This is a genomic window from Vibrio sp. GLN_1 (assembly GCF_043106015.1).
Taxonomy (GTDB): domain Bacteria; phylum Pseudomonadota; class Gammaproteobacteria; order Enterobacterales; family Vibrionaceae; genus Vibrio; species Vibrio parahaemolyticus.
In genome coordinates, this window is the sequence record NZ_JBICMD010000035.1 from 230025 (window position 1) to 343579 (window position 113555).

At 44.7% G+C, this 113555-nt stretch carries 115 protein-coding genes, 2 tRNA genes and 1 riboswitch (1 of these 118 only partly in view); of the genes, 68 read left to right on the forward strand and 49 right to left on the reverse strand.

What is annotated here, in order from left to right; all coding sequences use genetic code 11:
* Positions 1 to 147 precede the first annotated feature (147 nt).
* From apt to recR, 4 genes are all read left to right on the forward strand, one after another.
* Entirely contained in the window at positions 148 to 693 is a 546-nt protein-coding gene (gene apt / locus ACF8OV_RS16175) for an adenine phosphoribosyltransferase (RefSeq protein WP_005460112.1), read from the forward strand.
* A gap of 8 nt (positions 694 to 701) precedes the next feature.
* Complete coding sequence (gene dnaX / locus ACF8OV_RS16180; protein ID WP_258496601.1) at positions 702 to 2837, forward strand: DNA polymerase III subunit gamma/tau; 2136 nt, start codon at positions 702 to 704, stop codon at positions 2835 to 2837.
* A gap of 82 nt (positions 2838 to 2919) precedes the next feature.
* Complete coding sequence (locus ACF8OV_RS16185) at positions 2920 to 3249, forward strand: YbaB/EbfC family nucleoid-associated protein (RefSeq protein WP_005460082.1); 330 nt, start codon at positions 2920 to 2922, stop codon at positions 3247 to 3249.
* Between the two features lie 30 nt (positions 3250 to 3279).
* Positions 3280 to 3879, forward strand: a complete 600-nt coding sequence (gene recR / locus ACF8OV_RS16190; RefSeq protein WP_005460088.1) for a recombination mediator RecR — start codon at positions 3280 to 3282, stop codon at positions 3877 to 3879.
* A gap of 50 nt (positions 3880 to 3929) precedes the next feature.
* Here the strand turns inward: recR and aqpZ are convergent, their stop codons facing one another.
* Both aqpZ and ACF8OV_RS16200 read right to left on the reverse strand, forming a co-directional pair.
* Entirely contained in the window at positions 3930 to 4628 is a 699-nt protein-coding gene (gene aqpZ / locus ACF8OV_RS16195) for an aquaporin Z (RefSeq protein WP_005460095.1), read from the reverse strand.
* Positions 4629 to 4834: 206 nt separating this feature from the next.
* Positions 4835 to 6094, reverse strand: coding sequence for an amino acid permease (locus ACF8OV_RS16200; protein ID WP_005494432.1), 1260 nt, complete (start codon positions 6092 to 6094; stop codon positions 4835 to 4837).
* Between the two features lie 317 nt (positions 6095 to 6411).
* Between ACF8OV_RS16200 and ACF8OV_RS16205 the strand changes: the two genes are divergently transcribed.
* The 3 genes from ACF8OV_RS16205 to ACF8OV_RS16215 are packed head-to-tail and all read left to right on the forward strand — an operon-like array spanning position 6412 to position 8773.
* Entirely contained in the window at positions 6412 to 6792 is a 381-nt protein-coding gene (locus ACF8OV_RS16205; protein ID WP_005479566.1) for a RidA family protein, read from the forward strand.
* Between the two features lie 15 nt (positions 6793 to 6807).
* Positions 6808 to 8085, forward strand: a complete 1278-nt coding sequence (locus ACF8OV_RS16210) for a serine dehydratase subunit alpha family protein (protein WP_140083502.1) — start codon at positions 6808 to 6810, stop codon at positions 8083 to 8085.
* Between the two features lie 28 nt (positions 8086 to 8113).
* The gene (locus ACF8OV_RS16215; protein WP_005397228.1) at positions 8114 to 8773 is read left to right on the forward strand and encodes a transcriptional regulator; all 660 of its coding nucleotides are present in this window, start codon (positions 8114 to 8116) and stop codon (positions 8771 to 8773) included.
* An 18-nt stretch (positions 8774 to 8791) separates the two neighbouring features.
* Here the strand turns inward: ACF8OV_RS16215 and ACF8OV_RS16220 are convergent, their stop codons facing one another.
* Positions 8792 to 9040 carry a YkgJ family cysteine cluster protein gene (locus tag ACF8OV_RS16220; protein WP_017447809.1) on the reverse strand — a complete coding sequence of 83 codons (249 nt, stop codon included), beginning with the start codon at positions 9038 to 9040 and terminating at the stop codon, positions 8792 to 8794.
* A gap of 127 nt (positions 9041 to 9167) precedes the next feature.
* Entirely contained in the window at positions 9168 to 9416 is a 249-nt protein-coding gene (locus tag ACF8OV_RS16225) for a GlsB/YeaQ/YmgE family stress response membrane protein (protein ID WP_005397239.1), read from the reverse strand.
* 187 nt (positions 9417 to 9603) lie between these two features.
* On the opposite strand from ACF8OV_RS16225, the gene ACF8OV_RS16230 reads away from it, so the two are divergent.
* Both ACF8OV_RS16230 and ACF8OV_RS16235 read left to right on the forward strand, forming a co-directional pair.
* The gene (locus tag ACF8OV_RS16230; RefSeq protein WP_005460092.1) at positions 9604 to 10044 is read left to right on the forward strand and encodes a YcgN family cysteine cluster protein; all 441 of its coding nucleotides are present in this window, start codon (positions 9604 to 9606) and stop codon (positions 10042 to 10044) included.
* 238 nt (positions 10045 to 10282) lie between these two features.
* On the forward strand, positions 10283 to 11962 hold the full coding sequence (locus ACF8OV_RS16235) for a mechanosensitive ion channel family protein (RefSeq protein ID WP_005479510.1): 1680 nt from the start codon (positions 10283 to 10285) through the stop codon (positions 11960 to 11962).
* 70 nt (positions 11963 to 12032) lie between these two features.
* On the opposite strand, the gene ACF8OV_RS16240 is transcribed toward ACF8OV_RS16235, so the two are convergent.
* The 10 genes from ACF8OV_RS16240 to gap all read right to left on the reverse strand — a co-directional run bounded on the left by ACF8OV_RS16240 (position 12033) and on the right by gap (position 22199).
* Positions 12033 to 12317 carry a putative quinol monooxygenase gene (locus tag ACF8OV_RS16240; protein WP_193277538.1) on the reverse strand — a complete coding sequence of 95 codons (285 nt, stop codon included), beginning with the start codon at positions 12315 to 12317 and terminating at the stop codon, positions 12033 to 12035.
* Between the two features lie 45 nt (positions 12318 to 12362).
* A complete protein-coding gene (locus ACF8OV_RS16245; RefSeq protein ID WP_005460098.1) occupies positions 12363 to 12758 on the reverse strand; it encodes a VOC family protein in 396 nt (131 codons plus the stop codon).
* A gap of 152 nt (positions 12759 to 12910) precedes the next feature.
* The gene (locus ACF8OV_RS16250) at positions 12911 to 13210 is read right to left on the reverse strand and encodes a ribbon-helix-helix domain-containing protein (RefSeq protein ID WP_005460130.1); all 300 of its coding nucleotides are present in this window, start codon (positions 13208 to 13210) and stop codon (positions 12911 to 12913) included.
* A 136-nt stretch (positions 13211 to 13346) separates the two neighbouring features.
* On the reverse strand, positions 13347 to 14924 hold the full coding sequence (locus ACF8OV_RS16255) for an alkaline phosphatase (protein ID WP_023623268.1): 1578 nt from the start codon (positions 14922 to 14924) through the stop codon (positions 13347 to 13349).
* Between the two features lie 386 nt (positions 14925 to 15310).
* A complete protein-coding gene (locus ACF8OV_RS16260; protein WP_274056046.1) occupies positions 15311 to 15670 on the reverse strand; it encodes a hypothetical protein in 360 nt (119 codons plus the stop codon).
* Positions 15671 to 15912: 242 nt separating this feature from the next.
* A complete protein-coding gene (locus ACF8OV_RS16265) occupies positions 15913 to 16860 on the reverse strand; it encodes a ChaN family lipoprotein (protein WP_317675847.1) in 948 nt (315 codons plus the stop codon).
* A gap of 84 nt (positions 16861 to 16944) precedes the next feature.
* Positions 16945 to 17784, reverse strand: coding sequence for a 23S rRNA (guanine(745)-N(1))-methyltransferase (gene rlmA / locus ACF8OV_RS16270; RefSeq protein ID WP_203504817.1), 840 nt, complete (start codon positions 17782 to 17784; stop codon positions 16945 to 16947).
* Positions 17785 to 17931: 147 nt separating this feature from the next.
* Positions 17932 to 19968: a methyl-accepting chemotaxis protein gene (locus tag ACF8OV_RS16275; protein ID WP_020838684.1), complete on the reverse strand. Its 2037-nt coding sequence runs from the start codon at positions 19966 to 19968 to the stop codon at positions 17932 to 17934.
* 193 nt (positions 19969 to 20161) lie between these two features.
* Positions 20162 to 21046 (reverse strand): D-hexose-6-phosphate mutarotase, encoded by an 885-nt coding sequence (locus ACF8OV_RS16280; RefSeq protein WP_317675846.1) that lies wholly within the window; start codon positions 21044 to 21046, stop codon positions 20162 to 20164.
* 157 nt (positions 21047 to 21203) lie between these two features.
* Positions 21204 to 22199 carry a type I glyceraldehyde-3-phosphate dehydrogenase gene (gene gap, locus ACF8OV_RS16285; RefSeq protein ID WP_005479552.1) on the reverse strand — a complete coding sequence of 332 codons (996 nt, stop codon included), beginning with the start codon at positions 22197 to 22199 and terminating at the stop codon, positions 21204 to 21206.
* A gap of 303 nt (positions 22200 to 22502) precedes the next feature.
* Here gap and msrB point away from each other — a divergent pair, with 303 nt between their 5' ends.
* Positions 22503 to 22946 carry a peptide-methionine (R)-S-oxide reductase MsrB gene (gene msrB, locus ACF8OV_RS16290; protein ID WP_011106032.1) on the forward strand — a complete coding sequence of 148 codons (444 nt, stop codon included), beginning with the start codon at positions 22503 to 22505 and terminating at the stop codon, positions 22944 to 22946.
* Between the two features lie 106 nt (positions 22947 to 23052).
* On the opposite strand, the gene ACF8OV_RS16295 is transcribed toward msrB, so the two are convergent.
* Positions 23053 to 23874, reverse strand: coding sequence for a DUF2989 domain-containing protein (locus ACF8OV_RS16295; RefSeq protein WP_005461738.1), 822 nt, complete (start codon positions 23872 to 23874; stop codon positions 23053 to 23055).
* A 101-nt stretch (positions 23875 to 23975) separates the two neighbouring features.
* Between ACF8OV_RS16295 and ACF8OV_RS16300 the strand changes: the two genes are divergently transcribed.
* Positions 23976 to 24260, forward strand: coding sequence for a YeaC family protein (locus ACF8OV_RS16300; RefSeq protein ID WP_017447818.1), 285 nt, complete (start codon positions 23976 to 23978; stop codon positions 24258 to 24260).
* Positions 24261 to 24346: 86 nt separating this feature from the next.
* Here the strand turns inward: ACF8OV_RS16300 and ansA are convergent, their stop codons facing one another.
* Positions 24347 to 25360, reverse strand: a complete 1014-nt coding sequence (gene ansA / locus ACF8OV_RS16305; RefSeq protein WP_005479567.1) for an asparaginase — start codon at positions 25358 to 25360, stop codon at positions 24347 to 24349.
* A gap of 164 nt (positions 25361 to 25524) precedes the next feature.
* Positions 25525 to 27375 (reverse strand): signal peptide peptidase SppA, encoded by a 1851-nt coding sequence (gene sppA / locus ACF8OV_RS16310; RefSeq protein WP_005494455.1) that lies wholly within the window; start codon positions 27373 to 27375, stop codon positions 25525 to 25527.
* 225 nt (positions 27376 to 27600) lie between these two features.
* On the opposite strand from sppA, the gene ACF8OV_RS16315 reads away from it, so the two are divergent.
* The 3 genes from ACF8OV_RS16315 (at position 27601) to ACF8OV_RS16325 (ending at position 32411) form a co-directional block, all read left to right on the forward strand.
* Positions 27601 to 29613: an NADPH-dependent 2,4-dienoyl-CoA reductase gene (locus ACF8OV_RS16315; protein WP_180709238.1), complete on the forward strand. Its 2013-nt coding sequence runs from the start codon at positions 27601 to 27603 to the stop codon at positions 29611 to 29613.
* A gap of 179 nt (positions 29614 to 29792) precedes the next feature.
* A complete protein-coding gene (locus ACF8OV_RS16320; RefSeq protein WP_005461733.1) occupies positions 29793 to 30341 on the forward strand; it encodes an NAD(P)H nitroreductase in 549 nt (182 codons plus the stop codon).
* A gap of 105 nt (positions 30342 to 30446) precedes the next feature.
* Positions 30447 to 32411 (forward strand): DNA topoisomerase III, encoded by a 1965-nt coding sequence (locus ACF8OV_RS16325; RefSeq protein WP_317675845.1) that lies wholly within the window; start codon positions 30447 to 30449, stop codon positions 32409 to 32411.
* Positions 32412 to 32461: 50 nt separating this feature from the next.
* On the opposite strand, the gene ACF8OV_RS16330 is transcribed toward ACF8OV_RS16325, so the two are convergent.
* Both ACF8OV_RS16330 and ACF8OV_RS16335 read right to left on the reverse strand, forming a co-directional pair.
* Complete coding sequence (locus tag ACF8OV_RS16330; RefSeq protein ID WP_005461782.1) at positions 32462 to 32668, reverse strand: hypothetical protein; 207 nt, start codon at positions 32666 to 32668, stop codon at positions 32462 to 32464.
* 121 nt (positions 32669 to 32789) lie between these two features.
* Positions 32790 to 33479: an SDR family oxidoreductase gene (locus ACF8OV_RS16335; protein ID WP_020838690.1), complete on the reverse strand. Its 690-nt coding sequence runs from the start codon at positions 33477 to 33479 to the stop codon at positions 32790 to 32792.
* A 270-nt stretch (positions 33480 to 33749) separates the two neighbouring features.
* On the opposite strand from ACF8OV_RS16335, the gene ACF8OV_RS16340 reads away from it, so the two are divergent.
* Entirely contained in the window at positions 33750 to 34658 is a 909-nt protein-coding gene (locus tag ACF8OV_RS16340; protein ID WP_020838691.1) for a histone deacetylase, read from the forward strand.
* A gap of 168 nt (positions 34659 to 34826) precedes the next feature.
* Here ACF8OV_RS16340 and ACF8OV_RS16345 read toward each other — a convergent pair.
* The 3 genes from ACF8OV_RS16345 to ACF8OV_RS16355 form a co-directional block, all read right to left on the reverse strand.
* Positions 34827 to 34917: transfer RNA gene (locus tag ACF8OV_RS16345), tRNA-Ser, on the reverse strand.
* Between the two features lie 153 nt (positions 34918 to 35070).
* Positions 35071 to 36879 (reverse strand): DUF3413 domain-containing protein, encoded by a 1809-nt coding sequence (locus tag ACF8OV_RS16350; RefSeq protein WP_005461736.1) that lies wholly within the window; start codon positions 36877 to 36879, stop codon positions 35071 to 35073.
* 23 nt (positions 36880 to 36902) lie between these two features.
* Positions 36903 to 37130, reverse strand: a complete 228-nt coding sequence (locus ACF8OV_RS16355; RefSeq protein WP_005461743.1) for a YejL family protein — start codon at positions 37128 to 37130, stop codon at positions 36903 to 36905.
* 85 nt (positions 37131 to 37215) lie between these two features.
* Here ACF8OV_RS16355 and yejK point away from each other — a divergent pair, with 85 nt between their 5' ends.
* The 3 genes from yejK to ACF8OV_RS16370 all read left to right on the forward strand — a co-directional run bounded on the left by yejK (position 37216) and on the right by ACF8OV_RS16370 (position 40884).
* Positions 37216 to 38214 carry a nucleoid-associated protein YejK gene (gene yejK, locus ACF8OV_RS16360; RefSeq protein ID WP_005461746.1) on the forward strand — a complete coding sequence of 333 codons (999 nt, stop codon included), beginning with the start codon at positions 37216 to 37218 and terminating at the stop codon, positions 38212 to 38214.
* A 207-nt stretch (positions 38215 to 38421) separates the two neighbouring features.
* A complete protein-coding gene (locus ACF8OV_RS16365) occupies positions 38422 to 39612 on the forward strand; it encodes an Hpt domain-containing protein (protein WP_373366516.1) in 1191 nt (396 codons plus the stop codon).
* A gap of 108 nt (positions 39613 to 39720) precedes the next feature.
* On the forward strand, positions 39721 to 40884 hold the full coding sequence (locus ACF8OV_RS16370) for a chemotaxis protein (protein WP_140122081.1): 1164 nt from the start codon (positions 39721 to 39723) through the stop codon (positions 40882 to 40884).
* 87 nt (positions 40885 to 40971) lie between these two features.
* On the opposite strand, the gene nhaC is transcribed toward ACF8OV_RS16370, so the two are convergent.
* Positions 40972 to 42405, reverse strand: coding sequence for a Na+/H+ antiporter NhaC (gene nhaC / locus ACF8OV_RS16375; protein ID WP_005494466.1), 1434 nt, complete (start codon positions 42403 to 42405; stop codon positions 40972 to 40974).
* A gap of 434 nt (positions 42406 to 42839) precedes the next feature.
* Between nhaC and asd the strand changes: the two genes are divergently transcribed.
* Complete coding sequence (asd, locus tag ACF8OV_RS16380; RefSeq protein WP_317675843.1) at positions 42840 to 43955, forward strand: aspartate-semialdehyde dehydrogenase; 1116 nt, start codon at positions 42840 to 42842, stop codon at positions 43953 to 43955.
* A 61-nt stretch (positions 43956 to 44016) separates the two neighbouring features.
* Here asd and ACF8OV_RS16385 read toward each other — a convergent pair whose 3' ends face one another.
* Complete coding sequence (locus ACF8OV_RS16385) at positions 44017 to 44874, reverse strand: ion transporter (RefSeq protein WP_005461750.1); 858 nt, start codon at positions 44872 to 44874, stop codon at positions 44017 to 44019.
* Between the two features lie 35 nt (positions 44875 to 44909).
* Positions 44910 to 45548 (reverse strand): YchE family NAAT transporter, encoded by a 639-nt coding sequence (locus ACF8OV_RS16390; protein ID WP_005461786.1) that lies wholly within the window; start codon positions 45546 to 45548, stop codon positions 44910 to 44912.
* Between the two features lie 803 nt (positions 45549 to 46351).
* Between ACF8OV_RS16390 and adhE the strand changes: the two genes are divergently transcribed.
* Positions 46352 to 49054: a bifunctional acetaldehyde-CoA/alcohol dehydrogenase gene (adhE, locus tag ACF8OV_RS16395; protein ID WP_005461748.1), complete on the forward strand. Its 2703-nt coding sequence runs from the start codon at positions 46352 to 46354 to the stop codon at positions 49052 to 49054.
* Between the two features lie 149 nt (positions 49055 to 49203).
* Here the strand turns inward: adhE and ACF8OV_RS16400 are convergent, their stop codons facing one another.
* The 3 genes from ACF8OV_RS16400 to sodB form a co-directional block, all read right to left on the reverse strand.
* Positions 49204 to 49947: an SDR family oxidoreductase gene (locus ACF8OV_RS16400; RefSeq protein ID WP_005494469.1), complete on the reverse strand. Its 744-nt coding sequence runs from the start codon at positions 49945 to 49947 to the stop codon at positions 49204 to 49206.
* A 134-nt stretch (positions 49948 to 50081) separates the two neighbouring features.
* A complete protein-coding gene (locus ACF8OV_RS16405; protein ID WP_005494471.1) occupies positions 50082 to 50585 on the reverse strand; it encodes a VC2046/SO_2500 family protein in 504 nt (167 codons plus the stop codon).
* Positions 50586 to 50739: 154 nt separating this feature from the next.
* On the reverse strand, positions 50740 to 51324 hold the full coding sequence (sodB, locus tag ACF8OV_RS16410; RefSeq protein WP_005485383.1) for a superoxide dismutase [Fe]: 585 nt from the start codon (positions 51322 to 51324) through the stop codon (positions 50740 to 50742).
* Positions 51325 to 51641: 317 nt separating this feature from the next.
* Between sodB and ACF8OV_RS16415 the strand changes: the two genes are divergently transcribed.
* Positions 51642 to 51977: a Grx4 family monothiol glutaredoxin gene (locus ACF8OV_RS16415; protein ID WP_005494473.1), complete on the forward strand. Its 336-nt coding sequence runs from the start codon at positions 51642 to 51644 to the stop codon at positions 51975 to 51977.
* 237 nt (positions 51978 to 52214) lie between these two features.
* Here the strand turns inward: ACF8OV_RS16415 and ACF8OV_RS16420 are convergent, their stop codons facing one another.
* From ACF8OV_RS16420 to ACF8OV_RS16440, 5 genes are all read right to left on the reverse strand, one after another.
* A complete protein-coding gene (locus ACF8OV_RS16420; protein ID WP_274024153.1) occupies positions 52215 to 53237 on the reverse strand; it encodes a tyrosine-type recombinase/integrase in 1023 nt (340 codons plus the stop codon).
* A 527-nt stretch (positions 53238 to 53764) separates the two neighbouring features.
* Positions 53765 to 55582, reverse strand: coding sequence for an ATP-dependent endonuclease (locus tag ACF8OV_RS16425; protein ID WP_274024152.1), 1818 nt, complete (start codon positions 55580 to 55582; stop codon positions 53765 to 53767).
* Between the two features lie 19 nt (positions 55583 to 55601).
* The gene (locus ACF8OV_RS16430) at positions 55602 to 57188 is read right to left on the reverse strand and encodes a DUF4041 domain-containing protein (protein WP_274024151.1); all 1587 of its coding nucleotides are present in this window, start codon (positions 57186 to 57188) and stop codon (positions 55602 to 55604) included.
* Between the two features lie 92 nt (positions 57189 to 57280).
* Positions 57281 to 58660: a hypothetical protein gene (locus ACF8OV_RS16435; protein ID WP_274024150.1), complete on the reverse strand. Its 1380-nt coding sequence runs from the start codon at positions 58658 to 58660 to the stop codon at positions 57281 to 57283.
* A gap of 173 nt (positions 58661 to 58833) precedes the next feature.
* Complete coding sequence (locus ACF8OV_RS16440) at positions 58834 to 59502, reverse strand: helix-turn-helix domain-containing protein (protein WP_274024149.1); 669 nt, start codon at positions 59500 to 59502, stop codon at positions 58834 to 58836.
* A gap of 95 nt (positions 59503 to 59597) precedes the next feature.
* On the opposite strand from ACF8OV_RS16440, the gene ACF8OV_RS16445 reads away from it, so the two are divergent.
* From ACF8OV_RS16445 to ACF8OV_RS16480, 8 genes are all read left to right on the forward strand, one after another.
* Positions 59598 to 59810 (forward strand): hypothetical protein, encoded by a 213-nt coding sequence (locus ACF8OV_RS16445; protein WP_206225614.1) that lies wholly within the window; start codon positions 59598 to 59600, stop codon positions 59808 to 59810.
* 110 nt (positions 59811 to 59920) lie between these two features.
* The gene (locus tag ACF8OV_RS16450; RefSeq protein WP_053306662.1) at positions 59921 to 60460 is read left to right on the forward strand and encodes a phage regulatory CII family protein; all 540 of its coding nucleotides are present in this window, start codon (positions 59921 to 59923) and stop codon (positions 60458 to 60460) included.
* Between the two features lie 9 nt (positions 60461 to 60469).
* Positions 60470 to 60805 (forward strand): hypothetical protein, encoded by a 336-nt coding sequence (locus ACF8OV_RS16455; protein WP_274024147.1) that lies wholly within the window; start codon positions 60470 to 60472, stop codon positions 60803 to 60805.
* A 62-nt stretch (positions 60806 to 60867) separates the two neighbouring features.
* The gene (locus tag ACF8OV_RS16460) at positions 60868 to 61170 is read left to right on the forward strand and encodes a hypothetical protein (protein ID WP_048625810.1); all 303 of its coding nucleotides are present in this window, start codon (positions 60868 to 60870) and stop codon (positions 61168 to 61170) included.
* Positions 61152 to 61379, forward strand: a complete 228-nt coding sequence (locus ACF8OV_RS16465) for a hypothetical protein (protein ID WP_140305228.1) — start codon at positions 61152 to 61154, stop codon at positions 61377 to 61379. The genes ACF8OV_RS16460 and ACF8OV_RS16465 overlap by 19 nt, the downstream gene beginning before the upstream one ends.
* 54 nt (positions 61380 to 61433) lie before the next feature.
* Entirely contained in the window at positions 61434 to 63521 is a 2088-nt protein-coding gene (locus ACF8OV_RS16470; protein ID WP_274024146.1) for a hypothetical protein, read from the forward strand.
* Positions 63522 to 63674: 153 nt separating this feature from the next.
* Positions 63675 to 64760 (forward strand): putative phage abortive infection protein, encoded by a 1086-nt coding sequence (locus ACF8OV_RS16475; RefSeq protein WP_274024145.1) that lies wholly within the window; start codon positions 63675 to 63677, stop codon positions 64758 to 64760.
* 171 nt (positions 64761 to 64931) lie between these two features.
* Entirely contained in the window at positions 64932 to 65159 is a 228-nt protein-coding gene (locus ACF8OV_RS16480) for a hypothetical protein (RefSeq protein WP_170827861.1), read from the forward strand.
* 1 nt (position 65160) lies between these two features.
* Here the strand turns inward: ACF8OV_RS16480 and ACF8OV_RS16485 are convergent, their stop codons facing one another.
* From ACF8OV_RS16485 to ACF8OV_RS16495, 3 genes are all read right to left on the reverse strand, one after another.
* Entirely contained in the window at positions 65161 to 65412 is a 252-nt protein-coding gene (locus tag ACF8OV_RS16485) for an ogr/Delta-like zinc finger family protein (RefSeq protein ID WP_079765352.1), read from the reverse strand.
* Between the two features lie 78 nt (positions 65413 to 65490).
* Entirely contained in the window at positions 65491 to 66519 is a 1029-nt protein-coding gene (locus ACF8OV_RS16490) for a phage portal protein (protein ID WP_258639547.1), read from the reverse strand.
* On the reverse strand, positions 66516 to 68288 hold the full coding sequence (locus ACF8OV_RS16495) for a terminase large subunit domain-containing protein (protein ID WP_274024144.1): 1773 nt from the start codon (positions 68286 to 68288) through the stop codon (positions 66516 to 66518). The genes ACF8OV_RS16490 and ACF8OV_RS16495 overlap by 4 nt, the downstream gene beginning before the upstream one ends.
* A 166-nt stretch (positions 68289 to 68454) precedes the next feature.
* Here ACF8OV_RS16495 and ACF8OV_RS16500 point away from each other — a divergent pair, with 166 nt between their 5' ends.
* The 26 genes from ACF8OV_RS16500 to ACF8OV_RS16625 all read left to right on the forward strand — a co-directional run bounded on the left by ACF8OV_RS16500 (position 68455) and on the right by ACF8OV_RS16625 (position 88053).
* Entirely contained in the window at positions 68455 to 69312 is an 858-nt protein-coding gene (locus ACF8OV_RS16500; protein ID WP_274024143.1) for a GPO family capsid scaffolding protein, read from the forward strand.
* On the forward strand, positions 69312 to 70316 hold the full coding sequence (locus ACF8OV_RS16505; RefSeq protein WP_065870465.1) for a phage major capsid protein, P2 family: 1005 nt from the start codon (positions 69312 to 69314) through the stop codon (positions 70314 to 70316). The genes ACF8OV_RS16500 and ACF8OV_RS16505 overlap by 1 nt, the downstream gene beginning before the upstream one ends.
* 10 nt (positions 70317 to 70326) lie before the next feature.
* Entirely contained in the window at positions 70327 to 71043 is a 717-nt protein-coding gene (gpM, locus tag ACF8OV_RS16510) for a phage terminase small subunit (protein ID WP_274024142.1), read from the forward strand.
* Between the two features lie 114 nt (positions 71044 to 71157).
* Positions 71158 to 71577, forward strand: coding sequence for a head completion/stabilization protein (locus ACF8OV_RS16515; protein WP_225461306.1), 420 nt, complete (start codon positions 71158 to 71160; stop codon positions 71575 to 71577).
* Complete coding sequence (locus tag ACF8OV_RS16520; protein WP_133280145.1) at positions 71574 to 72065, forward strand: phage tail protein; 492 nt, start codon at positions 71574 to 71576, stop codon at positions 72063 to 72065. The genes ACF8OV_RS16515 and ACF8OV_RS16520 overlap by 4 nt, the downstream gene beginning before the upstream one ends.
* Entirely contained in the window at positions 72049 to 72705 is a 657-nt protein-coding gene (locus tag ACF8OV_RS16525; RefSeq protein WP_065870469.1) for a virion morphogenesis protein, read from the forward strand. The genes ACF8OV_RS16520 and ACF8OV_RS16525 overlap by 17 nt, the downstream gene beginning before the upstream one ends.
* Before the next feature lie 3 nt (positions 72706 to 72708).
* Complete coding sequence (locus ACF8OV_RS16530; protein WP_274024141.1) at positions 72709 to 73839, forward strand: DUF2586 domain-containing protein; 1131 nt, start codon at positions 72709 to 72711, stop codon at positions 73837 to 73839.
* Positions 73840 to 73842: 3 nt separating this feature from the next.
* Positions 73843 to 74292 (forward strand): phage protein, encoded by a 450-nt coding sequence (locus ACF8OV_RS16535; protein WP_025605246.1) that lies wholly within the window; start codon positions 73843 to 73845, stop codon positions 74290 to 74292.
* A gap of 12 nt (positions 74293 to 74304) precedes the next feature.
* Positions 74305 to 74523 carry a TraR/DksA C4-type zinc finger protein gene (locus ACF8OV_RS16540; protein ID WP_085342828.1) on the forward strand — a complete coding sequence of 73 codons (219 nt, stop codon included), beginning with the start codon at positions 74305 to 74307 and terminating at the stop codon, positions 74521 to 74523.
* Positions 74520 to 75017 (forward strand): hypothetical protein, encoded by a 498-nt coding sequence (locus tag ACF8OV_RS16545; RefSeq protein WP_065870472.1) that lies wholly within the window; start codon positions 74520 to 74522, stop codon positions 75015 to 75017. Before ACF8OV_RS16540 ends, ACF8OV_RS16545 begins: the two co-directional genes overlap by 4 nt.
* A complete protein-coding gene (locus ACF8OV_RS16550) occupies positions 75014 to 75244 on the forward strand; it encodes a hypothetical protein (protein WP_025517568.1) in 231 nt (76 codons plus the stop codon). The genes ACF8OV_RS16545 and ACF8OV_RS16550 overlap by 4 nt, the downstream gene beginning before the upstream one ends.
* Positions 75245 to 75246: 2 nt before the next feature.
* Positions 75247 to 75531, forward strand: a complete 285-nt coding sequence (locus ACF8OV_RS16555; protein ID WP_025517570.1) for a hypothetical protein — start codon at positions 75247 to 75249, stop codon at positions 75529 to 75531.
* On the forward strand, positions 75528 to 75791 hold the full coding sequence (locus ACF8OV_RS16560; protein ID WP_025517572.1) for a putative phage tail assembly chaperone: 264 nt from the start codon (positions 75528 to 75530) through the stop codon (positions 75789 to 75791). The genes ACF8OV_RS16555 and ACF8OV_RS16560 overlap by 4 nt, the downstream gene beginning before the upstream one ends.
* A 41-nt stretch (positions 75792 to 75832) precedes the next feature.
* Positions 75833 to 75973: a DUF6890 family protein gene (locus ACF8OV_RS16565; RefSeq protein ID WP_164673212.1), complete on the forward strand. Its 141-nt coding sequence runs from the start codon at positions 75833 to 75835 to the stop codon at positions 75971 to 75973.
* Positions 75974 to 75984: 11 nt separating this feature from the next.
* Positions 75985 to 77871, forward strand: coding sequence for a phage tail tape measure protein (locus ACF8OV_RS16570; RefSeq protein WP_274024140.1), 1887 nt, complete (start codon positions 75985 to 75987; stop codon positions 77869 to 77871).
* Positions 77871 to 78212: a DUF2590 family protein gene (locus tag ACF8OV_RS16575; RefSeq protein WP_025589745.1), complete on the forward strand. Its 342-nt coding sequence runs from the start codon at positions 77871 to 77873 to the stop codon at positions 78210 to 78212. The genes ACF8OV_RS16570 and ACF8OV_RS16575 overlap by 1 nt, the downstream gene beginning before the upstream one ends.
* Positions 78212 to 79399 carry a baseplate J/gp47 family protein gene (locus ACF8OV_RS16580; protein WP_274024139.1) on the forward strand — a complete coding sequence of 396 codons (1188 nt, stop codon included), beginning with the start codon at positions 78212 to 78214 and terminating at the stop codon, positions 79397 to 79399. Before ACF8OV_RS16575 ends, ACF8OV_RS16580 begins: the two co-directional genes overlap by 1 nt.
* Positions 79386 to 79988 (forward strand): phage tail protein, encoded by a 603-nt coding sequence (locus tag ACF8OV_RS16585; protein ID WP_109168533.1) that lies wholly within the window; start codon positions 79386 to 79388, stop codon positions 79986 to 79988. The genes ACF8OV_RS16580 and ACF8OV_RS16585 overlap by 14 nt, the downstream gene beginning before the upstream one ends.
* A gap of 12 nt (positions 79989 to 80000) precedes the next feature.
* Positions 80001 to 82382 carry a phage tail protein gene (locus tag ACF8OV_RS16590; RefSeq protein ID WP_274024138.1) on the forward strand — a complete coding sequence of 794 codons (2382 nt, stop codon included), beginning with the start codon at positions 80001 to 80003 and terminating at the stop codon, positions 82380 to 82382.
* Positions 82383 to 82385: 3 nt separating this feature from the next.
* Positions 82386 to 82922 carry an adenine glycosylase gene (locus ACF8OV_RS16595; RefSeq protein WP_258639526.1) on the forward strand — a complete coding sequence of 179 codons (537 nt, stop codon included), beginning with the start codon at positions 82386 to 82388 and terminating at the stop codon, positions 82920 to 82922.
* Between the two features lie 9 nt (positions 82923 to 82931).
* A complete protein-coding gene (locus ACF8OV_RS16600) occupies positions 82932 to 83621 on the forward strand; it encodes a hypothetical protein (protein WP_258639524.1) in 690 nt (229 codons plus the stop codon).
* Positions 83612 to 84283 carry a hypothetical protein gene (locus ACF8OV_RS16605; protein WP_258639522.1) on the forward strand — a complete coding sequence of 224 codons (672 nt, stop codon included), beginning with the start codon at positions 83612 to 83614 and terminating at the stop codon, positions 84281 to 84283. The genes ACF8OV_RS16600 and ACF8OV_RS16605 overlap by 10 nt, the downstream gene beginning before the upstream one ends.
* Before the next feature lie 2 nt (positions 84284 to 84285).
* Positions 84286 to 84483, forward strand: coding sequence for a hypothetical protein (locus ACF8OV_RS16610; protein WP_258639520.1), 198 nt, complete (start codon positions 84286 to 84288; stop codon positions 84481 to 84483).
* A gap of 385 nt (positions 84484 to 84868) precedes the next feature.
* Positions 84869 to 85246, forward strand: a complete 378-nt coding sequence (locus ACF8OV_RS16615) for a hypothetical protein (RefSeq protein ID WP_258639518.1) — start codon at positions 84869 to 84871, stop codon at positions 85244 to 85246.
* Between the two features lie 52 nt (positions 85247 to 85298).
* Entirely contained in the window at positions 85299 to 86279 is a 981-nt protein-coding gene (locus ACF8OV_RS16620) for a hypothetical protein (protein ID WP_258639516.1), read from the forward strand.
* A gap of 1144 nt (positions 86280 to 87423) precedes the next feature.
* Positions 87424 to 88053 carry a DsbA family protein gene (locus ACF8OV_RS16625; RefSeq protein WP_025518652.1) on the forward strand — a complete coding sequence of 210 codons (630 nt, stop codon included), beginning with the start codon at positions 87424 to 87426 and terminating at the stop codon, positions 88051 to 88053.
* A 94-nt stretch (positions 88054 to 88147) separates the two neighbouring features.
* Here the strand turns inward: ACF8OV_RS16625 and ACF8OV_RS16630 are convergent, their stop codons facing one another.
* Both ACF8OV_RS16630 and rnt read right to left on the reverse strand, forming a co-directional pair.
* Complete coding sequence (locus ACF8OV_RS16630; RefSeq protein WP_005490613.1) at positions 88148 to 89473, reverse strand: Na+/H+ antiporter family protein; 1326 nt, start codon at positions 89471 to 89473, stop codon at positions 88148 to 88150.
* A 28-nt stretch (positions 89474 to 89501) separates the two neighbouring features.
* Positions 89502 to 90146 (reverse strand): ribonuclease T, encoded by a 645-nt coding sequence (gene rnt, locus ACF8OV_RS16635; RefSeq protein WP_015297064.1) that lies wholly within the window; start codon positions 90144 to 90146, stop codon positions 89502 to 89504.
* A 348-nt stretch (positions 90147 to 90494) separates the two neighbouring features.
* Between rnt and ACF8OV_RS16640 the strand changes: the two genes are divergently transcribed.
* Positions 90495 to 91376, forward strand: a complete 882-nt coding sequence (locus ACF8OV_RS16640; protein WP_005494483.1) for a flagellar protein MotY — start codon at positions 90495 to 90497, stop codon at positions 91374 to 91376.
* 209 nt (positions 91377 to 91585) lie between these two features.
* Here the strand turns inward: ACF8OV_RS16640 and ACF8OV_RS16645 are convergent, their stop codons facing one another.
* The 10 genes from ACF8OV_RS16645 to ACF8OV_RS16690 form a co-directional block, all read right to left on the reverse strand.
* Positions 91586 to 92020, reverse strand: coding sequence for a DUF2753 domain-containing protein (locus ACF8OV_RS16645; RefSeq protein WP_005490627.1), 435 nt, complete (start codon positions 92018 to 92020; stop codon positions 91586 to 91588).
* 143 nt (positions 92021 to 92163) lie between these two features.
* Positions 92164 to 92580, reverse strand: a complete 417-nt coding sequence (gloA, locus tag ACF8OV_RS16650; protein WP_005480812.1) for a lactoylglutathione lyase — start codon at positions 92578 to 92580, stop codon at positions 92164 to 92166.
* A gap of 32 nt (positions 92581 to 92612) precedes the next feature.
* A complete protein-coding gene (gene nth / locus ACF8OV_RS16655) occupies positions 92613 to 93254 on the reverse strand; it encodes an endonuclease III (RefSeq protein WP_021484873.1) in 642 nt (213 codons plus the stop codon).
* Between the two features lie 79 nt (positions 93255 to 93333).
* Positions 93334 to 94026 (reverse strand): electron transport complex subunit E, encoded by a 693-nt coding sequence (locus ACF8OV_RS16660; RefSeq protein ID WP_005480817.1) that lies wholly within the window; start codon positions 94024 to 94026, stop codon positions 93334 to 93336.
* Positions 94023 to 94658: an electron transport complex subunit RsxG gene (gene rsxG, locus ACF8OV_RS16665; protein WP_005494487.1), complete on the reverse strand. Its 636-nt coding sequence runs from the start codon at positions 94656 to 94658 to the stop codon at positions 94023 to 94025. Before rsxG ends, ACF8OV_RS16660 begins: the two co-directional genes overlap by 4 nt.
* A gap of 7 nt (positions 94659 to 94665) precedes the next feature.
* On the reverse strand, positions 94666 to 95712 hold the full coding sequence (rsxD, locus tag ACF8OV_RS16670; protein ID WP_005480820.1) for an electron transport complex subunit RsxD: 1047 nt from the start codon (positions 95710 to 95712) through the stop codon (positions 94666 to 94668).
* A complete protein-coding gene (gene rsxC, locus ACF8OV_RS16675; RefSeq protein WP_203504802.1) occupies positions 95712 to 98435 on the reverse strand; it encodes an electron transport complex subunit RsxC in 2724 nt (907 codons plus the stop codon). The genes rsxD and rsxC overlap by 1 nt, the downstream gene beginning before the upstream one ends.
* An 8-nt stretch (positions 98436 to 98443) precedes the next feature.
* Positions 98444 to 99040, reverse strand: a complete 597-nt coding sequence (rsxB, locus tag ACF8OV_RS16680; RefSeq protein ID WP_005480813.1) for an electron transport complex subunit RsxB — start codon at positions 99038 to 99040, stop codon at positions 98444 to 98446.
* A gap of 3 nt (positions 99041 to 99043) precedes the next feature.
* Complete coding sequence (gene rsxA / locus ACF8OV_RS16685; RefSeq protein WP_005380762.1) at positions 99044 to 99622, reverse strand: electron transport complex subunit RsxA; 579 nt, start codon at positions 99620 to 99622, stop codon at positions 99044 to 99046.
* A gap of 327 nt (positions 99623 to 99949) precedes the next feature.
* A tRNA-Asn gene (locus ACF8OV_RS16690) sits at positions 99950 to 100025 on the reverse strand.
* A 587-nt stretch (positions 100026 to 100612) separates the two neighbouring features.
* Between ACF8OV_RS16690 and uvrB the strand changes: the two genes are divergently transcribed.
* From uvrB to luxU, 3 genes are all read left to right on the forward strand, one after another.
* Positions 100613 to 102643, forward strand: a complete 2031-nt coding sequence (gene uvrB / locus ACF8OV_RS16695) for an excinuclease ABC subunit UvrB (protein ID WP_005482400.1) — start codon at positions 100613 to 100615, stop codon at positions 102641 to 102643.
* A 288-nt stretch (positions 102644 to 102931) separates the two neighbouring features.
* Entirely contained in the window at positions 102932 to 104335 is a 1404-nt protein-coding gene (gene luxO, locus ACF8OV_RS16700) for a quorum-sensing sigma-54 dependent transcriptional regulator LuxO (RefSeq protein WP_005461534.1), read from the forward strand.
* A 2-nt stretch (positions 104336 to 104337) separates the two neighbouring features.
* Positions 104338 to 104676: a quorum-sensing phosphorelay protein LuxU gene (gene luxU / locus ACF8OV_RS16705; protein ID WP_025521817.1), complete on the forward strand. Its 339-nt coding sequence runs from the start codon at positions 104338 to 104340 to the stop codon at positions 104674 to 104676.
* A 76-nt stretch (positions 104677 to 104752) separates the two neighbouring features.
* On the opposite strand, the gene ACF8OV_RS16710 is transcribed toward luxU, so the two are convergent.
* Positions 104753 to 105646, reverse strand: a complete 894-nt coding sequence (locus tag ACF8OV_RS16710) for a YvcK family protein (RefSeq protein ID WP_005494500.1) — start codon at positions 105644 to 105646, stop codon at positions 104753 to 104755.
* Between the two features lie 173 nt (positions 105647 to 105819).
* A riboswitch (molybdenum cofactor riboswitch) is annotated at positions 105820 to 105953 on the forward strand.
* On the opposite strand from ACF8OV_RS16710, the gene moaA reads away from it, so the two are divergent.
* From moaA to ACF8OV_RS16755, 9 genes are all read left to right on the forward strand, one after another.
* A complete protein-coding gene (gene moaA / locus ACF8OV_RS16715; RefSeq protein WP_274056043.1) occupies positions 105942 to 106931 on the forward strand; it encodes a GTP 3',8-cyclase MoaA in 990 nt (329 codons plus the stop codon). It overlaps the preceding riboswitch by 12 nt.
* A 102-nt stretch (positions 106932 to 107033) precedes the next feature.
* A complete protein-coding gene (moaB, locus tag ACF8OV_RS16720; protein ID WP_005461494.1) occupies positions 107034 to 107546 on the forward strand; it encodes a molybdenum cofactor biosynthesis protein B in 513 nt (170 codons plus the stop codon).
* Between the two features lie 26 nt (positions 107547 to 107572).
* Positions 107573 to 108052, forward strand: coding sequence for a cyclic pyranopterin monophosphate synthase MoaC (moaC, locus tag ACF8OV_RS16725; protein ID WP_258496501.1), 480 nt, complete (start codon positions 107573 to 107575; stop codon positions 108050 to 108052).
* The gene (gene moaD / locus ACF8OV_RS16730) at positions 108049 to 108306 is read left to right on the forward strand and encodes a molybdopterin synthase sulfur carrier subunit (RefSeq protein WP_005461535.1); all 258 of its coding nucleotides are present in this window, start codon (positions 108049 to 108051) and stop codon (positions 108304 to 108306) included. Before moaC ends, moaD begins: the two co-directional genes overlap by 4 nt.
* Position 108307: 1 nt before the next feature.
* Entirely contained in the window at positions 108308 to 108763 is a 456-nt protein-coding gene (gene moaE, locus ACF8OV_RS16735; RefSeq protein WP_015297054.1) for a molybdopterin synthase catalytic subunit MoaE, read from the forward strand.
* 561 nt (positions 108764 to 109324) lie between these two features.
* Positions 109325 to 110998 carry an ABC transporter substrate-binding protein gene (locus ACF8OV_RS16740; protein ID WP_005461499.1) on the forward strand — a complete coding sequence of 558 codons (1674 nt, stop codon included), beginning with the start codon at positions 109325 to 109327 and terminating at the stop codon, positions 110996 to 110998.
* A gap of 132 nt (positions 110999 to 111130) precedes the next feature.
* Positions 111131 to 112051, forward strand: coding sequence for an oligopeptide ABC transporter permease OppB (gene oppB, locus ACF8OV_RS16745; protein ID WP_025552621.1), 921 nt, complete (start codon positions 111131 to 111133; stop codon positions 112049 to 112051).
* A 15-nt stretch (positions 112052 to 112066) separates the two neighbouring features.
* Positions 112067 to 112969 (forward strand): oligopeptide ABC transporter permease OppC, encoded by a 903-nt coding sequence (oppC, locus tag ACF8OV_RS16750; RefSeq protein WP_005482423.1) that lies wholly within the window; start codon positions 112067 to 112069, stop codon positions 112967 to 112969.
* A gap of 27 nt (positions 112970 to 112996) precedes the next feature.
* Positions 112997 to 113555, forward strand: the 5' portion of a protein-coding gene (locus ACF8OV_RS16755) for an ABC transporter ATP-binding protein (RefSeq protein ID WP_015297053.1). Its footprint extends 413 nt past the window's final position; only the first 559 of its 972 coding nucleotides appear in the window; the start codon lies at positions 112997 to 112999; the stop codon falls past the right edge of the window.

The window sequence follows — 113555 nt, forward strand, 5'->3', positions numbered from 1 at the left end:
GCCCGCTCTTCGAGTGGGCGTTTGTATTTTCAGCGCCTGTGACTTTTAAGAAAATAGGCACATAGCGGTGAAAACCTATTGTTCGTTGCCCTCGTGATACTGTGATTAGAATAGAGGGTGATGAGCCAATCTAAGTAAATCGGTATTATGACTACAGAAACAATTTCGCTGATCAAATCTAGCATCAAAAGCATCCAAGATTACCCAAAACCAGGCATTCTTTTCCGCGACGTAACAAGCCTATTAGAAGACGCAAAAGCGTATCAAGCAACCATCGGTCTGCTGGTTGAACGCTACAAAGACATGGGCTTTACAAAGGTTGTGGGTACAGAAGCACGTGGTTTCCTATTTGGTGCGCCACTAGCGCTTGAGCTAGGTGTTGGTTTTGTTCCAGTGCGTAAGCCAGGCAAACTACCTCGCCCGACCATTGCTCAATCTTATGAACTAGAATACGGCATTGATACGCTAGAAATTCACACAGACGCTATCGTAGAAGGCGATAAAGTATTGGTTGTGGATGACTTGCTGGCGACAGGTGGCACGATTGAGGCAACGACAAAGTTAATTCGCCAACTTGGTGGTGAAGTTGAACACGCAGCGTTCGTTATCAACCTACCAGAAATCGGTGGTGATAAGCGTTTAGAAGCATTAGGCCTAAACGTATTCAGCATTTGCGATTTTGAAGGACATTAATACATTCAATGAGTTATTTAGCTTTAGCGCGAAAATGGCGTCCTAATAAGTTTGACCAAGTCGTAGGGCAAAAACATGTTCTAACGGCACTGGAAAACGCATTGGCGCAAAACCGTTTACATCATGCTTACCTATTCAGTGGGACGCGTGGTGTGGGTAAAACCAGTATCGGCCGTTTGTTTGCCAAAGGGTTGAACTGTGAGACTGGTATCACCGCCACCCCATGTGGTGAATGTGCTACCTGCCGAGAGATTGATGAAGGTCGCTTTGTTGACTTGCTTGAGATTGACGCGGCATCACGTACTAAAGTTGAAGATACTCGCGAACTGCTAGACAACGTTCAATACAAACCCGCTCGTGGACGTTTTAAAGTGTACCTCATCGATGAGGTGCACATGCTGTCGCGTCACTCTTTCAATGCGTTATTAAAAACCTTGGAAGAGCCGCCAGAGTATGTGAAGTTTTTGCTCGCAACAACCGATCCACAGAAGCTGCCAGTTACCATTTTATCTCGTTGTCTGCAGTTCCATCTCAAGCCAATCAGTGTTGATGATATTCATCAGCAACTTGACTACATTTTGGGTCAAGAGCAGGTTTCAGCAGAGTCCAAAGCGCTCGGTATGATCTCCCATGCCGCTGATGGGAGTATGCGTGATGCGCTGAGTTTGACCGACCAAGCGATTGCTTTAGGCAATGGTGCGGTGCAAACCGACATCGTTAGCCACATGCTGGGAACCATCGATACGGATCAAGCGATTCACTTGCTTGAGTCGATCAGCAGTAAACAACCTCAACAAGCCATGGATAAAATCCACCAATTGGCGGCGAATGGTGTTGAGTGGGACGGTTTATTGCAACAAATCGCGACGCAGTTACATCGCATCGCTATGTATCAAGCACTGCCTGCGTCACTAGACCGAGCACAGCCTGATGCAGAAAAAATCGAATTATTAAGTAAAGCGCTCAGCCCACAAGATGTGCAGCTTTACTATCAAATTGCGCTAAAAGGTCGTGAAGATCTGACGCTGTCTCCAAATGGCCGTGTTGGTATGGAGATGATCGTCTTGCGTATGTTGGCTTTTCGTCCATCAGCGAATAACGGGGCAAATATCGTTACCGCAGGATCTCAACCTCAGTTGAGTCAGACGCCAAATGCGAGTCTAACGAATTCAGCGTCAGCACATCAGGCTCCGGTAGCACAACAGCAGTCGCGCCCAAATCCAGTGCAAGCGCAACAATCTGTTTCGCAGCCCGTTCGTCCGTCAGTGAGTCAGCCTTCGTCAATGAATGAAGAGCCACAATATCAGCCAGATTATCAGACTGGTGGTTATGATATGTCGCCTCCTCAGTACGACATGGCTCCGCCAATGAGCGAAAACCCAGCGCCAGAGGTTCAACCTCAGCAAGAAAGCGCGCCTGCACCATCAAGAATGGGTGCGGCAGGCTTACGCCATCAGTTACGTTCACAGCGTAAGCAGGGCTTACAGCAAAACACAACGCAAAATGGTGGCACAAAAAAGCCTAAAGCGGCACCTGCAAAACCAGAATCGGTCATCGACCGAGTAGCGCAATTGCATGGCAATTCTGCGCAGGTGTCGCCAAACTCAACGCCAAAGCCTACTGAACCAGAAGTTGAAGAAGCGTATCGCTGGCGTCCAAGTAAGCCTGTTGAGACGAAAGTTAATACCAAGCTGACACCTACGCAGCTCAAGCAAGCGCTTGAGCATGAAAAAACACCAGAAATGGCACAAAAGCTGATTGATGAGTCACTTGAACAAAACGAGTGGGCGAAAATGATCAGTTTAATGAACCTGCCTAAGCTGGTGGAACAACTTGCGCTAAACTCTCACTATAGTAAAGAAGGCTCGACCGTTTCTTTACAGTTGAGAAGCAGCCAAGCACACTTAAATACAGATAGAGCTCAAAGTGAGCTGCTTAACGCACTAAACACTGTTTTAGGTGAAGAGTGTCACTTGAGTATCGAAGTAGGAGAGAGTGGCGAAACACCACTTGAACTGAGAGACAGACTCTATCAAGAGAAATTACAACAAGCGCTGAATAGCTTGGAGAACGACCCGAATGTCGACTTTATCGAGCGTCGTTTTGCTGCAGAGCTTGATAAAGATAGTGTGCGCCCTATCTAACTAACAAACGGAATGGGGTTGAAAACGTCAAGTGAGAACCCCATTAACTGATGCAACACCCAATTAAACCAGAGAGATAAACATGTTTGGTAAAGGCGGTATGGGCAACCTAATGAAGCAAGCCCAGCAAATGCAAGAGCGCATGCAAAAGCTTCAAGAAGAAATCGCGAATATGGAAGTAACTGGCGAGTCTGGTGCTGGTCTAGTTAAAGTAACAATCACTGGTAGCCACAGTGTGCGTCGTGTTGACATCGATGAAAGCTTGATGGAAGACGACAAAGAAATGCTTGAAGATCTTATCGCTGCGGCATTCAACGATGCAGCACGTCGCGTTGAAGAAACTCAAAAAGAGAAAATGGCTTCTGTAACTGGCGGTATGCAACTACCACCAGGTATGAAAATGCCATTCTAATCTGCTGACATCTAATTAAGCGGATTTTCAATGCGTACCAGTCATATGCTGGAACAATTGATGGAGGCCTTACGTTGTCTACCTGGGGTAGGTCCCAAGTCGGCGCAACGTATGGCCTTTCATTTGTTACAGCGTGATAGAAAAGGCGGTCTGCAACTGGCAGATGCGCTGAGTCAGTCAATGACCGAAATTGGTCACTGTGCTGAATGTCGAACTTTTACTGAAGAAGAAGTTTGCCACATTTGTACTAACCCAAAACGCCAAGAAAACGGCCAAATTTGTGTAGTAGAAAGCCCGGCAGATATCGCAGCAGTTGAAGCGACGGGTCAATACTCCGGTCGATACTTTGTGCTTATGGGGCATTTGTCTCCGCTTGATGGCATCGGTCCAAGTGATATTGGTTTAGACGTGCTTGATTATCGTCTACGTCGAGGTGATATTTCTGAAGTGATCCTTGCAACCAACCCAACGGTTGAGGGAGAAGCTACTGCTCACTATATTGCGGAGTTGTGCAGAGAGCACCAAGTCGAAGCTAGCCGTATCGCGCACGGTGTGCCTGTAGGTGGGGAGCTTGAGCTTGTAGATGGCACGACCTTGTCACACTCATTATTGGGCCGACATAAGATTTAATAAAAGCCGCTGAATTCAGCGGCTTTTTTGATCTTGGGAGTTGGGAACGATTAATCGTTCGATTCTTTACCAAGCAGGTTTTTGTAGATAACCGCACCAAGTACGCCACCCACAATAGGCGCAACCCAGAACAACCATAACTGAGAAACTGCCCAGTCACCTACATACATTGCGACTGCTGTACTACGAGCTGGGTTTACTGAGGTATTAGTCACAGGAATGCTGATCAGGTGAATAAGAGTCAGACACAAACCAATTGCAATAGGCGCAAAACCTTGAGGTGCACGTTTGTCTGTCGCCCCCATGATAACGATAAGGAACATCATCGTCATCACGATTTCAGAAACTAACGCAGCAAGCATTGAGTACTGACCTGGTGAGTGTTCACCATAACCGTTGGCGGCAAAGCCAGAACCAACAACATCAAATCCAGCTTGTCCTGTCGCGATGACATAAAGAATACCACCAGCGATCAGCCCGCCGATCACTTGTGCGATGATGTAAGGCGCAACGTCTTTTGTATCAAAACGACCGCCAGCCCAAAGGCCAACCGTCACTGCAGGGTTCAAATGGCAACCTGAAATATGACCGATTGCAAATGCCATGGTTAAAACGGTTAAACCAAAGGCCAGAGCGACACCCAGCAGACCAATACCAACATCTGGAAAACCTGCAGCCAACACTGCGCTGCCGCAGCCGCCCAATACTAGCCAGAACGTACCAAAAGCCTCAGCCAAATACTTGTTCATGTTATTTCCTAATTTCTAATTAAATGACCCGCTGAACATAGTCGAGAATTGTCAATAAAGTGTGAGGGAGATCGCGTAAAAACTGCAAATAGGACGGTATGTGGCAAGAGTTCTCAAGGATGAGATAAAAGCAGGGAGAAGAGAGGCTGAATCTTCAGTTTGCCTTGGCCATCACTAACTGAGTAACAGCCAAGGCAACGTAGGTTTTAACTAAATGCGACGAAAGGCGATACGCACAGCAAAATACCAGTAGCAATAATCAAGTAAAGCGACGCGCCTTTGTATTTGTGTAAAGAAGGCACTTGATAGACAAGGTAAGCTGGAATCAAACAGCCAATCAAACCAAAGATAGGGCTACATACTGATGTGAAGCTCAGAACTGGTAGATTCAATACAATTGCACCCCACGCCATGAGAATCGCAAAGAGAATGATTCCTTTGGTGACCAAGTCTTTATTGATCTTCTCTTCAGGCATGACCTTTTTTAGAGCCAGCATCGCTAGACCTTGGCAAGAATCGCGGAAACCCAAGTACACACCAAAAAACGCAGTCATTACTGAGAAAATATTCAGCATTAAACTCATTAGTTTTAGCGTCGTGCCGTCCATACCTTGCGCAACCATCGCAAGAGCAGAGATGTTCTCTTCTGCTGCTTTAACCGCTTGTTCATGTGACATCGCAAGCGTAAAGGAAATCGCATAGAAGAAGACCGTCACAAACAAGATACCGAAAGCAATTTTCATTGCGCGCATGGCTTTGAAGCGAGCAACCTCAATTGATTTTTCTTTTGAGCGGTATGAGATCACCATTGGGCTCAAGCTTTGAATAAAGAGAATAGACGTTAGAGTAAACGGCAGTAGCTCAATTGCATCTTTCAAACCAGCGCCTGTTTCTGGAATCGCACCGACATTCGCTACATCCCATTTTTCGATCATCATGACGCCAAGTAATGCAACGGTACAAAGTTTAATCAGCACAAGACCAGTACTGACCTTAAACAAAATCTTTTCGCCACGAGATGCAATAGCGACCAGCGCGCACACTAAAGCCAGACCATATAGCGGGTTTTCAGACAGTAAACCTTCCGTGATGCCAAAACTATGTAGGAAAGATGCCGAGTCATTGTTGATGGCTGTTGAGTAAACAAAGACCCAAATCACCAACATGATGAAGTAGAGCACACCTAATAACGCCCCCCATTTGTTACCAAGGTAACCGGAAATGACGCCAGCGTAATCTTGGCACTTTGGTGAACTTGAGAGAGTGTTGATGAAAAGGCGTTGGAACAAGTACATCGCTGGGTAGCCGATCACGGCAGAGGCCAAGAATACCCAAAGGCCCAATACGCCTACTTTTACTGGTAAAAAGACAATACCGGCACCGATTGCCATGCCGATACTCATGATCACCCATCCCCAGTCTGTGCTATCAAACTTGGTCGCGGCTTTCCACTCGTCTAAGGCCATGCCTGCTTTTACGTGCGGTGGCTCTTTACCGATAGGTAAGGTTTGTGTAGGTGCTGTCACGCTCATTTTATTGTTTCTCTTGTTAGTATGAATTTTTCTCAAATTTAATTGAGAAAACATATATCACCAATTTTTTTGTGGAAAATTCAGATAAATTTGAGATCTTGGCAAAAAAGTTCAAATAAATTGGATTTTTTAACGAATTTTGTGATCTGTTCTAGTTGTTTGATTCATATTTAATTGAAAAAATAACGCTAATACGGAAGTTAAATTAGAAACTTCTTAATAAAAAATAAAATTTATGTGAGGATTTAAAAATGAAAGAATTGATTTCATCTGAACACGCGCCTGCTGCTATCGGACCTTATTCACATGGCACTAGCTATGGCGATTTGATTTTTACATCAGGTCAATTACCCGTTGATAAGGCAACAGGAAAAGTAGTTGAAGGCGGCATCAGTGCACAAAGTCATCAATCTCTTACTAACTTGAAGCACGTTTTAGAGGCTGGTGGTGGCAGTGTCGATACTGTTTTAAAAACAACGTGTTACCTATCGAATATTAATGACTTTGCCGAGTTTAACAAGGTCTACGCAGAGTTTTTCCAACAAGATTGTCCGGCACGCAGTTGCTTCGCAGTGAAAGATTTGCCTCTTGGCGTGTTAATTGAAGTCGAAGCGATTGCTCATAAAAAGTAATACGGAGAACAGAGCATGAACCAGCAATGGACACAATATATCCAAATCATTAAGCAAGTTGTGAAACCTGCATTAGGATGTACAGAACCCATTGCTGCTGCGTACGCGGCAGCAGTTGCTAGAAAAGAGTTAGGCACATCCGATATTGATGCGATAGAGGTGCGTGTTTCAGACAACCTATTTAAAAACTCGATGGGTGTTTTCGTACCCGGAACGGGCAAGATAGGCCTCAAAATTGCCGCCTCAGTTGGTGCATTAGCCGGTGACCCAACAGCAGAACTGGAAGTGTTGGCTCGGATTAATGAGCAGGATGTCGCTGCTGCGCAACAATTGATAGATGAAGAGCGGGTAACTGTAGCGCGCATGGATACGCAAGAATTCATTTATTGCAGCGTAATGCTCACTTCTGGTGACGATGTTGTTTCGGTCACGATCAGTGGCGGTCACACCAACATTATCCAGATCATGCGCAATGGCGACGTGATTTTTGATGCTCCACCGCAGCAACGCGTTGCAACCGCTTCTGTTTGTGAAGGTGTGGATATTTCGATCAAACAAATCTATGAGTTTGCCACTCAAGCGCCTTTTGAAGAGATCAAATTCATTCTCCAAGCTGCAGAGCTCAATACCTTGCTGGCTCAAGAAGGTATCGACCGAGGTTACGGCCTAGAAATTGGACGCACGCTAAAAGGCAACATCGAGCAAGGCTTATTGGGCAATGACTTAATGAGTCGTATACAGATGATGACATCCGCGGCGTCTGATGCTCGCATGGGAGGGGCGACGTTGCCAGCCATGAGCAATTTCGGCAGTGGGAACCAAGGTATTGCCGCTACAATGCCAGTTGTAGTTGCGGCAGAAGCATTCCAAAACGACGAAGAACAGCTGGCTCGCGCGTTGATCATGAGTCATTTAGGGGCTATTTACATCAAATCTTATTACCCACCGTTATCCGCATTTTGTGGCAACACTGTAACCAGTGCGGCGGCATCTATGGCGCTGGTATATTTAGCTGGTGGTACATTCGAGCAATCATGCTACGCCATTCAAAACGTCATCAGCGACAGTTCAGGTATGGTGTGCGATGGTGCGAAGTCCTCTTGTGCGATGAAAGTGTGTACTTCGTCGACAACGGCGGTGCGCTCATATTTGATGGCGATGGGTAACCACAGTGTTAAGAATCAAGGTATAGTAGGCGAAGAAGTTGAGCAAACGATAAGAAATGTTGGCTCAATGGTTCGTTTCGGTATGCCGTATACTGACAAATCTATTATCGATATTATGTCGGCCTAACCTCCAGTTTTTGCTAAGGGAAGTAACATTGCTACTAAAGAAACTCACCAAGAGTGATCTCGATATTTTGAACTCTATGAAAAACGTCGTGGATGGCATTGCACGTATGTATGGTGAACACACTGAAGTGGTTCTCCACAGCTTAGATGCCGAAGCGCCGGAAATCATCAAAATCGCAAACGGGCACGTGACGGAACGCAGTGAAGGTGCTCCAATTACCAACTTAGCGAGAATGAAGTTAAGAGAGGGCAAGGACGTTTCTGATTCGTACCTGACGAAAACATCGAACGGAAAGACCTTGCACTCCATTACGACAATTGTCAGAAATCCAAAAAACAAACCGATTGGTTTGCTGTGTATCAACGTGGATATGGATGCTCCGATGCAGGCATTTTTAAAGGCAATGCTGCCTCAGCAACACACCGAGTGTTGTGTTGGTGGTGCTCGCTCACCAGAAACGTTTGCGCGTAATATTGATGAAACCATCATCAGTACGATAGAAACCGTGCAAACAGAAGTGTGGGAAAATGAAGCCATTGCGCCTTCTAAACGCAACCGTGAACTGGTGACGCGACTGCATGGCCTAGGCATTTTTAAATACAAAGACGCTGTTTTAATGGTTGCAAACCATCTTGGTATATCGCGCGATACCATCTACTTGTATTTGCGAGAGCTTGGGAACGACTAAACGGGTGCTCTGAATAGATTAAGTAAGTTGCTCTAGCTCAGTGATGTTGTCGAGCGCTTCTTGGTTGGTTTTGCCACACACAACCGGACACGGCTTAAAATCGTGACAAACTTTAGGGCGCTCAGGCTTACCAAACAGCTTACACAAATTGTCATCGTTGAGTTGCACGCAACGAACACCTGCTGGTTTGCCCATGGGCATTCCAGGTATCGGTGAAGAGATACTTGGCGCAATACAGCAAGCTCCGCATCCTAATCGACAATCCATAATGTAAACCTCTTAAAAATTGAGGGGGCAATTATGGTCATTTTGACGTGGATTGGAAGAGTCGCTTAAGAAAAAATAAAAAGGAGCACCCAATAGAGTGCTCCTTTTTGCTTTTAAACCGTTGTGATCATCTCAAGAAGCGATTGTAAACAAACAGCAGAATAAACGCGCCCAGCGTTGCGGTAATGATGCTGCCGATGTTTACACCTGTCGCGCCACCAAATCCAAGAATGCCGCCAAGGAAACCACCAACAAAGGCACCGGCAATCCCGAGCAACATGGTTGCGATCCAGCCTCCACCATCTTTTCCTGGCATCAACCATTTCGCTAAGGCCCCGGCGATCAAGCCCAAAATAATCCAAGAAATGATACCCATGAAAACTCCTTAATTCCTTCGTGATCAATGAAATAATGCGAACTCGTATAAGGATAGAACAGTTAATTGAAAATGGTTGAATATCGTATTAGATACTTGATGCCGATTGGAGATCGTCTCAAAACTTGAACTTTTGCGGCGAGAAGAGTATAAATCGGCCCCTAATTCCCTTGGTGAGACCTGAAGTATGAGCACTCCATTTTGGCAAAGTAAATCGTTAGAACACATGAGCGAAGAGGAATGGGAATCTCTTTGTGATGGGTGTGGCAAGTGTTGTCTACACAAGCTAATGGATGAAGATACCGATGAAATCTACTACACCAATGTGGCGTGTAGCTGGCTGAACAGCAAAACATGTTCATGTAAGGACTACCCAAATCGCTTTACCTCTGGCGAAGAGTGCACCAAGCTGACACGCGAAGACATCGACGATTTCACTTGGTTACCGCACACGTGTGCTTACCGTCTGTTAGCCGAAAATCAGCCATTACCAGAATGGCACCCGTTGATTACGGGCTCGAAATCCGCAATGCACGCGGCGGGCGAAAGTGTCCGCAACAAAGTGGTGTACGAAATTGATGTGGTGGATTGGGAAGACCACATTTTGAATCACCCAAATCGCCCATAGCCAAATTGAAACAAGCCTTTTACCAACAGTGAAAGGCTTGTTTGCTTTTAGGGTCAATAAAAGACCGGATTCTCATAAGTGATGACAAAACGACGGTCATTGTTGAACTCTGACGCTTAATTAACTAAATGCTGCTCGGTTTGCAATTTAGTGATGTAAACTTAGGGTATATCATTTCAAGGCTTTACATTCCGATTCTTGATCGCTCCGATCGGGATTCGTTTCCTACGAGGTAAAAATGACGTTTCATTTCCCCCTGAAAAATCGCCAGACACCTTGGGTAGCGATATTCGCTTTATTCATCACGATGATGACCCCTATTTTTGTGCAAGCCACAGAAAGCACAGAGCCTCCTATTATCTCTGAAGCAGAAGCTTCTATAGATAGCTTGAACATCGACATTGTCGATTTATCGCAAAGCCTATCTCAAACGGCAGGTGACGAGCGTGATGCGCTTCAGCTACAACTTTTCCAAAAAAATGAAGAGTTGAGAAATCAATTAGCGTCCGCGATTGAGCGTGAGTCCATCCCTCGTGACAAGCTGATTAAGCTCGTCAAAACGCAGGAAAAGTATTCAAAAGACGCGACCGATTATCTGACGACCAAAACCAAAGAAGTCATTGAAGAGTTAAACAAAGCGAAAGACGAAGAAAAGCTCGCGCTTATTAACGACTACCGCGAGCTTCAACATTACTTGGATGTGAGCTTTGATTCGAGCTGGCAGAATTTGGCATGGCTCAAGCAATTAGGCGTTCAAAATGAGCGTGCGGAAGCGGAATTGCAAGACAAGCTAGATAAGCGCATGCGTTTGTTATCGGCATCGATGGCGTATCTGCGTCAACAAGCAGAAATCATTGGTACGCAGCTTTCATCCAGCCCTGAATCAGAAAAAGCGTCTTTGCAACTTAGCCAACTGATCGTGAAGCAGAGACTGAATATCGCAACGGAAAGTTTGCGTAACCTGATGTCGATCGGCGACAAAATGGGTATTGAGACGTCGGAGTACAAGCGTCAGATCTTTGAAATCACAGGCAGCATCACGCACGACTTGCTAGACACCAAAGTGGTGTGGTCCATCATCAGCCACTGGTCAAACTCCGCGGTGGATTGGTTTGCGGAAAACGCACCACAGCATATCTTCCAGCTATTCGTGTTCGCGCTGATCTTATTGATTGCTCGTGCACTGGCTAAACTCACGCGCAAAGTGGTGAGCAAAGCGGTGTCTTCTAAGAACTTGAAACTTTCCCACCTAATGCAGGACTTCTTTATCTCCATGTCCGGTAAAGTGGTGTGGGTGATTGGTATTATGGTTGGCCTGTCGCAGATTGGCTTGAACTTAGCGCCAATCCTGACTGGTTTCGGTATTGCCGGTGTGATCATTGGTTTCGCGTTGCAAGATACGTTGTCGAACTTCGCAGCGGGTATGATGCTTTTGATTTACCGTCCGTTTGATGTGGGTGATTTTGTCTACGCCGGTGGTGTGGATGGCAAGGTAAGTCACATGAGCTTAGTGAACACCACGATTCGCACCTTCGATAACCAGATCATCATTGTGCCGAACAGTAAGATTTGGGGAGATGTGATCAAGAACGTGACCCATGAGCGTATTCGCCGTGTGGATATGGTGTTTGGTATTGGCTACGCAGACGATTTATTGAAAGCGGAATCGGTACTAACGGATATCGTGACTTCACACCCTGCGGTACTTCGCGCGCCTGAGCCAATGATTAAAGTGCACACTTTGAATACTTCGTCGGTAGATTTCATCGTTCGCCCTTGGGTAAAAACGGATGACTACTGGGAGGTATATTGGGATGTAACGAAAGAAGTGAAGTTACGCTTTGATCGCGAAGGCATTTCGATTCCTTTCCCACAACAAGATGTGCATTTGCACATGGTGGAGAAAAAAGACGCGTAATCGCGTGTTATCCAAATACGAAAAGGCACTCGATAAAGAGTGCCTTTTTATTTGCGGTAAGTTTTGTGTCTTACAGTTCGTTAAAGAACGCTAACTTCGGTTCGCATTCAAGCAAGTTTTCAATCTGGTTGATCAAACGTGCAAAGTGCTCAGTTTTACCGTGAAATTCGAACGCTTCTTGGTCTTTAAATTGCTCTTGAAAAACGAAGTGGCTCGCGTTGTCTTTATCTTGGAACAACTGATAACGAACACAACCGTCTTCATTGCGAGTTGGCTCAAGCGCTTGAGTTAGCACTTCTTTCAGTTGTTGTTCTTTCCCCAGTTGTGCGTGAAAGGTAGCAGTCAAGTGAATCATAATTTTTACTCTTTTTTAATTATCGGTTTTAATTGTCGGTTTTAGTTATAGGTAGCGTCCCTGTCGTTGCAGGAACTCAATTTTGTAACCGTCAGGATCGGTGACAAAAAAGAAGGTCGCTAGGTGTTTTTGCTGGTGGTCAAACGCTTTGATGTCACCTGCTTCAATACCTAGAGATTTAATTCGTTTGTGAGCTTGTTCGATGTCGTCCACGCTAACGGCAAGGTGGCCGTAACCAGAACCGTGAGTATAAGGTTCGCTTTGGTCGTGGTTGTGGGTAAGTTCTAATTCAAAGCCTGTTTCTTCATTTGCTAGATAGGTTAGGGAGAAACCATCAAAAACGTATTGGTCTTTGATCTCTAGCTCAAGTGCGTCGCGGTAAAATTGTAGGGAACGGTCCAGATCGCGTACTCGGATCATGGTGTGTATCATTTTTGTCATGAGTACTCCTTAATTGTCCGCATAGGTTAGCGAGTACAAAAGGAGTTTGGGTAGTACTAGAGTACGACAAATAAGAATAAGCTCAATAGCTTACGATTGAGGCGTAAAGCCTCATCGATGCCATTGAATATTTTGGTAAGAATAGTTAGGTGTTAAGCGTTAAGTTGGGCAAGAGCTTGATGGAGTGTGTTTTCCGGTTGGCGAGCATACGTGAGACATGCGCAGCGCAGTAAGGATGCAAAGTTGTTCACTTCACCATTGTATTCCAGTGCTTCTTGATACACCGTGCTGATAAACTTTGGAACCGTCATGTCTTGCGCACTGGCAATTTCTTCAAGAATCGTCCAAAAACTCGACTCTAATTTTACGCTGGTGGCATGGCCGTCAATGCGGATGGAACGAGTGATAAACTGATAATTATCCTGTGGTTGTTTAGCAAATATTTCGCACATGGTATTCGTAGATATGATTTAAGACGTGCAAATATTGAGTATTGTTGCTTAAAACGTCAACTGTTTTTGCGGATAAAAAAACGCTCTCGTGAGAGAGCGTTGGAACATCACAAGACGTGAAGTAAGTGCAAGATGATTATTTGATTTGTTGCTTTAGGAACTCACCAAGCTCGGAGTGGTGCATGATTTTTGAAACTGGAAGAATGGTTTCTGCAGGTCCCCAAGCGAATACGTTCACTGGTGTATGAGTGTGCGTGCCTGTTCCCCATACCGTGTTTTGTTTGGTCGCTTGTTCGCGAGCGAGCAAGTTACCGCGGTCGTTGTATGGGAAGAACGCATCAAAGTCGTTAATTGTTGGTACCGTTTCTACTTCTAGGTATGAGTGGCCAGCAACTCGGTATGGGTTTGGTTTGCTTGCTAGTACATGAGCGGCTTGCTCAGGTGTGATAGAAAAATCGCTGTTGGCATTCACCACTTCAGCTAGCTTTTCTGGTGTTTGCTGTGCTTTATCTAGCGCTTCAAACTCGCTGATCATGCCGTAGTAGCTTTTCTTCTGGTTGTATAAACCATCTAGGATTTCAAACTTACCGAAGTTGAAGTTTGGCGCGTAATCACGTTTTTCAAAGGCTTCACCTTTGCGTTTTTCTGGTTTAGGTAGATTTGCTGATGAGTAGCTAAAGCCAAAAGAACCTGTTTCGTGGTCTGCGGTAACAATGATAAGTGTGTCGTCACGACCTTTCGCCCACTCGTAAACAGAGTTCACCGCTTCGTCGAACTTAATCAACTCATGTAGCATGGTACCAGCATCGTTACTGTGGCCAGCCCAGTCGATTTGACCACCTTCAACCATCAAGAAGAAGCCGTCTTTGTCTTTAGAAAGAACATCAAGCGCTTTGACCGTCATTTCTTTCAACGATGGTTGTGTGCGTTTTGGATCGTTTTTGCTGTTACTGTAAGCAATACCATCATTCATACCTGAGTAAGCGAATAGGCCAAGTAGTTTGTCGCCTTTTGCTTGTGTCAACATGTCTCGGCTGAAAGCTAGGCTGTAGCCTTGGTCTTGCGCTTCGGTAAGCAGATTGCGTTCGTCTTTACGCTTAGATTTTAGGTAAACACTGCCTTGCGTAAGTTTTTCTAGCGCTTGGTAAGTTTCACCTTTGTCGTTAGTCGATTTTGGAATCCAGTGACGAAGACCACCGGATAATAACACGTCGACACCGCTTTCTAGCATATCGGAAGCGATGTTGTTTTCTAGCGAGCGATGAGGTTGATGCGCAGCAAACGCGGCTGGTGTTGCGTGCGTCATGCGCGTATCTGAAACAAGACCCGTTGCTTTGCCTTTGCTTTTGGCTTTTTCCAAAATGGTCTCAACGTGATTGCCTTGGCTGTCAATACCAATCACTTCTGATGCGGTTGGGATACCTGTTGCGAGCATTGTTGCCGAACATGCAGAGTCGACAACGATTGCATCTTCTGGGTTCGTTAAAGATGAGCCAATCACACCTTCTTGCGCTAACTTGTAGAGCGCGGTGGTTTGGCCTTTGTAAATCGAGTTTGGTGCGTGGTTCGCGTAGGTTTCTAGCAAGCCGACTTGCTGAGGACCCATACCATCACCAATCATCAGAATAACGTTTTTGATTTCAGCGGATAGCGCATTGAATGAAAGTGTAGATGCAGCCACTGCAGTAATAATCGGAGAAACTAAACGCTTCATTATATTTTCCTTGTTTATTGAAAGCGCAGAAATTAAAGCAGCGGTTTATGACGCTTTTGTGGCGGTAATAAAAGATTCACGGCATTGTCATTTTGGGTTGCTAGCCAACTCGGTCGCAGATGTTGGGGTATAAAAAAGCCCACAGAAGTGGGCTTGGATTACGCTTAGGAGTTGAAAGCATGGACTAAAGTCATCCATTTAGTGCCTTCATAAGAAACCTGATTGAGGGAGCAATAAACGAGTGAATGCAGTAAGAACCATGCCTTATAGATGAAAGATTCATCCATGTTGTATGATGGCTTGTTCTTAAGCGAAAGGAATTATGGTCTGCTTTTCAGTACGGATTCAAACACGGTTTGTTATCGTGTCGAGTAGGAATTTTGCGGCTAGAAGAGAGCTAAAATGATACCACCAACAGTGAGCGCCGCGGAAAGATACTGCCCTGCAGAATATGAGCCGTCTTCCTCTTCTTCAATCTTGTCGGGATGATCCATGCCAAGGGCACCGTGAGTGAAAGATTCAACTTTTTCACCCATTGTTTTGTTTTCTGCTTCTACCTTTTTACTCTCATGGTCAATTTGCTGCAACGCCGCTAGCAGTGCCTTACCTTCCGTAGAAAGTGTCACTTTGTTTTGCTCAACTTTGAGTGGCGCGGCAACCGTATCAACGTGATTGTCTTGATTTTGTGCCACTACTGCCGGTTGCTTAGCATAAGAGTTTACTGGGTTGCTTCCTACTGGATTCATCGAATACTCCTTGGAACATCGACACTCTTTCACTGAGTGCGGGTAAAAAGCAGTTATCTCTATATCGACGGCATAGGGTATTTCTTGAATCAATTTGTACCAATTTGACGCAGATATTCTGAATCAAAAGTTGGAACTCATGATAGGAGAAAACGGGCCTGTTTTTGCCGCCAAGATTGTTTCTTAAATAGCAAAGCAAAAAACAGACCGTACAAGTAGATTAAAATGTAGGATAGGCCACGTTATTTACATTGAAGATCGTCATTACGTGTAGATAGGTGCTTATACGCGGCCATTCGGTTCACGTTTTGAACGAAGCGAACCGGCGGTTCGAGTACTTCTAACTGATAATCTGGGCTGTTTGTACTGATTTCCGACGTTGGATTAACCACCACCACTTTAAGTTCAGGGTTGCGTTGTAAAATGGATGCTGCGGTACCTAAACCTGCTTCTGTATGAAATTTCCCCGCGACATGAACAACTTGAGCATTTGGGTTTTGAGCGAGGTATTTCACAATCGACTCCGCCATGGTTTCGTCCCACGTTACTTGTGCGGCGTATTGCTTTTCAGTTTGCTCTGGCTTGCCATGATGCATGGATGCCATGAACTTTTCTTTATATGGACTGTTCGCGGTATTGACGTTTTCAGCCACAAAGCTGCGCTCTTCATCATCTAATTTATTCAGGTAATCAACACCTTGACGACCAATACAGCGGACGATGTATTTGGGTGCATTTGCGGCGATAACAGGTAAGTTGGCTTGCTTGGCGAACTCAACGAGTGGGCGGTAATCGCTTTCATAGTTGGGCCACGCATTGCTTTGAGACATGAAGTATTGTTCACCGATTTCGCCTTTTAGATAAGCGTCTAGCACCGATTGCTTGTCACGCGTGACTTGCTCCATAGATAGGGCAATACGGCGTTCGCCAGAAGAAAGCTGCCTCAGTAGATCGGTTTGGAAGCGATGAATACCAGCATGAGTGTGCCACTCTCCAACCAAGATCACGTCAGCGTTTTTTAACTCATCTGGCAGGTTCTGCAAAGCAAGGGCGTTGCCAGAAGGAGAATGCAGTTGGTAATCGTAAAAGGTGGTGACGTCTGTTGAAGAAAGGGCCGATGTGGTTGGCGTGGTAGAAACACACCCTGAAAGTACGCTTGCAAATGCAAGGCCTAAAATAGAAAAGCGCATTGAAAAGCCTCCAAAAATGTCCGAGTGATATTAATGGAGGCTGAGCAATGAATCAATATAAATGAGAATGATTTTCGTTATTCTCTATTGATTCTCTTGTTGAACTGGCTTCTTGCGGTAAACGCGTAGCATGAAGTCGGCCTCACACTGGAAAAGTGTAGCGGACTTTAGCTCTTCACGAAGTTCATCCGTCGCCTTCCAAGCAAATGGAGTCATTTGCAACAAATCAAATGCAACACCATTTTCTAAGTCCATGGTGTAGTTCAGCTTTTGTTGGTGCTCTAGCTCAAAGCCTTCAATGTTCTCTGGTTCTTCATTGTGTAAGCGAACTTCTTGATAGATGCGTTCGCGGAACTGGTAAAGGTGACGACCTGCGGGCGTTACCGTGATCACTACGCCGTTGTCTTTGATGACGCGTTGCAACTCTTCTGCTTTACATGGTGCATAAATACGCAAAATCGCATCCAGTGATTGATCTGCAAACGGCAAGCGATGGCTAGACGCTACACTAAATTGGCAGTTTGGGTAGCGCTTAGAAGCGTAACGAATGGCCACTTTAGAAATATCCAAACCAAAAACAGTGGCTTGTGGATCTTGTTCGAAGAGTGATTGCTGCACTTGATCGGTGTAATAACCTTCACCACAACCGATATCCAGTAATTGGTGTGTCGTACCTTCTGTGTATTTCGCACATAGTCGAGCCACTTCTTGACGCATTGGATCGTAGTGGTTTCCTTCGAGAAAACGGCGGCGAGCTTGCATCATTTCTTTGTTGTCACCTGGATCTTTCGAACGTTTGTGGTGTGCTGGCATCAGATTCACATAACCTTCTTTTGCTAGGTCGAACTGATGATTGTTTTTACACTTAAACGTCTTTTCAGTCAGCGAAAGTGGTTGGTGACATAGAGGGCATTGATAGTTCATGACGATCTCGAACAGAAAGTAGGGCGGCAAATTCTATCAAAAAGCGTGGCTTTAAGTGAAACAAAAAGAGCCGAGATCTTCGGCTCTTTAGGTTCTTGAGCACCTCTTACACGTTTTGAACAATGATAAGCGGAGAAGGGCTGGGGATTAATGGAAGAAGTCCACTTGCTCCTTTAAATTTCTCGCTTGTTGCTGTAACTCGATCGCACTTTGTGATGTTTTCGCGCTGGTGTTACGGCTCTCTCGGTTTAGCTCACTGATTGAATGCGCGTTGGCTGCAATTTCTTGTGAAACTTGAGCTTGTTCTTCCGAGGTCGCGGCAATGGCATCAGCTTGAGAGGCGATAGATTGTACCTGAACGGCAATCGCTTCGAGTGCGGTGCCTGCGTCTTGCGCTTTGTCTAGCACCTGATTCGCACTGCGTTGGCTGTCAGTCATCATGGTTACGGCATTTTGTGTTGAGCCTTTTAGCTTCTCGATAATCCCAACTACGTCTTGCACTGAGCTTTGCGTACGGTGCGCTAATGTACGAACTTCATCCGCGACCACAGCAAACCCACGGCCTTGCTCACCGGCACGTGCCGCTTCAATTGCTGCGTTGAGAGCGAGTAGGTTGGTCTGCTCGGCAATTTCGTCGATCATTCTTGTGACGGTTTGGATACTTTCACTGTCACGGTTGACTTGTTCGATGGCTTCGGCTGATTGATCCAATTGATCATTCAACTGCGCCACGTCGACACATACGCCTTCAACAATCGTCAAACCAGATTGGCTATCTAAGTTCGCAGAGCGGACATTTTCAGCAATGCTTTCTACTTGCTGAGCCACCGATTGAGCGGAAGAGGCCATCTCTTCGATCGCTGTTACGACTTGCTCAACTTCTTCTTGCTGACGATCCGCTTGGGTTAAGTTGCTATGAGCATCGCTTGCTACACTGGTCGAGTTACTTTCGACTAAATCGCTGGTAGAACGAATCTGGCCAACTAACTCATTCAATTGATTTGCCATGCTTGCAACGCCGTTATTCAAATTCACAATCTCATTTTTAGAACGTTTACGAGACGACGGAATTTGTAAGCTGACTTCACCATTAGCTAGGCGCGTCATGTAAGAGTTCAACACCGTTAGAGGCTGTAAGCTGCGATTTAAGAACAGAGTGAGCACAACAAAAGTGATGCTCGCTGCTACCGAAGAAATGATGGCTATCAGTTTAAGTAGCGTGTCGCTGCCTTTGGTCACTTCTTTGATGAATGTACCGCCCAGTAGTTTCCAGTTCCAGCCGGGTACTTCGGTGAACACTAAGTATTTTTCACCGACGGTTGATCCGTATTGGAATGGGTAGCGGATCAGACCACTCTTTTGTTCGAAAATCTTATGGAAAGGCTTGTTACCATCGTAATCACGAACTTCTACGATTGAAGGATCGGTAGCGCTCTTAGTCGGGTGGAGTAAGTACTTACCAAGATTGTTTTTGTCGTTATCGACAATGATGGTGTAGCCTGTGTCGCCCCACTTAATCTCTTCTAGTGCATCAAAAAGAGTTTGTGTGGCTTGGTCTACTGGCAAACCGATAAATGACAAGCCAGATACGTTACCGTTAGCGTCTTTGATTGGCGCGTAATAGGTAATGTAGCGTTCGCCATATAGTTTGATTTGCGCGTAGTAAGGTTTTCCGCTCTTTAAGAGTTGGTAACCAGGATGGTTGCGTCCAAGAGTCGTGCCTACTGCACGCTTACCTTGTGGATCTTTTAATGATGTTGAAACGCGAATGAAGTCATCACCAAGTGGTGCAAATAACGTTGCGATTGCTCCGGTATCACGTGTGAAGCTGTCGACCAGCTTTGTGTCGTTAATCAAACTTTCGCTGTATTGCGTGATATTTGGTACTTCATGACCCATGAAGTCTACCGTGTAGTTTTCTACATAAACGCCTGCAAGGTAACCATTGCGAAAAGTTGATTCGAGTACTTGAGCAGTATGAAGGTAAGCATCGAACTGACCGGCAATGGTTTTTGCCATCGACTCGACTTTGGATTGATGTTCTCTCAACGTACTTTCTAGCAGCACGCCAGATGCGTTTCGATAAACGAGCGCAGCAATGCTGGAAAAGGCAATTACTAGGCACAAAGTGATGACTAGCTTTAGTTGAAAGCCAACACTTTGATTTCTGTACTTTTCTAACATGGAATGTCTTCCTGATATATTTATAACTTATGAGTTTTGTATCGGCATGCTATCGGTTTATATGAATAATTTTTTTGATATCTATTAATTAAATTGTCAAAAAACTCAGATAACCAATGGGTTAGTTAGAAAGTGACCGAGGAAGAACGGAAATGATTTCAAAAAAAAGGCCGGATGAGCCGGCCTAGGAAGATTATTGTGCAGCAATCACTGTCACGAGCTCGTAGCTCTCGCCTGTCTCAAGAGTCTTGCCTTCTTCAATACTTGGTGCATGAAGGGCAGATTCCACACACAGCATGGTTTCATAGCCATTGTCAGCCATGTCTCCCATCCCTTGTGCACCTTCCGCCCACGGGTTCCATAGTACTGCTGAGTTATGGCCGCGGTTCGCTACGCTTAACGTGCGGTTAAGAACAGGGTCTTTCACTAAAATTTGAGCTTCTGGTTGCGTGTATACGCGATCGATGGTGTCAGTCAGTTGAAGAACCTCACCACCCTGACACACTTCGCTATTTTTCAAGCTGTCGATGTACTCATTGCCCATACCTGTTGTTTGCGCTTGTTTGATATCGCCCACGTTAAGGTAAGTATGTAATGCGCCTGAGAACGTCCAAGCTTCATCATCGATATTAAGAACTTTCAGCGTTACTTTGAGTTCGTCACCCACTTCGACAAGAAGACGCGCATCAAACATGTATGGCCAAATTTGATGTGTTTCTTCGGTTGGGAACAGTGCCAACTCGACGATGACACCATTTTCATTTTCACGGTGCTCAACCAATTCCCATTCGGATGTACGCGCAAAGCCATGAGCTGGTGCAGCAATACGGCCAAACCAAGGCCAACAAACAGGAATGCCACCACGTAATGCTGCTTTGCCATCAAAAATGGCTTTTTCGCTCATCCAGATCAAGTCTTCTTGACCTTGTGGTGTATATGAGACTACATGACCGCCGTGTAAAGCAATACCTGCTGTCGCTTTGTCATGAATAATACGAACGATCTTTACGTTATCGATTTCGACAACAGTTACGTTGTCTGAAAGAACGGTTAGAGGAGGAAGAGTTTTTAAATCCATGTGCTTGTTTCCTACACTGGGGAAGAGGTAGATTTCGGCGCACTTCTCAGTATTTATGAAAGTACGTCTGAGATTTTTCTCAAATTCCAGATACAAAAAAGGCGACTATCAAGCCGCCTCTTTTTCAACTCAGTTAAGAGCTAATCACGATTTCTAATTACTTAGAGATGTGTGCGATTAGGTCTAGAACTTTGTTTGAGTAACCGATTTCGTTGTCGTACCAAGATACAACTTTAACGAAGTTATCAGTTAGAGCGATACCAGCTTTAGCATCGAATACTGAAGTTTGAACTTCACCGATGAAGTCTTGAGAAACAACTTGGTCTTCAGTGTAGCCTAGAACGCCTTTTAGTTCGCCTTCAGAAGCTTCTTTCATTGCTGCACAGATAGCTTCGTAAGATGCGCCTTCTTTTAGGTTAACTGTTAGGTCAACTACAGAAACGTTAGCTGTTGGTACGCGGAAAGCCATACCAGTTAGTTTGCCGTTTAGTTCTGGAAGAACAACGCCTACAGCTTTAGCAGCACCAGTTGAAGATGGGATGATGTTTTGAGAAGCACCACGACCACCGCGCCAGTCTTTAGCAGAAGGACCGTCTACAGTTTTTTGAGTTGCTGTAGTAGCGTGAACTGTAGTCATAAGACCAGATTCGATACCGAACTTGTCGTTAAGAACTTTAGCGATAGGCGCTAGACAGTTAGTAGTACAAGAAGCGTTAGAAACGATGTCTTGACCAGCGTAAGTAGCGTGGTTAACGCCCATTACGAACATTGGAGTAGCGTCTTTTGAAGGACCAGTTAGAACAACTTTCTTCGCACCAGCTTCGATGTGCTTACGTGCAGTCTCGTCAGTTAGGAAAAGACCAGTTGCTTCTGCTACAACGTCAACACCGATTTCGTCCCATTTAAGGTCAGCTGGGTTGCGCTCTGCAGTAACACGTACAGTTTTACCGTTAACGATTAGGTTACCGCCTTCAACTTCAACAGTACCGTTGAAACGGCCGTGAGTTGAGTCGTACTTAAGCATGTATGCCATGTATTCTACGTCGATAAGGTCGTTAATACCTACAACTTCGATGTCTGCGCGCTCTTGCGCTGCACGGAATACGAAACGACCGATACGGCCAAAACCGTTAATACCTACTTTGATAGTCATTATAGTTGCTCCACAACTTAATTTCTGATTAAAGATAACTGGTAGTAAAATTACAGAATCCAGTAAACATCTGCAACAGATAATCGGACTTAACTTGTTTAAAGTCAAAAAAAAGCGACGCTTTTTTTAACAATTCTTCGCAAATGTTCGTTTTTTAAACTTTTACTGAATCTTCTGTAGTCCAGTTGGCGTAATATAACTTGCGAGATAAGTACTCGTATCAAATTCATTACACATGGTGTCCTGGTGAGAAAGTATGTGCTACAACTGTTACGAGAAGCAAGTTTTTTGCTAAAAAAGTCAATGCCCAAAATAGTAAAGAAGGAACCGAAATTCGTGGAACAAAGCGGAAAAAAAGTAACGAAGTCTGATGAACAGTGGCGTGAGCAGTTATCTGACGAAGAGTTCCGTGTCTGTCGAGAGCAAGGTACAGAGCCGCCGTTCAGTGGTAAGTTACTGCATAATAAAGAGACTGGCGTTTACGCTTGTACGTGCTGTAATGCCCCTCTATTTATCTCGGATAACAAGTACGACTCTGGTTGTGGATGGCCGAGTTTTGATGCACCTCTTAATAATGAAGCAATACGCTATTTGGAAGATCTAAGTCACGGAATGGTTCGTACGGAGATTCGTTGTGCGAGCTGTGATAGCCATTTGGGTCACGTTTTTGAAGACGGTCCGAAGACCACTGGCGAGCGTTATTGTGTAAATTCGGTGTCGTTAATTTTCAACAAATCTGACGAATAATGACATTTTTGCTGTTAAGAGTGTTTTATCCTTTCATCGTACCGTTAGACCACTCATAATCACCAGCAATAGGAAAAAAACTCCCGGCTAAGCGGGAGTTTTTTGTTTACATGTCTTTAGGGACCATATCGGGCGAGTAACTGCCTTTGCGTATTGCCTTTGCAATCGTATCGGCCAACTCATCTAACTTTTCGTGTTGGTTCGGATCCTCGAAGTGGTACATACGCTGCAACTGCTTTTCATCCGCTAAAGGCACATCAAATCGTTTGGCAACCATCGCCCATAAGTAAGCCTGCTTTTTCTCGCCTAAACCTTGGTTAATGCTTGCCAGTGATTTAAGTATCACAGGGTTTAGGTTGTCTTTGTTTGACAGAGCCAAAGCATTATTGAGCAAGACTAGCGTTTTTTTTGCGTCTCTATTGGTATAGAAAGTGGCTAAGGCATACTGCATTTCTGCAGTATTTAACTGGGGTGTGCCTTCCATTTGTAAAAATTGGCGACGTGCTTGTGTATCGCCCGTTTGTGACCAAAGAAAATAGAGTGTCTCTGGTTGTTGAGAACCTTTCAGTTCTTCGACGATACGCTTGAGTTCATCTATGCTGTGTACCAAGGCATTAAAGCGTTGCCTTTTTAGCTCACTTTGATCGATAGGGGTGATCTGAGACGCGAGCTCCAAACATTTGCGATAATCAGCAACGATGCTGTATTCGGTAATTTGGTTTGCTTCTGATGGGTTTTTCAGTAGCTCAAAACGGTGCCAAATTAACTTGGTTCTAGGAATTCGACATTGGCCGTCATCCATATTGAGGTTTTCACAACGGAGCTCTGGCGTTTTTTGACACAACTCTTCTGTTGTAACGTTGCCTTCAAAACAGCCCGTCAAAGTAAGGGTAGTGAGGCTGGCGAGTAACCAGTATGTTTTTTTCATGGTTTTGCTTGTGATCCGTTACACCAATTCATTTTCGTGTTCTTGACTCAGTTTCTTAACCCGTTATGTTCTGTAAATAGAATGTAATAAGAAGGTACATTATGGACGCAGAACAACTATTAAAAGCGATAACTCCAGAAGTTTATGATCGTTTGGTTTATGCAGTAGAAACGGGAAGATGGCCTGAGGGTACAACACTTTCTAAAGAGCAGCGAGATTCGTGTATGCAAGCTGTGATGTTGTATCAATCAAAACACAATACCGAGGCGCAACATATGACGGTTGCGGCTGGTGGTGAAATCAGTTTTAAGTCTAAACAGGAACTGAAAAAACAGTTCAATACCGATGAAAGTGACATTGTTCGTGTAAACCCGAATCTCGATTGATTCTGTCACTTCATGCCAAAGTAAAAAGCCCAATCAATATTGGGCTTTTTTAATATCTAAGCATTGTTAGAGATTCGAAGAAGCGCTTACAGGCTCATTTCGCCACGCAGTACTTCCTGCATTTTCTCTTTTACTTCTTCGTAAGACAGGTTTTGGCTCAATAAGAAGTGCAGTTTTGCGAGCGCCGCTTCTGGCGTCATATCGTAACCGCTAATTACGCCTGCATCTGCCAACGCACAGCCTGTCGCATAACCGCCCATGTTAACTTTACCAGCCAAACATTGAGTCAGGTTGACCACAATAACACCACGCTCAGAGGCTTCTTTAAGATGGCCTAGTAGTTCTGGGTTTTGCGGAGCGTTACCCACACCAAAGGTTAGCAAAATCATTGCATTCACTGGCTGAAGCAAGGTATTGCGGATAACTTCATGCGAAATACCCGGATACATTGTGATCACACCGATTGGTTGAGGAGTAATGTTGTGAACTTTGAACTCACCTTCAGGTTGCGCGTTCACCTTGATGCTGTTGCTAATCTGAATGTTGATGCCCGCTTCCAACAATGGAGGCAAGTTTGGTGACGTAAATGCATTAAAGCCGTCAGCATGAGATTTTGTGCTGCGGTTGCCACGCATCAACTGATTGTTGAAGAATAAGGTGACTTCGTTGATTGGGTAGTTTGCTGCGATGTGCAGAGCATTTAGTAAGTTTGCTTGACCATCAGAGCGCAGTTCAGCCAAAGGAATTTGAGAACCAGTAACGATAACTGGCTTACCCAGGTTTTCTAGCATGAAAGACAAAGCCGACGCGGTGTAAGCCATCGTGTCAGTGCCGTGCAGAATAACGAAACCATCGTACTTGTCGTAGTTGTCACGAATGTCATCAGCGATTTGTTGCCAGTCTGCTGGTGTCATATCTGATGAGTCGATAAGAGGATCATATTCGTGGATAGTGTATTCCGGCATCTCTGGACGGTGAAATTCCGGCATGCTGGCAAGCTGTTTTTCCATAAAGCCAGCGATAGGAACGTAACCGTGATCCGATTTTAGCATACCGATGGTGCCACCGGTGTAAGCGATGTAGATGTGTTTTCTAGTCATCGTTTTTTCTTTCATGTAGGGGAACAGAGGCGGGATTATATACCTAAATAACCTTGAGATGCGAGGCTCGGCGCACAGCATATGAAAGTCATCTGAGGAGATGTTGAGCTCAATAAAAAAGGGCATCTCACGTAGAGATGCCCTTTGTATTTCTTACTGAAAATCTACTGTACTTGGCAGTTCAAACAGAAAGCGTATTGTCCTTTCGGATCGTTAAAGCTTTGAAGCAGACTTGCATCTTGTTCGAACTGTTGAGCCACAGGTTGAAGACTCTTTGGCAGAAGGCTTGTTGCGTCAACACCAAGGGATACTTTCACCTGATTCATGAATTCTTGTAGGAATAGTTCTGTTGGTGACAATGGCTCTTCAACCCAGTAAATACCGTAATCTGTCACGTTCGCCAGCTTCGCAGCTAACTCAACGGCATCATCGAAGTCACCCATTTGGTCAACAAGACCGAATGATAAGGCATCTTGACCTGTCCAAACTCGGCCTTGCGCGACTTTGTCTACCTCTTCTACCGTCATATCTCGGTTTGAACCAACCAAAGAGATAAAGCGTTTGTAGCCATGCTCAATGCCTAGTTGGAACGCTTGAGACGCGCCTTCAGACAAGCCAGTCGTAATGCCGTCGCCAGAAAACGGTGAGGTGCCAACGCCGTCGGTGTTGATACCAAGTTTGCTGAAGCCTTTTTCGAACGTCGTAATAACGCTGAAGATACCAATAGAACCTGTCAGTGTTGTTGGTTGTGCGACGATTTTATCTGCGCTCATTGAAATCCAGTAACCGCCAGAGGCCGCTAAGCTCGACATCGAAACTACAACAGGTTTGCCTGCTTTTTTTAGCGCTTCCACTTCGTTGCGAATCACTTCTGACGCAAACGCACTGCCACCAGGGCTGTCTACGCGAAGCACGACTGCTTTCACCTTCTCATCGTTACGCGCTTGACGCAGTAGACTTGCAACCGTGTCACCGCCTACTGTTCCACGAGGTTGCTGACCATCCATGATGGCGCCACTTGCAACAACAACGGCAATATCATGGTTCGCGAGTGTGTAGTCAGGGCGAATCGTTGCTAGGTAGTCGTAATAACTAATGGCGTTATAGCTGTCTTTACCGTCGCTACCAAATTCTTTGGCGAATAGGGTACGAATATCTTGGCGTGTCGCCAATTCATCAACTAATCCCATTTTGACGGCCAATTGCGCCAAATCACCATCCACAGATTTCATCTCGGTAAGCAGTTCTTCCATCGTTGGGTTTAGCACTTTGGCGTTGATGTTGCGGTTAGTCGTCACGTCATCGACAAACGCGCTCCACAACTGAGTGACCCAGCGAGTGGCAGACTCTTTTGCCGCATCCGACATGTCGTCACGAATAAACGGTTCGATAGCCGATTTGTAAGTACCGACTCGGAAAACGTGAGTGGATACGTCTAACTTCTCTAGCAGAGTTTTGTAGTACATAGAGTAAGCGCTGTAGCCCTTAATCAGTACGCCACCATCAGGCGCCATGTACACTTTATCGGCGTAGCTTGCTAAGTAATATTGGCTCTGATTGTAAAAGTCACCCACCGCGTAAACTGGCTTACCTGATGCCTTAAACTCGTTTAACGCTTTAGCAATGTAACGAAGTTTCGTTAAGTTCGTTTCTGGGAGATCGCGCAGTGCCAATACCAAGCCAGAGACTTTGGCATCGTCTTTTGCGTAGCGAATGGTGTCCACGATATCGAACAAAACGTTCTCTTTTGGCATCTCGTTACCTAAAAGAGAACCTGCAACTGAGTCCATTGGATTGACATAACGACGCTGTTCCACGATGGGACCAGAAAGGTTCATAACCAAAGCAGATTCTTTCTCGATAACAGGCCGTCCTTCGCCAGTGTAGGTAAACGCAAAGTAAAACACGGCAATCATCAAAAGGAAGATCAGGTTTGCCAACGCGAGTCTGATAAAGGTGATGCTTTTCCATATCCCCTTAAATATCAAACCAATAAATTTGAAGAGTTTTTTCATCTTGTCTCCATAACGAGATAGTCTTTCCCTAATCTTACAAAGTATGGGTTCTTATCTCTAAGATCTCAAAAGATAACATTTTTTTAGCTTATCACGCTCACTCAACAATTGGCATATTTTCGCGCGAGATTGATCGGTGTTACAAAAATGTAAACGCCTGTTTGATTTTTTGGTTTTCCGGACGTAGTCTGGTCAGACCATGATAATAAAAATGGATGTTTAGTGATGTCTGCCATGTACCCTAATTTATTAAAACCACTGGACCTAGGTTTTACACAATTACGAAACCGAGTCCTGATGGGATCAATGCACACAGGCCTAGAAGAGCACAAGGAAGGATTGCAAAAGCTCGCCGCGTTTTATGAAGAGCGCGCGAAAGGTGGCGTCGGGCTTATCGTGACCGGCGGTTTTTCACCGAATTTACGCGGTCGTCTGCACCCGTTAAGTGCGGAGTTTAGTAAGCCAAAACACGCAAAGGCGCACCGAGTAGTCACCGATGCGGTGCACAAGCATGGTGGCAAAATTGCGCTACAGATTTTACATGCTGGGCGTTACGCGATGCACCCGTTTGCGCAGAGCGCCTCTGGCATTAAAGCGCCGATCGCGAAGTTTGCGCCGAGTGAAATGAGCGAGCGTCAGATCAAAAAGACCATCGATGCATTTGCCAACAGCGCTGAACTCGCTCAACTTGCCGGTTATGACGGCGTGGAATTAATGGGCTCAGAAGGTTATTTGATCAATCAGTTCCTTTGTAAGCGCACCAATATGCGATATGACGATTGGGGCGGCAGTTACAAAAAACGCATGCGCTTCCCGTTGGAGATAGTGAAAGCTGTACGTAAAGCGGTGGGTGAGAAGTTCATCATCATTTTCCGTCTTTCGATGCTGGATCTCGTCGAGCAGGGCAGCACGTTCGAAGATGTGATTGAATTAGCCAAAGGATTGGAAGACGCGGGCGTCACCATTATCAACACTGGTATTGGTTGGCATGAAGCACGTATTCCGACCATTGCAACGCAAGTACCTCGCGGTGCATTTACATGGGTAACCGAGAAGGTGAAACCGCACGTTTCTGTGCCAATTGTCACCTGTAATCGAATTAACACTCCTGATGAAGCAGAGCGAATCCTTGCTTCTGGTCAGGCGGATATGGTGTCAATGGCTCGCCCGTTCTTGGCGGATCCATACTTTGTCGCGAAGGCAGAACAAGAGAAAGCGCAGTTTATTAATACGTGTATCGGCTGCAACCAAGCGTGTCTGGACAACGTATTTAAAGGTAAGCGCGCTAGTTGTCTCGTCAATCCACTTGCCTGTTACGAAACAGAAATTGTGGTTGAACCAACGTTCAAGAAGAAAAATATTGCCGTTGTAGGCGCAGGCCCTGCTGGTTTAGCTTGTGCGACGACTTTAGCTGAACGTGGTCATCAAGTTGATCTGTTCGAAAAGAACGACCGAATTGGTGGGCAATTCCGCTTAGCGATGCAAATCCCAGGTAAAGAAGAATTCAGAGAAACGATTCGCTACTTTGCCAACCGAATTGATGAAACGGGTGTAAATCTGCATTTGTCTACGGAAGCGAACTACGATTTGCTGACAGAGTACGATGAGGTTGTGATGGCTTCTGGTGTTGAACCGCGTAAGGTCAATATCGAAGGTATTGATAATGCAGAAAAAGTGGTGGATTACCAAACGCTGATTCGTGACAAAACGCCTGTCGGTGAAAAAGTCGCCATTGTTGGTGCTGGTGGTATTGGTGTTGATGTTGCGACAATGATTACCGAGCCAGCTGGGCAAACGTTGGATGATTGGCTGCATGAATGGGGCATTGATAAAGAAATGTCGCAACCAGGTGGACTGTACCCTTACCCAGACGCGGTGAGTGACAAAGAAGTGTGGGTGCTTCAACGTCGCAAAGGTCGTGTTGGTAAAGGACCGGGTAAAACGACAGGTTGGATCCATAAACGCACATTAGAAAAACGCGGAGTGCATCTGCTTGGTGGCGTGTCTTATGACAAAATTGATGACAACGGTTTACACATTCATGTAGATGGTAAGGCGCAGCTTGTAGAGGCTGATAAAGTCGTTATTTGTGCGGGACAGGAATCAGTACGTCCTTTTGAAGACAAGTGGTCTGAACTTGGTGAAAAACTGCATATCATCGGTGGCGCTGATCATGCCGGTGAGTTGGATGCAGTGCGCGCAATTCGCCAAGGCGTAAAACTTGCTGTGAAGCTATAACATCGAGCTTTATATGACTCAAAAGCTGCGTGTGATGCGCAGCTTTTTTGTTTCTGTTGCTCTCGGTTTGTGTGAATCATCACGATAATCCCTAAAAAACAGATTGTTATTCGAGTGAGAGGGTTATGCTAAAGTGAGCAGCAAAGAAAATAACAGTTAGATTCAATAAGGACTCGCTCATGGAAGCTCTCGATCTTTTGCTTAACCGTCGCTCTATCGCCAAATTATCTGCGCCAGCACCAGAGGGCAAAGCGTTGGAGAATATTATTCGCGCAGGTCTTCGTGCTCCTGACCATGCAGGCTTAACCCCTTGGCGTTTTGTGATTGCTCAAGGTGATGGTTTGAAGAAGCTATCAGATATTTTGGTGAAAGCCGCGATTGCAGACCATAGTGATGAGGCTGTGATCGAAAAAGTGAAAAATGCGCCGTTTCGTGCCCCAATGGTCATTACCGTGATCGCGAAAGTAACCGAGCATGAGAAAGTCCCTGCATTGGAACAATATCTTTCTGCGGGCTGCGCTGTTCAAGCAATGCAAATGGCGGCGGTTGCGCAAGGTTTCCAAGGTTTTTGGCGTTCGGGTAAATGGATGTTCCACCCTGAGGTACATCAAGCATTTGGCCTAGAAGGTGAAGATGAAATTGTTGGATTTCTATACCTTGGTACACCAGGTTGTACTCCAATGAAAGTGCCAGAGCGCGATTTGTCTAAGTTTGTTGAATTTCAATAAATACATACCTAGATAACGCTCACTGTTCATTTATACAGTTTTTCCTTGATTTCTTAGGGCTACATTCGATAATGTGGCCCTAATTATTTTGATTTCCAAATCCTTATGTCTCGTCTGTTTATTGCTGAAAAACCCAGTCTAGGTCGTGCTATTGCGGCTGCTTTACCTAATCCCCAAAAGAAAGACCAAGGCTTTATCCGTTGTGGAAATGGTGATGTGGTGACGTGGTGTATTGGTCATTTGCTAGAGCAAGTTGAGCCAGACGCTTACGATGAACGCTACAAAAAATGGAACATGGCCGATCTGCCGATTGTTCCTCAGCAATGGCAACTTAGACCGAGAAAAAGTGCCAGTAAGCAGTTAACCGTGATTCGTAAATTGCTCAAAGAAGCAACTGAAGTGATTCATGCGGGAGACCCAGACCGTGAAGGGCAGTTGTTAGTTGATGAGGTTCTCGACTACTGCAAGCTTTCCAAAACTAAGAAAGAAGCGACACAGCGTTTGCTGATTTCTGACTTGAACTTACCTGCGGTGAAGCGCGCACTAAACTCAATGCGCAGTAATCGTGATTTTATTCCTCTGTCTGTTTCCGCTCTCGCGCGCTCACGGGCGGATTGGTTGTATGGAATGAATATGTCTCGCGCTTATACCTTGCTGGGACAAAAGGCTGGCTACCAAGGTGTGCTCTCGGTTGGGCGTGTGCAAACTCCGGTTCTAGGGCTTGTCGTCCGTCGAGATGAAGAAATTGAAAACTTTGTTCCGAAAGATTACTTCACGCTGCACGCATTGATCCCGTATCAAGACCCAAATGGGGCGTTTGATATTCGCGCACGCTGGAAACCCAGTGAGGCTTGCAAACCGTGGCAGGATGAAGAAGGGCGAGTATTAAATCGCAAGTTAGTCGAAAACGTCGCTAATCGGATCGCGAACCAGCCAGCGATAGTGAAGGAATCAGAGCAGAAGCAAACCAAGCAATCTGCACCATTGCCATATTCATTGTCTGCTTTGCAGATTGATGCAGCAAAGCGTTATGGCATGAGTGCGCAGCAGGTGCTAGATACTTGTCAGGCACTATACGAAAAGCACAAACTGATCACTTATCCGCGTTCTGATTGCCGCTACTTGCCGTTGGAGCATTATTCTCAAGCTGGAACGGTTACATCCGCTATTGCAAACAACGCCAAAGAACTGCAAAGCGCAGTGAATGGTGCCGACTTATCGATTAAGTCGAAAGCGTGGAATGACAAAAAAGTCGATGCTCACCACGCCATCATTCCAACGCCTAAGCAAGCCAACGTTAATGCACTGTCTGGCAACGAAATGAAAGTGTATCAGCTCATTGCGCGCCAATATTTAATGCAGTTTTATCCTGCGGCTGTCTATGCCGAAGCGAAATTGGTATTCGACATCGCTGGTGGCATTTTCATCGCTAAAGGTCGTCAACTTGTTTCGTCGGGGTGGAAAGCGCTGATGGGAAAAACGGATAAAGAAGACGAAGGTATTGATGCGGTGCCACCGTTAAGTGAAGGCACGGTGTTAACATGTCGTGAAGGTGAAATTAAAGACCGAAAAACTGAGCCACCAAAACACTTTACTGAAGCCACTCTGCTGCAAGCGATGACGGGAATTGCTCGTTATGTTGCCGATAAAGAGTTGAAAAAAATTCTGCGCGACACAGATGGATTAGGTACGGAAGCGACTCGTGCGGGTATTTTGGATACGCTCTTTAAGCGTCAGTTATTGACAAGGCAAGGTAAATCCATAATCAGCTCGCAAGCTGGACGAGGGTTAATCAACGCATTACCACAAGATGCGACGTATCCTGATATGACCGCTCATTGGGAGCACCAACTTCAGGGGATGGCAGAAAGAAATCAAGCTTATCAACCTTTCATGCAGGCACTTGAGCAGCGTATTGATGGGTTGATGAGCCAAGTAAAATCAGGGCCAATACCGGATTCTCTGCGCCACTTACCTAAAGTCGAACGTCCGGCGTTCAAGCGTAAAAAGCGAAGCTACCCAAAGAGTGGGGCATCGAAAACGGGAGCCTCAAAGCGAAAGAGCTCTTAAACAAAAGCGGCGCATGATAGCGCCGCTTTTGCTTGTTGTTTGTGGTGGTGTTACTCAAACAGATCGCCGTGATTTTGAATGGCACCTCTTACATCATCTTGCGTAAGAACTCGTTTGCCCGAGACTTGTTTGACTTGCTTACCTAAATCGACCAACGCATCGCGATTCGCTTGTGTCTGACGTTTCCCTGCGCTTCTTAAGCAGTAGTTGAGTTCGTGATCTTCACTAAAATTCACCAGATCTCTATCCGCAGCCATGCTCACTCTCCTTATTTGTTTGATAGCCTTACTAAGTCTGGAAAGGAAACGCAGAAATTCAAGGTTGTCAGAGAAGTAGAAAGCATAAAGCTAACCTATCTCTCATCTTTTTATAAAATACTTACCAAGGAAGCGAAGTTCCGTCGTAATTGATGAATTGACCAGAGTGTTCAACGGTGCTTTGGTCAATAACTTGTGCCAGCCCTTGAGCTGATGTCTCTGCATCTATAAGTGCATTTGGCCCACCCATTGTGGTGCGTACCCAACCAGGGTGCAAAGCAAGGACAGTAAAACCGTCAGGCGTTAAGTCATTGCTTAAGCTTTTGACTACGGAATTGAGTGCCGCCTTTGACGAGCGATAAATATAGCCGCCACCCGATGTATTCTCCGTCATACTCCCGACTTTTGAAGAGATGCAGGCGATTTTTTTCAACTGTCCTTGTTGCAGTTGTGGATAGAGCGTTTCGACCAGTTTAAGTGGCGCTATCGTATTAATCTCAAGTACTTTACGCCATTCATCCACATCGGTGTTTCCAAACCCATAACCTTTAGGGCCGTAGTAACCAGCGTTGTTAATCAAAAGGTCGATAGGTGGCAGGCTCTGAGCAAGTAACGCGATTTTTACGTAATCAGTAACATCCAGTTCATGCAAGCTCAAAGAGGAGTAACGTGCTCTCAAAGGTTGTAGTTCGTCACTGTCTATGACGTTACGGCTAGTAGCGTGGACGTTCCACCCGCGTTCAAGGTAAAGCTCTGTCAGACTCAAACCAATACCACGATTTGCGCCTGTGATAAAAACACTATGGGCCATTTTTAACTCTCTGGTAAGACTCGTTATCGAACTATTGTGTTAGCTGAGTGCGACAAAATCAACTAACCACCATGCACTAAACAACAGGGATATAAATACAGAGATAGCACAGAAGGAACCAAACAAAGCGCCTAGGACCGTAAATGTCGTTTTCTTCATCGTTGGAGTATGAAATTTAATTTTTAATGAAAATCATTATCAATTAAATTAATTTCTATTCAACCTTTGTAGTTGGTAATATTTCACAACGTTGTATGAAAAGAATGTCTCATGTTGCCACTGATATACCACCCTATATACTCAAAACTTGAATTGCCTGTAGGGCACCGTTACCCAATCATGAAGTATCAATATCTCTATGAAGAGGTACGTCGCGGTGTGCAAGCTGAGTGGGTACAGTTTTTTGAACCACAAGCGCTGTCAATTGAAGCGATCAAGCGCGTGCATGATGCGGACTATGTTGACTTACTGGTACAAGGAAATATGCCAGCCGCTAAAATGCGTCGAATCGGCTTTCCTTGGAGTGAAGCTCTGATCACTCGAACTCTGACGTCAGCGGCTGGTACGCTTCTGACAGCCGAAAAAGCGCTTGAGCACGGTATCGCACTGCACTTGAGTGGTGGTTACCACCATGCGCACAAAGATTTTGGTAGCGGATTCTGTTTGTTCAACGATTTAGTGATTGCGGCTAAACACATGTTGGATAACGAGCACGTTGATAAGATTTTAATTATTGATAGTGACGTTCATCATGGTGATGGAACCGCCACCTTGTGCCAAGAAGAACCTGACATCGTGACGCTTTCTTTTCATTGCGATAAAAACTTTCCTGCGAGAAAACCACAGTCTGATTTGGATGTTCCGTTAGCAAAAGGAACAGACGATGAAACATTTTTGATGACGTTTAAAGAGGTGGTCGAGATGGCGTTGAATCTCCATCGTCCAGATATGGTGATTTACGACGCTGGGGTAGATATTCATCAAGATGATGAGCTTGGTTACTTTGACGTATCGACTCAAGCAATTTTTGAGCGTGATCGGTTTCTTTTTCAACTGATGAAAAACAGAGGGATTCCTGTTGCCGCCGTTGTGGGTGGTGGATATAGAACAAACCACGCAGACCTTGTACCTATTCACATGCAGTTAATAAAAGCGGCGACAGAAGTCTTTGCCTCTTGATAGTTGAAGAAGGCAATTAGGCAGAACAAAGATCACTAACTTATTAGTGGTCTTTTGCTAAATGTGGCGGAGTGTTGGGCTTGTATTCAAGGAGGGATTTGTCCAAGTCCTTTCAAATCTGAATATACGAAAAAGCCCACTAATTTCTTAGCGGGCTTTTTCTAAATGTGGCGGAGAGATAGGGATTTGAACCCTAGATACGCTATTAACGTATGCCGGTTTTCAAGACCGGTGCTTTCAACCACTCAGCCATCTCTCCGTTGTTGACGCGAATAATATAAGGCTTTGAAAACCTTGTAAACCCCTAAATGATTCGTTTGAGTGTTTCCTGTTCGATTTTGTGTTGTTTGTTGCTTAAATAAACAAAAAGCCCTCCGTTTGGAGAGCTTTTCTATCAACTTTGAGTGTTCAACTATTCACTTTTAGAGTAAAAACGCTGTAACTCGGTTAAGCCTTGCATAAGAACCGGCAGTTTAGGCGTTTCATCACGCATGCGTTTGTAGTTCTCATCGTATAGCTTGTAGTTCCCGAACTTATCGATCACGGTAGTTTGGTTATTTGTGATGAGAGCAAGTTCTCGAGTATCACCAGCAAGAATCCAACGGCGACGGCTTTCGTCAAATAAGTTACGACCACTGCTGTAATCGTATGGATTGGACGATACACCAAGCATATCTTGCAGTAGCGTAACTGAAAGGTCTAAATGGCTCGTGCTGTGATTAAACTCACCAGCCATCATACCAGGCCAATGGATTACCATTGGCACCTGCAATTGGTAACGACTGTAGTTACTGTTTGCGCCCCAGCTATTGGTATTGGTTTCGTTAAACTCACTGCCATGGTTGGAAGTGACGATAACAACGGTGTTTGCCAATAATTGAGCGTCTTCAAGTGTTTTGATAATACCGCCGACTTTGTCATCCGCAGATTTCACGGCAAACTCATAAGCATTTTTGAAGCGTTCACTCGCCGACATATCTTCTTTCGAGTTCGACGGGATAGATTCAAAATTATCTACCGTAGTAACTTCGATGTAGCTGAACCAAGGCTGGTTCGCTTTTTCCGTTAGCCACATGTTCCAATCGGCGATAGATTGTTTATCGGTATGGGCTTGAGTACCATCCAGTTTTTCAGCTAGGTTTACGCCTCGGAAGACGATTTCTGAATAAAGGTCATCTTCAAAACCGCTGCCGCTAAACAAACCGAAGGTGTAGCCTTGATCTTTAAGTACATCAAGAAGTACAGGCGAGGCACCTTGTGCCTTGATGCTAGATGCGTAGCTCGTTGGTAAACCATAGAACAAGCCAAATGCACCATATGTATCATTGCTTGAGCTGTAGTGTTTACGGAAGTTTTGGTTTTGTTGTGCAAACTCGTAGAGGTTTGGCATTTCTTCTTGATTCAGCGCGTCGGCACGCAGGTTATTTACGCTGATCATCAACACGTTCAACTTGTTTACACGGCGGTTGAATTCAAGTTTTTCTAGTGGGTAGTTCACCAGTTCAACGTTATTTTCATTCTCCGCTAAGCGTTTTAGGTACTCTTCACGGTCAAGCAGACCATGTTTTTCCATAAAGCTTTTCGCCGTCATTGGGTAAGAAAGCGGGAAGTTTGAGCGTTGGCTCGTGATCGGATTATAGAAATAGGCATCAGCCCAAATGTAGACCAAATGGCTGGTCATAAAGCTCAAAAAGAACACGGCAGCCAGTGGACGACCAACGTGTTTGTGAGAAAGTTTGCGTTGTTTACGCCAAACCCATTCTGATAAGGCGAGCTGAACAAGGAATATCAGCGGCATCACAACAAACAGGTGTTGTAGATCCGAGCTTAACGCACTTTTATCATCGCTGAATAACAGCTCCCAAACCACAGGGGTTAGGTGCAGGTTTATTGATTGGTACGCTTGGGTATCAATCAATAAGATTGTTTGTCCAACAGTGGCAAAGATCACTGCCACCAAACGGAATAACTTCCGTGATGGCAGGACAAACGTCAACGGGAACAGAACCAATAAGTAGAGAGCGAAAACAAGGAAGCCAAAATGGCCAACCCACGAAACCGCAAGATAGAACTGACCCAGCAACGTCTCGGGCCAAGGCGACTGAACAATGTAGCGTGTGCCTATCAACATCGAAGCTACGATGTTGAAGAATGCAAACCAATGACCCCAACCAACCAGTCGAGATACACGTTCGCCGTATGAGTTTCCGCTGTCTACCATGTATGTGTTCTATTTATCCGTTATTAATGTGTTTTTGGTGTTTCTAATGAAGACATCAGCGCCTGAGCAAATTTTTCAGCAATCAGTTTGCGTTGTGAAGCTGCAACACGTTGATTTAAGACATTCGTTGCGATATTTCCGGCAATCATTAGCGTCAATTCAGGAGAAGCGGCATGTTTTTCAAGAACCAAAGCGACTTCAGCAAGAATTTTCTCTACTTGTTCGTCAGTATATTTAGATGTAATCGGCATAAAGACTCTAATAATGATAGTAAAAGCGGCTTATGATAACCTACAATGCCCATCAACTAAAACCTTGTAGCAAGATAAAATCACTATGAGCCTTCATCTTTCAAACGTTATTCTGCATCAACTGTGCAAAAACGATCAGGACGAACTGGTTGTTAAACTTCGTCCAGCATCACTAGAAAACGATGCTTCAACTGAAAATCTCGTCGCAGAGCTCCATCGAGTATTCCATTCTAAAGCTGGTAAAGGTTTTGGCTCTTTCCAGTCAGACAGCGAATTTCAATTTTGGCTTCAAGAAATGCGCAAAGGAGAGCGAGATTTTTACGACTTCTCACAAATTAGTGCAAATCGCCTGAAAGAAGAACTGATTAAGTACCCATTTGCGGATGAAGGCATTTTGGTTTTTGCTGAGTACCAAAGTTTAGCAACAGATTATCTTTTCATTGGTATCTTGCCGATGAACCAAAGCCTGAAAGTGACTGAGGGTTTGGACATCAGCGCGACGGACTACCTCGATATCACGAAGATGGACATCGCGGCGCGCATTGACCTTTCGAGTTACGAGACGGATAAAGAATCTAACCGTTACCTACAATACATCAAAGGGCGTGTTGGTCGTAAAGTCGCTGACTTCTTCCTTGATTTTCTGCAAGCCGATATTGGGTTAGACACGAAACAGCAAAACCTTGTGTTGATGCAAGCGGTGGATGACTTCTGTGCGGATTCTAAGTTGGAAAAGCAAGAAGTTAACGAGTACAAAAAGCAGGTTTATAACTACTGTAACGAGCAGATCAAATCTGGTGAAGAGGTTCAAATTTCTGAACTTTCTGGTGAGTTACCGCCAAGCCAAGATGGTACGAGCTTTATGGACTTCACCAAAGAGCAAGGTTACGAGCTTGAAGAATCATTCCCTGGTGATCGCTCAACGGTTCGTAAGCTGACTAAATATGTGGGTGCCGGTGGTGGTTTAAATATCAGCTTTGACAGCTTGTTATTGGGCGAGCGTATTTTCTACGATCCAGAAACAGATACGCTGACGATCAAAGGGACACCGCCAAACTTGAAAGATCAGTTAAGTCGTAACTAATTCTTATGAAGAGAGCCCTAGGCTCTCTTTTTTTATGTGAAGCAAGCACAGCCAGAGCTCAGAACATGGTATATGCTTGTAATTAATGGATTATATGAGGACTGAGCGTTGCATCAATTAAGAGCAGGGATTAAGCGGATTATTTGGTTCTTATTCATTTTGTGGTGTGTATTTTCTGCAACTCTTTGGTTTCAAGCAAAGCAGACGATGCAAACGCTTTCCACATTGAATGAACTCGGCAGTAAAGTTGAGGAAGTACGTAACTTCTTTAATTTTGAGTTGCCGTATCGAGTTAAGCATGTCGATCAAGTCTCACTCAAACTTCAGCTTGTGTACGCGGTTCGTCTTCAATTAGAAAGTGAGGTCTCTGATGCGAATGGGCCAGACGTCACGCAATTGCTTTATTCAACTGACCGATTTTTGGAAAGTGCACGCGCTTTTATTGGCAGTGATGGTGAGTTGGTATCGTTGGCGGAGCAACTGCACACCAGCCGAGGTGCGGAAAACAACTCGCAGCAAATTGAAAACATGTATTACCGCTTGGGAGCCTTGGTTCTTGAATCGATTTTTAGCGATTCCAACACCAATACGGATACCTATCGCGAACTGGATTTACTGTTCATCGAATCGGATTCACTGTCGACAGGGGAGCGTTCTGCATTTCAACGTCGACTCGCACAAACCTCAAGTGTTCTTGCGGCGAATGCGCAGGGCAGTTATTTGGCGAATCAGTTATTAAAGCCAGATTTTCCTAATCAGTTGGTGTCGATGAAGGCTACGCTCGAACAAAAACTGGTTTCTTTTATCTTTTGGCTCATTGTCGTGAGCGGTTGTCTGTTGGCGGTGGTTTCATGGGCTGTCTTCTCTAAAAATGCAGTGGCGAATTCAAGTTCATCAGATCCTGCCGTTTCTCAAACTGAAAACGCATCCAGTTCTTTAAAACACGAGAACAAAGCGCGTGAGTTGGCAAGTGATGCTCAAGCGAATAAAACGCAAGAGCTAACCCCTGATTCGCGACAAGAATTGCTGGCTCCGCAAGAACCGTTTATCGATATCAACAGAATGCTGGATTCGCTTTCTGGCGATGAAGGCGCTGTCCGAATGTTGCTCGAGGTCTTTATTCAAGATCATGCTGAAGATGGTTCTAAATTACATAAACTTCTAAACGAAGATATAGACAACGCGCAGCGCGCAGCGCACAGCCTGAAAGGGGTGTCAGGAAGTTTAGGTGCAATGCCCCTGCATTACATCTCAGGTGAGATAGAATTATTGATAAAACAGGGCAAAGAAGTACCGGATAATAAGCTCTGTCAATTAAGGGATGTATTACAACAAACAACACTTTTCGCAGAGAAAGTTCTCAACAGTGAAAAGATACGAGAAGTGCTAACAGATTGATATTCCTCTGACTTAAAATGTTGGCGGTTGAGGTATTAAAGGCGCGTTCGAACCTACACTTGGGTTCCGCTTAATTCCTGTTCTATACAATTTGATAAAGGTAGCTTCATGTCCATTCGTCGATTATCGTCACTAATGGTTTTGTGGTTGGTTACCACTCTTTCAGGGTGTTCCCTGTTAGAAGTGAAAATTGACAGCCAGACCGTTCCTCTCACTAAGCAAGAGCTTAATATGCGCATTTTAACGCGCGAATATGCACTTCAATTTTTTGCTCAAGTTGAGCAAGCCGCCGATGTGCTTCAAGAGCAGTATGATCCCAATGATAAAGTGAACCAGTCTTACGTCCTGCTGTGGAAGATCAATGCAGAAGAAGGCTTGCAAGCTGCAGCATATCAAGTCTCACCAATGGCTGCATTGATTGATACGTGGGTGTTCACTCATCAAATGAACCAGTTTTATGCAACGGGCGCTGGCCGTGACATTTTTGCTACGGATGAAGCCAAACAAGTCTCGGCACACTTAGCCAATGAGGTAGACCAGCTCGCTCAATCACTGTTGAAAAAAGAGGTTTACGATAAAACGAAGCTCTTTGTTGCTGACTTTGTTAGACAGTATCCGTTTGCTGATTTAAGCATGATTAGAACGCCCGCTTACCGTGCTTGGTTAGAAGCCAATCAAATCAGTGAGGAAGACGCGGTAACAACGTTGGGTACGATGCCGGAAGCATTGGGAGATGTATCCGATAGATTGAGTTTGGTCTCTGAACAAACGCCAAAGATCATGACTTGGAAGGCGCAGTTATTAGCGTTGAACAGTTCGGCAAGCATTGAGAAGGTTAATGCCGCTTTGAACAGTCTGCAAGTGACTGCTGACTCAATGAGAGATTTCATCGATAACAACCCTGAGTATATGCGTTATTTGGCTGAACAAATGGCGGTTGAACTGCAGCCTTTAGTGGACGACATTGACCAAAAAACCCAAGAGCGTTTGTCTCAATTAGGTGAAGAGCGACAAGCATTAGAAGAAATGGTGGCAAGAGAGCGCCAAGAGATCGCTCTGATCATCACTCATGAACGTGAGAAGTTTGCTCAGGATATGGATAGAGTGTCTCAAGAGGTTGTGAATCTCGCCATGACCAAGTTGATAGAGTTAGTGAAGAGCACAATTGTCTACTTTATTCTGTTCATTGCTGCGATATTCTTCGCTCCGCTTGGTTTAGGTTATGTGCTTGGCAAGCGAGCGGCGGTGAAAACAAAAGTTAAACAAAGCTAACGTGTAGTTTAGATACAAAAAAGAGCGCTAATGCGCTCTTTTTTTTGTCTTTCATTCGGAAGTGAGGTTCTTCCTAACTCTGCGAAGTTAAGCCGTTTGCTGCTTTAATTCGCCTTCAGCTTGTTCAACTGCTTCTGCTGTTGGTTCGCATTTATCAACAAACCAACCCATGTAAGACGTGAAGATAGTCACAATAATACATACAAAGCTTAGCCACATGAATGGGGCGTAAGACAGCGTAGCAACACCCAAAATACTTGCCATGTAGATACCGTTGTCACTCCAAGGAACCATGCCTGATGTTAGCGTGCCGCCAAATTCTGCGTTACGAGATAAGTTCTTACGTTTGTAGCCTAGACGGTCGTAATTCTTCGCACAGATTTTTGGTGTCAGGATAAGTGAAACGTACATCGCCGAACCAAACACGTTACCCATAAAGGCCGTACCGATTGTGCTTGTTGCCAGTGAACCTGCGCTTTGAACGCGTTTTTCAAACAGTTTTGCGATAGTTTCAAGCACGCCCACTTTGTCTAGCAGGCCACCAAAACCAAGGCCGAACACGATAACCGCTACCGAGCCAAGCATTGAAGACATGCCGCCACGGTTAAGAATCGAGTCGATAAAATCTACGCCAGATGAGATTGCAAACGGAGCCCAAGCAGTGTTGAACGCAGTCAGGAAGTCCACATCTTGAATCATTACTGCCCAAATAATACCTAGCAGAGAACCAAAACTGATCACTGGGAATGAAGGCATACGCATTGCTAGAAGTGACAATACTATGATCACAGGAACAAATGAGTAAGGCGTGATGTAGAACTGCTGTTCCATCGCTTTAATCACCGAGTCCACTTGGCTCATGTCTACTTGACCTGCGTAGTGGAAACCAAAAGCAGTAAACATAATGCCAGTGATCACGTAGCTGATCAGCGCGATAGGCAGCATGCCTTTGATGTGCTCCATCACTTCAACGTTAGACATTGATGAAGCAAGAATCACTGAATCTGATAGAGGCGACATCTTGTCACCGAAGTAACAACCTGAAAGTACTGCACCCGCTGTAATTGGGGCAGGAACGCCAAGACCTTGGCCAATCCCCATCATTGCGATACCTGCGGTACCTGCTGCACCCCAAGATGTGCCGGTTGCCAACGCAGTCAATGAACAGATGATCATTGTTGCTAGCAAAAAGATAGAAGGGTGGATGGCTTTAAGACCGTAGTAGATGATGGTTGGTACGATTCCGCCTGAAATCCAAGTGCCGACAAGTGCACCAACGGCAAGGAGAATCAATACTGCACCCAGACCATTAGAAATACCGTTTAGCGCGGCTTTTTCTAAGTCTTTGTACTGATGACCAAGTTTAAGACCCAATAGCATGATGATAAACCAGCCGATGTACAGCGCGAGCTGAATTGGCAGGTCTAGCTTGGCAGTAAAGGAAAATGCCAGAAGTAGAAATAAACCTAGCGAGATAAATACCTGTATCAAGCTAGGAAGGCGTGTTGTAACTTGCTTCATATGTGCCTCTGTCAATCTTGGAGCAATAGAGGAAGGCGCTCCTTGTTGTAATGGCGCATAACATACATTAACAAAAATTATATTTCGAATATTTGGTGTTTTATCTTGATGTTCGTCGGCTAAAACGTTTGCTTGTAAAATTAACTGCCAATTAACTTTAAAATCTATGTATTTAAATGTTGTGTGATGTGAATTTATTGTGCTTCAGTTGTTGTTTTCTCACTGAGTGGTAAGACCAATACGCTCGGAGTAGGGGATTTCCCTACTTGTTAATCGAGGAGTAAAGGCAGCAGAAATAGTTCGAAATTACGGCTAACGTGAATTTTCTCGGTAAAAGGGTAAAAATTGACCTCATTTACAAATTAGGGCTTGAGATTTTTCTGCGAAAAATGAACTATGGGGTAGGTTTAATTTATTACATGGAGAGTTATGCGATGAGAGTAGGTTTAGTTGGTTGGCGCGGCATGGTCGGTTCGGTTCTAATGCAGCGTATGGTCGAAGAAAAAGACTTTGACTTGATTGAACCAGTTTTCTACAGCACTTCTCAAGTAGGTATCCCTGCGCCTAATCTAGGAAAAGATGCAGGTATGCTTCAAGATGCCTTTGATATCGAAAGTTTAAAACAGCTTGATGCGATCATTACGTGTCAAGGTGGCAGCTACACTGAAAAAGTGTACCCAGCACTTCGTCAAGCAGGCTGGAAAGGTTACTGGATTGATGCTGCTTCAACGCTGCGTATGGCGGAAGATTCGATCATCACGCTAGACCCTGTGAACCTAAAACAAATTCAACATGGTATTCATGGCGGCACGAACACCTTTGTAGGTGGTAACTGTACCGTTAGCCTGATGCTGATGGGTCTTGGTGGCCTGTTTGAAAAAGGGTTGGTGGAATGGACCAGTGCGATGACTTACCAAGCGGCTTCTGGCGCTGGCGCGCAAAACATGCGTGAGTTGATCTCTCAAATGGGCGTTATCAACGATGCAGTAAGTTCAGAACTGGCAAATCCAGCAAGCTCAATTCTTGATATTGACAAGAAAGTTGCAGACACAATGCGTAGCGCGTCATTCCCTACAGACAAGTTCGGCGTACCACTAGCTGGCTCGTTGATCCCGTGGATCGATGTGAAGCGCGATAATGGTCAGAGCAAAGAAGAGTGGAAAGCGGGTGTTGAAGCGAACAAGATCCTTGATTCGCAAGGTTCTCCAGTTCCTATCGATGGTACATGTGTGCGTATCGGTGCGATGCGTTGTCACTCTCAAGCATTGACTATCAAGCTTAAGCAAAATGTGCCGATGGATGAAATCGAAGAAATCATTGCAACTCACAATGACTGGGTGAAGGTGATTCCAAACGATCGTGACATCACGGCTCAAGAGCTAACGCCAGCGAAGGTCACCGGCACTATGTCAGTTCCTGTTGGTCGTCTGCGCAAGATGGCAATGGGCGATGACTTCCTAAACGCGTTCACTGTTGGTGACCAATTACTTTGGGGTGCTGCCGAGCCACTGCGTCGTACGCTTCGTATTATCCTTTCTGAAAAAGCGTAATCGACAAAACTTCGTAAAAAGAGCTCCTATTTAGTAGGAGCTCTTTTTTTAACCTTCTATTTTAACCTTCACCTCGAACCACTCGTTTGTCCGGGTCGGCCAACTCGCTTCCACAATGTTTACAGTAGATAGCGTCCGAGTCATGTCCAGCTTGAGAGCAATTAGGGCACTTCACCAGTACTTTGTGGGATTGCATCTCTTGATGTAGCTCCGCTGTAAATATCCCTGTCGGAACCGCGAGAATCGAGTAACCCAAGAGCATGGTTATAGATGCCAGCGCTTTACCTAAGTTAGTTTGCGGAACCAAATCTCCATATCCTACGGTGGTTATGGTCACAATAGCCCAATAAATGCTTTTCGGAATACTGGTAAACCCGTTTTCTGGCCCTTCAACAATAAAAATCAATGAACCGAAAATCGTGACCAAAATGGCGACGGTTGTGAAGAAGATGAAGATCTTTCTGCGAGCCATTAGTAATGAGCGCAACAAAATATTGGACTCTTGCAGGTACCTCACCAACTTCAAGATACGGAAAATACGCATCACACGTAGTGCTCTGATCACGCCCATGAAAGAGGCGGATGGGAAGAACAATACTAAGTAAGTTGGGATGATCGCCAACAGATCGACAATACCGTAGAAACTTTTTGCGTACGCCACTGGTTTTGGCGAGCAATACAGACGTAGCAAGTACTCAATGGTAAACAGGCCGGTGAAGGTGTATTCAAGGTACTTCAGTTCTTTTGCCCACTCGGCACGTACCGAGGGAATGGAATCTAGAACGAGAACGGCTAACGAGCTGATGATGGCAATAATAAGCGCGATATCAAAAGCACGGCCGGCTTTGGTGTGGGTGCCAAATATAGTGACGTAAAGTGTATTTTTTAGAGAGTGAGTCGTCATGACAAAGCGATCCATTGTTGAATCGCTCTATCATAACGCCATTAATAAAATCAGGCTAATCCAGGGAACAAGTTACGTAAGCCGTTTGCAATAAACTCGATGCCTAGCGCACCAAGAATCAAACCCATGATACGTGTGATCACGTTGATGCCTGTTTGACCCAAGAAACGAACGATCAAAGGTGCCGAACGAAATAGCAACCAAGAACAAAGGCAAAATAGACCAATCGTGATAACGATGCCCACGGTATCGAACATACTTGGGTAACGCGCGCCATAAACGATTGTTGAGCTGATTGCACCAGGACCAGCCATTAGAGGCATCGCTAGTGGTACAACGCCGATCTGTTCGCGGCTAACGTACTCAGATTTTTCTTGTTTGTTCTGCTTATCCTCACCGAGCTTACCGCTCATCATCGAAAAGGCGATGCTTAACAGCAGCAAGCCACCCGCCACTCGGAATGAATCCAGTGAAATACTGAACATATCCAACAGTAACTGACCTGCAAGCAGGGAAATGATCAGGATCACGGCCACTGCCACATTGGCTGTTGTCGCGGTTTTGATCTTTTCTTCTGGTGTCATATGTCCGCTTAAAGACACGAAAACAGGCATGATGCCTACAGGGTTAACGGCGGCAACCAACCCCAAGAAAAACTGCAGGAAAATGGCTAGCTCTAAAGTCTGCATATTGCGTACTCGTAAATGTTCACATTAGTGAAAAACGGAAAGGGTAAATTTACACCAATCTATCGGGTTTTGTTGCTAAGTAAATTCGTGGGAGGTGACTACAGTTAGAAAGGGATGGATAACTGCGATATGCACCTTTGTTCTTATCGAATTTCTGCGCAATTATTGGAACATCTACTTACCAGATTCCAGATTGGTTTTCGGCGCTAAATGTAAGGCAAAAGTGCATTAGGAAGAAATGAAAAAAACTAACGTATTGACCCCACTATTTGTGAGAAAAACTAATTTTTTAATAAAATGTATCTAATCTGAGAGTGAAGTGTTACATAGGATGTTGCTGTGAAATTGTGCTGTTTTACACAAACGTTAACATTCGCACATTTTTGATAAAAACAAAGGTGGTTTGTAGAGAGATGTATTTGATTCGATATACTCTCAGTAGCACAAAAAATTAGGCCTACATGTAATTTTGTTGGCTAAAAATGAAACTTTTTTACAGGTTGTTGTTGTTTCTTTTATTTTTTTGTCTGTTTGCTTGTTTTTTATGCAATAAATAAGTTGGTTTAATTTATTTGTTTATCAAATAGTTACATTAAATTGTTGTGGTTAACCACTACTTTGGTGGTATTTCGAGTGTGAGAACTGATCCAAGTCAATTTTTTTCACACTCTGAAATATTATACTCAGTCCTGAAAGCAATTTACTAAGACGTTTGTTCTCTAAGTGACTGATAAACAGTAAAAACGAAAGACAATTGCCTTAATAAAAAGTTTTTAATATTTGTTAATTTTAGGAGAATCCCTATGCCTGTAACTAATATGGCTGAACTAGATGCAATGATTGCTCGCGTTAAGAAAGCGCAAGAAGAGTTCGCTACTTACTCTCAAGAGCAAGTAGACAAAATCTTCCGTGCAGCGTCTCTTGCAGCTAACCAAGCTCGTATCCCTCTAGCGCAACAAGCGGTAGAAGAATCTGGTATGGGTATTGTTGAAGATAAAGTAATCAAGAACCACTTCGCTTCTGAGTTTATCTACAACAAATACAAAGACGAACAAACGTGTGGCATCCTAGAAGAGGATGACAACCTAGGTACTATGACTATCGCTGAACCTGTAGGTATCATCTGCGGTATCGTACCAACAACTAACCCTACATCTACAGCGATCTTCAAATCTCTAATCTCTCTGAAGACTCGTAACGGTATCATCTTCTCACCACACCCACGTGCGAAAAACTCTACTAACGATGCAGCTAAACTTGTTCTAGATGCAGCAGTAGCAGCAGGTGCACCAAAAGACATCATCGGTTGGATCGACCAACCTTCAGTTGAGCTATCAAACGCTCTAATGAAACACGATGACATCGCGCTTATCCTTGCAACTGGTGGTCCAGGCATGGTTAAAGCAGCTTACTCTTCTGGTAAGCCAGCAATCGGTGTAGGTGCAGGTAACGTTCCTGTAGTTATCGATGAAACAGCAGACATCAAACGTGCAGTTGCTTCTGTACTAATGTCTAAAACTTTCGATAACGGCGTAGTATGTGCTTCTGAGCAGGCTGTAATCGTAGTTGATGAAGTTTACGACGAAGTGAAAGAGCGTTTTGCTTCTCATAAAGCTCACGTTCTATCTAAAACAGATGCTGACAAAGTACGTAAAGTGCTTCTAATCGACGGCGCGCTAAACGCGAAAATCGTTGGTCAACCAGCTACAGCTATCGCTGAAATGGCGGGTGTTAAAGTTCCTGCAGATACTAAAGTGCTTATCGGTGAAGGCCTAGGCAAAGTATCTTACGATGACGCATTTGCTCACGAGAAACTATCTCCAACTCTAGGTATGTTCCGTGCAGACAACTTCGAAGATGCAGTTGCTCAAGCCGTAACAATGGTAGAGATCGGCGGTATCGGTCACACATCTGGTCTATACACTAACCAAGACGTGAATGCAGACCGCATCCGTTACTTCGGTGACAAGATGAAGACTGCTCGTATCCTAATCAACATTCCGACTACACACGGTGGTATCGGTGACTTGTACAACTTCAACGTTGCACCTTCTCTAACTCTAGGTTGTGGTTCATGGGGTGGTAACTCTATCTCTGAGAACGTAGGTCCTAAGCACCTAATCAACAAGAAAACTGTAGCGAAGCGAGCTGAAAACATGTTGTGGCATAAACTACCTAAGTCAATCTACTTCCGTCGTGGTAGCCTTCCAATCGCACTTGGCGACCTAGAAGGTAAGAAACGCGCATTCCTAGTAACTGACCGTTTCCTATTCAACAATGGTTACGCTGATGACGTAGTAAGCCTACTGAAAGCTCAAGGCATGGAAGTTCAAACATTCTTCGATGTTGAAGCTGACCCAACACTATCTGTAGTAGAAAAAGGTGCGGCTCAAATGGCTAGCTACCAACCTGACGTTATCCTAGCGCTAGGCGGTGGTTCTCCAATGGATGCAGCGAAAATCATGTGGGTAATGTACGAGCACCCAGAAACTCACTTTGAAGAACTAGCAATGCGCTTTATGGACATCCGTAAACGTATCTACAAGTTCCCTAAAATGGGTAAGAAAGCTGAGCTTGTATGTATCACTACAACTTCAGGTACTGGTTCAGAAGTTACTCCATTCGCAGTTGTTACTGACGACAAGACTGGTGCTAAGTACCCACTAGCTGACTACGAAATCACGCCAAACATGGCTATCGTTGATGCGAACCTAGTAATGAACATGCCTAAGTCTCTAACAGCGTTCGGTGGTTACGATGCAGTAACTCACGCTCTAGAAGCTTACGTATCTGTTCTTGCGAACGAATACTCTGACGGTCAGGCTCTTCAAGCACTTAAGATGCTAAAAGAATACCTACCATCAAGCTACGCGAATGGTGCAAATGACCCAATCGCTCGTGAGAAAGTTCACAACGCAGCAACTATCGCTGGTGTAGCATTTGCGAACGCATTCCTAGGTGTTTGTCACTCAATGGCGCACAAACTAGGTGCAGAGTTCCACTTGCCACACGGCCTAGCTAACGCACTACTAATCTCTAACGTGGTACGTTACAACGCGAACGACAACCCAACTAAACAAACTGCGTTCTCTCAATACGACCGTCCACAAGCACGTCGTCGTTACGCTGAAGTTGCAGACCACCTAGGCCTAAGCCAAGCTGGTGACCGCACTGCTCAGAAGATTGAACGTCTACTAGCATGGTTGGATGAACTAAAAGTTAACCTAGACATCCCAATGTCTATCCAAGCGGCAGGTGTTGCTGAAGCTGACTTCGTAGCGAAACTAGACGAGCTAGCGGTTGAAGCGTTCGATGACCAATGTACTGGTGCGAACCCACGCTACCCTCTAATTAGCGAGCTAAAAGACGTTCTACTAGCTTCTTACTACGGTAAAGCTTTCGTTGAAGGTGAAACTTTCGAAGGTACTACAGTAATCAAGAAGAAAGCAGACCAAGAAGCAGCGAAATCTGCTCCTAAAGCTAAAAAAGAAAAAGCTGACGCGTAATTAAGAGTCGCTTTGAGTAAGGTTTTCGCTAGCACGAAACCTTAATCGGGAAAAGGTTAAAGCCCCAGTCAAATGACTGGGGCTTTTTTTGTTTAGGTATCGGAGGTTGCTTACATCGGAGCCGGGAAACACAGAGTAATGGTGTATGTTTACACTTCGGTCGCAACTACTCGGCCACTGAAGTATTCATTCGCGACGATGTACGCTGTGTTACGGACCAGTTCGTCTTGGATCTCTGCCCAGTGCCTTTCGTCAAGATCCTCTCGTGTATGACTGACAGAGGGAATGACGCCGCCGACGCGGATATTGAAAGGGGTGAGCTCTTTTGCCCAGCTGTGCGTAAAGCCAGACACCAAAGCCGCCATGCTTTCAACACCAGTCAGATCTTCGTGGTTATCATGCGAAATGACATTCACGATCACGCCTTTTTTATTGCGCGCTCTAAATCGTTCCGCGCCGACTTGCCCGTAGGTATAGAGAAAACGTGCTGCGGAAGAAAGGTGGTCGATATAGATACTCATTGGTTCTGGCGCCATTAGGCTTGGCATCGGTGAGCTCGTCCAACAATTAACGATAACATCTGGGGTTGCTCTGAGCTGCGATTCGATCTGATCAAACAATAGGTTTATAGATGTGGGGTTATCACTACACACATTCATTGCATAGACTTTGTCGGTAAATGCGCGGATCTGATCATAACTCGCCTTTAGGGCGCTTGAATTTTGGTCACACAGGATCAACGTCGCTCCGAGATGAGCGAAATGGCTGGAGCACGTTCTTCCGATGACCGAACCCGCAGATGTGACGAGAATGATTGACTCTTTAATATCCATAACACCTTCACTGTATCCATGTGTGAAAAACAATACACCAGTGGTTTGTGCTATCAGCATGGTTGAAATTCGTTGAGCTCAGTGTGAAAGGCTTCAAACTAACGCTTTCGAGTAAGGACTATTGTGCGGTAATTTGTAAGGCGTCACATTTCTGACGTGTTGATACTGCAAGCTGTTGGATGAAAAGCTGATCTCTATGCTTGAGCTTGGATCTGATACTGACGTTGAGCCGTCACTAGCTGATTGTAGAGGCCCGCATCAGGGATAAGGCTCTTGTTACGCTCACCTAAAGTGCGGCGCTCGTGGCCTGACAAATTATGATAAACGTCTTCAGGAAGATCGAACGTATCTTCTGGCAAGTAGGTTAGGGCGTCTGGTTTTAGGTAGTGGCTCAACTTTGCAGATGGCAGACCCGCATTATGGAATTGTTTCGCTTGTAATGCGGCGAGCTCGTAGCTGCTGCTATCGGAGCGCAAAGCTTGAGGCTGAGAGAGCCCAAACTGTTGACGAAGAATCTCGTCGCTTGTGGCCGTTTCTTTAATTTCTTCAACCGGTACGACATCTCGAACATCGTTTGAGAACATAGACAAAATCAGCGAAAAATCGGCACGACGACCTTCGTGAACAGCATGGTTGATACCGTTGCCGAACTGAATTTCGTTGATAATTGCTGCTTTGTCTAACGTATGAATTTGCATGATGTTCCTCTTGAGATGCTTTTATAACGGCGCATCAAAGAAGAACTTTAGGAAAAAGAAGAGATTAAATGGGTATTTTTAAGCGAGAAAAGAAAAAGCTCGCTGATTCAGCGAGCTTTTAAAATAAGACTAAATTGAACTAGGGGGAAGTCAATTACTTCGCTAAGTTCTCAGCTACGAAGTCCCAGTTTACAAGAGCCCAGAAGCCGTTCATGTAATCAGGACGTACGTTGCGGTAATCGATGTAGTACGCGTGTTCCCATAGGTCAACAGTTAGAAGTGGAGTAGTACCTTCTTCTGTTAGTGGCGTTGCTGCGTTAGAAGTGTTAACGATTTCTAGAGAACCGTCAGCTTTCTTAACTAGCCAAGTCCATGAAGAACCGAAGTTGTTGATTGCTGCGTCAGTGAACTTAGCTTTGAATTCTTCGAAAGAACCGAATGCTGCGTTGATTGCGTCTGCAACTGCGCCAGTTGGTTCGCCGCCCGCGTTTGGAGCAAGACAGTGCCAGTAGAACGTGTGGTTCCAGATTTGCGCTGCGTTGTTGAATACGCCACCAGTAGAAGTCTTGATGATCTCTTCTAGAGTTTTGCCTTCGAACTCAGTACCAGGGATAAGACCGTTAAGCTTAACAACGTAAGTGTTGTGGTGCTTACCGTGGTGGTAGTCTAGAGTCTCTGCTGAGATGTGTGGTTCTAGTGCGTCTTTCGCGTAAGGAAGAGCTGGTAGTTCAAATGCCATTACTCGATTCTCCATTGATATGAAAGGTTAACCTTTCGATTGCTTCCAGTGTTTTTTTATAGCTATGTAGCCTTTACGGCTGACTTGCTAGGTATTTTAGCAAGTTTTTACTTTATTAAAACCCCGATATGAAAATATTTTGAGATGCTAAGTGTTGTTCATGCTCCTCCACTTACCAACGAAGTGGTAGTAAGCGGTCAAACTTTTTGCTTTTAAATCATCTCAGTATAAACCGTATCAATTATATGGTTTTTATTCTGTCGTTATTGAGTAGAATGTGGCAAATAAACAAGTTCACATCCATGAATGAGGAAGCGATGGAAACTATCGACAAAATCAAACAGCAGATCTCTGAAAACTCAATCCTGCTGTATATGAAAGGCTCACCGAAACTGCCAAGCTGTGGTTTCTCTTCTCAAGCATCACAAGCGCTAATGGCATGTGGCGAGAAGTTCGCTTACGTAGACATTCTACAAAACCCAGACATCCGCGCTGAGCTACCAAAATACGCACAATGGCCAACGTTCCCACAACTATGGGTTGAAGGTGAGCTAATTGGTGGTTGTGACATCATTCTGGAAATGTTCCAGAAGGGTGAACTTCAGCCTCTAATCAAAGAAGCTGCAGCACGCGCTGAAGGTCAAGCTGAGTAATTCGTAAATACTCACATTTGGCGATAGAATACGAAGGAGCCGCATTGGCTCCTTTTTCTTTTTTAGGTTAGTGGAATGAACATAAAGCTTTATTATGTTTCGCCACCTTGCCTAACCTTCCTAATCGTTGCTATCCCTTGCTATACATAGAGTATAAGTAACTCATCAATCTGACTGTGACCTATGAATAACGACAAAAGCTGACCTTTGTCGCCACTTTGTCGCCATTATTGGCAGCTAGATATTGAGATTTGTTAGTGGATTAAAGCGTACAGCATCACTCAGGTGGTTTGGCGAAAAATGAGCGTAAATCATCGTATGATCGATGTGCTGATGACCGAGGATTTCCTTCAACACAAGAATGTTGCCACCATTTGTCATAAAGTGGGTTGCGAAGGTATGGCGTAAGACGTGAGTCGCTTGACCTTCCGGTAAATGGGGGAGGGCTTTAGTTAGCCATTTGTATGCTACGCCGTAACCGCAAGTGAAAAGCCGGTCATTGGTTGGTTTATAAATTTGGTTAAACAACTCTTCAGAAATCGGTACCGTCCTGTTCCGTTTGCCTTTGGTGTCGTTGTAGGTAATGCGGTATTTCGTCAGGTTAGAGCCTTTAAGATAAATCGCTTCTCTAATGCGTGCCCCCGTCGCTAGGCATACTTTGTATATCTTCGTTAGTTCATCACCAACTGGGCTTTGTTGAGCCACTTCAAACAAGTGGTGAATTTCCTGCTCAGTCAGAAACGCCAGTTCGGACTCCGGTTTTTTGATTGCCTCAATACCATCAGCTGGATTAGGTAGTTTCCACTCTCCAAGCTTTATCAACTTATTGAACATCGCTTTTAGCAACCCAAAGTCCACATTATTTGAAGCGATAGAAAGTTCTTTGTGTTCTTGCCCTCTACCTTTGTTTGAACGGCTAGAACGATAAGTGGCGAGTTGTTTCGCGTTAAGGTGTGAAGCGATAGGGTTGCCCAAGTCTAAAACCATGCTTTCTAAACGCAGGCGAGTATGATCACCGGACTTGAGATTCTTGCCATGTAGCTTAAACCACAACTCGACCAACTCAGAAAAACGACGGTGATCGGGTTTGTCACCAAGCCAGGGCTTGTCGTTAACTTCGCGCATGGTGAACTGTTCAAAAGAGACTGCTTCACCTTTAGTAGCAAAGCGTTTGCGAATGCGCTTACCAGCTCGACCCTGTGGGTAACACTCACAGAGCCAAGGTTTTTTTCTGCCGTCTTTTAGGTTTCGGATAGACATAATGGGGTATCATTACTGTTTTTATATACAGTAATGATATTTGGAGAATTTCTCAATGTTTAAGTTGATAGGGAACTAACAAGCATGAAGAAGATCCATTTAAAGTTAGTGATAGAAAATTTTACAAATAGAATAGTCTCAGCTAATCTAACTTTTTGATGTTGGGTTGCTTATTGAGGAGGAAGTTTATGGCCGACTTTATATACACCCTTAATTCTACGATGGTACTAATATAGTGCTAATAAACTGATAAGGATGATCCAGTTAGTTATTAATTGGTTATCCGGATTTAGTGATAGCTTGGAAAGCAACGTTCGTGAAGCAAAAATTGTAGATGGATCGAATGGCGTGGACCAAGCATGCTGTGAGGCTTAACTGAAGGTACTTTGGTGGTTATGCTTCTTACCGAAACTACAACGTAGTGGAAAAGGTTTGGTTACGCTTATCGTAAGAAGTTCGTAGGTCGAAGTATCACTCCGTCATAAATAAATTAGCCCCGTAGTCGGGGCTTTTAAATCACGAAAACGCTACTTATTGCTGTCAATTACATGAGCCCAAATTCGCTCACATAATTTGGTTAGCTCTGGGGTTAGCTTCCAGTCTGTATCTTCGGAGTTCATAATCTCGATGGCTGTATGACAGAACTTTACTTTGTCTTTTATAGTTCCGGATTTATCCGAATATAACTTTCGGTCAGGATCCCGAAGCGACTTCTTTTTTACAAACCGTTCAAGAATAATCCCAACGCCTTCATCTTTTTTTTCAAAGCGGTCTTTGGGTATATTATCGAAAGTATTTGTACTTTCTCCGATCCCATTAAAAGTGCCCCAACGTGCTTTGGCAGTTTTGATTAATATGTCATGTGGAATATAGTTTTCAATTTCCTTCCATTTCAATAATTCAAAACTATTACCGAGATCCTCTCTCAGCTTTTTGACTCTTTCGCCTTTACCATCTATGTCTGCATCGGCGATGAGCAATATTTTGTGGTTAAGCTTTCTTGCTGGTGTGCTGTTAATGTGTTCATCTGAGTTTGATGCTCCAAAATACCAGTGTGTAATATTACTGCCCTGATACTCTGTAAACACAAAATGCAAGTTTTCGTGATAACTAGAAAGTTGATTAGCTTTTTTCTCGTGACCTTCTGCCCGAAGTTCTTCTATATACTTGTTGAGGTATGTACGGAGATACAACTTGTCGGTTATTCCTTCCACCCAGATAGAGCAGTTTGCCAGGAGAACAGATGATGCGCGAACGCCCAGCTCAGTAAGGAGTGCTTCAAACTCTGCAGCGGGAGTAACTTCCGTTTCACCCTCTTTACTCTGGCGTACTTGTTGAATTGACACATCGTCACGCTCTTGCGCGATATCTAAAAAATGATTTGAATGCGTGGTAATGTAGAACATATGTTCTTTATGATTAGCATAGGTCTCAACAAGAGTTCTCTGCAATCCCGCATGTAAGTAAAGTTCTGGTTCTTCAATAAAGAACATCGTCGGTTTGGTAGCCATAAAAACAGGGTAAGTCAGCATTATTATTGACTGGATACCATCACCTAAGTCATATATAGGACGCTCTTCTTTTACCCCCTCTTTGAAATAAACAACATCGGTATCGATTCTTGGCACAAGTGAGATATCTTGACCAAAAAAGAAGTTTTCCGATAAATACTTTTCATATTTAAGGATCTTTTCTCTTTGTTCAAATGTACCTAACAGATGGTTTTTAACATTTTCATATAAACTATGACCTGTGAAAATGTATTCTTTCAAATTCGACTTAGGGAAATAATCCAAAGACGTTCTTTTATGGAATAAATCTGAGCTATCAATATTTCTGAGGCTCCTCAGTGTCGGTATATATATAGACTCCCAAGGTGCTAATCTTAATAATTTCTTTATTGTTTCTAATTTTTCTTGGTTTAATACTGGGTCTATTAAGTATTGTTGAACTAGGTCTTCATATTTCCTATGGTTTAGATTCATATTGGTTAGAATAGTTTCAGTTAACTGCTTTACGCCTACTGATTTACCATCTTTTATAATTGTCTCTATGTTTGACTTTAATTCATTAACACTAAAATTTAGAAACCGTTGAAAAGATATCTCCTTTTCTTTATCGAAGGTTTGCAAGTAGTCTATAAACTCTGTTAAAGGTATTAAGTCAGTATCGAATATTAGCTCGCTTTTCCCTTTTATATAAATATTTCGTAGTAACCTACTTTTCCCTGAATTATTAGGACCAATAAAAAAATTAATTTGCTTTACAGAAGTGAGATCCCATGTTGCAGAGTACTGGGTTCCATCACTAAATGTAATTTTATTAATGTAATTTGTTAATTTCATAATGGTATATGCTATTTTACTATGCTACAGCTTCCGCTTGTTGTTCTTTCTCTATAGCAAGACTCTCACGGTACTCTGCGGCATCTGCTTTAAGCGTCCAATGGACATCGGTAACCCCATGATGTTCAACAGCTTGTTTAATTTCTGCTACTGAAGTTCTAAAGAACTCTTTGCGAGGGTTAACTTTGTTCACAGAATCTAAATCAAATCTTCTATGTAGTTCTTTTTCTAGAGCAGGAGCATCTTCACTGTAAATCATAGCGTGGACATCGAATGAGAAAGGAACTGAGGCATCTCCTAGCTCTTTGACTCGATCCATTGGCTCTAATCTTCGAGTCATACCAATCTTAAAGACTTCTTCACCAAAGCTGCCGATGTTACTAATAACGTAAACATGGCCTCTGCGAGTTTGTTGAGCCATAGAAAGGGCGCGTTGGCCTTTCTCTTCTGCTTCTTTAAGTTTTTCCTCGAGTCCAGCAAGCTGTGATTCGTATTGAGCTCTTTGCTCATCATTCGCGGCGGCAAGTTCAGCACGAGCTTTCTCAAGCGCTTTTTGAAGCATACGTTCTTCTTTCTCTGCTTCTTTACGCGCTTTTTCCATTTCTCTAATAGCTCGTTCTTCTTCTCGAATTTGCGCTTTGATTTCGGCTTGTTCTTCTCTCTCGATTTTTTTGAGTTCAAAAGCGGCTACTGCCCATTTAAGTTCATTGAGTCTTGCATCTAGGTACTCATGATTGATGCGTGCATTTCTGAAAGGGGCGCCATTGTGATTAACTAGAGCAAAAGCGTCGATGATTTCTTGTTTAATTTTCCCGTAATTATCATGTTTAACTTTCGCTAGTGCGCTGTCTACTTTCCCGTTAAATGCATCGACAGCAAAATGAATGGCATAGGTTTTGCGGTGAATTTCTGCATAATCACAGGCGCCAGCATAACCATCCTTAACCATATCTCTAACTCTCTTCCTTGCCGCTTTGAGTTCTTCACCTGCTTCTTTATGACCGAACTCATCAGCTAAATCGTCTAACACAGAGTGATTAGGGATGATGTAGTCATCCTTGTAGCCTTCGATGGTGTTTCGCATTGCACGAATAGCTTTATCATACGAGTCTGCTTTCGCTTTAGCTTCGTAAGCGTCACCTGCAATTTCCTTAGCTTGAGCCTCAGCAAAGCTGATAACTTTCTCAGCTTCGACTCTAGCTTCGCTCTTAATTACTTCGGCTTTTTCTTTCGATTCTTTCAATCGTTGGGTCGCTTCTGACCTGATAGACTTCGCTTCCTGGCGAATTTCGTCCGCGTTTGCTTCGGCTTCAGCTAGCAACTTTAATGATTGATCTCGTTTAGATGCTGCATCTTCTTCTGCTTCATCGAGTAATTTGGCTGCATGACCTTCGATATCTATGATCGGCCCATACTTAGTTTTCAAGTCTCTTCGCTCTTCTTCAAGGCGAGCAACTTTTCCATATGCGTATTCGAGTTGCCTATTTGTATCGGCAAGCTTCTCTTCGAATGTTTTTTTGTTCTTTTTAGCTCTTCTGATACTGATAGTGAGCAGCAATATTGGTAAAAAGAAAATAATGAGGGCGATTACAGTACCTTTATCCATAACGTTTGCTCCTAGACAACCAATTAATAATTATTTGTTCTTAAGTTAGGTCACTCGCTTAGTTATTTGTTAGGTGAAAGTGACCGTATATTTTATTTTCTACCAAGCCTTTCACGCATAGTTTTCTTCTGTCCGTTTATGGACTTTGCGATCCCTACCATCTCACGCATGTCTCTTATAAAATCTGGGACGTTTTGAGTATCTGCTTTACCGTCATGGAACTGAAAGAAAGATGCTACAAGCTCTTTTTTGATAGCTGCACGTTCTTCTTTTTCTAACTCTTCTAGATATGGAGAGATTGTTGCTAACTGAATACCACGCTGACGATATAGGTTTTCTTTGTGTCTATGAACTGCCGCTTCTTTTAATAAATAGATAGCTGGCGCAGTTAGCAAGATAATCATCGATAAACGCATGAACATGAGAGTTGTAGGGTTCTGTCCCGACCCAATTGCACCATCCACGTGGATCACCAAGTCAGGTTTTGGCAAAAATGGAAGACGAATATTTGTTATCTCGCTGAAAAATACAGAACCAGAATATATAGCGGCGATCATGAATAAAAAGCCAAATATCTGAAGAGCCCAATAAACATTGCGTTCAGTGTTTGCCTGTTTTATATGTTGATCCGCCATAACTCCTGATGTAACGATAGAAATCAGACTCTCTACAGCTTCAATTTTCTGTTTAAAGGCAGTCTCCATTTTTTCTTTTTGTTTATCGTAGGTAGAGATCTTTTCATCAATTCTTCTATTTATATTGCCTATAACTTCAGCCACGTGATCATCAAAAGACTGCTGTGCATTAGTTTGGGATTGTTGAATTCCTAGTACTACCTCTGATGACGTTTTTCTAATTGAGTCGTTGAGCCGGTTTTGGTTATCAATGATAAAACTGTGAAGTGACTCTTTGTGATCAGACACTGTTTCTTCTAGAGACTGTTGTGTATTTATAATGTACTTTTTTAACTCTCTCTCGAAGTTGGCTTCGGCGGAAGAGGAACGTTCTTCTAATTCGGCTAAAACTTTTTTTGCTTGCGCGTTAATCTCATTCTGTCGCGTTGACAGCTGATCCATTAATCCTTCAAGCTTGTCATTTAGAGTGGTTCGATTTAAAGCATTAAAGTTTTTTATTTCATCAAAAGTGTCTTCAATATCAAGTAATAGATCTTTTAATTCGTGAGTGATAATGATGCCTATTCTAGCTGATTGTTCTTTGATTTTTGCAAGTGACTTGTTTACATTATCAAAATCCTCATATGGAACTTGTTTGAATTTATCTGGTGTTTCATCTACGAGAGAAGTGCCAAGGAGGTTATGCGACATGATATTGGAAAGTTGGTTTTCCAGGTTTGTTAGGGGGCCCGTAAGGCTAGAGGGGTTTTTTAAATATTTTTTCAGCCTAATTAAGTATTCAGAAATCTGTTTAAATTGAGAGGTGGTGATTCTTACCATTGGATTCTCAGTTTTCATTAAAAGTCCTCCGGAACTTTACTTACTTTCAAGAGACTAGAAAACTTGTCGTGCTTTAAAACTACTGGTGTCAGAGCTAAGGTTTTTGTCAGGCTTTTTGGGTTCTTATTGTAGTTACAAAAAGTTAATTTATTTGTAATATCCATTTTGTTTCCTAGTCATCTTTTTAACCATTATTCTTTTCTTAATGTTACCGCCACGCGGCCAATTACTTTGATATCTTCCTCTGATACTTCAACCGTCGCGTTGCCAAATACGACTGCTAGTTTGTTTGGTAATCGTTGAATGTGGTTGATGGACAGACGCCCATTCATATCAATCAAATACTCACCACTCACTGCATCGTTCTGTTTTTTATCTACCAGAAAGCGGCCTTCGTTCGTTTCGATCTCAATGGTGTTGCTGGCTTCTAAATCCCAAGAGTTGAACATGCGTTGTGCGTATGGAATCTCTCCAGTTGGCACAAGCTGGCCATTCGTAAGGCAGAAACTTTTAATCGCGACGATGGCTAACTGAGGATTCTGTAACTCTGGACTAGATGAAGTCACCTCTGCTTTAGGCGCTTTTTTATTGCCCCAAAAAGAGTGGTGTAGATCTGTCAGAGGGTAATCTTTTGGAAGAATTAGTTCGTGAACAGGGATTCCTGTCCTCAAATGAATACGAACAACTAACTCGTGAGAGTTCCTATTGTGCGCATTCCATGTGCTGATTGTTTGTCGACTTACATTCGTTACGTCTGCTAACTCTGCAAATGTCGATAACCCTAGAGAATCCTTCAAGGTTTGTGTAAAGTCTTCACCTTTTAGGTACTCGAAAATTGATATTTTTTGTTGACTATCCATATAAGTTGATCAATATTGTACTCGAAAGTTGATTGTCGCGCCGACCAAAGCAAGAGACAACCGAAGAAGATAGACATAAATACAAGGATATCACCATGTTAACGTACAAGATACCTCCACTAAGTCCATATGTGACTTACGAAGAATACTCTCGCCTTACTGGTTTACCTATGGGCACTATCAAGCAGTACGTGACTGAAGGTCGCGTCATCATCAAGCCCAAAGACAAACGCCGCGATAAGCCATTGATTAACATGGTTGCTATGCACGAAATGGCAGCACGTGAAGCCATTGCTGTGCTTGGGTAAGTAATGGGCTTTTCCTCTCTTATTCCAACTAAAACGCACTGCCTAATGTGGCTAAATGAGTTCTCGTTAGTTGTCATTCTCGTACCGCCTTTCATGTAAGAGTGTGGATCATGGACGCAAATATCGCTATGTGCGGATTCCGCGAACGCAAACAGCAATCTTTTAACGCTGCATGCTGCGACTTCGCTATCAATCATAATATGGAAAAGCTGGCTCCACGCATCGGCCTAACTGGGAGAATGCTGCGTAACAAGCTAAATCCAGAACAGCCTCACAAACTGGACCCTGTGGATTTGGCATTGCTGAGTAAAGAATCCGGCGATTACACCATTGTGAACACACTCTTTGCTGACTTAGGTGTGGTGACGGTTCAGTTACCTCAAGACGGGGAAGATAAGAACCTTTTAGAGCGCACGTTACTTAACAACCAATATTCAGGTGAGCTGTCTAGCGATGCAATGCACATGTGCAGCGCAGACCGTTTACCCCGCAGTCAAAAGCGCAAAACCATTGCCAAGGTTCAAGCGGCCATCGGCAACTTAGTTTTGTTCGTCAACGATTTAGAAAACCGCACCACCGGCTTTCAGCCACTCATGCAAATGGGCACAGATTTCCTAGCCAACGGTGCGCCACTTCCAGGCTTAGCCTAAGGAGAACCAATGAGTCAGCTAGCTATTCAACAAGAACAACAAAAGCAAATACCCCACGCCAGCGAGAGCATTGCCGCTTGTAAAGCCTTGTTCAACGGTTCCGCTACACGCGGCAAGTTGAAAAAATTGTGGGACGCTATGCCACCACGTTTTCGCGGTATGGTTTTAGTCGCCGGTGATCTGAAAGCATCGGAGCATGTTCGAGAGTTTGAAAGCTTTAATGATTTGGAGCTTCAAAAAATCCGTAACGGCATGCAACAGATTAAAGAAATCGCGACGTTGTTCGATCGCAATCTTGGTGACGTTCGACGCCTCAAACATTACCAATTCAGTAGTACGCATTAATTCTCCAAGCATTTGCCCCTGTAACAGGGGGCTTTTTTCGTCTTAGCGTAGGAGCATAAAAGATGAATCTAAATGAAGTTGCAAACAAACTCGCTATCCAAACAACCATCAATAGTCTGTTCGCTTTGGCGTTGGATAGCTCAGACGTCATCAGTATTCGTATCGAGTACTCATCAAAAATGAGCCTTCTCAACGTGATTGTGTTCGACGAAAACACAACGAATCACGCTCACAACGTTGTGTTGATTGATAAAGAGCGTGCGCTTGAAGAACTACTGAACATTGAAGATTACCTGATTGAACGCGTTGCCGTTCGTCGTGATGAGAAAGAACTGGAGCCTGTCTTATGCAATATGCCGCAATAATGCTTTGTCCAGCTGGTGGTGTTATCCGCCATGAAGAAACTCAAGAAGTTGCCAATGTAATAGTTGGTGATTTCGAATCACTAGACCAAGCCATCGAACAAGCGTGTGTTTCCCTTAATTGTACTCATCTAAGTAAAGGTGTATTGAGCAAAGGCAACATGAAAGGTGGTTTCATGCTAGTGACGACTCAGGAACTGGAGTCGGTATGAGGCACCAAAAGCTTACCGTTTTGTCTGCAGGTAAAGATAAACTACGGATAGATTATGAATCAGTCTGATCTTCTATATATCGGCGGGGCAGTGATGCCCCTAGACCGAATCAAAAATAATGACGCCAGCTATAATGCTGGTTTTTTAGGTTCCAAAATTTACTCAGACCAAGAACAAGCACTTCTAAATAGTGGAATAGTCAAAAAAATAGCGATATATGACCGCGTTCCCAATCGAAAGTCTAAGCGTGAGCGAGATCTTCAAGAGCGAACTGACTTCTATAAATCTGTAAATTACCTCTCGGGACACGACCGCGAAGCGGCGGCGAGAATCGCCGAAGAGTATAGGCTAGTCAAAGGGCGCAAAAGTCCGACAGAGAAATTTCGTCACAGAAAGGACAAGCAAATTAGGCAGTTGATGAGCCTGAGCAAGTCTCTGCGTCCTAAACATATCGTAAGCAATACCGACGCTAACTTCAGCCACGACGCGTTGTATGAGGCTAACGAGCGCTCAAAACCTAGCATTCTTAATCAGAATGGTAAGCGAGCAAAAGGTGAGCCGAATAAGATTCCGATTTCGATGCAGTTAATGCACCGGTCTTGGAACGAGACTTACAAGTTTCAGGCGGTAACTGAAACACCGTCCAGTGCTGCACCTGCAGAAAACTGCGGTGAAAGGTTCTCGGAAAAACTCACCTCTCGCTCTGTGTCTAAAATTTTTGAGGCAGGCGCTTACACTGCAGCTTGTCACGGTGGGTTCTCAACGTTCCTGACGCTTACCTTCACCAATGCACAGCGGCTGGCCATATTCGGCGGAATGTTGGATGGAAGTGACTGTGTCAGCATGGGTTCACATCACCCGATAATCTATAAGCGTAACATGGTGACGGTACATCCAAAGCGCGATGAAAAGAAAGTAGACCAGCCAATCACTGATATTGGCGGTGAATACTGGTTGTTTCCGACCAGAGATAGCAAGCGAGTGAAGGTTATGAACCAGAACGGTGTCATTGCTGGTCCGTATTGCGACCTCAAACAAAAACCAAAGCAAGAATTCTCGATGGAGAAGACTTTGGAAACGACGATAGGCAAAGAGGTTTCTCGTTTTCTCGATGGTGCGAAGAAGATGTACCAACGCGGCTGGGTGGCAGACCACACAATTCAAACCGATACAGACAGCGGACAAAAGTACTGCGATTTAACTCACGAGAAAGTAGCTAAGTACGTTCAACCAAGCGATGTTGGCCCAACGAATCAACCTGCAGACTTCCATTATATTTGGGTTGCTGAGTGTCCGGCTAATGAAGACGGTGAGCCAAATCCACATGTTCATATTTTGCTGAGATGGACAGTACCAGAGCATCTGTTTAGTCCCTGGGCGAAACGACTTGAAAAGATTTGGGGACACGGGTTTGCGAAATTAGAGCGAATCAAAAAACCAAAAGCTGCCGGTTCTTACATTATCAAAGCGGTCGGCTATGCAGCGAAAGGTGAAAACGCTGACCAAGGGCTTATTAAGGGAAATCGGTACAACATCGCGAAGTGTTCAAGAGCACCTGCCTGGGAAACGCTTGCTTCGTTTGAAGCTGGCAATATGACTGCGATTATTAAGGAACTGGGCTACAAGCTTGAACAGTGGAAGAAGCCAATTAAGCGGCAAATCCGCAAACTACGAAATGCCAAAGAGCAAACCATCAAGGCCAAAGCGATCGCCAAAAAGCAGCATAAACCTGAGGAATACCAGAACAAGCTTTATCAGCGAATCATTCGATTGGAGAAGCGGGCCGAAAAGCTGAGCCAGAACTTACATAGCAGGGGAGTGCATGTTAATACGAGTAATCGATTCTGCATCACTTTTGAAGGCGAACAGGCCAAGGACAAGGTCGATAATTTTATGCTTTGGGCTGCAGGCGCTAGAGGATGGTCATTGAATTGTAGAGATGTGGATTTGAGTGACATCAAACAGAGTGCAACCTACTATTATCAAACGGAATATCATCGATTTAAAGACAATCAGTCATACTGGCAGTCATTGCTGAATGAGCCCGTTCCCCACTTTGAAATCGACGAAAGTGAGCGTAGCTATTGGAATGGTGTTGCCGCAGATTATCTAGAAGGGAGAATAACTCCACAATTAATTTAACTACTGTGGCACATCTACTTCCTACAGAGTGGAAAAATAGTATAACTAAAGCAATCTCAAGCAGATCTGAGTTGTGAAAATAAGCTTTAACACCTTGAAATTAAAGTGTGAATAATCCAAGGTACTACTCCATTTTTACTATGACTAAAGTATATGAACAGAGAAAATACTGATGCTGACTCATCAGAATACGGAAATTTACTCAGAAGTATTGTTTTCGCAATTTTGATTGTGTCGATTTTATTCTTTACGTTTTATTTGTACGTTGAATACAACAATACACTTTATCCCAATGCAAATGACAGTTTGTCTCTAGCCGAAAAAGCAGGAATTTTGGGCACCAAAGGAGATTATTTTGGTGGTTTGTTAAATCCATTTTTGGCTTTCTGTTCATTAATGGCTTTGCTTCACACAATTAGGTTGCAGTCGAAAGAGTTGTCGATGACGAGGGAAGAGCTATCTAAAACTACGGAAGCGAACTCAAAGCAAGCAGAGGCGTTAGAAAAACAGGTAAAAGCGGCTCGCCAACAGCAGTTTGATAATACCTTTGCAACACTTCTATCAGAGCACAACAAAATACTATCTGAGATTGCTGAAAACGATAAGGCTCAGGACGTTTTGGATTTCGAACACTGTAAGAGCGCTATGGATGCTAGAAGAAATATATTAGGAAACCATAGCTTGTGTAAGTACTATCGAGTGTTATATCAATTGTTGAAATTTATTGCTCGTAACCATCCAGACAATCAGGAAAAAGACTTCTCTCCGGAATATTTAGTTTCAAAACCTACTGATGACGAGAAAGCATACTCAAGCTTAGTCAGAGCTATGATACCAAGTAATCTGATTTTGGGTTTAGCGAATAACTGTGCCTTTGGACGTACTACCAGTAAAGATTATTTGGAGTACACTCTTTTAGTTGAACGTTATGCGATGCTCGAGCATCTAAGTATGATGGGGCTTTTAGCTTATAACCGTATCCAAATGGGGTCTTATAAGTGTGATTTTGTATGCTTATATAAGCAGCAAGCTTTTAATACAAATACCTCATTGAGCCAGATCTTTTCGGATATTCGCAGAATAGCAGCACTGGGCGCATCTAACCTTATAGAATGCGGCGAGTATGAGTATATTTTATCTGAGTATGGATCTGATTCGCCGATAGGTAAACTGTTGTTAAGTCCAGAGCTGATAGAATTTAAAAAATTAAAAGATGTTGAAATGGAAGAAGAGTTCTAACACGAACGATGCTGACGGATAGCAATTAATCGTATGAATTTTAATTGTGTTTGATTTCCATTGATTCGACGTATCAAAAATTCCCTAATGAGTGAATCAAGTCTAAAAATCACTGTAGAAACCTGTATGAATATACAGTATATTTTGCTGGTGATTAGTAAGGGTGTTGATATGTCGGATAAAAATCAAAACGATATCATGTTGTCTGCTTTAGAGATCGTCATTGATGGTGTAGCAAATAGTGAGGCGACAGAGCGAACTCGAGCGGCAGGTGCGTACATAGCAAGCTTAATACTGGCGGATGCGAAAGGGCAGTTGGACTCTGAAAAACAAAAAGCCATCTTGAGTATTATCGAGATGGCTTGCGAAACGGAGAGTACTGCTTTTATGTCGAAGTAATTTACAACATAGATAGTTGGTGTTTGAGCTGTTGCCGTGCCTCTGGCGGCAACGCCTTACACAAGTTGAATGCCAGTTGGCTTGTCGTTTTTGCCGATGGGCTCAACGTATGGCTATAAGACAAATTCATCACAAAGGTGTGTCCACATTCGGGGTCACTGCAGCTACAATACAAATCTGAATGACTGTTGGTTAAGCGGTTGGATTTTTGGATACGGCTTTTGCTTCCACACTCCGGGCACAACACTCTCATATAAAACACCTAGCTTATTGACTGACTTAATAATCATACGTCAAAAAGCTGTGTTTTTATACAGTTTAGGAGCGGTGGTTAGGCAGTATCTCCATGTATTAAGTTGAAATTAAGCCGCAAGTGTTTAGGTACCTCTGGGTCTGAGTTCACTTCATCCATAATCAGCTCACATACCGGAATGATCTCATCCTTGGCGTATTCACTGCCTATCTTCGTTGGGTCGCCTAAACTGGTCGTGCCCTGCGGAATAATGCCAGCCTTACCAACAGGGAAACGGTGACCGACAAGAATGTCCTGCGCGGTAATATTTTTAATGCGCTCAAACTCATCTTTGGTGGCGATATCACCAACCGGAATCAGCTGAATCCCTTTCTCTTTACCGTTCGGAATATTCACAAACATACTTCGGAAGTTACCCACGCCTTTAGAACTGGCGATCTTCTGCTTCAACATTTCTTCATCTTCTTCACTAAGGTTTGGGTCGGTGGCGTAGAAGATAAAGCCCATGTGTGCGCCGTTCTTATAGTAGCGACGGCGGAACAAAGTCGCGTCTTTATTCAGCAAGCTGCTCTGAATGCTGCCAAGGTAATCCGCTAAACCGTAGATTTGCTGCTGTGGGTCATATTGGGGCAAGAAAATAACATCTTCCTTTTTATATTCGCGTTGCTGGTTGTCGCGCTCCAGAATGACGAAATTACCGTTTTTGCGTCTGCGAAGGTACATGCCAGGTAATGGATGCAAACGAACCACACGTTTGAAACCATCGCGGATTTTAAGAAATGCAGCATCGCCAAAGGTGAAGTAATCACGGCAAAAGGCTTGGATGTGTCTGCGGCGGGTCGCGCCTCCATTTAGGAAGCGTCCGGCTACGTAGTTTGCCCGAGCAATCAACAATGAGCCATGATAGGCGTTGGCACGAGCAATATCTGCTAAGCCACTGCGTGAAATCGGTGGCTCCCAATAGTTATCGGCATCGTTGTAAAACAAATCTGAATAGGTGGTCATCCAACTGTTTGAGTCGATGGACTCTGGTGAGGAGTCGATGTGATAGACCGACTCTGTCGCGTGTTCTTCTTGTTTGACTAAAGTGTTTATTTGCTCGGTCATGCTGCAGTGGCCCAGGTTGATTTAGTTGGTGTTGAGTGATCTAACGGTTCGTTAGCGACGGCGTGAGAAATCGCCCAGAATGCATCGGCGTGTCCGGTCGTTTCACTGCGTTCGGCTTTAAAGGTCATGGCGTTACCGCTGGCGGTTGGTACGCGCTTAATCGCCATAAACGCCATTGCAATGTCTTTGTGTTCGGCATCGAACTGCAGGCGTCCGGCTTCTACTACATCAATCATCTTCATTACCAGGCGGTTTTTGTTTTCGTTGCTGTAATGGATGGCGTGAGCTTCACGTGGGTATTTCTTTGAAATTAAGTCCCAAACACCGCCGCCAATACCAGTGGTGTCGACGCCGATGTAAGTCACTTTGTAGCGCTGAAAGACTTTGTCTATTTCCGCTACGTGATATTGGAAGTTCAGGCCTTTCCAGTAGTGTTTTTCTAATACACGGAAACGTTCACCCGCGACGACAGGCGGAGCGACAACCACTAAACAGGCATTGTCTCGGGTGCGGCTTGGGTCATAACCCAACCAAACTTCCCGAGTGGCAAAAGGGCGTTTGCTATTTGGTTTGAAGTCTTGCCAGTGAGCGGCATCCACCATGCCTTTTTCAAGGTCAGAGAATTTAAAGACAGACAATGAACCATCGACAAATACGCACATGAATAGGTTTTTGAAGTCATCATCGCTGTATTCTTCGCGTAGTTCGTCAATGTCGAATAGGTCACAACCACCATTCGCGGCATCTTCAATGGTGACAACATAACGCCACTGTTTGTCTGGGCAAAGTCGGCCATCGTCTCGGAATTCATCAAAAGTCGGGAATTCGATATGGGCGCGTGAGTCTTTGCCTTTGCGCCACTGGTCACCAGTCCAGAACGGGTAAGCCTGATGCATTTTAGAAGACGGCGTAGAAAAGTAGGTTTTGCGCCACTTCTTATGTGTTGCCATTGCCGAAGCCAGTTTGTTCAGCTCGTCGAACTTAGGTATCCAGAAGTATTCATCGACATAAACGTGGCCGTGATAACTCTGCGCGGTTTTGCTGTTCGTAGACAAAAAGCGCAGCTCGGCACCATTGGAGAGAATGATAGGGTTGCCGGTTAACTCGATGTCTAAAAATTCTTTAGCAATCGCAATGATGTAGCTGCGGAAAACTTCAGCTTGTGCGCGTGATGCAGAAAGAAAGATTTGGTTATCACCAGTCAGAATCGCATCTTCTAAGGCTTCACCACTGAAATAGTAAGTAGCACCAATTTGGCGAGACTTGAGAATATTACGAATACGCTGTTTGATATTGTTACGCATCGTGTGCTGGTATTCGAACAGGGATTCGTGCCAGCCTTTAAAGTCATCTTCTGTTAGGTGCTCAATGCTGTTCTTCTTACGGCTCCTTTTACGGTTGCCGTTACTGCTGTTCTTAGGTGAGTCACCATCACTTTTTGGTGAGCTTCCTAGCGAAAGGTGTCGCTCTGCTTTGGCTTTTGCATCAGCGTGAGCTTTTAACAGCTTAACGTGGTGATCGATTAGCTTGTCCATTTCCTTGAGTTGCTGATCGGTTTTCTCATCCTTATCTATCAGCACCGCCAAACGGCGATTAATCATTTCCTCAACAGAAAGTTCATTAAGCAACAAAGACCAGCCGAATTTCTCCGCCCAGGTATAAATGATGCGCTCACTATTAAGGTTCAGTTGCGCTGCAATTTCTTTCGGAGGAACACCGCGTAAATAAAGCTTTTTCGCGGCTTCTCTTATTTCATCTGAATATGCCATAGCTGCATCATACGCGCCGAAAACTTGCAGATGACCTAGATAAATTCCTGAAAATTCTAGTTTTGGAAAAATCCGAATTGGTAGGAATTGAAGTGGCTGAAAGCCGTTATTCAAAGGCGTATTGTTTGCTCACACCGATATGTGAATGACAAGTTTGAGTACCAAAATGCCAAAGATTAGTGACTGGAAAATCATTGCTACTGAGGGGCCAACCGTAGACGGGCGCAAAATTACCCGTGATTGGATTGAGCAAATGGCGGCAAACTATGACCCAAAAGAGTACACCGCGCTAATCTGGCCAGAGCACCGTCGATTTTATGGTTACGGTGATAACTGGGGCAAAGTTCTTGAGCTCAAAGCGGAGGAAGAAAGCGGCAAAATGCGTCTGTTCGCGAAGTTAGAGCCGAACGACTTCATGCTCGAAGCCAACCGAAAAAAGCAAAAGCTATTCACATCCATCGAACCAAATCCTGATTACAAGGGCGAAGGACGTTGCTATTTAATGGGCCTAGCTGCGACTGACTCCCCAGCCTCCACGGGTACTTCGCTCCTTCAATTTTCTCGTCAATCTGGCGAAACCACCGAGATGAAAGCAAGCCATTTAGAAGAGGTGGACTTCTCCGATTGCTTTACACGCAAAGACCGATTTTTTGCGGCATTCAATGAATTTTTCTCTTCTGGCGATGAAGTGCCAGAAACTCCATCAAAAGTAGAGGACACCGACGTGACCGAAGAGCAACTTAAAGCAGCACTGAAAGAGCAGTTTTCTGCATTCAAAGGCGAGTTCAAGCAAGAACTGAAAGAAGAGTTCAACTTGCAAGACGAAACAGAAACGCCAGAGCCAGAAGAGAAGGGAACAAGCGTTGATCTGTTCTCTGCCACTCTGGACGAAAAACTAAAACCGTTAATCGAGAAAGTGAACGGTCTCGAAAACCAATTCGCTGAACTTTCAAAAGAAGTTCCGGGTCAAGAACCAAATGGTTCTGGCGCTGACGATAAATTCTCAGCTAAGGAGATGTTTTAATGCTGAACGCAATTTCAACTCAATACCTGCAAGAGTTTTCTGCAACTATGTTGACAAGTGCAGGCGCGTCAGCAGGTCAAACGATGTTTAACCTTACGCCGCCAATGGAAACTAAGCTGCGTCAGGCAATTATGCAGTCAGATGCCTTCTTGGGCATGATCGCGATGCTGCCTGTACAGCAAATCAAAGGTCAGGTTGTTGATGTTGGTAACGATGGTCTATCAACAGGCCGCGGTAACAATGAGCGCTTTAGCGTAGAAGTAGGCCAAAGTGGTAACACCTACGAGTTGGTTAAAACTGATTCTGGTGCGCACATTCTTTGGGAAACCATGACTCAATGGGCGAACTCAGGTTCTAAAAATGAATGGTTGAAGATGATGCAAAATGCCATCTCGCGCCGTTTTGCTCTCGATATTCTACGTGTTGGTTTCAATGGAACATCGGCTGCAACGGTAACAGACCCAGTGGCTAATCCACTTGGTCAGGATGTCAACAAAGGTTGGCTGACTATCGCGAAAGAGAAGAAAGCGAGCCAAGTCCTTGCTTCTGCCCAACTCGACTCATCAGGTGCAACCGCGGATTCTTACAAAAACCTAGATTCGTTGGTTCAAGACCTGATCAATACCACGATTGCGCCAGAGCACCGCCAAGACCCTGATCTTGTGGTTCTCGTCGGTTCAAACTTGGTCGCAGCAGAGCAGCACCGTTTACTGGAAGCGGCAAACACGCCTACCGAGCACAAAGCTGCTCAACAACTGGCAAAAACTATTGCAGGTAAGAAAGCCTATCAAGCGCCGTTCTTCCCAGTCGATCAGGTTTGGGTAACCAACACCAAAAACCTGCAAGTACTCACGCAGGAAGGTACGCAGTGGCGTAAGCAAAAGAATGATGAAGACACGCTTCGCTTCAAACAAAACCATATCCGTATGGAAGGTTACGCCATCGGTAACCTGAACAAGTTCGCTGCGATTGAAGCGGTGACCGTTGTTGAGCCTGCTGCTTAAGGAGTAATGCATGGTTAGCCCATTAGCAAAACAGCGTCGAAAGCTCATTGAACAGCAAGCTAACCAGTCTGTACCGGAAGTCATTTCCGGAGCAGATACCGACAGCCTGCACATCAAGCTGATTGAGTTTGAAGAAGACCGCAAGTATTTGCGCTCATTTAACGCCATCGCTGATCGAATTAAGCACAAGCGTGAAGTGCTGGTACCGAAATACAAGCCGTATGTTCAGGCTTATTTAGAAAGTGGCGAAGCGTTCGAAAACCCAATTTTTACCAACATGGTGGTTTGGCTATTCGACATTAAAGAGCTGGATGCCGCGATTGAGTGGTGCATGAAAGCCATTGCGCTAGATTTGCCTACGCCAGAAAACTTCCGCCGTGACTGGCCGACGTTCTGTGCTGACGAAGTGTTGGCATGGGCGGAGAAAGAATCTGAACGTGGTCATTCCATTGAGCCTTATTTCTCCCAGGTGTTCGATAAGGTCGAGAAAGAGTGGCGCTTGCACGAGAAGGTTCACGCTAAGTGGTACAAGTTCGCGGGTTTATACCTGATCCGAAATGAAGAAGGCCAACCGCAAGCCACAGCGGTTGGCAACGTAGAAACGTTGGAAAAAGCATTGGCTCTGCTTCAACACGCGCACGATAAGAACAGCAAAGTGGGGGTGGGTACCCAAATCAAGAAGATTGAAGCCCGAATTCGCGCCATTAACGAAGGCAAGAACCTGTAAAGACTCCTACGCCACCGCGCCTCGACTGGTGAGGTAAGAGAAGCCAATCGGCTAACTCGATACCGTCGACCCAGTGGCTAGAGGCGCCCTAATTTAAATAAGCAAGGAACCGTTATGAGCTTTGGCGGAAATGTTAACAGTGCAGTCAATATCGCCATACCCGGTGAAGGATGGCCGGATTTATCCACGGCTGAATTTCGCAGTTTACGCCGTGTTCCCCATACGTTTGATAACGACTCTTTGAACTACGCGGTGGCCATCGCCGCGCTGAATATTCAAGAACGATTAGAAAGCTTGATTGTCGGTGGTGAAAAGCCAGTGCTGAGCAGCCCGAAAATCATGCTCTACAAGCGTGCGGTTTATGGTCGGGCTCACGCCGAACTGATGAAAGAGTTTGCGACTCAAGACCGCCGCAAAGAAGGTGAAAGCGTGGCAACGGATGAACCGGAACAAGAGGCACGTTTTCTCGCCCAGAGTAACAAAGATGTGCGTGCGCTCCTTGGCCGCAGTGCAAATGGGATTGACTCGATATGAGCGAAACCACTTACAACAAAACCAAGCTGGAACACCTGACGGATTACATTGTTAGTCACCTGAATTCCAATGTGCTCGATAACAAAATTGATGCCTGGCAGGAAAATGGCTCCATTGTGCCAAACGGTGAAGACCGAGGGAACGGCGGTTATATCGCCTGTCACTGGAAGTACAACGCAGTGATCAGTATTGAAGAGTTTCCACACCGACTTCTGGACCCTCGCTGCTTACTTGCTCTGGTTGCCTGTTGGCTGAGCGATTACGACACCACGCGCAATGAAGATGAGTTAGGCGACCCAGAACTTTCGGTTGATGTGATCAGCAGTGAGGTAGCCGACGTTGCCATTGAGTTGGAAATGATGGAGCCGATTGAGCTGATCCCTGACACTGCGGGAATGATCACTTGGCGAGGGGAAACCTACCGAGTGCAGGCCGTTGAAATCTACACCGCAGAAGAAGCGGAGTTGGTGAATGAAGCCGCAAATTAAGGTCAATGAGCGCGATGTGCTCAACATGCAGGAAAAGCTGGCCATGCTGGCTCTGCCACCTAAAAAGCGAGTCTGGATACTGAAAACCCTTGGCCGTTGGGAAACGACCAATACCAGAAAGCGCATTCGTTCCCAAAAAGACGTTAACGGACGCGCTCTGCAACCAAAGAAAGGAAAGAAGAAAGGCAAGGTTTTAAAGCGGATGGCAAAGGGCTTAACGCCTTATGTGAGAAACGCCAACCAGCTTGATTTGACTTGGAGTAACAAGTTAACCGCAAAAATCGCAGCAAGGCACCACCTTGGTCAAAAGCAAAAAATGACCAAGCGCCAAATGCAAAAGCGATGGGGCAAACCGGATTACTCAGCACCTTGTACCAAGGGGCAAGCGAGAAAGCTAAGAGAACTGGGTTACACGGTACCGAGAAAAAGCGGCAAAGGACGAAAGAAAGCCAGCTTACGTGAGTTGATGGTAACCATCACCCACGGACAAGCAGGACAGCTCATTCGAGAACTCTCTAATCAGCCAAATATCACCAGTTGGGATATTCCATTAGCAGAGCGTCAGATTCTCGGTAGTAAAGAACGTGAAGTGAACCGCCAGCTCATCAAGATATTTGAGCAGGCAAAACAGAGGAAATAACCAATGGCAACCGGAAAGGTAGAGGTTAACAATCTCAATTTGGCACAAGGCGGTATCCCTGAGATAGAACGTCACGTGCTTTTCATCGGGCGTACTGACAAGGCCGAACTGCAAGGCAAAGTGACCCGTATTAATAACATGACCAACCTTGACGAAGTTGTTGCCAATGATGCGCTTGGTCTGAACGTGAAAGCCGCCCAGCTTAACGGCAAACAAAACTGGACGGGTGCGATTGTTGGCTTAGATGCAGACGATACCTGGCAAGACGCTGTTGATCTGGCGAACCGGACTGACTCATTCGAAGGCATTGCTATTTGTGACCCAGTCACGGTCAAAACTCAGTTTGATGATATGCAGTCGAAAGCAACCGAGCTGACTAGCAAACTTGGTCGTTGGGTGTTCTTCCTCGCCGCTTGTGCGGGCATTGATTCAACCCCTGATACAGGCCAAACGTGGGCAGAGTACGAAACCGCCATGCTTGACCTGGTGAAAGATGTTTCTGCAAACCTCGTGACGCCCGTTCCTCAGCTTAACGGCAATAACGTAGGTGTACTCGCTGGTCGTTTATGTGATCGAAACGTCACGGTAGCAGACAGCCCAATGCGTGTCGCAACAGGCTCAGTATTGAGCTTGGGTGACATGCCAACGGACAGCGCAGGCAAAGCATTAGAGATGAGCACCATCGCAACGCTAGCCGACGCACGTTACTCACTGCCGCAATGGTACGCCGATTTAGAAGGGGTGTACTGGTCGGACGCAACCACATTGGAAGCCAAAGGCGGTGATTATCAGTACCTCGAATACGTTCGCCCGGTGCACAAGCTTAACCGCCGTGTGCGTATCAAAGCGATTCGACGTATTGCCGACCGCATTCTTAACTCAACGCCTGCAAGCATTGAGCTGAACCGCACTTACTTTCGCAAAGATATGCGTGATATGTCGAAAACGACAGAAGTTGGCGGCATTACCTTCCCTGGTGAAATCATGCCGCCAGAAGATGGTGACGTCACCATTCAGTGGGTAACCAAAACCAAAGTGTCGATAGGTTTGATGGTTCGTCCTCATAACTGCCCGAAACACATCGTGGTCAACATCGCGCTTGATCTTACTAACCCTGCAGATTTGGAGGCGTAATCCATGAGAATTTCTGGCAAGAACATGCATTTCTCTTTGGGTGACTACAAGCTCAAAGCACAAAAAGTCTCGTTATCCATCACCGATAATTCCGCCGTCAATAAAACCTCTGGTGTGCCAGATGGTTATGTCGACGGAGATGTTGAGGCTAGCGGTGAGATGGAGCTGACCACGCAGCAATTTAACCTACTAAGCAAAGCAGCGAAACAAGCCGGCTCTTGGCGAGGAATGCCTGATTTTGATGCGCTGTTCTACGGCAAGATTGATAAAGATGAGCTCAAAATTGAAGCCTTCGGATGTCGTATCAAAATCTCTGACCTACTTGATGCCGATTCGAATGGCGGTAGTGCATTAGTTCACAAGCTGCCATTCGAGGTGACAAGCCCAGACTTTGTCAGCATCAACGGTGTGCCGTACCTACGTCCGGATGAAACCGAAGACTTGGTTCAATAACAAGGAGGCATGATGGCAGATGTTATCGACCATGCCTGCGGTATTGAAACCCAATTCACAGAAGTGGCGCTTGCCAACCAACTGGCAAGGGCTAAGCAAATTGAAAAACGGGAAAGCGCACATGAATGCGGCGAATGTGGCGACCCAATCCCAGAAAAACGCCGCCAAAAAGTACCAGGTTGCATCTACTGCACCCAGTGTCAAAGCGAATTGGAGCGAATGACCCGATGAATTTAGCAAAGCTCTTTGTTGAGAAAATCATGAAGCCAGTCCTTGACCACTTAGATATGGCATCCGGTGGTAAAGGCACGATGAACACTCAAGCGGCCATTAATCTGATCCTGATGATTATTGCTCATGAGTCCGGAAAGTTTACTTACTCAAAACAAGTACGTGGGCCTGCATTGGGCTTTACCCAAATGGAACCCGCCACCTTCAATTGGCTTGTTGAGTGGTTAGGTAAGAGTCGCCCTCACTTGTTGGATGCATTGTCGATGTTTGGCCCCGTTGAGCACTTAGACCCGCGTTACATGGTGATCTCGCCAGAGTTCGCAGTGGCTACCGCACGGCTCAATTTAATTCGGTTCCCAGAAGCCTTGCCAGATGCTGATGACCTAGAAGGTTTGGCTCGGTACGCGAAGCAGTACTGGAACACGAGCGCAGGTAAAGCAACCGCAGGAGATTACCTGCAAGCATATCAATCGCTAATTGGAGAAGCAGCATGAGTTTCATAACTGGAATCGTTGGCAAGACATTGTTGGAAGTACTGAAAGGGCTGTTCTTTCAAATCAGTTGGTCAATCATCCTTGAACGCTTCGCCACACGTCTTGTGGTATGGGGCTTGGAAACCTTGAAAGGTCTTAGCACAAACGACGTTCTGCAAGAGACGGTTGACGACATCATCAATGCATTACAAGGCAAACGCTTAAAAGAAGTGCCACAGAAGGAATAGCGATGGATTCATCATGGATATCGGCGATTGTGGCAACGATAGCGCTGCTTATCGCCATCATCAATGTGGTTTTCGGCAGAACGGATAAAGGGCAGAACACCGCCCGAGATCATGATCGTCGTATCCATGCCAATGAGCTAGCCACTGAGCGACTGCGTGGTGATGTCGCTGAGAAGTACGCCACCAAGCACGAACTACGGGAAGCCGTAGATGATTTGAAAGATTCAATTAACGGACGGTTCGACCGTTTGGAAACCAAGCTAGATAAAGAGAGAGATGTAGCATGAGCAAGCAAATAGTACTAACGGTCGGTGATGCAGATATCACGTTCGTCCCAACAGAAGCGGATTACAACGACTACATGAACGCCTTGGCACAGGGGGAAATCGTGAACTCTGCGCATAACTTTCTGATGAACACCGTTACAGAAGAAAGCAAAGAAGTATTCCGTGAGCTGACGAACGAGAACCCAGGTGCAGCGATTCAGGTTGTGGGTGAAGTTCTCAAGGAATACACACCGAAGCTGCAAATCAAAGTAAAAAAATAGATGCCCTTGTTCGGGCTATGGACTCCAACGAGCTCGAACAAATGCTTACCTGGCGCCGTAAGTGGTTGCCGGGTGAGACAGACAGCGAAGAGAACCTTGCAAGGGCAATTTGGTTAGAGCGTCAGTATTGGGAAAACATGCAAGCTGCCACCGCCAATGGGGTTGCCAGGGCGTTTAGCTGATAAGGAACACGATGTTACCAGAAGCACTCAGATTTCAAGTTGGATTGATTGACCAGATTTCTAAACCTCTGGGCAATATTCAACGCAATTTGAATGATGTCACCAATACCTACCGTCAGGGTACTCATACCATGATGGCTGGCGCGGCAGGCATGGTGGGTGCTGGCTTTGCATTGCAACAAGCCTTGATGCCAGCAATTGAGATGGACAGGGCATTAGGTGAAGTGAAATCACTTGGTGTTGCCGATGACCAACTAAAAACCCTTACCCAAACCGCAATGAAGTTTTCGGTTGAATACGGTAAGTCGGCCACTGAATTTGTGGCGGCTTCGTATGATATCAAATCTGCTATGGGGGATATGACAGGCGATGAACTGGCGGGTGTCACAAGAAGCTCGGCTATTTTAGCCGCTGCGACTAAAGCAGATACGGCCACCATTACCAACTACATGGGTACCATGTACTCGGTTTTTAAAGACCAAGCCGATCGGATTGGTAAAGACAACTGGGCTGAACAAGTTGCAGGTATGACCGCAAAATCTGTCGAGATGTTCAAAACCACGGGTCAAGGAATGTCGGATGCGTTTAAAGGTGTTGGCGCATTAGGTAAAACTCACGGCGTAGCCATTCAGGAGCAAATGGCAGTGCTTGGCCTGCTGCAAGGTTCTATGACTGGTAGTGAAGCGGGAACTCGTTATAAAGCCTTTATGAGCGGTGTGGTAAAAGCGCAAGACAAGCTAGGCATGGCGTTTACCGACAGCAACGGGAAGATGCTGCCAATGTTCGACATTATGTCGAAACTGCGCAACCAATTCGGTGATTTAGATTCACTGGAAATTGATCAAATTAAGCAAGCTTTCGGCTCGGATGAAGCCGTACTGCTTATCACCGACTTGATAGGTAAAACGGGTGAGCTGCAATCCAGCGTCAAAGACCTAAATGATGCCAGTAACTTAAATACGGCAATTAACATGGCTGGAGCGATGACCGACCAATGGGAACGACTCGAACAAGGCGTGTTTGCGGTTCGCACTGCTTTTGGTGCGGCGTTGTTGCCTGCTCTCTTGCCAGTGATTTCGAGCTTGGCCGATGGTGCGATAGAAATCATCGAATGGACAGAGATGTTCCCAAACCTGACAAAGTACATTGGTTTTGCTGCCATGGCGATTTTAGGTGCAGCAGCAGCAGGTGGTGCTTTTACCTTAATGATGGGTGTCGGTAAACAAGCCATGGCGACTTATATGCTTACCATGAAGATGTTTACAGGGGTGAACTTTTTACTAACCAAAGGAATGGCAGCGCTTCGCGTTGCAATGCTAGCGGTAAACATCGCAATGATGGCGAACCCAATTGGATTCATTGTTGGTGCTGTCGTTGCCGCAATTGCCGCAGTTGGTGCGCTGATTTTCTACTGGGATGATTTGAAAGCCTCGTTTGGTGACACAACATGGTTCCAAGTACTAGAAGGGGCAATCACTTTAATCACACTTCCATTCAGAGCCATGTTTGAGTTTATCAAGGCAGGTTGGCAATGGGTCATGAGCGGCTTTACCGACACTAGCGGATTTGCCTTTATCGGTGATATGGCCACCTCAATTAAGGAAGTTTTTTCCGGAGTGTTCAATTGGATTAACCAGAGCCTAGCGGGAATTTGGGACTCAGTGAAAGGGCTCATTGATTGGATACCGGGCTTCGGCGGTGATGATGAAGCTACTCAAGTGAAATCGAAGTCCGTTCAAAGCGCTACGCCTCGTGCTCAAATTCAACCAGGTGGCGCAGCTAAGAACATCGCCAGCTACCAAACCAGCTCAACCAACTACGGTGGTGTGGCGATTTATCCAACCTACATGAACAGCCCGCAAGACATGGCGAGTGAAATAGAAATGGCGGCAGGCTAATGGCGGATTACAAATACCAAGACATTTTGATTGAGAACGGGGATGTGGTGCTCGATGCAGGCCGCAACCCAATCTTGATTCAAGACCGAGCGGTGATCGCCCAAGACATCAAACACGCCATCATCGAGAGCAACTTAGCGGTGGATTTAATCGCTGAGCGAAGCCCATCCAAGAAAGCCGATATCCGCACCAAGCTGGAACTGCTTGTTGAAGAAGACGTTCGATTGGTACCGGGTACCGTGCGTTTGGATGAACCGACTGAGGGCACGATTTACGTGTTTGCCGACACTATGGACTTTGGCGAGTTGCAATTAGAGATAGTGAATAACGGAGAACGTTAATGACTGATATTCCAAAACCAGACTATTCCGAACTGGTAAAGCAATCGGGTATCCCAACCGATGAAGCAGGGTGGAAGAAAGTACTCAAAGAGGAGATGGACAAAGAAGGTTCCATCATCTCAAACGACTCGCCGTTCTCTCCATTTTGGCGACTCATTGAAGCCACGGTAGTGAAAGTCACGATGTGGCTCATCAATACCTTATTGGTTGGTTATGTCTTACCGAACATGTTTGTTGCAACTGCCGTTGACCAATGGCTCGACCTGTTGGCGTGGCAATGCAAAATCACCCGCAAAGGCGCAACCAAAGCCAAAGGCATGATTGCCTTTCAACGTTCTGCGTCTAAAGGCCCTGCGTTGGTGATCCCCAAAGATACATGGGTTCAAACCGAACCGATTAACGGTACGATTTACCGAGTGAAGGTGCTTGCTGATACCACGATGCCAGAGAACGAAACCATGGTAATGGCAGAAGTCGAGGCGGAGAACGAGGGGGCGGCTTACAACCTAGGTGAAGGGTATTACCACATTTTGCCTACTGCGATCCCGGGCATTGGCGCAGTGACCAACCCTGCCGAATGGTTGAATGAAGCTGGGGCAGACAAAGAGAGCAATGACGAACTCCGCCTACGTATTCGTAACCAATGGAGCGCAGTAGCAAGATGGCACATTGACGCAGCTTACCGTTCACTGCTCACCAGTCGCGCAGGTATCAATGACGACAATGTCTATTTTGAGCACAACGCTCCGCGTGGCCCAGGTACCGCCAACGCTTTCATCCTTTTAGACACTGGTGAACCATCCGCCGAAATGTTGGCGGATTTGAATGAGTACATCCGTGTTGAAGGTCAGCACGGCCATGGTGATGATCTGCAAGTGCTCGCCATGCCAGAAACGACCCACGATATTGTCTGCCGAGTTTGGCCATTGCGTTCATTAACAATGGAAGAGCGAGACGCGCTACGCGTAAAAGTGGAGCAGTTCATCGGTGCGGCTTTCCGAGAGAACACCGATTACTCACCAACAGTGACCAGTCCGGTTCTTCGATTCAGCTTCTCTCGCTTAGGGCAAGAGCTTCACGATGAGTTCTCAGAGATTGAATCACTCGAATTCGATAACGCAGACATCATCAATAACTTGACGGTACCGCGCATTGGTTCTCTGGGGGTGACCGTTGAAAATTCCTGAGATTGATCTGCGTTACTGGATGGGGCGTGGCGAGCTGGCCAAGTTCGCCCGAGCCATGTGCAATTACTGGGAACATGTGAGAGCTGCATTTGAAATGCCATTGCAGCAGCATGACCCGTTAACCGCCCCAATGGCTTTGGTGAATATTCTTGCCTGGCAACGTGAAATAGAACGATTAGGTCAAGAGCCAGAAGCTGTGTTTCGAATCCGTGTCGCACATGCCTATGGATTTGCCCGTGAAGCAGGTTCTATCGCGGGTTGGGAAGAGATGTTCGCCAAGTTGGGCTATCCGCACATTGTTCAAGACGAGCGTTTGAAAAATGTTGATTGGGATGTGATCAGCTTAAAAATCAGAGATGGTGATTTAACCAATGTGCCCAAGTTATTAGACACCGTCATCAGGCAGTACGGGCGCACCTGCCGCCGCTATCAATACACCAGTTACGTCGAAATGCCTCTAGCGGCCAGAAGTAAGTGTATCGAAGCGCAGTTTTCAACGTCGCATGTCAAGACCCGATTAAACGTTGCTGGTTTACCGAAAGTGCTCCATGTCGATTGCGAATATTACCAAGCCACAGTGAAGGGCTAAGGAAATTATAAAATGGCAAATACCACTGATAAGTCAATTTTAACCGCTGCAGGTAAAGCGCTGTTGGCGCAGCTTAATGCCGAAGAAAAACCATTGATCATCGATAAGATGATTTTTGCCAACATACCAAACCGACCAGTTTTCCCACAACCGGATGATGTGCTCCCTGCGGATAACGTTGTTTATCAAGAAAGTGTCGATCAGCGTGGGAGGTTGTCTGCGGATTCTGTTATCTATAGTACGACACTAACCAGTGACATTGGACCATTTGAGTTTAACTGGACCGGGGCTTATTGCTCTGAATATGGTGTCTTGGTCACTATTGACCATCATACATTAACGCCAAAATCCGCCGACGAACCTGGTATTGCAGGAAATACTTTGGTTCGCTCGGTAGTTCTTGAATATAAAGACATCGCTGAAATTACCAACATCTCGGTAGATGCTTCGTCATGGCAGTACAATGCTATCCCTCGCATGCAGAAAATGGATGATGATGTGGCGCAAGCTATCATCGACCAGAACGGCAAAGACTGGTTCATCGAGGATAGCTTCTTGGTAACGACTCAAGAAAGTGCATTCAATATTAAAGCGGGAGCTGGTTATGTGTCGGGTAATCGTATCAGCCTTGAATTTGATCGTACTATCCAAGTGCTTAACAAACCTTCATTTATATACATCGATGCACATCGTGAAGGCACGCCAACAGGCGAGCAGCACACGGTGTTTGATTTTGTCATCACAGCTGAAGAGAAAGACGATTACATCGAGTCATCAATAGGCAAAGATACCCCACACTACGTGTGCAAAATAGCTGAGATTCATGCAGATGGCTCGGTGAGTGATTTGAGAACAGAGGGTCACAGTGCAGGCAAATCGTGGGTGGAAGAGAACTTCAGTGTGAAACGTGGTGAAAAAATTTACGCTGATGAATTTATTGAAAGTAGTAATGTGATGACTATTGAGGAGCAGTTATTTTTGCAAAACTGCGGTTGTACGGTTTTATGGCCGGATATAAATATAGGTTCACCACTTACTATTGACCTAGCAGATAATACATTCTGGGAAGCTATTAATCACGGTAAGGCAACGATTTATGCAATGCATAATGGCTACGTGTTTCACACTCAAAATAATAAACAGCCATCAGGTATTACCGGAATTGATTTGGATGGGAAATTGATTGCTAAATCGATAGCACAATTTACTAACTGTACTGGGAAAGTGACAGCAATTAACAGTAAAGCTAAAAATATCGACCCTGATGGTGTTGATAACTATGTTGGCGGATGGGTTTTCTTAAATTGCCCAGACGTAGAATACGATGGTCTTTCTGCAGAGAATATCAAACAGAATAACCCAGAAACACATGGCCAGTATCAGTCGTTGTCATTGAACAACGTTGCCAAAGTGAAAGGTGGTAGTTTCTACGGTGAGAATGTCGATAAGCTATTTCATTGTGCCGGTGAAGTTGGTGGTGTGATTGATTATCTAGGGTACAAAAACATTCTTGACAATGCGGTTTACGCAATGGGTAAGCCAAACGGTCTCACTATTAAAACTATTTTTGGCGACGGTTGCCAAGAAGGGATTGTTTACAACACGGATGGCCCAGATTGTCAGATGACGATAGAAACGGCTGTGCTGAGAAACTTGACCTCAAAAGTGATGACGCTACGGTCTGGATCTGGTTTGAAAGTTGGTTTATTGGATGCTAAAGGTGCGCGAACTGGCATCTCAGATCATGGGCATGACGGTGTTAACGGAGTCACAATCGATACCGCCATCCTAGATACCATATCTGAAGAACGAGCAGTTAACCTGAGTAAAACATCCGGCGGCATAAAAATGCTTATTACTAAGAAAGTGGATTCCACTCTTTATAATGAGGTTGTCAGATTAGGTGGGCTAGCAGATTTCACAATTAACTCTTGGGAAGACTCATTGGGTGGTGCATTTACGGCCTGTCGTTTGCAAGAGTTTACAACAGGAAAATGCAGGATTGGTTCGATTGATACCGATAAAACGCCAGTTGTTTATCAAGCGGATAAAGATTTTGGCGGTAAAGCTTATATTGGAATGATTAATGGGACGAATACCGATGGCGCTGGTCAGTCGCCATTAACCATCATTGGTGGGGATATCACAATGTCCCAGAATTTCCATAAGGTAGACACCTATGGCCAATCGGCTTTGGATGAGCTACATAACATTAATGGTGCACCTATCATTGGAGTAAGGTTAACGTTAACAACAGTTAGTAATGAGCGAGATGTCATCGTTAAGCATGGAACTGGCAATATAAAACTTAGAGATGCTGCAGATAAACGCCTGAACTCTATATATGATGCCATTTCGTTTATATGGAGAGGTGATTATTGGTGTGAGGTTTAAGTGATGCTAACCCTAAACGGCACTCAAATCTCACTTAAGAACCTACGCATCAGTGTACGCCAACAGCTCGCCGGACAAGATATGTCCGGCCAGTCCTCGGCGACTGACCAAGCCGAAACAGGCAACAAAGGTAAAGTGTTGTCCGTAAGTGGCGTGATCCCATTCAATAAGAGTGAAACCCTAAGCAACCTGTTCACCTTGGCTGGCGGGCAAGACAACAGTGCCCGCCAGATTTATCGTATCAGCAACAATACTGCCGCTGCGCTAAAGATTCGCCAAGTAAAGTTCCAAGGCACTATTCGAGCGGATGAACAAGAGAGCAACCGACAATGGAACGTTGCTTTTGAGTTGGTTGAGCACTTGTCCGTTCCTGAGCGTGTTGAACAGCGACAGGAAGATAAGCCAGCAACTCAACAGCAGGTGCAAGGGGTAACCACTCCGGTTGAAACGGGGCAAAGTGAAGACGTTCCGCCGGATACGAGTGTCGAACTCACTGGCATCATGAAGTTTCTCAAATCACTAGACGAAATATTGTCATAGGGGGAGGTAATGGAGCCAAATCATAAGTTTGTGTGCCGAGCCTATCTTGGTAGCCAGAAGGTTAAAGCAAAGAACCATCGTATTCTCTTTGATGTGAACACGCCTGGTCGCTGCTCGATTTCCGTTGAAGGTACCCCGAAGGTAAACACCATTATTGCCGTAGACATCGGGTGGGGTGACAGCATATCGCGAGTATTCCTTGGTTATATCGAACGGGTTCAAGCATCAGAAAAAGGGTGGTCAGAACTGTTTTGTCGCGAGTTGGCGGCATTGTTGTTTAAGCCACTCGATATCACGCTTCGCCACCCAACGTTGATGCAGTTGCTTAGTGATGTGACCAACAAAACCGGACTGCAGTTTGTGGTACCAGAAGCGGCCTACAGTAAAACTTCTATCCCATGCTTTTACAGTGACGGCAATGGCTATCGGGTGATGGACGAGCTGTCTCAAGCCTTCGGTATTGAAGACCTGTTTTGGCAACAGCAGGGTAACGGCCAAATCTATGTGGGCACTTGGAAAGACTCTTACTGGGCAGATAAGTCGGTCACTATTCCAGATAGTCTGATGACGGGGCACACGACGGCCAAGTCCGTGAAAATACCTGCGAGCCCTAAGTTAAGACCGGGGGCAGTCGTCAATGGCTTGCGTTTGGTGGGCGTTGATTTCCAAGGAACAGAGGTGAAGCTGACATGGACGTAAATGCAATAAAGCGGATCATCTTCCGACTGTTTCCAGAACTAACAGGACGCTGGCACTTGCCACGATGGGGTAAGGTGGTTGCTTTACCTGAGCTGCCGGAAGAGGGCGATATGTCTGATCGCTTTTATCCGCATTACGCAGTGGACGTTCAGCTGCTTGATGAAAAGGGCGTGGAGTTCAAAGATAAATCACCACTTCAGGCAGTACCACTTCCAATACCAGGTGTGGGTGAATACGCCGGTAGACTTGAGCCACCGGCAATCGGAAGCATTGTAGAAATCGGCTTTATGTTCGGCCAACCGGATAAGCCTTTTATTCGTTGTGTGTTGCCATTGGGATTCAAGCTACCCGCGATTAATCAAGGCGAAAGCCGTTACCAACAACGCCAAGGTGTTTACCAGCTGGTCGACGATGCGGGTAACTTTGAAAGCAAGACTGACAAAGACAACATCACCGAATGTTTAAACCAACGCATCAAAGTGTTGGAAAACAAAATAGAAGAAATCACAAATAACAAAACCACTACGGCCAAGAAAATCATAGAAGTGGCTGACCTCATCACCATGAATGGCGGTAAAGGTGTTGTGCAAGGTGACTGCATTTGTGCGTACACAGGCAAACCTCACTCTGATTTGTCATCGACAGTTAAGGCAGGTAAATAAACATGGCAATGAGTAAAGCTTCACTTAAACAGAAGTTGGAAACCGAACTACAAGCACAAGGGTTCGTTCTTACAGGTGAATTCGCCATGGCAGGGAAAATGGCAGAAGCGATCGCCAATGCGGTGTATGACGAAATTACTCAGAATGCGAAGGCAGATGTGACAGGAGGCAGTTCAAAAGGACAGTACTATATTGTCTAGATAATAGCTCTGAGCATATCAAAGCTCTCACAACGGGCGCTTTTTACTTAGGGTAACTAAGCTTTTTCTTCCCAAAATGTATGGCTAAGAGACGGCCAGGAGCATAAAGTGACGTTTTCGATCTGACTTTTAGAGATGTTGATTTGAGAAAAAATCAATACATGGGTTAAATGTAAATTATACGAATATGTATACAGTTTGGTGGAGAGAAGGTGGTGCCAGCAGCCATTTCGAGTGCATGAATATGTACCTTTGGATCGAAATGGTGGGAGCTTGGTCGTGAAGCTAGAAAGTAACAGAGAGTTTTTCTAGAAACTAAAATTTCAATTTATCAATGAGTTAGTTTCTTATAGTATAGGTGTTGCATAGCTATGGAGGTTGCCACATGAGTAAAGAAAATCGTTTAGTGGGAATGTATATAAAAGATTGTAAAACAGTTATACAAACAGCAAAAAATAAAACAATTGGTTTCGACTATGGCTGTATAGTAGAAAATACTGATTATATAGAGATAGGTGAACAATTACATATATCTAAAGATACAATTAATCTTTTTTCATCACTATCTATAGAAGTTCAAAAAATAGAAAGATTAGAAACCAGAAATGAATTTAATAAATGTGTTAATAATATGTTCAATAAATTGGGGACAGAAAGTTTTGGAAAGTCTTACACTGAATTTATGAATTTGTTAGCTATTCACGTAACCTTAGCACCAATATTTTTACCATTGGCTGCCAAACTGTCAATATTAATAAATTAGACTTTAATTTAACATATTGATTTTTATATATTGGTGGTTTTTTAGGTTATTAATGAAAAGTTTATTTAATAATAGATATATTTATAGAAATTTGCATGTTGCAACCGGCGGTGATGACTTTTTGACAACATCAGCTAAAATACATAAAAGAAACTTAATGTATTCGGCTTTATTATGTGTCGTTGTTTCTATTGTTTTTTATGATGAAAATTTTGATTCAGTTTTTGGGTTTAAAATATCAGGTGATAGTGGAATACCTAGTATTACTATTATTTCTATTCTTTTAGTGGTATGTATCTATGAGTTAATATCATTGATTTTATACTTTAAGTTATGTCGTGCTCTTTGGTTATGGCGTGGGCAAAATAGTGATAGAGAGGACGATGTTAGAGATTACAATAGTACTACTGAGATTATCAAGATAGGTCTATTCATGTATGAAAAGGATAAGAAACGACTTGATAATTCTATTAAAAGGTTAAATAGAGAGCTCCTAAATACATATAGAATCTATTCAGGAATAAAGAGAGACATGAACAGATATATTGTTTATGAAAAGAATGATGGGTATGGAAATGTTATTGATCTTGAAACCTTGAAGGGGATTGACCTTATAGTAGATAGTTTAATTAAAGAAATTAATGTCGAAAAAAATGATAAATTAGAACGTCCTATTAATGATAAGATTGAAAGTTACATACGTCATCGTTATAAATATGAACAATTAAATAAAGAGATAGAAAGTAATTTTTTAGCAATAAAAAAAGAAATTGAAGATAATACCGTCACCCTTAATGGATTTATTAAAAGGCTAAGTGATAAAAATGACAAGCTAATATCTAAGTTTGAAAAAACCCAAGCAGGGTATATTAGGTATATTATGATGGATTTTCTTATACCATCGATTTTTGCTATATTTGCAATATATATTGGTATTGTTTCAATTCATGAGTCGAGTGCGAGTTTTTTTGATATAGTACCTGAGTTTATATTAGATCATTATGAATCCGTAAAAGATATTTTACTTAGGTAGTCTACTAACTGATAATCGCAATAAGTAAAGAGTCGTTTAAAGTGAAGTTGGAAAGTGAACTCAGTCATACGGCGCTAGGTCGTTCTTCCAGCTGAACTTTCTATGACAGGTAATATGGTAAAGCGATCACCAATACTGTGTATGACTAAATTACGCAAAATATTGAGGAGCCTGGCACGGGCGGTAGCTTAGTAAGTACTTATAAAGTTATTTGACATTCTGTCTCACAGCGTGAGACATTTTTAGGTGACTATATAGATAAATAAACATATCTATAGGAGCGTATAGGCTTAAACATTACACCAAATGACATAGTGTCATATTTAGAAGTCATGTATTTATCTGGCCTATCATAACAGAGTTCTCAAAACTCTAGCTTTCCATCCATCGCCAATGTCAAAGTAAGCGCCAATCAAGGTCACTTTTCTTTTTCCTCGAACATTTGCAGCAGTTACGCGCTCGATGCGGCCAAACCACAAAAGGACCATCCATTGACAGAAGTCGACTTCTAGGTGACTGAATCCGCACTCCTCCTCCCCACCTGCGATGTTTTCGAGCTGTTTTTTTCGCAATTCTTAAATGTCGAAATTCAGCTGTCTACGTAACACGGTAGATATCAAGCGAAGCCTTAGCCATAGGGGCGTTCGAGAATCCCCCCAGACCTCTAAGAATCGCTTCTAGAACCATTTTAGAAATTTCAAAAGTTGAAAAGAATTTCAAGAAATTGCAATTTTAATGATCTGGAAAGATCGGATAGTGATTGGTAAGTGTTTGAAAATCATGGGGTGAGTGTGTTTTTCGTCATAAATGAAGACGATCAAAAGAAGAAAGAGACGATCAATTGTGAAGCTTACGAAGCCTTATATAGATTGGTTTGAAGGCGAATTGCCAAGATAAATAAGTTTTTCAATTTATGAGACTGTATAATTACTTTGAGATTTTGAAATGACTTTGAAGTTAACGGTAAGAAATCTCTGTTTTCGTGGGAAGTGCATGAGAAGAGCCAAAGCCTGCTTCTTTGCCGGAAAACTTGTTAACTTTGAAGCCTAAACCAAGCAATTAGATTTAAATGTGTCGCCACTTCATCGCCACTTAATGTTTTTGTTTGATTTAACTAAATGATTTTAAAGGTTTAATTATTAAAGTGGATATAAAGCTTTACTACGTACATGACCCTATGTGCAGTTGGTGCTGGGGATACAAACCAACCATCGAAAAACTAAAACAACAACTGCCAGGTGTGATTCAGTTTGAGTATGTGGTGGGTGGGCTTGCACCAGATACTAATTTGCCAATGCCGCCAGAAATGCAACAAAAGCTTGAGGGGATTTGGAAGCAAATCGAAACTCAGCTAGGCACCAAGTTTAATTACGATTTCTGGAAACTGTGCACACCAGTGAGAAGTACGTATCAATCATGCCGCGCTGTTATCGCCGCGGGATTTCAAGATTCGTATGAGCAAATGCTCGAAGCGATTCAGCACGCCTATTATCTACGTGCAATGCCGCCTCATGAAGAAGCAACGCATCTTCAATTAGCGAAAGAGATTGGCTTGAATGTGCAGCAGTTTAAAAATGATATGGATGGCACGTTATTGGAAGGTGTATTCCAAGACCAACTGAGTTTAGCGAAAAGTTTGGGTGTTAACTCTTACCCTAGTTTGGTGCTGCAAATCAACGATGCGTATTTCCCAATTGAGGTGGATTACCTATCGACCGAGCCAACGCTTAAGTTGATTCGTGAACGCATTATCGAAAACATGCCAGCGCAATAGTGGCTTCGTTTTCGATTGAATTAAAAAAACCGCTCATATCGAGCGGTTTTTTTGTTAGCAAAGGTATCAGTCTTTTCTGTTAGAAAACTTGATACTAAAGCACCATTGCAGCGATCCAACCGAAGATGATCAGTGGGATATTGTAGTGGATGAAGGTTGGAACAACCGTTTCCCAAATGTGTTCGTGCTGGCCGTCAGCATTTAGGCCAGAAGTTGGGCCCAATGTTGAGTCGGATGCTGGAGAACCTGCATCACCTAGCGCTGCAGCTGTACCTACTAATGCGATCGTTGCCATCGGTGAGAAACCAAACGCCAAAGAAAGCGGAACGTAGATGGTTGCAAGAATTGGAATTGTCGAGAATGAAGAACCAATACCCATGGTTACCAATAGACCAACAACCAGCATAAGTAGCGCTGCAAGCGGTTTGTTGTCACCAATGCTTGTAGACAGTGACTGAACTAGGGTTTCTACGCCACCCGTTTGTTTCATTACCGCTGCAAAACCCGCGGCTGCGATCATAATAAAGCCGATCATCGCCATCATGTGAACGCCTTTGGTGAATACGTCGTGGGTTTCCTTCCACGCGATAACGCCACCAAACGTGAACACCATAAAACCAGCAAGAGCACCGATGATCATTGAGCCGGTGTAAAGCTGAACACCAAGCGCGGCAATAATACCAAGTGCAGCCACTAGGATGTGCTGTTTGTTAATGCTGTGGTCGGTTTCGTGAACCACCGTCAGTTCTGTTTCTTTGTACTCACGAGGTTTTCGGTAGCTAACAAAAATGGCCAGTAACAAACCAAAAATCATACCCGCGCCAGGAAGTAACATTGCGGTTGGTACTTGGCTTGCGACAACGTTCTCTAAACCGTTGTCATGCAGGTTTTTTAGCAAGATGTTGTTTAAGAAGATGCCGCCAAAACCAACAGGAAGCACCATGTAAGGTGTAATCAGACCAAAAGTCAGCACACACGCAATTAAGCGACGATCCAGTTTAAGCTTCGCAAATACGCCCAAAAGAGGTGGAATCAAAATTGGAATAAAGGCGATATGAACAGGAATTACGTTTTGAGAAGACATGGTTACGAGCACTAACGCCACTAATACAGCGTATTTAAGGCCAGTAGTCGATGCCGCACTTTCTTTGCCGTTTAGGCGTTTAATCACGCTTTTTGCGAGCAGGTCAGTGATACCAGATTTAGAAATGGCAACGGCGAATGTGCCAAGCATAGCGTAGCTAAGTGCAATCGTTGCACCGCCACCTAATCCACTTTCGAAGGCCGCTACGGTATCGCCTAAGCTCATTCCCGCAACAAGGCCACCAACAATGGCACTAAACGTGAGGGCGACCACCACGTTTACGCGCATCAATGCTAACACGAGCATGACGCAAACTGAGATAACGACAGGATTCATACTATTCCCAATATGTTGTGTTTACTTATTATTCTTCGTCAACAAGCGGCCAACCGCCGAGGGCCTTCCATTTGTTCACGATGCCACAGAATAACTCTGCAGTTTTTTGTGTATCGTAAAGGGCAGAGTGCGCTTCACGATTGTCGAATTCCATCCCTGCCGTTTTGCATGCTTTAGCGAGAACAGTTTGACCATAAGCAAGGCCGCTTAATGTGGCGGTGTCAAAAGTAGCAAAGGGATGAAAAGGGACTCTTTTTAACTTGCAGCGTTCGTTTGCTGCATTAACAAAACTTAAGTCGAAAGCGGCGTTATGTGCAACCATTATTGCACGTGAGCAATCAGATGCTTTTTGTTCTTTACGAATCAGCTTATAAATTTCTTTTAATGCTTCTTGTTCAGAAATTGCACCGCGTAACGGGCTGAAAGGGTCACGAATACCATTAAACTCAAGCGCTTCTTTCTCTAAATTCGCGCCTTCAAAAGGTTCAATATGAAAATGAATAGTGGAGGCTGGATGCAGAACGCCTTCTTCATCCATACGAAGGGTGACGGCGCAGATTTCTAAAAGTGCATCGGTTTGAGCATTGAAACCAGCGGTCTCAACGTCAACAACCACTGGGAAATAACCACGAAAACGCTTTTTCAGGGTTAGGGCTTCATTTTCTATTGTCATGTTGGCTTATTTTTGTGTGACGAAGGCTGCATTATTGCAGATTATATCGATGAGAAAAACCGCAATTTCGGAGAAAAACGGAATTCTATTTTCCATCTAATCAATAAGCTCGCGCGGCGCTTGAGATAAAGAGCACAAGTACCGATTTTTGTATCACGCAGGTGCATATTTAACTCGGAAATAGATACGATTTAGCGGCATTTGTGGGAGAAATCAGAGCTAGAGTCGTTCATTTTGATACTCTCACTAAGAAAGTTAGAGCATTGGCGGGATTTTTGCATGACAATCGTTGTAGTTTTAATGATTCCAATTAACGGCAAAAGACTGCCGTTTGAGAGATTGTACTAGATGAATAAATGGCTGATAACCAGTGGTGTCATGCTTTCACTGCTTAGCGCAAACAGTTACGCGGTGATGGGCAAGCGTTATGTCGCTACTCCGCAGCAATCACAATGGGAAATGGTGGTAAATACCCCTTTGGAATGTCAGCTTGTGCATCCAATTCCAAGCTTTGGTGATGCGGTGTTTTCGTCGCGTGCGAGTAAAAAAATCAATTTGGATTTTGAACTTAAGATGCGTCGCCCTATGGGTGAAACACGCAATGTCAGCTTGATCTCAATGCCACCGCCTTGGCGACCGGGTGAGCATGCCGACCGCATCACGAATCTGAAGTTTTTCAAACAGTTTGATGGGTATGTCGGTGGGCAAACTGCTTGGGGTATTTTATCTGAATTAGAGAAAGGCCGTTACCCAACATTCAGCTATCAAGATTGGCAAAGTCGCGATCAACGAATTGAAGTCGCGTTGTCATCCGTATTATTCCAAAGTAAGTACAATGCGTTTAGTGACTGTATCGCTAATTTGTTGAAGTACAGTTTCGAAGATATTGCGTTTACGATTTTGCATTACGAACGTCAGGGTGACCAACTGACGAAAGCGTCTAAAAAGCGTCTTGCTCAGATTGCTGATTATGTGCGTCACAATCAAGATATCGACCTCGTGCTGGTGGCGACATACACTGATTCAACCGATGGTAAGAGCGAAAGCCAGAGCCTATCGGAGCGACGAGCAGAGTCTCTACGCACTTACTTTGAATCACTGGGTTTGCCAGAGGATCGTATTCAAGTGCAAGGTTATGGCAAGCGCCGACCTATTGCTGATAATGGCACGCCGATTGGTAAAGACAAGAACCGTCGTGTAGTGATCTCTTTAGGTCGAACTCAAGTTTAGGCCGTAGTAAGCATGCTTACATAAAAAACGCCGGAGAAATAATCTCCGGCGTTTTTGTATATTGACGTTGTTAGCTTGTAAATTAAGTAAGAGCATCGAAAACGCTCAAGTCTTACGTTGTATATGTTAGTGAGTATCTACTTACTGTTGAATAACTTTCGTGAGTTATTTCCAAGTGATGAGGTCAGCTTATTTTCGACCTTTGCTCATTAATTTAAACGAAACTTAGCGATCACTTCGCAATTGGTTGCGGTATCGATCTTTTCTACTTGTTTCGCAATTGCTGGGTTTGGATGACGCTTCATAAAGTCGATAAGTGCTTTTGTGCAACAGCCGATGGAGTCAATAAAGCTCGCGCAATTCTGGTTTGGGCATTGGGGAATAAGTGTGAGCACTTTTTCAGATGCCAGCTGAAGATATTTGAGTTCGTATTCGGTATCACCAGCCCAGCGCCAAAATTGCGCGAGGTTGTGACAAGAGATTACAGAAATCAAAAGTCGTTCGTCTGCTTCAATTTCCACGCATTCACTAATGTCTTCACTTAAGCTTAAAGCTTGTTGATAGTGAAGAATGCTGCGTACAGGATCATCTAGTTGCAGGGCAGTATCGGCTAGGAGTGTGTGTTTTTCCCATTCACTGATCATTATCGTTGTCCCACGTATCGAATTTGGGATGAATCTAAACGATAATTATTATCAAGTAAAGTGGTTTGTTTACAAAAGGACAGGCAGATCGCAGACCTGCCTGTAATTGAGGTTCGACTTGCAATGCAAGTGAATCAGATGAATTAGCCTTCTAGACCCGCAGAAGCTTGTTTGTTCTGGATAAGCTCAATCATGTAACCATCAGGATCTTTTACAAAGGCGATGTGTGTTGTACCACCTTTCACTGGGCCCGCTTCGCGAGTAACGTTACCGCCTGCGGCTTTGATTGCATCACATGTTGCGTAGATGTCGTCTACGCCAATTGCAATATGACCAAATGCTGTGCCTAGGTCATATTCTGTCTTACCCCAGTTGTAAGTCAGTTCAATCACGGCACCTTGGGATTCATCACCGTAACCAACAAAGGCAAGTGTGTATTCGTACTCTTTGTTTTCGTTGGTACGAAGCAACTGCATGCCCATGACTTCAGTATAAAATTTGATTGATTTGTCTAGATCACCTACGCGAAGCATAGTGTGTAGAATTCGACCGTTTGACATTTTTATCTCCTAGCTTCTGTTTTCAGATAGCGTTAACTATCTGGGTATACTTTCTCTTTATATTCGCACAAATCTTCAATAATGCAGCTTCCACAGCGAGGCTTTCTAGCTAAACAAGTGTAGCGACCATGAAGAATTAACCAGTGGTGTACATCGAGTTTGAACTCTTTTGGTACCACTTTTAATAGCTTTTGTTCGACGTCATCTACCGTTTTTCCCATCGCAAACTTAGTACGATTTGAAACGCGATAAATGTGCGTGTCGACGGCAATGGTTGGCCAACCAAATGCGGTGTTGAGCACGACATTGGCGGTCTTACGGCCGACTCCTGGAAGAGCTTCAAGAGCGGCTCGATCTTCTGGTACTTCGCCATTATGTTTTTCTAATAAGATCTTACAGGTTTTGATGGTGTTTTCTGCTTTTGAGTTAAACAGGCCAATAGTTTTGATGTATTCCTTCAAACCATCGACACCCAAATCGAGAATACTTTGTGGCGTATTCGCAACGGGGAAGAGTTTATCAGTGGCTTTGTTGACACTGACATCGGTCGCTTGCGCTGAAAGTAGCACAGCGATGAGTAACTCAAATGGAGAGCTCCAGTTCAGTTCCGTTTCAGGATTGGGGTTGTTTTCTCTTAATCGTTCAAGAATTTCTATTCTTTTTTCTTTGTTCATTGCTGACTTCCAAACCCGTCTTTGCGGTTTATGAAAAAGGCCCTACGAGTGGTAGAGCCTTGATTTTAGAATTCTTATATTATGCGTTAGTTACGCGAGCACGCTCAATGGCCGGTTTTTCTTCTTTCGGCTGACGAGCCTGAATTGAGCTGTCGATAACATTTTTCAACGCAATCAAAAGTCCTACACCGATGAAAGCACCTGGTGGTAATAGTGCTAATAAGAAGCTGCTATCAAATTGGAATACTTGAATGCGCAGCGCTGCAGCCCAGTCACCCAATAGCAAGTCTGCGCCGTCAAACAATGTGCCGTTGCCGATAAGCTCGCGCATTGAGCCCAACACAACTAGCACACTGGTCATGCCCAGTCCCATCCATAAGCCGTCCAATGCGGCAGGAAGCACATCATTTTTTGAAGCGTAAGCTTCGGCGCGACCGATGATGATACAGTTGGTTACGATCAACGGGATAAAGATACCCAGTGATAGGTACAATCCGTAAGCGTAAGCATTCATTAGTAGCTGGACGCAGGTTACGAGTGACGCAATGATCATAACGAAAACCGGAATTCGGATCTCTTTAGGAACATAGTTACGGATCAGTGAAACCGTTACGTTAGACCCCACTAGTACCAGTAATGTGGCAATACCAAGCCCCAGCGCGTTGGTGATCGTCGATGAAACGGCGAGTAGAGGACATAAACCGAGCAGCTGAACCAATGCTGGGTTGTTGCTCCACATGCCGTTCTTCATCAATTGTTTGTTTTCGCTCATTGATTGTCTCCTGCGCAGTTTAGTGGCTGGCTGAGAATCTCATCACGAGATTGATTTACGTAGTTTACGGTGTTTCTGACTGCTTTGACGACAGCTCGAGGCGTAATGGTAGCGCCAGTAAACTGATCAAAGTCTCCACCATCTTTACGAACTTTCCAAGAATTCCAATTATCTTCGGTGACTTGCTTACCCGTGAAACCAAGAATCCAACTGGTAACGCGAAGATCTATTTTATCGCCTAGCCCCGGAGTTTCTTGATGGCTAAGTACGCGCGTACCTAAAATCTTACCTTGATTATCGATACCTGTGATGACTTTGATTTCACCGTTATAGCCATCTGGTGCAATCGACTCAATGGCGATGGCTGTTGGCTCGCCATTTTTGGTTGCAATGTAGGTAGGCATCGCGTGCATCGTGCCAAGCTCTGGAGACGTCACCAACGTGCATGATTGAGTTAATGCGTTGTCGTGCATCGTTTCAGGAATTACTTGATTAAGCACTGAAAGTAGCTGCTTTTGTTCCTGAAGCTTGATTTGATCTTCGGTTAAGTACTGAGTCAACGCGACCAAACCTGTTGTGGCGCAAGCAAAGATCGCCAGTGTCAGACCATTTTTTCTAATTGCGGTTAACATGTTTACCTCAGTGGCCGTAAGTTCTAGGTTTGGTGTAGTAGTCGATAAGCGGAACGCACATGTTGGCTAATAGAACCGCAAAGGCGACCCCATCAGGGAAGCCGCCCCAACTACGAATAATAAAGACAAGAGCACCGATTAGCGCACCAAAAATAAGGCGACCTTTTACTGTGGTAGATGCCGATACTGGATCTGTCGCAATAAAGAACGCACCTAGCATGGTTGCGCCTGACAGCAGATGGAAGATTGGCGAAGCCGTCTCTCCCGGCGTGATAACGCTGAAAATAAGGCTAAACAGAGTCAAACTCGCGAGGAAGCCTGCTGGAATGTACCACTGAATGATGCGTTTTTTGATCATCACTAAGCCGCCAATCAGATAGGCTATGTTCACCCACTGCCAGCCGATGCCAGCCAAGCCACCAAAGATCGGCTGTGAAAGCACTTCACTAGGGGTTGCTCCCGTGTGAATACCTGTTTTAAAGGCATCCAGTGGAGTTGCCATTGTTACACCATCAACACCAGCGCGAACTTGTTGCAATGAAAGACCGTCATAATCAAAACCAGTGAAAATCAAAGAGAGGGTATCTGCGAAATTCACATGGTCTGGAATCAACAGTGTTGGTGCACTCCAACTGGTCATTTGAACCGGGAAGGAAATCAAAAGTACAACGTAAGCGACCATTGCTGGGTTGAAGAGATTCTGTCCAATGCCACCATAAAGGTGTTTGGCAATCACAATCGCAAAAATTAAACCAATAACTATGATCCACCACGGAGACCAAGGTGGAATGGCAACGGCGAGTAGCCATGCGGTGACAATTGCACTGTTGTCTCGTAACGCTCTCATTGGCGAGCGTTTACGACAGATCATCACGAGTGCTTCAAGTGATACTGCAACGGCGATAGCAAAAATCAGCTGGATTAATGTGCCCCAACCAAAGTAGTACGTTTGCGCTGCCAAGCCAGGGATAGCACATAAGGCTACCCATTTCATTAAGTCAGGCGTGCTGCGACGACTATGCGCATGCGGTGAACTGGCAATAAAAAACGACATTACTCGTTCTCCTCGGTATTATTTTTATTCGCGTCTTGTTGAGCTTTTCGCGCTTTTGCACGAGCAATCGCAGCAGCGACCGCGGCTTTCTTCGGATCTTCGGCTGGCTCTTGAGAAGCTGTTTCTTCAACAGGTTGAGATTCAGTCTCTTGTTGCGCTTTGCGCGCTTTTGCACGAGCAATAGCAGCAGCGACTGCGGCTTTCTTCGGATCTTCGGCTGGCTCTTGAGAAGCTGTTTCTTCAATAGGTTGAGATTCAGTCTCTTGTTGCGCTTTACGCGCTTTTGCACGAGCAATAGCGGCTGCAACTGCGGCTTTCTTCGGATCTTCGGCTGGCTCTTGAGAAGCTGTTTCTTCAACAGGTTGCGATTCAGTTTCTTGTTGCGCTTTACGCGCTTTTGCACGAGCAATAGCGGCGGCAACTGCGGCTTTCTTTGGATCTTCGGCTGGCTCTTGAGAAGCGGTTTCTGCAACAGGTTGAGATTCAGTCTCTTGTTGCGCTTTACGCGCTTTTGCACGAGCAATAGCAGCAGCGACAGCAGCTTTCTTTGGATCTTCGGCTGGCTCTTGAGAAGCTGTTTCTTCAACAGGTTGAGATTCAGTCTCTTGTTGCGCTTTACGCGCTTTTGCACGAGCAATAGCGGCTGCAACTGCGGCTTTCTTCGGATCTTTAGCTGGCTCTTGAGAAGCTGTTTCTTCAACAGGTTGAGATTCAGTCTCTTGTTGCGCTTTACGCGCTTTTGCACGAGCAATAGCAGCAGTGACTGCAGCTTTCTTCGGATCTTCGGTTAGCTCTTGAGAAGCTGTTTCTTCAACAGGTTGCGATTCAGTTTCTTGTTGTGCTTTGCGCGCTTTTGCACGAGCAATAGCAGCGGCTACTGCAGCTTTTTTATCTTCTGGCTCTTCAGATGCGTTTTCTTCCTGCTGAGCTTTTTTCGCTTTCGCGCGCGCGATTGCTGCAGCAACTGCGGACTTTTTATCATCAGCATTGTTAGCAGGGGTTTCGCTTTGTTCTTTTTCTGCTTTACGTTCACGAGCAAGACGCTTGCGCTCTTCACGCAGTTTTGCCATTTCGGAGTTGTCAGGCTCAGTTGCACCAACTTTTGCTGCTGCGGCTTGCTTCGCTTTTGCTTTGGCAATGGCAGCCGCGACAGCAGGTTTAACTGCTGGCTCAGCTTTATTATCTTCGTTCGATTTTTGTGCTTTAACACGAGCAATGGCTGCGGCGATAGCATCATCACCACCGGTTGACTTCATCTCTTTTCGACGGTCATCCGCGGCTTTCTTGAAGCGGTTCTCACGTTCTGCTTTTTCGCGCTCCATACGCGCTTTTTTCTCTTCGAAGCGCAGTTTCGCACGCTCTGCGGCTTCTGCTTCTTGAGTTCGAGTACGAATTTCTGCTTTTGCTTGGCGGTAATATTGCACCAGTGGAATTTCACTTGGACAAACAAACGCACAAGCGCCACACTCGATACAATCTTTTAGATTTAGTTCTTCTAGCTTGTCATATTCTTCGGCCTTAGCATGCCATTGAAGCTGCTGTGGCAGTAGAGATGCAGGACAAGCTTCTGCACATTGACCACAACGTATACATTCCATCTCGTATTGATGAGCTGAAATCTCGTGACGAGTCGGAGCTAAAATACAGTTCGCCGTTTTGGTGATAGGAACCTGTGAGTGGGGCAGGGTAAAGCCCATCATTGGTCCGCCCATGATCAAACGCTGAAGTTTTTTATCGGCTTTGTACCCGAATTCGTCGAGCAGTGCTTGAACTGGAGTACCCAAGAGCGCCCATACGTTTCGAGGCTGTTTAAAGGTTTTACCGGTTAACGTAACGACACGTTCGATTATTGGCTCGCCATCGATGATAGCGCGCTTAATCGAGTATAAAGAACCGACGTTTTGAACCAAGATGCCAATATCTGCAGGGATAGAGCCGCTAGGAACTTCCTTGTTGGTCAGAATCTTTATCAGCTGCTTTTCACCGCCCGACGGGTATTTCGTCGGGATTACTCGAATAACAATGTCCTTGTTCAGCGCGGCACTTTCCAACGCTTTAATGGCATCTGGCTTGTTATCTTCGATACCAATGATCGTCAGCTTTGGCTTAAGGATGTGTTCGACGATTTCGATACCCTGGATAAGCTCTTCGGCATGCTCCTGCATCAGTTTGTCATCGGCCGTGATGTACGGTTCACATTCTGCTGCATTCACAATCAGGATTTCTGTACGAGCAATGCCCGATTGGATCTTTTTCGCAGTAGGGAAGCCAGCACCACCCATCCCTGAAATGCCAGCAAGGCGAATAATGTCGATGAGTGCATCGGCGGATTCTTGAGTGTAGTCAGCGATAGGTGACTTTTCACACCAAGTATCTTGGCCGTCAGGAGTGATGACGGCGCACAATTCGCTCAAACCAGAAGGGTGAGCCACCGTTCGAGGCTCGATGGCAGTGATTGTGCCAGAAGTTGGCGCATGTACAGGTACTGTAAACCCCGTTTCTGATTGGGTTAAAGCTTGTCCTTTTAAAACGTGCTCACCAACAGAGACCAACAAGTTACCCGCTTTACCAATGTGCTGTTTCAGCGGAAGAATGATTTCAGCGGGAATGGATGCTCGCACTAAGTCTGCTTTATTGGATTGTTTTTTGTTTTCTGCCGGATGCACACCGCCTGGGAAGTCCCAAAGCGAGCCAGTACGAATTTGTTCAATCAAAGACAACATACGAAACCTTACTTAATTGAATCTTTCACGTTCGCTGCATCGCTGGCAGCATCCGTAATGTTAACCACTGGGATGGCGTTAAGTTGCCACTTCCAGCTATCTGTGGTGGTTTCCACAGGAATCATTTCAATACAATCGGTTGGACATGGCGCGACACACAAGTCGCAGCCTGTACATTCGTCTTTGATGACCGTGTGAACGGCTTTTGTCCCACCAACAATCGCATCAACAGGACAAGCTTGAATACACTTAGTACAACCGATACACATATCTTCGTGAATGAAGGCAACGGTCGGTACTTTGCTGTCTAGATCGTGTGCCGACTCTTCAGGTTCCACACCCATTAAGTCTGCGAGTTTTTCGATGGTTGCTTGACCGCCGGGAGGACACTTATTGATGTTGTCTCCATTCGCAATCGCTTCTGCGTATGGTCGACAGCCTGGATAACCACATTGGCCACATTGTGTTTGTGGAAGAATCGCGTCGATTTGATCCACGATAGGATCCGCTTCAACTTTAAAACGAATAGAAGCAAAACCAAGAATGGCGCCAAAAATCGCAGCAAGCACAGCGAGTGCGATGATCGCAATTAAAATCGTACTCATTGTTTACTTCACCAAACCTGTAAAGCCCATGAAAGCAAGCGACATTAAACCCGCTGTGATCATTGCAATCGATGCACCTTTAAATGGAACAGGCACGTCAGCCGCAGCGATACGCTCACGCATAGAAGCAAAAAGGATCAATACAAGTGAAAAACCGACGGCTGCACCAAAACCATAAATGATAGATTCGATGAAGTTATGATTCTCATTGATGTTGAGAAGTGCAACACCCAATACGGCACAGTTGGTCGTGATCAGTGGTAAGAAGATACCAAGCAAGCGATAAAGGGTCGGGCTAGTTTTGTGTACAACCATCTCGGTGAACTGTACCACGACAGCGATCACCAAAATAAAGCTCATGGTTCTTAAGTACTCGATACCGAGCGGTCGCAAGATATAGCTTTCCACTAAGTACGCACACACAGATGCGAGGGTTAGCACAAAAGTGGTTGCTAACCCCATGCCTATTGCTGTTTCCAGTTTTTTAGACACGCCCATAAATGGACACAAGCCCAAAAACTTCACCAGTACAAAGTTGTTCACCAGCACAGTGCCGACCAACAACAAAACATATTCGGTCATAGTTATTACGTTCTTAAAATCCGATCCTAATATTATCGTGTTTTGTGACACCAATAACAACCAGTGAACGATGTGGTTTTATACACACGGCTGAAAAATAACCGTCAATGTGAGTTAGATAGATGAATTTGTATCTGAATTAATAGTTTGGTGAATAATTTGTTGGGGGAATGAGAGCTAACGAAAAGTGCGCGAGTCCTGAGTGGCCCATACGAACGATTGAGTTGGCCTCTGATACTTAGCAAGTGGATAGAAGTTTTAAGCCGATTTTTTGACGATTAAAAACGAAAAAAGCTCAGTTTTTCAACTGAGCTTTTTTCTTGAATTTGGCTCCCCCTGCAAGACTTGAACTTGCGACATACGGATTAACAGTCCGCCGTTCTACCGACTGAACTAAGGGGGAATTGCTTTGCTTGAAAGCGGGACGAATCTTACCGAGCACTAAAACTAGTGTCAACAGTAAAAAAATACATTTTTTTGAAAAAATTGTGCTTAAAGCGCTTTACTTTTTTGTAGTGCTTGCCAGTAAAGGGCTAGAGTTACTTATCCACTAAAATTGTGGATAAGTGTGTTGATGAGATCTGAGTAAAGATCTTTTATATGCAACGTGGTTTATTTTGTGTGCATTTTTAGTCAGTTTTATGCGCAAAATAGGCAAATGAAACAGTGATTTATTGAGTGAGTGGGTAAAATATTCAAAGTGGATAAAAGATGAGCTTTTGGGGATAACGAGCTTTTTAGAGAAGTTTTGGGGAAAAGTTGTGGAAACTATAAGTTGATATTAGAGGAGTGTTTATCAACTAGGGCGAAGTACTATATCAGAGCGACTCGAATAAGGCTATAGCCATATAGACAAAGTACAAAAATTATTAACAATGAGTGAGAAAAATCATTTAGGCATAGATTTCGTTTACTAAGGTGTATATATATACAGTGCAGAAGTGGTAACACAGCCTAACGTAGTAAAGGCAGTAAAGATTGAGGAAGGGTATGAGTAAAGTTTATGAACTGGTCTCTGAGTATCAACCATCAGGTGACCAGCCAACCGCGATTAAGCAATTATTAGAAGGCTTAGATGCGGGGTTGGCGCATCAGACGCTTTTAGGTGTAACGGGTTCTGGTAAAACGTTCACGCTAGCGAATGTGATTGCTCAAGCACAGCGCCCTGCAATTTTACTGGCGCCAAATAAAACCCTCGCGGCTCAGTTGTATGGGGAAATGAAATCGTTCTTTCCTAACAATGCGGTCGAGTATTTTGTGTCTTACTACGACTACTATCAACCAGAAGCGTACGTGCCTACAACTGACACCTTTATTGAAAAAGATGCGTCAGTGAACGCTCACATTGAGCAAATGCGTTTGTCTGCCACCAAAGCTTTACTAGAACGAAAAGACGCCATCATCGTCGCTTCGGTCTCAGCCATTTATGGTTTGGGTGATCCCGAGTCGTATTTACAGATGATGCTGCACTTACGCCGTGGTGACGTGATCGATCAGCGTGACATGCTTCGTCGCTTAGCGGAACTTCAATACTCGCGTAATGATGTCGCTTTTGAACGCGGTCAGTTCCGTGTTCGCGGCGAAGTGATCGACATATTCCCAGCTGAGTCTGACCAAGATGCTGTCCGTGTTGAAATGTTTGATGATGAAGTGGATTGCATCAGTGTGTTTGACCCATTGACGGGTGTCGTGAAACAAAGAGATTTGCCGCGTTACACGATTTACCCGAAAACGCACTACGTGACGCCCCGCGACCGTATTCTCGAAGCGATAGAAAGCATCAAAGTTGAGCTCGAAGTACGCAAGAAACAATTACTAGAGAATAACAAGCTAATAGAAGAGCAGCGCATTAGCCAGCGTACACAGTTTGATATCGAGATGATGAATGAGCTCGGTTTCTGCTCTGGTATCGAAAACTACTCACGTTATCTCAGTGGTCGTTCTGAGGGTGAGCCGCCTCCAACCTTGTTCGATTACTTGCCTCATGATGGTTTGCTTATCATCGATGAGTCCCACGTGACTGTACCGCAGATTGGTGCGATGTATAAAGGTGACCGTTCACGTAAAGAAACTCTGGTTGAGTTTGGTTTCCGCTTACCATCGGCGTTGGACAACCGTCCTCTAAAATTTGAAGAATTTGAGTCTCTTGCTCCGCAAACTATTTTCGTCTCGGCAACGCCGGGCAATTATGAGCTAGAGAAATCGGCAGGTGAAATTGCGGATCAAGTCGTGCGTCCTACCGGCTTGCTGGATCCAATACTCGAAGTTCGACCAGTCGCGACTCAGGTCGATGATCTGTTGTCTGAAATTCGTATTCGTGCCGCCAAAGAGGAACGTGTTCTTGTTACGACTCTGACCAAACGAATGGCGGAAGATTTAACGGAATATCTGCATGAGCATGATGTTCGTGTTCGTTATCTTCACTCAGACATCGACACGGTAGAGCGCGTCGAGATCATTCGAGATTTGCGCTTAGGCGAGTTCGATGTCTTAGTGGGTATCAACTTGCTTCGAGAAGGTTTGGATATGCCGGAAGTCTCGCTGGTGGCAATTTTGGATGCCGACAAAGAAGGTTTCTTGCGTTCAGAACGTTCACTCATTCAGACGATAGGTCGTGCTGCGCGAAACATTGAGGGTAAAGCGATTCTCTATGCGGATAACATTACAAAATCGATGAAAAAAGCGATGGATGAAACCAATCGTCGTCGTGAGAAGCAGCAAGCGTACAACGAGAAAATGGGCATTACGCCGCAAGCGTTAAAACGTAATATCAAGGATATTATGGAGTTGGGCGACATTACTAAGTCCAAACGTCAACGCAATACTAAGCAAGTGCCACTGTCTAAAGTGGCTGAACCATCTCAAACTTACGAAGTGATGTCTCCACAACAATTGGAGAAGGAAATCAGTCGACTAGAAGCGGCGATGTACCAACATGCTCAGGATCTGGAATTCGAGCTTGCGGCTGAGAAGCGTGATGAAATAGAAAAACTGCGTGCGCAATTCATCGCGAATAGCTAGTTAACACGAAAAGCTGATTCTAAAGAGATACTTAGAATAGGCAAAAAAGAAGCCAATAGGCAGTCGGGTCTATTGGCTTGTTTTGTGAACATATCGTTCACTAACAACGTCAGTTGGCTAGGTGACCCGAGGGGTCGCTAATATATCAGCATGCTTTATGCCACTTTTTAACCTATTGATATCATTTTTGATTCTATTATCATTAACCGTAACTTTGCTAATGTTATTTGCAAAATGCAAAGCGTAATGCGATTATTGTTTAAAACACAACAAAATATTAGCTAGGTTATGCAACAAAAAACTGAAGGCCAAAAATCTCGTTACCTTCTGATGGTTGAGGATACAGCATCGGTTGCGGCGTTATACCGCTCGTACCTCACGCCGTTAGGGATCGACATTAATATTGTCGGTACAGGTAGAGATGCCATTGAAAGTCTCAATCATCGAATTCCAGATCTTATTCTTCTCGATCTTCGTCTGCCTGATATGACGGGAATGGATGTTTTGCACGCCGTTAAAAAGAGTCATCCAGATGTGCCGATCATTTTCATGACGGCTCATGGCTCTATCGATACAGCGGTAGAAGCGATGCGTCATGGCTCTCAAGACTTTTTGATCAAACCGTGTGAAGCAGACCGTCTGCGTGTTACGGTCAACAACGCAATTCGCAAAGCAACTAAGCTAAAAAATGAAGCAGATAATCCGGGTAATCAGAATTACCAAGGTTTTATCGGCAGCAGCCAAACCATGCAGCAGGTCTATCGCACCATTGACTCTGCCGCTAGCAGTAAAGCGAGTATCTTTATTACTGGTGAAAGTGGTACGGGTAAAGAGGTATGCGCAGAAGCCATCCACGCTGCAAGCAAACGTGGTGATAAGCCGTTTATTGCCATCAACTGTGCGGCCATACCTAAAGACTTAATCGAAAGTGAACTATTTGGTCACGTAAAAGGGGCATTTACTGGTGCGGCAAATGACCGTCAAGGTGCCGCTGAGTTAGCCGATGGTGGCACGTTGTTCCTCGATGAATTGTGTGAAATGGATTTGGACTTACAAACCAAATTATTGCGATTCATCCAAACCGGTACGTTCCAGAAAGTGGGCTCTTCAAAAATGAAGAGTGTGGACGTGCGCTTCGTTTGTGCGACCAACCGAGACCCTTGGAAAGAAGTTCAAGAAGGACGTTTCCGCGAAGACTTATACTACCGGTTATACGTGATTCCTTTGCATCTCCCGCCTCTTCGCGAACGTGGTGAAGATGTGATTGAAATTGCGTACTCACTGTTAGGCTACATGTCTCATGAAGAGGGCAAAAACTTTGTCCGCTTTTCTCAAGAAGTGATTGATCGCTTTAACAGTTATGAGTGGCCGGGTAACGTCCGACAACTACAAAACGTATTGCGTAATATCGTGGTGCTTAACAACGGCAAAGAAATTACGTTAGATATGTTGCCACCGCCGCTGAATCAACCGTTAGATAGGCCATCTGTATCTAAACTGATTGAGCCAAAAGCGATGACTGTTTCAGAGATCATGCCGCTATGGATGACAGAGAAAATGGCGATTGAGCAAGCGATTGAGGCGTGTGACGGCAATATTCCAAGAGCCGCTGGGTATCTTGATGTCAGTCCGTCAACGATTTACCGCAAACTACAAGCATGGAATGGTAAAGAAGAGCGGCAGAAGGTGTAAGCATGACGATATTGAATCAACAAAAAATAGATGAACTGTCGATGGAAATCGGCAGTGATAACGTGCCTGTTTTGCTCGATATTTTTTTGGGTGAGATGGATACGTACATCGACAACTTGTTGCAGTTAGAAGGTTCAGAGCGGTTAGTGTATTTGAAAGAGATCAGCCACGCACTAAAAAGCAGTGCTGCGAGTTTCGGAGCCGACAGTTTGTGTGAGTTAGCGATGTCTATCGATAAAAAAGCCAAATCTGGTGAGTTAGTTGAACAGGGTAGTGAGGTTAACACTATGCTTGATCGCTTGAATGAAACACGCGACGCGTATCGCTCTTGGACTCAATAAAGTCTTTACTTTTTAAACACAAAGCCCTTCCATATTGGAAGGGCTTTGTCGTATCAACGTAGGCTGTCTCAAGTGGCTACTTAGTGAGTAGTTGGTTTTCTATCGCTGCTTTCAACTTATCTCGGTCGTGACGCCAATCTCGGTTGGTTGAGGCTAATGATTCGGTAACGACGTTCCATTGTTCCAACACTTTCTGGTCCGTTTCTTCGGCAAGGACCACATCGATTCTTCGTCCTTGGCACGCACGTTCACACCATTCCAGCTTTTGCGCCATCGACATTCGACCTGCTGGGCCGTATTCAGGGCTGAGGTTAGCGACGAATATCACCTTCGCTTTTCGGTTTGCTGCAATGGCTTTGCCCAGCTCAGGCAATAACAGTGGCGGCATAATACTGGTGAGGAAACTGCCTGGGCCAAGAATGATTGCATCGGCTTCTGCCAGAGCAGTAACGGCTTCTTTAGTGGCTGGAACTTCTGGTGAAAGATCTAAGCGACGTAAGTCGGTTTCCATCTCATCCACATTGGTTTCACCTGTGACCCATTGACCGTTCACTGAAAGCGCAGACAAATCCGAAGGGTGCTCTGACATTGGCAGAATATTGACATCAACCTTAAGCATGTTTCGGATCAGATTGATTGCATCCAGCGGTCGAACCGACAAGTTATCCAATGCTGTTAGCATCAAATTGCCAAGGTTGTGGCCGTCCAGCTCTCCCGTACCTTTAAAGCGGTATTCGAACATCATCGAACTGATAGATGGTTCAGTGATTAGCTGGTTGATGCAGTTTCTGGTGTCTCCCCAAGCGATACCACCTTGGCAATGACGAATACGCCCAGTTGAACCACCATTGTCGGTTGTGGCTACAATGCCCGTAGCATTGCTGCCAAAGTCTTTTAAAGCGGCTAACATTCGACCTAAGCCATGACCACCGCCAACTGCGACCACTTTCTTATCCGTATAGATATTCATTACGTTCTTCTAATAATGTTGTAAAAAACGGCTACAATTTAACTTAATGAGTGTCCTAACGGTACTCACTAAGCGGTAATTTGTGTCTCTAGAGAGTTTTTTATCACTCAAGTCTGGATTCCATTACAAATATTAAGTATTTTACTCCGCAAAGCTATCAGGGGTTATCCCTCTGGTTGCCATAACTCCGAGCTCACTATGCTAAGTCCGAGGATAAGCATTTTGAGCCAGTGACATACTGTCACAAGGGCATGATTGGAAATGGCCATGCCTCCCGTGTTTGGAAAGGTGTTCCGTGGCGCAACAATTCGAAGACAAATTTCATCGTAAGTTTTATTACTTGCGTCTGTCTGTGACCGACGTATGTAATTTCAAATGTACCTATTGCCTTCCTGATGGTTACAAACCATCGGGCAACAAAAACTCGTCTTTTTTATCTCTTCCTGAAATCAAACGGGTCGTAAAAGCGTTTGCTGATTGTGGCACGTCAAAAGTGCGCATTACTGGCGGTGAGCCAAGCTTACGCAAAGATTTCACTGACATCATTCATTCTGTCGCAACGACGCCAGGCATCAAAAAGGTGGCGACGACGACTAACGGCTACAGAATGGCGAAGCAAGTTGCAGACTGGCGTGAAGCCGGTTTAACAAACATCAACGTGAGTGTCGATAGCCTTGACCCTCGAATGTTCCATCAGATTACTGGTGAAAATAAGTTCACTGAAGTCATGAATGGTATCGAGCGTGCGTTCGAAGTCGGTTATGAGCAGGTCAAAGTTAATGTGGTGTTGATGAAAGATCTGAACCATCACGAGCTACCCGCATTTCTTAACTGGATCAAAGACCGTCCAATCCAACTGCGCTTTATTGAGCTAATGCAAACGGGCGAGATGGATGACCTGTTTTCAAAGCATCATGTTTCTGGTGTTGCGATTCGTAATCAACTGATTGCGAACGGCTGGTTACTGAAAGTGCGTTCGCACAATGATGGGCCCGCTCAGGTGTTCGTTCACTCAGATTACAAAGGTGAAATTGGTCTTATCATGCCTTATGAAAAAGACTTTTGTGAAAGCTGTAACCGTCTGCGTGTTTCTGCGCTGGGTAAGCTGCACCTTTGTTTGTTTGGTGAACATGGCGTTGAACTGCGTGATTTGTTGGAGCGTGATGACCAAGAAAACGAGTTGATTGAACGTATCCAATCGCAGCTGCAAACAAAGTCCGTAAGCCACTTCTTACACGATGGCAATACTGGTATGACGCCGCATCTTGCGTCTATCGGCGGCTAACTTTATTCAATTTTTTAGAGAGAGCTTGGTGCTAAGCTGGCTCTAACTTTTTCCGAATCGATACCAAGCGTATCAAAGCTAATTTAGAGAATAGGTGAACAAATGGGTCACGCTGAAAGCAAATTTCAACCTGCAAATATTGCCGTTCTAACGGTATCTGACACACGTACTGAAGAAAACGATACCTCTGGTCGTTACCTTGTTGAACACGCTCAAGAAGCGGGTCACAACGTAGTAGACAAACAAATCGTTATTGATGACATGTACAAGATCCGCGCGATCGTTTCTCAATGGATTGCCGATGAAAACGTCCAAGCGATCATGATCACTGGCGGTACCGGTTTTACTTCACGCGATAGCACGCCAGAAGCACTTAAGCCTCTATTTGATAAAGAAGTTGAAGGCTTTGGTGAGTTGTTCCGTATGGTGTCGTATGAAGAGATCGGTACGTCTACTATTCAGTCTCGTGCGATTGCAGGTTTTGCTAACCACACCGTGATCTTCGCAATGCCAGGTTCAACGGGTGCGTGTCGTACAGGCTGGACAAAAATTATTAAACAGCAGTTGGATGCAAGTCATCGCCCTTGTAACTTCATGCCACACCTATCTGTATAACCTTTCCTAAAAGCGAAGGAAAAACAATGACCCAATTTACACACATTAATGCATCTGGCGAAGCGAACATGGTCGATGTGTCTGCAAAAGCAGAAACCGTGCGTGAAGCTCGCGCTGAAGCATTTGTACACATGGCTCCAGAAACCTTGCAACTGATTGTGTCTGGCCAGCACCACAAAGGTGATGTGTTCGCAACGGCTCGTATTGCTGGTATTCAAGCAGCGAAGAAAACATGGGATTTGATTCCACTTTGTCATCCTCTACTGCTTTCTAAAGTTGAAGTTCAACTGGAAGCTATCGAAGCAGAAAACAAAGTTCGCATCGAATCCATATGTAAACTTGCGGGTAAAACTGGTGTCGAAATGGAAGCGCTCACAGCAGCTTCCGTTGCTGCACTAACGATTTACGATATGTGTAAAGCAGTACAAAAAGACATGGTCATTGGTCAAGTTCGTCTATTAGAGAAGACGGGTGGCAAATCTGGACATTTCAAGGCGGAATCATGATTAAAGTACTTTTCTTTGCTCAAACCCGTGAGCTAGTGGGTATCGACAGCGTTGATTTGGACGGCCAGTTCGATACGGTCGAAGCCGTTCGCGCACATCTTGTCGAAGCGGGCGCAGAAAAAGCAGGCAAGTGGGATTTGGCGCTTGAGCCAGGCAAGCTGCTTGCTGCAGTGAACCAATCGATCGTCCCACTGGATACACAAGTAAAAGCGGGTGACGAAGTTGCGTTTTTCCCACCGGTAACGGGAGGCTAAGATGGATCCTCGTGTTTCTGTACAAGTTGAAGACTTTTCTGTTGATCAAGAATATCAACGCTTGTCGAAAGGCACTGCTGCTGGTGCGGTCGTGACCTTTATTGGTAAAGTCAGAGATATGAACCTTGGTGATAACGTGATTGGACTGCACCTAGAGCATTATCCGGGCATGACGGAAAAGAGCCTGAGCGATATTTGTGAGGAAGCTGAAGCTCGCTGGCCTCTGCTTGGCGTGCGCGTGATTCATCGTGTGGGTGATATGGACAGCGGCGACCAAATTGTATTTGTGGGCGTTTCTAGTGCGCATCGCGGCGCGGCATTTGATGCGTGCGAGTTCATTATGGACTACCTGAAAACCAAAGCACCGTTTTGGAAAAAAGAGCGCACAACTAACGAAGATCGTTGGATTGAATCGCGCGACACCGATCATCAAGCAGCGCAGCGCTGGGAAAAATAGAACCAGCCACTCGTTTTGACAAAAAATAAAAAGCTAAGTGTTAATCGCACTTAGCTTTTTTTGTATTTCGCGATTTGTTCAATCATATTGAAACGGTTCAATACTGCGATTCTTATCTTCGAAAACACCCGTGTTTTATCTCGGTGACATTGTTCACAATAAAAAATATCGAGCAATATATAAACGATTATTTGTTAGACTTCGTTTGTCACAAATGTTAAATAATATGCAAATATCTAGCATAAGATGCTATCAAATAGTTTAAATCCAGAGTAATCGAAAGTTTTGGCTGATAAATGTCAGTTACAGTCTTTATTTTACTAGTGAATGCTTTTGTATTGGAGTTTATTGCTAGATATGTGCGGTTATTACAGAATTATTAGTTTTTTTGCTACATTTTTATGGCAAATTACTTCAATGATTGCTAATGTGTGCCGCAGTCTCTGTAAGGTTTTAGGCTTTTGTGCTCAGAAAGTGCACTAAAAAAATCTAAAACGCTGACCGTTCCAGTCCCTTATAGAGAAGTCATGGATGCTAACGAAAAAACTTGGAGTTTTACGCATGTATAAGAATAAAATCACGCGCGCTTTATTTATTGGTGCTGGTCTTTCTCTTGCCCTAGCGGGTTGTGGCGACAATAAGCCAGAAGAAAAACAGGCGGCTCAGCCGGCACCTGCACCAGAAGCAAAAACTGATTCTTCAGAACCGAAACTAGCAGCAGTTCAAGAATTGGTGCGTGGTAACGGTACAGAAGTTGCGACAATAGACCCTCACAAATCTCAAGGTGTTCCTGAATCTCACGTGATTCGCGACCTACTTGAAGGCCTAGTAAACCAAGACGCAGACGGTAACACTATCCCAGGTGTTGCAGAATCTTGGGAAACTGAAGACAACAAAACATACACTTTCCACCTACGCAAAGACGCGAAATGGTCAAACGGCGATCCTGTAACAGCAGGTGACTTCGTTTACAGTTTCCAACGTGCTGTCGACCCTGCAACGGCTTCTCCATACGCTTGGTACATGGAATACACCAAGATGAAGAATGCGAAAGACATCGTTGCTGGCAAAAAAGACAAGAGCGAGCTGGGTGTTAAAGCTGTGGATGACCACACTCTAGTGGTAGAGCTAGATACAGCTGTACCTTACTTCGTGATGATGATGGGCCACACAACAGTGAAGCCTGTTCACCAAGCGACAGTAGAGAAGTTCGGCGATCAATGGACGAAGCCAGAGAACTTTGTTGGTAACGGTGCTTATGTTGTTGACAACTGGGTTGTGAACGAGCGTCTAGTATTGAAGCGTAACGAGCAATACTGGGACAACGAAAACACCACACTAGAGAAAGTTACTTTCCTACCGATTGAAAACCAAGTTGCAGAAATGAACCGCTTCCTAGCGGGTGAAATCGACTTCACGAACGAACTGCCAACAGAGCACTTCAAGCGTCTGAAGAAAGAGCACCCACAAGAAGTATCTGTGACGGGTAACCTATGTACTTACTACTACATCTTCAACACGAAGAAAGCTCCGTTTGATGATGTACGTGTTCGTCAAGCTATCTCTTACGCGATTGACCGTAACATCGTAACTGATGCGATTTTAGCTCAAGGTCAAAAACCAGCTTACTTCCTAACACCAGAAATCACAGCAGGTTTCAACCCAGAAATTCCTGCTTACGGCAAGATGACGCAAGAAGAGCGTAACGCAGAAGCGGCTCGTCTATTGGAAGAAGCAGGCTACGGCGCAGATAATCCACTTAAGTTTAACCTTCTTTACAACACGTCTGAGAACCACAAGAAAATTGCGGTTGCTCTAGGCTCTATGTGGAAGAAAACACTTGGTCTAGATGTAACCCTAGAAAACCAAGAGTGGAAAACATACCTATCAACAAAAGACTCAGGTAACTTCGAAGTTGCTCGTGCTGGTTGGTGTGGTGACTACAACGAAGCTTCGTCATTCTTGACTCTAATGATGAGCAACAACACCACTGGTGGTATTCACTACGACAGCAAAGAATATGATGCAATTATGAATAAAGCGTTCAGCTCTACGTCAAACGAAGAGCGTCAGGCGCTTTACCTAGAAGCTGAGAAGCTAATGGCGAAGGATATGCCAATTGCACCTATCTACCAGTACGTGAAATCACGTCTACTATCTACGAAAGTGGGTGGCTTCCCATCAAACAACGCGGAAGAAAAGATCTACTCTAAAGATCTCTACATCACTGAGTAAATCTTCAATCAGATAGAACTATAAAAATTAGGCTCTGCATGTGAGAAATTGCATGTAGCGCCTATGTTCAGTCCAAAATAAATCGGACTATTCTTTTTCATTTAAATTGTCACAGACTGAAAGAGTGAGTTTATGCTTAAATTCATCGCAAAAAGGATATTTGAGGCGATCCCAACAATGTTGGTTTTGATCACCGTATCTTTCTTTCTTATGCGTTTTGCACCGGGAAACCCTTTCTCGACAGAACGTCCACTACCGCCAGAAGTTATGGCGAACATTGAAGCGAAATACGGCCTTGATAAGCCAGTATTCGAGCAATACACAACGTATTTGATCAACGTTCTGCAAGGTGATTTTGGTCCATCGTTTAAATACCTAGATTACACCGTCAACGAGTTGATCGCCGTTGCTCTGCCAGTGTCAGCGAAAGTGGGTTTTATCGCCTTCATTTTTACGTTGGTCATGGGCGTGACGGTCGGGACGATAGCGGCTCTCAAGCAGAATACGTGGGTTGACTACACCATAATGTCGACCGCGATGCTTGGTGTGGTTATGCCGTCGTTCGTATTGGCGCCAGCTCTGATTTACCTATTCTCTCTACATTGGCACATTTTCCCTGCGGGTGGTTGGCAAGATGGTAGCTGGCAGTTTTTAGTGTTGCCGGTTATTGGTATGTCATTGCTTTACGTTGCAACGTTTGCCCGTATTACTCGCGGTTCAATGATTGAGACACTAAACAGTAACTTTATCCGCACCGCTCGTGCTAAAGGTCTGAGTTACCGTTACATCATCATCAAACATGCTCTCAAACCAGCACTTCTTCCTGTTGTTTCTTACATGGGTCCTGCTTTCGTAGGCATCATCACGGGTTCTGTTGTTATCGAAACCATCTTTGGTTTGCCGGGCATCGGTAAGCTATTCGTTAACGCTGCATTTAACCGTGACTACTCGCTAGTAATGGGTGTAACCATTCTGATTGGTTTCCTATTTATCTTATTCAACGCGATTGTAGATATTCTACTTGCAATGATTGACCCGAAAATTCGCTACTAACAGGGAAGTTTGGTTATGTTGACGAAAAAAGAAAACCTAGAAGCGATTGAAAAATTCTCTGAGAACTTAGAGATTGAAGGTCGCAGTCTTTGGCAAGATGCTCGTATCCGCTTTATGCGTAACAAAGCGGCGATGGTGAGCTTATTTATTCTTGTTTTAATGACGTTGGCGGTAATTGTTCTGCCGATGATCGCTCCTTACGCGTTTGACGATACTGACTGGTATGCAATGCACGTTGCGCCAAACTCTGAACACTGGTTTGGTACCGACAGTCTTGGTCGAGATTTGTACGTGCGTACTCTAATCGGCGGCCGTATCTCGCTAATGGTTGGCGTGATGGGTGCATTCGTAGCGGTATTGATAGGTACACTTTACGGTGCGGCTTCTGGCTTCATTGGCGGTAAAGTTGACCGCATTATGATGCGTATTCTAGAAATCTTGTACGCTGTACCGTTCATGTTCCTAGTTATCGTACTTGTTACCTTCTTCGGCCGTAACATCATTCTTATCTTCGTTGCGATTGGTGCAATCGCCTGGTTGGATATGGCGCGTATCGTACGTGGTCAGACACTCAGCCTACGTAGTAAAGAGTTCATCGAAGCGGCGCATGTTTGTGGTGTAAGTAATTGGAAGATCATTACTCGCCATATTGTACCGAACGTATTAGGTATTGTAGCGGTTTACTCTACGCTTCTAATTCCGAGCATGATTCTGACCGAATCATTCCTATCATTCCTTGGTCTTGGTGTTCAGGAACCAATGACAAGTTGGGGCGCACTTCTACAAGAAGGTGCACAGACAATGGAAGTAGCAATTTGGCAGTTGGCATTCCCAGCGGCATTCATGGTTGTGACTCTATTCTGCTTCAACTACGTTGGTGACGGCCTGCGCGACGCGCTGGATCCAAAAGACAGATAATTAAAAGATAAGATTAAGGAAGCAATGATGAGCTTATTAGATGTCAAAGATCTGCGTGTCGAATTTACCACCCAAGATGGTATCGTAACCGCAGTAAACGATTTGAACTTTTCTCTGAAGCAGGGCGAAACTCTCGGTATCGTGGGTGAATCTGGTTCAGGTAAATCACAAACTGTATTCGCAATCATGGGTCTACTGGCGAAAAACGGCAAGATCTCAGGCAGTGCGAAATTTGAAGGTCGAGAAATTCTTAACCTTCCAGAAAAAGAGCTGAACAAAGTTCGTGCAGAACAGATCGCGATGATTTTCCAAGATCCGATGACCTCGCTAAACCCATACATGAAAGTGAGCGATCAGCTGATGGAAGTGCTAATGCTGCACAAAGGCATGGGTAAAGCAGAAGCGTTTGAAGAATCAGTACGTATGCTGGAAGCAGTAAAAATCCCTGAAGCACGTAAGCGTATTACCATGTATCCGCACGAGTTCTCTGGCGGTATGCGTCAGCGTGTAATGATTGCGATGGCGCTATTGTGCCGTCCTAAACTGCTGATTGCGGATGAACCAACCACGGCACTAGACGTAACGG

Excerpts from the sequence above, each read along its gene's own strand:
- apt (WP_005460112.1), top strand. The coding sequence starts at position 148 with ATGACTACAGAAACAATTTCGCTGATCAAATCTAGCATCAAAAGCATC.
- dnaX (WP_258496601.1), top strand. The coding sequence starts at position 702 with ATGAGTTATTTAGCTTTAGCGCGAAAATGGCGTCCTAATAAGTTTGAC.
- ACF8OV_RS16185 (WP_005460082.1), top strand. The coding sequence starts at position 2,920 with ATGTTTGGTAAAGGCGGTATGGGCAACCTAATGAAGCAAGCCCAGCAA.
- recR (WP_005460088.1), top strand. The coding sequence starts at position 3,280 with ATGCGTACCAGTCATATGCTGGAACAATTGATGGAGGCCTTACGTTGT.
- aqpZ (WP_005460095.1), bottom strand. The coding sequence starts at position 4,628 with ATGAACAAGTATTTGGCTGAGGCTTTTGGTACGTTCTGGCTAGTATTG.
- ACF8OV_RS16200 (WP_005494432.1), bottom strand. The coding sequence starts at position 6,094 with ATGGCCTTAGACGAGTGGAAAGCCGCGACCAAGTTTGATAGCACAGAC.
- ACF8OV_RS16205 (WP_005479566.1), top strand. The coding sequence starts at position 6,412 with ATGAAAGAATTGATTTCATCTGAACACGCGCCTGCTGCTATCGGACCT.
- ACF8OV_RS16210 (WP_140083502.1), top strand. The coding sequence starts at position 6,808 with ATGAACCAGCAATGGACACAATATATCCAAATCATTAAGCAAGTTGTG.
- ACF8OV_RS16220 (WP_017447809.1), bottom strand. The coding sequence starts at position 9,040 with ATGGATTGTCGATTAGGATGCGGAGCTTGCTGTATTGCGCCAAGTATC.
- ACF8OV_RS16225 (WP_005397239.1), bottom strand. The coding sequence starts at position 9,416 with ATGGGTATCATTTCTTGGATTATTTTGGGCTTGATCGCCGGGGCCTTA.
- ACF8OV_RS16230 (WP_005460092.1), top strand. The coding sequence starts at position 9,604 with ATGAGCACTCCATTTTGGCAAAGTAAATCGTTAGAACACATGAGCGAA.
- ACF8OV_RS16235 (WP_005479510.1), top strand. The coding sequence starts at position 10,283 with ATGACGTTTCATTTCCCCCTGAAAAATCGCCAGACACCTTGGGTAGCG.
- ACF8OV_RS16240 (WP_193277538.1), bottom strand. The coding sequence starts at position 12,317 with ATGATTCACTTGACTGCTACCTTTCACGCACAACTGGGGAAAGAACAA.
- ACF8OV_RS16245 (WP_005460098.1), bottom strand. The coding sequence starts at position 12,758 with ATGACAAAAATGATACACACCATGATCCGAGTACGCGATCTGGACCGT.
- ACF8OV_RS16250 (WP_005460130.1), bottom strand. The coding sequence starts at position 13,210 with ATGTGCGAAATATTTGCTAAACAACCACAGGATAATTATCAGTTTATC.
- ACF8OV_RS16255 (WP_023623268.1), bottom strand. The coding sequence starts at position 14,924 with ATGAAGCGTTTAGTTTCTCCGATTATTACTGCAGTGGCTGCATCTACA.
- ACF8OV_RS16260 (WP_274056046.1), bottom strand. The coding sequence starts at position 15,670 with ATGAATCCAGTAGGAAGCAACCCAGTAAACTCTTATGCTAAGCAACCG.
- ACF8OV_RS16265 (WP_317675847.1), bottom strand. The coding sequence starts at position 16,860 with ATGCGCTTTTCTATTTTAGGCCTTGCATTTGCAAGCGTACTTTCAGGG.
- rlmA (WP_203504817.1), bottom strand. The coding sequence starts at position 17,784 with ATGAACTATCAATGCCCTCTATGTCACCAACCACTTTCGCTGACTGAA.
- ACF8OV_RS16275 (WP_020838684.1), bottom strand. The coding sequence starts at position 19,968 with ATGTTAGAAAAGTACAGAAATCAAAGTGTTGGCTTTCAACTAAAGCTA.
- ACF8OV_RS16280 (WP_317675846.1), bottom strand. The coding sequence starts at position 21,046 with ATGGATTTAAAAACTCTTCCTCCTCTAACCGTTCTTTCAGACAACGTA.
- gap (WP_005479552.1), bottom strand. The coding sequence starts at position 22,199 with ATGACTATCAAAGTAGGTATTAACGGTTTTGGCCGTATCGGTCGTTTC.
- msrB (WP_011106032.1), top strand. The coding sequence starts at position 22,503 with ATGCCCAAAATAGTAAAGAAGGAACCGAAATTCGTGGAACAAAGCGGA.
- ACF8OV_RS16295 (WP_005461738.1), bottom strand. The coding sequence starts at position 23,874 with ATGAAAAAAACATACTGGTTACTCGCCAGCCTCACTACCCTTACTTTG.
- ACF8OV_RS16300 (WP_017447818.1), top strand. The coding sequence starts at position 23,976 with ATGGACGCAGAACAACTATTAAAAGCGATAACTCCAGAAGTTTATGAT.
- ansA (WP_005479567.1), bottom strand. The coding sequence starts at position 25,360 with ATGACTAGAAAACACATCTACATCGCTTACACCGGTGGCACCATCGGT.
- sppA (WP_005494455.1), bottom strand. The coding sequence starts at position 27,375 with ATGAAAAAACTCTTCAAATTTATTGGTTTGATATTTAAGGGGATATGG.
- ACF8OV_RS16315 (WP_180709238.1), top strand. The coding sequence starts at position 27,601 with ATGTCTGCCATGTACCCTAATTTATTAAAACCACTGGACCTAGGTTTT.
- ACF8OV_RS16320 (WP_005461733.1), top strand. The coding sequence starts at position 29,793 with ATGGAAGCTCTCGATCTTTTGCTTAACCGTCGCTCTATCGCCAAATTA.
- ACF8OV_RS16325 (WP_317675845.1), top strand. The coding sequence starts at position 30,447 with ATGTCTCGTCTGTTTATTGCTGAAAAACCCAGTCTAGGTCGTGCTATT.
- ACF8OV_RS16330 (WP_005461782.1), bottom strand. The coding sequence starts at position 32,668 with ATGGCTGCGGATAGAGATCTGGTGAATTTTAGTGAAGATCACGAACTC.
- ACF8OV_RS16335 (WP_020838690.1), bottom strand. The coding sequence starts at position 33,479 with ATGGCCCATAGTGTTTTTATCACAGGCGCAAATCGTGGTATTGGTTTG.
- ACF8OV_RS16340 (WP_020838691.1), top strand. The coding sequence starts at position 33,750 with ATGTTGCCACTGATATACCACCCTATATACTCAAAACTTGAATTGCCT.
- ACF8OV_RS16350 (WP_005461736.1), bottom strand. The coding sequence starts at position 36,879 with ATGGTAGACAGCGGAAACTCATACGGCGAACGTGTATCTCGACTGGTT.
- ACF8OV_RS16355 (WP_005461743.1), bottom strand. The coding sequence starts at position 37,130 with ATGCCGATTACATCTAAATATACTGACGAACAAGTAGAGAAAATTCTT.
- yejK (WP_005461746.1), top strand. The coding sequence starts at position 37,216 with ATGAGCCTTCATCTTTCAAACGTTATTCTGCATCAACTGTGCAAAAAC.
- ACF8OV_RS16365 (WP_373366516.1), top strand. The coding sequence starts at position 38,422 with ATGCAAACGCTTTCCACATTGAATGAACTCGGCAGTAAAGTTGAGGAA.
- ACF8OV_RS16370 (WP_140122081.1), top strand. The coding sequence starts at position 39,721 with ATGTCCATTCGTCGATTATCGTCACTAATGGTTTTGTGGTTGGTTACC.
- nhaC (WP_005494466.1), bottom strand. The coding sequence starts at position 42,405 with ATGAAGCAAGTTACAACACGCCTTCCTAGCTTGATACAGGTATTTATC.
- asd (WP_317675843.1), top strand. The coding sequence starts at position 42,840 with ATGAGAGTAGGTTTAGTTGGTTGGCGCGGCATGGTCGGTTCGGTTCTA.
- ACF8OV_RS16385 (WP_005461750.1), bottom strand. The coding sequence starts at position 44,874 with ATGGATCGCTTTGTCATGACGACTCACTCTCTAAAAAATACACTTTAC.
- ACF8OV_RS16390 (WP_005461786.1), bottom strand. The coding sequence starts at position 45,548 with ATGCAGACTTTAGAGCTAGCCATTTTCCTGCAGTTTTTCTTGGGGTTG.
- adhE (WP_005461748.1), top strand. The coding sequence starts at position 46,352 with ATGCCTGTAACTAATATGGCTGAACTAGATGCAATGATTGCTCGCGTT.
- ACF8OV_RS16400 (WP_005494469.1), bottom strand. The coding sequence starts at position 49,947 with ATGCTGATAGCACAAACCACTGGTGTATTGTTTTTCACACATGGATAC.
- ACF8OV_RS16405 (WP_005494471.1), bottom strand. The coding sequence starts at position 50,585 with ATGCAAATTCATACGTTAGACAAAGCAGCAATTATCAACGAAATTCAG.
- sodB (WP_005485383.1), bottom strand. The coding sequence starts at position 51,324 with ATGGCATTTGAACTACCAGCTCTTCCTTACGCGAAAGACGCACTAGAA.
- ACF8OV_RS16415 (WP_005494473.1), top strand. The coding sequence starts at position 51,642 with ATGGAAACTATCGACAAAATCAAACAGCAGATCTCTGAAAACTCAATC.
- ACF8OV_RS16420 (WP_274024153.1), bottom strand. The coding sequence starts at position 53,237 with ATGTCTATCCGAAACCTAAAAGACGGCAGAAAAAAACCTTGGCTCTGT.
- ACF8OV_RS16425 (WP_274024152.1), bottom strand. The coding sequence starts at position 55,582 with ATGAAATTAACAAATTACATTAATAAAATTACATTTAGTGATGGAACC.
- ACF8OV_RS16430 (WP_274024151.1), bottom strand. The coding sequence starts at position 57,188 with ATGGATAAAGGTACTGTAATCGCCCTCATTATTTTCTTTTTACCAATA.
- ACF8OV_RS16435 (WP_274024150.1), bottom strand. The coding sequence starts at position 58,660 with ATGAAAACTGAGAATCCAATGGTAAGAATCACCACCTCTCAATTTAAA.
- ACF8OV_RS16440 (WP_274024149.1), bottom strand. The coding sequence starts at position 59,502 with ATGGATAGTCAACAAAAAATATCAATTTTCGAGTACCTAAAAGGTGAA.
- ACF8OV_RS16445 (WP_206225614.1), top strand. The coding sequence starts at position 59,598 with ATGTTAACGTACAAGATACCTCCACTAAGTCCATATGTGACTTACGAA.
- ACF8OV_RS16450 (WP_053306662.1), top strand. The coding sequence starts at position 59,921 with ATGGACGCAAATATCGCTATGTGCGGATTCCGCGAACGCAAACAGCAA.
- ACF8OV_RS16455 (WP_274024147.1), top strand. The coding sequence starts at position 60,470 with ATGAGTCAGCTAGCTATTCAACAAGAACAACAAAAGCAAATACCCCAC.
- ACF8OV_RS16460 (WP_048625810.1), top strand. The coding sequence starts at position 60,868 with ATGAATCTAAATGAAGTTGCAAACAAACTCGCTATCCAAACAACCATC.
- ACF8OV_RS16465 (WP_140305228.1), top strand. The coding sequence starts at position 61,152 with ATGCAATATGCCGCAATAATGCTTTGTCCAGCTGGTGGTGTTATCCGC.
- ACF8OV_RS16470 (WP_274024146.1), top strand. The coding sequence starts at position 61,434 with ATGAATCAGTCTGATCTTCTATATATCGGCGGGGCAGTGATGCCCCTA.
- ACF8OV_RS16475 (WP_274024145.1), top strand. The coding sequence starts at position 63,675 with ATGAACAGAGAAAATACTGATGCTGACTCATCAGAATACGGAAATTTA.
- ACF8OV_RS16480 (WP_170827861.1), top strand. The coding sequence starts at position 64,932 with ATGTCGGATAAAAATCAAAACGATATCATGTTGTCTGCTTTAGAGATC.
- ACF8OV_RS16485 (WP_079765352.1), bottom strand. The coding sequence starts at position 65,412 with ATGAGAGTGTTGTGCCCGGAGTGTGGAAGCAAAAGCCGTATCCAAAAA.
- ACF8OV_RS16490 (WP_258639547.1), bottom strand. The coding sequence starts at position 66,519 with ATGACCGAGCAAATAAACACTTTAGTCAAACAAGAAGAACACGCGACA.
- ACF8OV_RS16495 (WP_274024144.1), bottom strand. The coding sequence starts at position 68,288 with ATGGCATATTCAGATGAAATAAGAGAAGCCGCGAAAAAGCTTTATTTA.
- ACF8OV_RS16500 (WP_274024143.1), top strand. The coding sequence starts at position 68,455 with ATGCCAAAGATTAGTGACTGGAAAATCATTGCTACTGAGGGGCCAACC.
- ACF8OV_RS16505 (WP_065870465.1), top strand. The coding sequence starts at position 69,312 with ATGCTGAACGCAATTTCAACTCAATACCTGCAAGAGTTTTCTGCAACT.
- gpM (WP_274024142.1), top strand. The coding sequence starts at position 70,327 with ATGGTTAGCCCATTAGCAAAACAGCGTCGAAAGCTCATTGAACAGCAA.
- ACF8OV_RS16515 (WP_225461306.1), top strand. The coding sequence starts at position 71,158 with ATGAGCTTTGGCGGAAATGTTAACAGTGCAGTCAATATCGCCATACCC.
- ACF8OV_RS16520 (WP_133280145.1), top strand. The coding sequence starts at position 71,574 with ATGAGCGAAACCACTTACAACAAAACCAAGCTGGAACACCTGACGGAT.
- ACF8OV_RS16525 (WP_065870469.1), top strand. The coding sequence starts at position 72,049 with ATGAAGCCGCAAATTAAGGTCAATGAGCGCGATGTGCTCAACATGCAG.
- ACF8OV_RS16530 (WP_274024141.1), top strand. The coding sequence starts at position 72,709 with ATGGCAACCGGAAAGGTAGAGGTTAACAATCTCAATTTGGCACAAGGC.
- ACF8OV_RS16535 (WP_025605246.1), top strand. The coding sequence starts at position 73,843 with ATGAGAATTTCTGGCAAGAACATGCATTTCTCTTTGGGTGACTACAAG.
- ACF8OV_RS16540 (WP_085342828.1), top strand. The coding sequence starts at position 74,305 with ATGGCAGATGTTATCGACCATGCCTGCGGTATTGAAACCCAATTCACA.
- ACF8OV_RS16545 (WP_065870472.1), top strand. The coding sequence starts at position 74,520 with ATGAATTTAGCAAAGCTCTTTGTTGAGAAAATCATGAAGCCAGTCCTT.
- ACF8OV_RS16550 (WP_025517568.1), top strand. The coding sequence starts at position 75,014 with ATGAGTTTCATAACTGGAATCGTTGGCAAGACATTGTTGGAAGTACTG.
- ACF8OV_RS16555 (WP_025517570.1), top strand. The coding sequence starts at position 75,247 with ATGGATTCATCATGGATATCGGCGATTGTGGCAACGATAGCGCTGCTT.
- ACF8OV_RS16560 (WP_025517572.1), top strand. The coding sequence starts at position 75,528 with ATGAGCAAGCAAATAGTACTAACGGTCGGTGATGCAGATATCACGTTC.
- ACF8OV_RS16565 (WP_164673212.1), top strand. The coding sequence starts at position 75,833 with ATGCTTACCTGGCGCCGTAAGTGGTTGCCGGGTGAGACAGACAGCGAA.
- ACF8OV_RS16570 (WP_274024140.1), top strand. The coding sequence starts at position 75,985 with ATGTTACCAGAAGCACTCAGATTTCAAGTTGGATTGATTGACCAGATT.
- ACF8OV_RS16575 (WP_025589745.1), top strand. The coding sequence starts at position 77,871 with ATGGCGGATTACAAATACCAAGACATTTTGATTGAGAACGGGGATGTG.
- ACF8OV_RS16580 (WP_274024139.1), top strand. The coding sequence starts at position 78,212 with ATGACTGATATTCCAAAACCAGACTATTCCGAACTGGTAAAGCAATCG.
- ACF8OV_RS16590 (WP_274024138.1), top strand. The coding sequence starts at position 80,001 with ATGGCAAATACCACTGATAAGTCAATTTTAACCGCTGCAGGTAAAGCG.
- ACF8OV_RS16595 (WP_258639526.1), top strand. The coding sequence starts at position 82,386 with ATGCTAACCCTAAACGGCACTCAAATCTCACTTAAGAACCTACGCATC.
- ACF8OV_RS16600 (WP_258639524.1), top strand. The coding sequence starts at position 82,932 with ATGGAGCCAAATCATAAGTTTGTGTGCCGAGCCTATCTTGGTAGCCAG.
- ACF8OV_RS16605 (WP_258639522.1), top strand. The coding sequence starts at position 83,612 with ATGGACGTAAATGCAATAAAGCGGATCATCTTCCGACTGTTTCCAGAA.
- ACF8OV_RS16610 (WP_258639520.1), top strand. The coding sequence starts at position 84,286 with ATGGCAATGAGTAAAGCTTCACTTAAACAGAAGTTGGAAACCGAACTA.
- ACF8OV_RS16615 (WP_258639518.1), top strand. The coding sequence starts at position 84,869 with ATGAGTAAAGAAAATCGTTTAGTGGGAATGTATATAAAAGATTGTAAA.
- ACF8OV_RS16620 (WP_258639516.1), top strand. The coding sequence starts at position 85,299 with ATGAAAAGTTTATTTAATAATAGATATATTTATAGAAATTTGCATGTT.
- ACF8OV_RS16630 (WP_005490613.1), bottom strand. The coding sequence starts at position 89,473 with ATGAATCCTGTCGTTATCTCAGTTTGCGTCATGCTCGTGTTAGCATTG.
- rnt (WP_015297064.1), bottom strand. The coding sequence starts at position 90,146 with ATGACAATAGAAAATGAAGCCCTAACCCTGAAAAAGCGTTTTCGTGGT.
- ACF8OV_RS16640 (WP_005494483.1), top strand. The coding sequence starts at position 90,495 with ATGAATAAATGGCTGATAACCAGTGGTGTCATGCTTTCACTGCTTAGC.
- ACF8OV_RS16645 (WP_005490627.1), bottom strand. The coding sequence starts at position 92,020 with ATGATCAGTGAATGGGAAAAACACACACTCCTAGCCGATACTGCCCTG.
- gloA (WP_005480812.1), bottom strand. The coding sequence starts at position 92,580 with ATGTCAAACGGTCGAATTCTACACACTATGCTTCGCGTAGGTGATCTA.
- nth (WP_021484873.1), bottom strand. The coding sequence starts at position 93,254 with ATGAACAAAGAAAAAAGAATAGAAATTCTTGAACGATTAAGAGAAAAC.
- ACF8OV_RS16660 (WP_005480817.1), bottom strand. The coding sequence starts at position 94,026 with ATGAGCGAAAACAAACAATTGATGAAGAACGGCATGTGGAGCAACAAC.
- rsxG (WP_005494487.1), bottom strand. The coding sequence starts at position 94,658 with ATGTTAACCGCAATTAGAAAAAATGGTCTGACACTGGCGATCTTTGCT.
- rsxD (WP_005480820.1), bottom strand. The coding sequence starts at position 95,712 with ATGTCGTTTTTTATTGCCAGTTCACCGCATGCGCATAGTCGTCGCAGC.
- rsxC (WP_203504802.1), bottom strand. The coding sequence starts at position 98,435 with ATGTTGTCTTTGATTGAACAAATTCGTACTGGCTCGCTTTGGGACTTC.
- rsxB (WP_005480813.1), bottom strand. The coding sequence starts at position 99,040 with ATGAGTACGATTTTAATTGCGATCATCGCACTCGCTGTGCTTGCTGCG.
- rsxA (WP_005380762.1), bottom strand. The coding sequence starts at position 99,622 with ATGACCGAATATGTTTTGTTGTTGGTCGGCACTGTGCTGGTGAACAAC.
- uvrB (WP_005482400.1), top strand. The coding sequence starts at position 100,613 with ATGAGTAAAGTTTATGAACTGGTCTCTGAGTATCAACCATCAGGTGAC.
- luxO (WP_005461534.1), top strand. The coding sequence starts at position 102,932 with ATGCAACAAAAAACTGAAGGCCAAAAATCTCGTTACCTTCTGATGGTT.
- luxU (WP_025521817.1), top strand. The coding sequence starts at position 104,338 with ATGACGATATTGAATCAACAAAAAATAGATGAACTGTCGATGGAAATC.
- ACF8OV_RS16710 (WP_005494500.1), bottom strand. The coding sequence starts at position 105,646 with ATGAATATCTATACGGATAAGAAAGTGGTCGCAGTTGGCGGTGGTCAT.
- moaB (WP_005461494.1), top strand. The coding sequence starts at position 107,034 with ATGGGTCACGCTGAAAGCAAATTTCAACCTGCAAATATTGCCGTTCTA.
- moaC (WP_258496501.1), top strand. The coding sequence starts at position 107,573 with ATGACCCAATTTACACACATTAATGCATCTGGCGAAGCGAACATGGTC.
- moaD (WP_005461535.1), top strand. The coding sequence starts at position 108,049 with ATGATTAAAGTACTTTTCTTTGCTCAAACCCGTGAGCTAGTGGGTATC.
- moaE (WP_015297054.1), top strand. The coding sequence starts at position 108,308 with ATGGATCCTCGTGTTTCTGTACAAGTTGAAGACTTTTCTGTTGATCAA.
- ACF8OV_RS16740 (WP_005461499.1), top strand. The coding sequence starts at position 109,325 with ATGTATAAGAATAAAATCACGCGCGCTTTATTTATTGGTGCTGGTCTT.
- oppB (WP_025552621.1), top strand. The coding sequence starts at position 111,131 with ATGCTTAAATTCATCGCAAAAAGGATATTTGAGGCGATCCCAACAATG.
- oppC (WP_005482423.1), top strand. The coding sequence starts at position 112,067 with ATGTTGACGAAAAAAGAAAACCTAGAAGCGATTGAAAAATTCTCTGAG.